Source organism: Edaphobacter sp., from assembly GCF_028283685.1.
Classification (GTDB): domain Bacteria; phylum Acidobacteriota; class Terriglobia; order Terriglobales; family Acidobacteriaceae; genus Edaphobacter.
Genome location: NZ_JAPWKF010000009.1, coordinates 113398 through 211383 on the forward strand (window position 1 = coordinate 113398; position 97986 = coordinate 211383).

A 97986-nucleotide genomic window follows, 5' to 3' on the forward strand; every position below is an offset into this window, starting at 1 on the left:
CGGGTCAGCAGGCCCAGAATCAGGAGAACTCCGCCGATAAGCTCTGTGAATGCAGAGATATATCCCATCCAGTAGGGCAGCCCCAGGCCTGCGACGGTGTGCGCGAAGTGATGCAGGGCCCCGTTGGGGATGACCTTCTCATAGCCGTGTACCGCCATCGAGATGCCAAGTGCGAGGCGCAGCAGGAGTGCGCCGAGCGGTTGCATGCTGTCGAGCCATCGGGTCATGGGGGCAATTCCTCGGGTGTTTGGTCCAGTCTAACTTACTTAGACTGCGGGAGATATTGATCAACGAAGCGCCTGACGGCATCAGCGAAGACGGGGCCGGAGGGCTGTGGCAGCTCGACGGTCATCTTCGGTGTGGCAGCCTGCGAAAAGACCTTCGGAGTCTGCCCGCTCTCTCCAATCAACAGCTTCGGCGTTGGTAGGGCGGACAGTGTCTCCGCCATGGGGAACCGTTCGTGAAAGAGCATTCCCGCGGGAAGGAGCCCGGAGCGGGGATCGGCTTTGGCGAAGTCGAGCAGATCGGTGTGCGGCCGGTCGAGGATGACGGCTGGAATCTCGTGGTGGTCATTTGCCAGTCGCGTGGCCAGCGAGGCGCCGACTCCGCTGCCGTAGGGGATGATGCTGCCGGGGGAGATACCGCGCGAGGTGGTGAGATAGCGCCAGACGGTTTCCGAGTCTTCGACCAGATGTTGCTGACTGGGATGGATGGGGGCACTCAGGCCGTAACCGCGGTAGTCGAAGCTGAAGACGTTGAAGCCGAGGTCGTGCAGGGTGTGAGCGGTCTCCTGCAGGTTCATCCGGGAGCCGTCGCCACCTGGAAGCAAAAGAATGGTCAGCGTGCCATAGTGGCTGCCTTCGCCGGCGGCGAACCATTCTCCGGTGAGCTGGGGTCGGCCGGACTCATCGGTGCCGAAGTGGATCAGGCCAGTGGGGGGCGTCTGTTTGCGGGCCGCCGGATCGGGATGCAGCACGATCTGCCACTGGCCCTGGGAGTAGAGAAACCCGAGGCTGATATAGCTGCAGATCAGCGCAGCGAAGATAAGGATACCGAGGGCTTTCAGAAGCCAGCGAGCGCTGACGACCTCTGGGGGAGCGTTGGCATCAGCTGGTTTTGGGGCAGGACGAGGCATCGCGCTTACTTCTACGAGAGTAGCACCTGGGCCACGGACGATGTTTGTTGTTTGGCGACGTTTAAGATGGAGAGGAGACGGAGGAGAATGTTTTGGCGAAGTGGGTAAAGGTGTGTGCGCTGACGGAGGCTCCCAGGCCGGGTGGCGTTGCGGAGGCAGAGGCCGAAGGGATTGCGCTGTGTCTCGCGAATATCAATGGAGAGCTCTCGGCGCTGGATAACTGGTGCCCGCATCGCCGCGGTCCGCTGGGACAGGGCTGGCTTGAGGGAGAGCTGGTGGTCTGTCCGTGGCATTCGTGGATGTTTCATGCGAAGACGGGTGTCGCCGAGTATCCGAAGAATGAGCGCGTGGAGGCATTTCCGGTTCGCGTGGACGGCGAAGACGTTCTCGTCGATATCGAATAAGAGCGTGCTTTGTGTGCGATCTTCGGCGCGAAATGGATTTCAAATTCAATGTTCTCAGTTGTGAGGCAAATCCATACGCGAATTCACGTCCCCGAAGCCAAATCCGGCTCTCATAACTGGTAGAATCTATTAAATCCACTCACTCGGTGAGGCAATGCAGGCAATTCTGGCGCTCGAAGACGGGCGCATCTTTCGCGGCAAGAGTTTTGGCGCACCAACGGAGTGCGCCGGCGAAGTCGTTTTCAATACATCTTTGACCGGTTACCAGGAGATCTTTACCGATCCTTCCTATGCGGGTCAGATTGTTGTTCTGACGAATCCTCACATCGGCAACTACGGCACGACACCTTCCGACGCCGAGTCGAGAAAGCCATTTATAGAGGGACTGGTGACGCGAGAGTTTTCTCCTGTCAGTTCCAACTGGCGTTCGACGCAGGTCGCGGATGAGTACCTTGAGCGCTATGGCGTTCCGGTGATCGCCGAGGTCGACACGCGCGCTATTGTGCGCCACCTGCGCGCCAATGGCGTGATGCGTGGCGTCATGGCGAGCGGCGACAACCTCGACGCCGATGCTCTCGTCGCCAAGGCTCGATCCATCCCGAAGATGGAAGGCACGGACCTGGCCAGCGTCGTCTCGACGAAGGAAGCCTACAAGTGGGACGCGACGGAGCCGAAGAACCAGACCGGCGATTTTCTTCTGAAGCCGACCGCTGAAGGCGATGCGCTGCATGTGGTCGCTTACGACTTCGGCATCAAGGAGAACATCCTGCGCATGCTGGCTCGCGAGAATATCGATGTCACGGTGGTTCCGGCGAAGACGTCCGCAGAGGACGTTCTTGCGATGAACCCCGACGGGGTCTTCTTCTCGAACGGCCCCGGCGACCCGGAGCCGCTCGACTACGCGATTGAGAATGTGCAGAAGCTCAAGGGCAAGACGCCGCTGTTTGGCATCTGTCTTGGCCACCAGGTCTTCGGCCTGGCGCTGGGCGGCAAGACCTACAAGCTGAAGTTCGGTCATCACGGCGGCAATCATCCGATCATGAACCACCAGACGGGCAAGGTGGAGATTACGGCGCAGAACCACAACTTCAACGTCGATCCGGACACACTGCCTGCGGATGTTGAGAAGACGCACACCAATCTGAACGACCAGACGCTGGCGGGTTTGAAGCACAAGACCGATCCGATGTTCAGCGTGCAGTACCACCCCGAGGCCAGCCCCGGGCCGCACGACTCGCACTATCTCTTCAAAGACTTCCGCAAGATGATGGAAGAGTGGAAGAAGTAGCTTTTGATTTCAGTGATTCAACAAAGGGCGCGGAGTAAGCGCCCTTTGAAACGCGCGCAGAGTTCGCAGGTGAGCGCACAGATTTCGTAACGAGAAAGATGTAAAGATGCCACGCAGAAATGACATCACGAAGATTCTTGTGATCGGCTCCGGCCCGATCGTGATTGGCCAGTCGGCGGAGTTCGACTACTCGGGCACGCAGGCTTGCAAGGCGCTGAAGGCTGAGGGCTACGAGGTCGTTCTTATCAACTCGAACCCGGCGTCGATTATGACGGACCCCGAGGTCGCCGACCGCACCTATATCGAGCCGCTGAGCGTCGCGTATCTCGAAGAGATCATCCGCGTCGAAGCCGCGATGTTGAAGGAAGGCGACGGAAAGTTTGCCGTGCTGCCAACCGTTGGTGGACAAACGGCACTGAACCTTGCGGTGGATCTGGCTGACTCGGGTTTTCTTGAGAAGCAGAACGTCGAGCTGATCGGCGCGAAGCTGGAGGCGATCAAGAAGGCTGAAGATCGTCTGCTGTTCAAGGATGCGATGAACAAGATCGGCCTCGACATGCCGAAGTCGCAGCTGGTCACGACGGTGAGCGCTGGACTTGAGTTCGCCGCGAAGATCGGTTTCCCCGCGGTCATTCGTCCGAGCTTCACGCTGGGCGGATCGGGCGGCGGCATCGCTTACAACCGTGAGGAGATGACGGAGATTCTCTCGCGCGGTCTCGATCTGAGCCCTGTGCACGAGTGCCTGATCGAAGAGAGCGTGCTGGGCTGGAAGGAGTACGAGCTCGAGGTCGTCCGCGATCTGAATGACAATGTCATCATCATCTGTTCGATTGAGAACTTCGACCCGATGGGCGTTCATACGGGCGACTCGATTACGGTTGCTCCTGCGCAGACGCTGACCGATCGCGAATATCAGGTGATGCGCGATGCGGCGATCCGCGTGATCCGCGAGATCGGTGTTGAGACCGGCGGATCGAACGTGCAGTTCGCAGTGAATCCGCTGACGGGACGTATGACGGTGATCGAGATGAATCCGCGCGTCTCGCGTTCTTCGGCGCTGGCCTCGAAGGCGACGGGCTTTCCTATTGCGAAGATCGCTGCGCGTCTCGCCGTGGGCTACACGCTGGACGAGATTCAGAACGACATCACCAAGGCGACGCCGGCCTGCTTTGAGCCGACGATCGACTATGTTGTCGTCAAGATTCCGAAGTGGCAGTTTGAGAAGTTTCCCGGCGCAGACGAGACGCTGGGCCCGCAGATGAAGTCGGTGGGCGAGGTAATGGCGATTGGACGCACCTTCAAGGAAGCGATGATGAAGGCGGTGCGTTCGCTGGAGACGGGTAAGAAGGCGACGGCCGATGACATCGAACCGCGCCGCCTGACGCAGCGTCTGGTGACGCCGCATCCGGAGCGTCTCGCTTATGTCCGCTATGCCTTTGAACGCGGCATGACCGTGCGCGAGGTGGCCCGCATCACGACGATGGACCCGTGGTTCCTCCACCAGATCAAGCAGATTACGGATGAGATCAAGGCCATCGGCGGCGTAGGCATCCACGAGGTTACTTCCGAGCAGCTGCGCACGGCGAAGCGTATGGGAATCTCCGACGAGCGGCTGGCCGCTGTGTGGGGGCTGACCGGAGCCGATGGCGTCGCGAAGGTTCGCGCGCTACGCAAGAAGCTGGGCGTGATGCCTGTCTTCAAGCTGGTCGATACCTGCGCGGCGGAGTTCGAGAGCTTCACGCCGTACCTCTACAGCTGCTACGACGAAGAGGACGAGGCCGCGCCGACGGACAAGAAGAAGATCATCATCCTGGGCAGCGGGCCGAACCGCATCGGGCAGGGCATCGAATTCGACTACTGCTGCTGCCACGCGGCATTTGCGCTGCGCGAGGATGGCTACGAGACGATCATGGTGAACTGTAATCCGGAGACGGTTTCGACCGACTACGACACATCGGATCGCCTGTACTTCGAACCGCTGACGCTGGAAGACGTGCTCGCTGTCTATGAGCATGAGGCTTCGGCGGGCGCGGAGATCGGCATGATTGTGCAGTTTGGCGGGCAGACGCCGCTGAACCTGTCGCTTCCGCTGAAGAGCTCCGGCGTGCCGATCATCGGTACTTCGCCGGAGTCGATTGACCTGGCAGAGGACCGCAAGCGCTTCGGCAAGCTGATCGAGGATCTTGGTATTCCTCAACCGCAGGGCGCGATGGCGACCAACGTCGATGACGCGGTCGCCGGTGCGAACCGCGTGGGTTACCCGGTGCTGGTGCGACCTTCGTATGTGCTGGGTGGACGCGCCATGGTCATCGCGTATGACGATGCTTCGGTGGTGAGCTACATGACGACGGCGATCGAGTACTCGCAGGAGCGGCCGGTGCTGATCGACCACTTCCTGGAGGACGCGACCGAGGTGGACGTGGACGCTCTGTGCGACGGCGACGACGTCGTTATCGCGGGCATCATGCAGCATATCGAAGAGGCCGGTATTCACTCGGGTGACTCGTCGTGCGTACTGCCAGCCGTCGATCTGACCCCTGAGGTGCTGGAGACGATCCGCGACTACACGCGCAAGCTGGCGATCTCGCTGAGCGTGCGCGGCCTGGTCAACATCCAGTTCGCGATTCAGCGCGGCACGGTGTATGTGATCGAAGTAAATCCTCGCGCCTCGCGTACGGTGCCGTATGTCTCGAAGGCGACGGGTATTCCGCTGGCGAAGATAGCCTCGCGCATCATGGTGGGACAGAAGCTGCGGACGCTGCTTCCTGCCCAGGTGGCCGCGGGCAAGGATCTGGATACGGGCGCGCACTTCTTCGTGAAGTCGCCGGTCTTCCCGTGGGGCAAGTTCCAGGGCGTCGATCCGGTTCTGGGACCGGAGATGCGTTCCACCGGTGAGGTGATGGGTGTGGCCGATAACTTCGGCGAGGCCTTTGCCAAGGCGCAGATTGCTGCCGGACAGGTGCTGCCGACCAAGGGAACGGTCTTCCTGAGCGTCAACGATCACGACAAGGCCGGTGTTGCGGTCCTGGCGCGGCAGTTTGTCGAGATGGGCTTCCACCTGGTGGCGACGCACGGCACGGCAGCGGTGCTTGAAGAGGCCGGGCTGCAGCCGGAGCGCGTGTACAAGGTGAAGGAAGGCCGTCCGAACGTGGTTGACTTTATCAAGGGCGAACGCATTCAGCTCATCATCAACACGCCGCGCGGACAGGACACGTTCTTCGATGAGAAGGCGATCCGGCGAGCGGCGGTGCAGGGACGCATCCCTACGATCACGACCATCGCTGCGGCTCGCGCTGCGGCTGAGGGCATCTCGGCGCTGCAGCGTGGCACGCTGAATGTGCAGGCGCTGCAGGCTCTGCATGCCAGCCGAGGAGAAGTGGTGGTCTAGCCTGAACAAGTAGCAAAAAGAAAGCCCCGCTTTGGCGGGGCTTTCTTTCTGCCCTGGGAGAGGCAGTGGGGAGAGCTTATTTTTTGCTGAGGCCGAAGCGGGCTCCGAAGGCGTAGCCGAACATGGAGAGAGGAATCCAGGCTCCTGCCATGAGGCCGTCGCCGGCCATCAGGCCGCTGCCGTGCTCGATGTCGAAGAAGGTGCGCCAGAGTTTTTCGAGGGCTCCGCAGTTTTCGCAGAGGCCGTTGCCGGTGGGAAGGTCGAGCACCCAGACGCAGACGATGGAAAAGATGATGAGACCGGAGATCCAGACGTAGCTGGAGAGATCGTTCTGCGTCCTGCGGGCGATGATCCAGCCGCCGATCATGGGGGCGAAGAAGGCGAGCGCGGTTGCCAGAAGCTTGGGATTGATCGAGTCGGGGTCGGGATGATTCATGGTCATCACGACGATGACGGCGACCAGGAAAAGGGCTGCCAGCGCGGAGTGGAAGAGGAACCAGAAGGCCTCGCGCCAGAGGTCGCCGACAGACTTGCCCTGCGTGATGTCGTGGTAGCCGTTCATCTCTCTGAAAGGGTACTCGAAAGCTGGTGGGAAGGTTTACGTCTTTTGTGGCATGCCCTGCGACAGGAGTGGAAACGACTCGCTGGCGCCGGAACGGTAGAATAGGGGCATGCTTCTTGAAGGACTTTTTCTTCCGATTGCAACACCGTTTTACCCGGATGGGCGGCTGAACCTCCGTAAGATTGAGCACAACGTTGACCGCTACTCGCGTACACCCGCCGCCGGTCTGGCGGTGCTGAGTGACGTGGGCGAGCCGGAGATGTTGACGGACGCGGAGACGCGGGAGGCGCTGACCTCTGCGATCTCGCTGGCCGTGGATACGAAGGTGATGCTGGCGGGGGTCTCGCGGGCGAGCGTTTTTGCCACGCTGGAGCTGGTGGAGCATGCTGCGGCGGTTGGTTACGATGCCGTGCTGATCAAGCGCCCCGGCGCTTCGGTCGAACGGCCGCAGGAGCTGTTGACTTACTTCCAGGCGATCGCAGACCGTTCACCGCTGCCGATCGTGTTGTACTCGACGCGGCTGGAGGCGATGCCGGTGGAGGCGATCGCTGCGTTGGCATCGCATCCGAGGATTATCGGGTTGGTGGATGAGGACAGCGCGGTCAACCGGATCACGCAGCTGCAGGCAGCGACGGTGTCGCTCCGTCATGACGTGACGGTGACGACGGTCTTTGCTGCCGTCACCGGACGCATGCTGGCGGTGAAGGAGGCTGCGGGCGCGGCGACCTTTGTCTCGGCCGAGATGCTGGGCGCGGGTGCGGCGGTGGCTACTGCACCGCCGAAGCCGGCGATCAAGACGCGCACGAAGCCGGTTGGTTTTCAGATCATCACTGCCAGTTCGACGGGCATGCTGGACGGGCTGCGGGCCGGAGCGGTGGGCGCGATGCCTGCGTTCGCGGCGAGCGCTCCTCAGGCGAGCTACGAGGTCTATGCAGCGTGGAAGGACGGAGACCAGGCGCTGGCAGATGTGAAGCAGGCGCGGCTGGCTTCGGCGATCGAGGTGGTGGAGCAGCGGTTTGGGCTGGCTGGCGTCCGCTATGCCTCGGAGCTGACGGGTTATTTCGGTGGACGTCCTCGGCTTCCGGTGCTTCCGTTGAGCGGTGACGCTCGCGAGGCGGTGGAGCGGGTGATGAAGGGCATCCGGAACTAGACCCTCCCCCCCCCCCCCATATTTTGTAAATTCTTTGGTATCAGTGATTTGGCGTGATGGTGCAGCGCAAAATCTTCGAAACAGGATACTTAGCGGCAAAATATTGATTCTAAAAGAGAAATCCCCGGCGATTGGCCGGGGATTTCTTTTGTGTGTTTCTACTGCTGGTTTAATTCTAGCGGTTGCGGCTGAATTGACCGGCAGGTTGTATTTCCTTTGTATGGTTCGGTTTATCCGGACCCGGCTCTTGACAGCGTTCGGCTGAGGACTCAGCCCTTCTGCCCCGGCTCAGCCCTTCGGCTCCCAGATCAGCCTTCGGCTCCGAGCTCGCGAAGGAGGAAGGCGTAGTCGAAGGCGATCTCCTTGAGGTAGTCGTAGCGTCCGGAGGCTCCGCCGTGGCCTGCGTCCATGTTGATGTGAAGGAGCAGGGGGAGCTGGTTGGTCTTGAGGGTGCGGAGCCGGGCGACGTACTTGGCGGGCTCCCAGTACATGACCTGCGAGTCGTTGAGGCTGGTTTTGACGAGCATGGCGGGGTAGGCGCCGGGCTTGAGATTGTCGTAGGGGGAGTAGGAGCTCATGTAGGCGAAGGCCTCGGGCTCGTTGGGATTGCCCCACTCTTCGTACTCGGCCACGGTGAGGGGGAGCGAGGCATCGAGCATGGTGTTCATGACGTCGACGAAGGGGACGTGGGAGAGAACGACGCGGAAGAGGTCGGGGCGGAGGTTGGTGACGGCCCCCATGAGGAGTCCGCCGGCGCTGCCGCCCTCGATGGCGACGCGATCTTTGGCTCCGTAGCCCTGGGCGACGAGATGCTCGGTGATGGCGATGAAGTCGGTGAAGGTGTTGCGCTTGACCATCATCTTTCCGGCGTCGTGCCAGTTGTCGCCGAGGTCGCCGCCGCCGCGGATGTGGGCGTAGGCGAGGACGACACCGCGGTCGAGCAGGGAAAGGCGGGAGGCGCTGAATCCGATGGGTAGAGGATACCCATATGACCCATATCCATAGACATAGAGTGGATTGCTCGAGTTTTGCTTGAAGGTTTCGCGGCGGTAGACGATCGAAACGGGGATGCTGACGCCATCGGGCGCGGTGGCCCAGATGCGTTCGGATGCATAGCGGCTGGAGTCGAATCCTCCGGGGACCTCCTGCTGCTTGAGGAGGGTCGAGGTTCCGCCGGCGACGTCGTAGTCGTAGATGGAGGCGGGGGCGACGAGGGACTGGTAGCTGTAGCGGAAGACGGTGGTCTCGAACTCGCGGTTGATGTTTCCTGCGGCGGTGTAGGCGGGCTCGGGGAAGCTGATGCTGTGAGGGGCGGCGAGGGTGCTGTCGGGGTTGAAGCGTGCGACGGCGAGGGTGGTGAGGCCGAGTTCGCGGCGGGAGAGGACGCAGAAGCCGGCGAAGACGTCGAAGTCCTCGAGCGGGATGTCCTTGTCTTCGGGGACGAGCTCCTTCCATGCCTCGCGTCCGCCTCCGTCGACGGGGACGGTGACGACGCGGAAGTTCTTGCCGGTGTCGTTGACGCGGATGTAGAAGAGGCCGTCGCGGTGGTCGACGGTGTACTCCTGCTCGTCGACGCGAGGGGCGATGACGAGGAAGACGCCGCCGGGGGTATCGGAGGGGAGGTAGCTGGACTCGCTGGTGGTGTGGCTGCCTGCTTCGAGGATGAGGTACCTGCCGTCGCGGGTTCTGCCGACGCCGATGTTGAAGCGCTCGTCCTTCTCTTCGAGGATGAGGGCGTCTTCGGCGGCAGGGGTTCCGAGCCGGTGGCGGAAGAGCTTGTCCTGGCGCTTGGTGACCTCATCTTCTGTTGTGTAGAAGAGGGTGCTGGAGTCGGCGGCCCAGACGAAGGAGCCGACGCGCTCGGCGGTGTCGGAGAGGTCGTTGCCGGTTTCGAGGTCGCGGATGTGGAGGGTGTACTGGCGGAAGCCGGTGTTGTCGGTGGAGTAGGCGAGGAGCCTGCCGCTGGGGCTGACGACCATGCCGCCGACGGCCATGAAGGCCTGTCCGACGGCGAGCTGGTTGACGTCGAGCATGACCTGCTCGGGCTGGGCGGCGTCGTAGGCTCCGTCGACGGCCTGGCGGCGGCAGTGGATGGCGTACTGGCTGCCTTCGACGGTGCGGGTGTAGTAGAACCAGGGGCCGTAGCGGAAGGGAACGGACTCGTCGGTCTCCTTGATGTGGGAGAGCATCTCGGCGTAGAGCGTGGCCTGCAGCTGCTCGGTGGGCTTCATCGAGGCGGCGGTGTAGGCGTTTTCGGCTTCGAGGTAGGAGGTGACTTCGGGCGAGCCTTTTTCGCGCATCCAGCGATAGTCGTCTTCGAGCGTGTGTCCGTGCAGCGTGGTGGGAGTCGGCTCGCGTCGCGCAACCGGAGGCAGCAGAGTGCTTTCAGTCATTGTCAAAGCTCCAGAGGACAGGATACAGTGCGTGGGCTCCGGTTTCGGGTGAAGCAACCCGCCCCCGGCGATGGACATTAAAGCAAAGGGACGAGGGGTTTACCTGAGGGCCTGAAAGGGAGAACGAACGTGAGAACGATAGAGCTCCGCACAACGTTGTTGCTGGCAAGCATGCCGCTTTTTTGTTCGACTGCGCTGATGGCGCAGAATGTCGATCCGATGAATCCGAACTCGCAGCAGATGCAGACAAACCAGCCGGGGCGCCCGCAGACGCCGACGGCTTCGATGCGGGATTCTGCGGGCGCTCCGAATGAGACGCCGGAGGAGATGAAGGACAAGATGTTTCTGCGCAAGGCGGCGGAGGGGGGACTGGCGCAGGTGGAGATGGGGCAGCTGGCTTCGAGCAACGGGGGATCGCAGGAGGTGAAGGATCTTGGCCAGAAGCTGGCGGAGGATCACGCCAAGCTGAACACGTCGATGGCTTCGGTGGCGGATTCGATTGGGGTGAGGCTGCCGAAGAAGATGAACAAGGCCGACCAGGCGACGTACGACCGGCTGAAGGGACTCTCCGGGCCGGCCTTCGACAAGGAGTATCTGACCTGCATGGTGCGGGACCATCACGAAGACCTGCGGGAGTTTCGGATCGAGTCACAGTCGACGACGGATACGGAGCTGAAAGAGACGGTGGACCAGGGCGCGAAGATTCTGCACGATCATCTGCGCGAGGTGAGCAGGCTGGCGGAGCAGAACGGGGTTCCTCTGCCGAAGCACGAGAGCAAGCAGCAACCTCCTCCGCAGTAGGCAGGCTCGGCGGCAGCTGGAGTAGCGGGCGTAGAATGGCTGGAAGATGAATCGTCTAACGCGTTGGCTGAGCATCGTTGTGCTTCTGCTCGCTCCGGCTGCCTGGTGTGGCGCCGAAACTGTTAAGTCCCTTCCTGCGCCTACGGGCTATATCAACGACTTTGCCGGGGTGCTCTCGGGGACGACCAAGGACAACCTGGAGTCGCTGTGCACGCAGGTGGATCGCCAGGCGCATGCGCAGATCGCGGTGGTGACGATCAACACGCTGGATGATGGGCAGTCGATCGAAGAGTTTGCCACGGAGCTTGAGGATAAGTGGGGCGTCGGGAATAAGGACGACCGCGGCGTGCTGATGGTCTTCGTGATGAAGCCGCGGAAGGGGCGCATCGAGGTGGGGTATGGCCTCGAAGGAATTCTGAATGACGCCAAGGTGGGCGACATCGGGCGGTCGATGGTGCCGGCGGCCAACCAGGGTGACTACAACGCGGCGATCCCGACGGGCGTGCGTCAGATTGCGACGGTGATCGCGGACGATGCCGGGGTGGCCATCGGCATGAACGGCGGCCACGTCTACCGGCGGCAGAGGGTGGCGGAGCAGCAGCCGGTTCAGCTGTCGTTGACGCAGGTGCTGATCGGCGGGGGAGTGATTCTTCTTCTGCTGGTCTTCCTGGCCCGGACGGGTAACCTGGGGATCCTGTTCTTCCTGCTGGGGAACCTGATGGGCGGCGGTGGAGGCAGGGGCGGCTACTACGGCGGCAGCGGTCGTGGCGGCGGAGATGATGGCGGCTTCGGAGGATTTGGCGGCGGCCGTTCCGGTGGCGGCGGCGCGGATTTTTAGCGAATGCAGGGTATTGGTTCAGGGCCAGGTAAAGCAGGTCGGATGGAGAAGGGGAAGGAATCGTGACGCTGGAGTGGTACAGTACAGCGGATAAGACCATCCCGTGCATAACGAGTAACTCTAGAAGAAGGGGCGTTTGAAAGACGATGAAACCTTTATGGATTGTGCTGGGCGCTGTCGGCCTGATTATTATTCTGCTGCTCTTTGTAGGCGGCAGTTATGTGAGCACGAAGAACACGCTGGTGGAGAAGAATGAGGCGATCAACCAGTCCTTCTCGCAGGTCAACGTGGTGCAGCAGCGCCGGTTGGATCTGATACCGAATCTTGTGGCTTCGGTGAAGGGATATGTGGCGGAAGAATCAACGGTGTTGACCAATATCGCCAATGCGCGCGCCGGAGTTCTGGCGGCGGGCGGCGATCATGGCGCGAACATCGAGGCCAACCGCAAGCTGGATGTTGCGCTGGGTCCGTTCTTCCGGCTGCAGGAGCAGTATCCCAACCTGAAGAGCAACGAGCAGTTCATGCGTTTGAACGATGAGCTGGCGGGGACGGAGAATCGTATCGCGGTCGAGCGCCAGCGGTATAACAAGGTGCTCGAGGACTACAATGTTTACGTTCGGCAGTTCCCCAACAGCATCTGGGCCGGTATGGCTGGATTTCACTATCGGGATGAGTACTTCAAGGGGAACCCCGAGAACAATGTCGCGCCCAAGGTCGACTTCTCGAAATAAGGCAGAAGCCGAATGCACCTTGGCACGAAGAAGGCCGTCGCGATCAGCGACGGCCCTTCTTTTTTCTGGTGCCGGTTGTAGGACCGGCCTGAGCTGCGGTGTTACTTGGAGAAGGAGGAGATGGCCGAGGCTTCGTCGTCCTTCACGTCGAAGACGGTGTAGAGCTTGGTGATCTGGAGGAGGTCCTGAACCTTCTTGGTGAGGTTCAGCAGCTTGAGTTCGCCACCGGCGTTCTTGACGGTGGTGAAGGCACTGACGAGCTCGCCGATGCCTGAGCTGTCGATGTAGGAGATCTCTGCCAGGTTGAGCAGGATCTTGCTCTGACCCTTGGCCAGCAGATCTCGTACGGCGTCGCGGATGGTGACGCTGCCTTCGCCGAGTGTGATTCGGCCGCTGAGGTCGAGGATGGTGACGCCGTCCACTTGGCGAGTAGAAACTTTCATGCTCATGATTGCCTATTCTCCTTAGGTCCCCGACTGCGCGGGTGTGCGGTGCTTGATAAGTGTCAGCTCGGTGCCTGGATGAAGCTGCCGAAAGTTTACCTCATCCATAAATGCGCGGATGAGGAAGATCCCCCGTCCCGATCCTCGCAGGATATTTTCTGGCGCGAGCGGGTCGGGAAGTGTGTCTGGGTTGAGCCCTGGCCCCTGGTCGGCGATACGGATGACCAGCGAGTCGGCTGTCATCTCGAACGCTGCATTGATGTGTTTGTTCACATCGTAGGCGTTGCCGTGCAGAACAGCGTTGACGGCTGCTTCGCGCACCGCCATGGCGATATGTGGAATGGTGTCCTCATCGAAGCCGGCGCGCTGGGCATATTGCTCAGCGGTCTGCTCAATTTTGTTGACACTGTCCAGGGTCGAGTCGAGCGTGAAGCTGACGCGGCTTGTCGTTGAGTCGGCCAAGGGGGTCCTTGCAATCGTTGAGTGCCCGTCGTCCACGTCAGACAACAGCAATGAAGGCAGTGTGCTTGTGCTCGGTCGGAATGTCAAGGTTCCCCTCCGTTACGACGGCCAAACCCTCTTGGATGCGGGCGATCTGCGAAGGGGTGGCAGCCGGGCTGTATCCGATTTTCGGCTTTCTGGTGATTTAGGATCTCATGACGAGGGAAATTCCTGATGAAGCTTACCCTGGCGTGCGTCAGCGCCTTTGTCTTTTTTGCCGCGGGAGCCTTTGCACAGCAGGCGGCACAGCCGCTGGCGGCGATGCCGTATTCGCCTTCGCTGGACCAGAGCTCTCTGGACCGGACGGTCGATCCCTGCAGCGATTTTTACAAGTTTGCGTGCGGCGGATGGATGAAGAACAATCCGATTCCGGCCGATCAGCCGCGCTGGGACGTGTATTCGAAGCTGGCGAACGACAACCTGCAGTTTTTGTGGGGCATTCTGGCGGAGGACGCGAAGGCGGCCCATCGCAACGCCACGCAGCAGAAGGTGGGCGACTACTTTGCGGCCTGCATGGATACGGCGGCGATCGACCGGCGAGGCTCCGAGCCGATTCTGCCGACGCTGAAAGCCATCGACGGCCTGAAGGACAGAATGTCGCTGATAGCCTACCTGGCGACGTTGCAGCGATCGACGCGCGGCAGCTTCTTCTTCGATTCGGGATCGACGCAGGACCCGGGCGATTCGAATGCGGTGATCGCCGAGATTGCGGCGGGCGGTCTTGGGCTGCCGGATCGTGACTACTACCTGAAGACCGACGCCAAGAGCGAGGAGACGCGCAAGGCGTACCTGGCATACGTGGAGAAGATGCTTGCGCTGACGGGTGAGCCGGCGGCGAAGGCGCAGAGTGAGGCCGCCGCCATCATGCGGATCGAGACGGAGCTGGCGAAGGCATCGCTGACGCGGGTGGAGCGGCGCGATCCGTACAAGCAGTACCACAAGATGACGGTGGCCCAGCTGACGGCGGACAGCGCGGTGATCAACTGGCCGGAGTACCTCCGGGTACAGGGTGTACCCAACGTGACGACGCTGAACGTGGCGCAGCCGGCGTTTCAGAAGGCGGTCGATCACGCCCTGACGACGGAGCCGCTGGAGGATCTGAAGGCTTACCTGCGCTTCCATGCGATCTCGGCGGCGGCGACCTCGCTGGCGAAGCCGTATGACGATGCGTTCTTCGAGTTCTACAGCCATAACCTGCGCGGGACGCAGCAGAAGCCGCCGCGGTGGAAGACGTGCGTGCGGCAGGTGGATCGCTCGCTGGGCGAGGCCCTGGGGCAGGAGTTTGTGGCGCGGACGTTCTCGCCGGAGACCAAGCAGAAGACGGTGAAGATGACGGACGAGATCGAAGACGAGATGCGGTCGGAGATCGAGCATCTGGACTGGATGAGCCCGGCGACGAAGCAGGAGGCGGTGCGCAAGCTGCATACGGTGAGGAACAAGATCGGCTATCCGGACAAGTGGCGGGACTACTCGAAGCTGGAGGTCAAGGCGGGAGATTACTTTGGCAACTCGGTGCGCGCGGCGGACTTTGAGGCGGCGCGGGACTGGGCCAAGGTGGGCAAGCCGGTGGATCGGGATGAGTGGGACATGACGCCGCCGACGGTGAATGCGTACTACAACCCGCAGATGAACGATGTGAACTTTCCGGCGGGCGTGCTGCAGCCGCCGCTCTACGACCCGAAGATGGACGCTGCGCCGAACTACGGCGATACGGGATCGACGATCGGACATGAGCTGACGCATGGCTTCGACGACGAGGGGCGCCAGTTCGACGCGCAGGGCAACCTGAAGGACTGGTGGACCAAGGAAGATGCCGCGGGCTTTGAGGAGCGGATCAACTGCCTGCGCGACCAGTTTGCGAGCTACGTGGTGGTGGATGACATTCACATCAACTCGAAGCTGACGAGCGGCGAGGATGTCGCCGACCTGGGCGGCACGCTGCTGGCTTACCTGGCGTGGAAGAAGACGACGGAGAACCAGAGGCTGATGCCGGTGGATGGATTGACGCCGGACCAGAGGTTCTTCATCGGCTTTGCGCAGTGGTCGTGCGAGAACACGCGGGAGGCGAGCAGCAGGCTGCAGGCGGCGACGGATCCGCATTCGCCGGCGTTCGCGCGCATCAATGGCATTGTGACGAACCTGCCGCAGTTTGCGGCGGCGTTCAGCTGCAAGGCAGGGCAGCCGATGGTGAAGGCGAAGGTCTGCAAAGTCTGGTAAGGTCGGGCGAGTGGGATGACAAAGCATGGTCACAAGACGACTGTCTCCGCGCTGGTTGGGGCGCCGGTACGCGATGCCTCGGGTACGCTGATCGGGCGCGTGCGCGAGTTTGCGGTGCAGACGGGACATGATTCGGCGTTGGTCTCGGGGCTGATTCTCAAGCTGGCCGGTGAAGCGCGTAAGGGAACGGAGAGCATGGTTCCGGTGGATGCGCTCGAGCTGGCGGAGAGCGGCCTGAGGATGGTTGCCGGAGCCTCGATGGTGGCTGCGCCGGATGACCAGTCGCATGTGCTGCTGGAGCGCGATCTGCTGGATCAGCAGATCATCGACGTCCACGGGCGCAAGGTGGTTCGGGTGAACGATGTGAACCTGACCTGGGAGCCAGACCCTGATGCGGAGAGCCGCCTCAGCCTGCGTATCGCCGAGGTGGAGGTGGGCATGCGCGGGGCCGTGCGGAGGCTGCTGAAGGGGCTTCCGGCGTCGACGGTGGACAGCATCGCGTCGCGGACGAAGGCGAGCGTGATTCCATGGGAGTTTGTCGACCTGATCGACCGTTCGCGGCGGGTGCGGTTGAAGGTGGGGCAGGACAGGCTGTCGCAGATGCATCCTTCGGATATCGCCGACATTCTGGAAGAGCTGGCACCGGCAGAGCGGCAGGCTTTGTTCGAGAGCCTGGACGAGGAGACGGCGGCGGAGACGCTGGAGGAGGTCGAGCCGAAGCTGCAGAAGTCGCTGGTGCAGGCGCTGGATTCCGAGCATGTCGCGGGCATCGTGGATGAGATGGACCCGGGAGCCGCGGCGGATCTTCTGGCGGAGCTGCCGGATGAAAAGTCCGAGGCGATTCTGGAGGAGATGGACCCGGAGGGGCGGCAGGAGGTCGAGGAGCTGCTGGAGTTTTCGCAGGACTCTGCGGCGGGCCGCATGACGACGGAGTACATTGCGTTGCCGGTGACGTCGACGGTGGCGGATGTTCATGCCGCGCTGCTGGAGTTCGAGGGGGATATCGAGCTGATTACGGATATCTACCTGACGAGCGAAGAGGATGTTGTGAGCGGACTGGTTCCGATTGTGCGGATCCTGCTGGCCGATGCGGGGACGCCGCTGGCGGAGCTGCCGCATGGCCACCTGGTGACGTGCAAGGCGGATGCGGCGGGACGCAAGGTGGCGGAGCTGTTCGACAAGTACAACCTGCGCTCTCTGCCGGTGCTGGACAAGGATGGAATGATGGCGGGCGTGGTGCATGCGGAGCAGGTGATCGCCCTGCTTCGGGCCAATCTTTAGCAGGACGCGCTTCGGGTGCAGGCGGCTTCAAGGGACAATTGAGAGGAATGACGGCTGTGTATGCTGCGGCCCTCGCAGCTCGCTCGATTGCCCTTGGCTCCGGTTGAGCAAAGAGATACGCGGTTGCGAAACGGATCGTTGATTCGCGGTATTCTGGAGTCACGGCAGGGTTGACGACTCCGGTCCCTCGCACAAGCCAGGGCTGGGCTTTTGATGAGCCAGTCATAATACTCACCTCTATTTCTACGGCGAGGGAATGCATGACAGTGTGGCGAAGATGGCGGACGCGGTTGCTGCTGTTCTTCGCCGTGCTTGGCCCCGGGTTTATCACGGCGAACGTGGATAACGACTCGGGCGGCATCCTGACGTATTCGCAGGCGGGCGCGCAGTACGGCTACAAGCTGCTGTGGACGATGATTCCGATCACGCTGGCGCTGATCGTGGTGCAGGAGATGTGCGCACGCATGGGGGCGGTGACCGGCAAGGGACTCTCGGACCTGATCCGCGAAGAGTTCGGGCTGCGCATGACGGTCGTGGTGATGGTCCTGCTGGTGATCGTGAACTTCGGCAATGTGATGGCCGAGTTTTCCGGTATCGCCGGGTCGATGCAGCTGTTTCACCTGAGTAAGTACATCAGCGTGCCGGTGTGCGCGTTTATCGTGTGGCTGCTGATCGTGAAAGGGGACTACAAGAGTGTCGAAAAGGTCTTCCTGTTTGCCAGCGTGGTGTACATCGCCTATATCTTTACCGGCGTTCTGAGCGGGCCGGACTGGCATGCGGCGCTGGTGGAGACGATCAAGGTGCCGGGGCGCGGGGTGTGGAGCGACCGCAACTACGTCTACATGACGATTGGCGTGATCGGCACGACGATTACGCCGTGGATGCAGTTCTACCTGCAGTCGTCGATTGTGGAGAAGGGGATTACGCCGAAGGAGTACAAGCACTCGCGGCTGGATGTGATCGTCGGCTCGGTGTTCACGGATATCGTTGCGTGGTTCATCATCGTGGCGTGCGCGGCGACGCTGTACACGCATGGCGTGCGCAACATTACCGAGGCCTCGGATGCGGCGGAGGCGATGAAGCCGCTGGCTGGGCAGTATGCGTTCATCCTGTTTGCCGGTGGCCTGTTCAACGCGTCGCTGTTTGCGGCGTGCATTCTGCCGCTTTCGACGGCTTACACGGTGTGCGAGGGGCTGGGGCTGGAGAGCGGGCTGGACAAGAGCTTCGGCGAGGCCAAGTTCTTCTACTGGTTCTACACGCTGCTGATCGCTGTGGGGGCGGCGGTGGTGCTGATTCCGAACTTCCCGCTGATCAAGGTCATCATCGGGTCGCAGGTGCTGAACGGCGTCCTGCTGCCGGTGGTACTGATCTTCATGCTGCGGCTGATCAATCGCCACGAGCTGATGGGGGAGTATACGAACTCACGCTGGTTCAACGTGGTGGCATGGCTGACGGCGGTTATTGTGATCGTGCTGTCGCTGGTGCTGATGTGGAACAGCCTGCACGGCAACTAAGACAGAGGATGTAAGAGACTAGAGGATCTTGCCTTCCGACAGGTCCTGGATCAGGCCATGATCGGCGGCGAGAAAGTCGTATGTCGGCAGCGCGGAGAGCGGCGCCCAGCGAACATCGTTGAAGATGCGGTTCTCGATCTCGCCGGAGAAGGCGACGACGGTGAAAAACTCGAGGTCGATGACGCCGCCGTTGCGATAGCGGTGGCGAACGCGAGCGACACTCTTACCGAGGGTGGCGGAGATGCCGAGTTCTTCGTTGAGTTCGCGCATGAGGGCGGCCTCGGAGGTCTCACCCTCTTCGATCTTTCCTCCGGGAAACTCCCACTTGAGGCTCATGGGCTGGTCGGGGCGGCGCTGGCAGATGAGGACCTCGGTCGTGTCCGCGGCCTGACGCAGGATCAGCGCGGCTACCACGAACCGTACCGGGCGCGGCAGAACGGCGCCAGGAGGAAGCTTCAGTTTGCGAATCGACTCAGTCACTCGAGTTCCAGTCTACTTGCCAGCGTACCGCTAGAGACAGCGTCTGCGACGATCAGGCGGGTGTGACGGAGGCAGGATAGTAAACAGCCCAGCCTTCCCTGACGGCATGATCGATCAGGCCCGCGGTGGGATTGACGGGATAGGCGCGTCTGGCGATGGCGAGCATCGCGGCATCGTGGACGGAGTTGCCGAAGACGGCATCGGGGTGGGAGATGCCGGAGCGAGCCAGCGAGGCGACCTTGCCCTCGTCGGTCGGCACGTCGAGCAGGTTGTCGGTGACGATGCCGCCGCGTGATTCGACGCGTGCAGAGAGGACGCGATCGGCGGGGATGCCGAAGCGCTTGACGCCCTCTTCGATGACCCAGTCGTTGGTGGAGCTGACGGCCCAGATGTCGACGCCTTTGGAGCGGAGCTCGTCGACCAGCTGCAGCATCTCGGGAAAGATGTTGCGCTCGATGCGATCGGCGAAGAAGGCGCGTGCGGCGCGGCGGAGCTCGTCTTCGCGGAGGCCCTGGTAGATCTGGACCATCTCGCCGCAGATGGCGATCTCGGAGACCTCGCCGCGGTTGTAGGCGCGGTAGCGGGCGTCGATCCAGTCGGCGGCCTCACGGGAGACCAGGCCGGTGTCGACGGTCCACTTCATAAACGAAGACCCCGCATCGCCGGACCAGAGTGTACCGTCGCAGTCGAAGACAGCGGTTGCGGGAGATAGCTCGCGGACCGAGGCGTGAAACTCGTCGGTCGTTAGCGGCTTGAGACTAAGAACATTGTTCACGGCTGACTCAACTTTTCTGCGGGCTCACCCGCCTCGCGGTCGATTTGTCCAGAGTTCAGCTTATATTTTACCAACAGACGTTCTGTGGATGATCGGAAGCGCGCACATCCTATGGAATCAACGGCGATACGGGGGCAGAGCGGCCGTTGACGCAGAGCGGCCGTTGACGCAGAGCGGAGTCGGGTTCCTTGAAGTGCGGGGTTAGATCGGTGGCAGACCGTCGACGACGGCAACCCCGGCGGGAGGGGTGAAGGTGAAGTCGCTCTCGCGGACGGGAACGTTTTCTTCCATTCCGGTGAAGACGAACTCCGTGATGGAGCCGTCGATCTCCTCGATCTTCATGTGCTCGATGGCGCCGGCGGACGTGACGTCGAGGGTGAGGAGCTTCATGCGCTGCTCCATGCCGACGGGGACGCCTGCGATGTGGATGCCGTGGGAGTCGTTGGTGACGGTGACGCCGCCGAGCTCCTTCTTGAGCTGGGTGTGACCGAGGAGGAAGCGCAGGGGGCTGCGGAGGTCGTCGAGCTGCCTGGCGGGAACGCGCTGGGCCTGGGCGTCGCCGGGGGTGTAGAACCAGGCGAACTTGCCGTCGAGGAGGAAGACCTTGCCCTCGGGCTGATCGTAGTTCCAGCGCATGCGGCCGGGCTTCTTCAGCAGAAGAGTGCCTGACTCGGTGCGGTCCATGCCCATGCCGGCGTAGTGCTCGGTGTAACGGGTGCGCAGGGAGGAGAGGTGATTGTAGTGGTCGTCGACCTTACGCAGCAGGGAGTCGGCGTCCTGCGCCACGAGGGACACAGGAGCCAGCAGCAGGACGAATGCGGCGAGTGTGAGGCGACGGATCACGACTTACTGGATGGGCTGGGTGCAGTTGGTTCCGCCAGCCGGGTCGTAGGTGATGCGATTGTTTTCGTCGGAGCAGAAGCCGCGGTCACCGGACTTGCCGACGGAGAGCGGGATCGCCGTTACCTCGTAGGAGGTGTACATGTCCTGGTTGTTGACCGTGACCTTGTTGCAGTTGGTGACGGCGAAGGCGTAGCCGCCCTTGGTGCCGCCGGCGAGATCAGGAGCGAGGAGCTGCGCGGCCTGGGCCGAGGGCGCTCCGGACTTGGGATCGCCGCCGAGCTGCGCGAGCGCGCAGGAGAAGCCGTTCTGCGGGTACATGGAGTTGTACTGCAGCTCTGCCTGCACGATGGTGCGGACCGACTGGATGGCCGAGGTCTCGTGGGCCTGCTTGGTGAGCTTGAGCATCTGCGGAACCGCAAGCGTCATAAGAATGAGCATGACCGACATTACGATCAGCAGCTCGATGAGGGTGAAGCCCTCTTCGCGCTGTGTCATCTCCTGCTTCAGACCCTGCATCATCGTTTGCTGATCCATCCTCATCCTCGCGTGACTTAAATCTCTGCTGCCCAACAACTGACTTTATCAGCAGGCGAGGTCTTTGCGCTCGACGTTCATCTCGCCGAGGTTGCCGAGGAGCGTGAGCGCCATGGCTTCGGGGCGGAAGAGTTCGTTGGCAAGGCGCTTGATGTCGTCCGGGGTGACGGCCTCGATCTCGCGGGTGATCTCGTCCACGCCGAAGAAGCGTCCGAAGTACATCTGCTGGCGAGCGAGGTTGGCCATGCGGCTCGAGGAACTTTCGAGTCCGAGGACGATGTTGCTCTTCAGCTGATCTTTGGCACGTTTCAGCTCGGCGTCGCCGACTGTCTCCTGCTTGAGACGGCTGAGCTCGGCCATGGTGAGCGCGAGGGTCTCGAGGGTCTTGCTGGCGGCGACGCCGGCGTAGACGCAGATGGAGCCGGTGTCGCGGAAGGGGCTCAGCTCGGAGAAGATCGAATAGGCCAGGCCGCGCTCTTCGCGGATGGTCTGGAAGAGGCGGGAGCTCATGCCTCCGCCGAGCATGGCGTTGAGCAGGTAGATGGCGTAGCGGTCGGGGTGGCTGACGGACGAGGAGGGAACGCCGAGGCAGAGCTGCACCTGCTCGAGCGACTTCTTGCGCTTGAGGGTGATGTGCGGGGTAGCCTGCGGGGCCTCGCGGTGAGGGAAGGGAGTGCTGGAGCCGGGGGCGAGGGAGCCGAACTTGCTCTCGACCTCGGCGACGAAGCTCTCGTGCTCGAGATTGCCGGCGGCGGAGAAGACGATGTTCTGCGGGGTGAACTGCTCGCGGTAGAAGCGGAAGACGGTCTCCTGGTCGAAGGAGGAGACGGTTTTCTGGGTGCCGAGGATGGGGCGGCCGAGGGCGTCGCCCTTCCAGAAGTTCTGGGTGAAGATCTCGTTGACGAGGTAGTCGGGGTTGTCCTCGTCCATCTTGATCTCCTCGAGGATGACGCCCTTCTCGCGGGCGAGCTCGGTGGGATCGAAGGTGGGGTGGAGGACGAGGTCGGAGAGGACGTCGAGAGCCTCGGTGGTGTGCTCATCGAGGGACTTGATGTTGAAGCAGACGGTCTCTTTGCTGGTGAAGGCGTCGAGATTGCCACCGATGGTGTCGACCTCGCGGGCGATCTGGCGAGCAGAGCGCGAGGTGGTGCCCTTGAAGACCATGTGCTCGACGAAGTGCGAGATGCCGTTGACGGCGGCCTCTTCGTCGCGGGAACCGGAGCCGATCCAGGCACCCATGGAGACGCTGCGCACATGGGGGATGCTCTCGGTGAGAACGATCAGGCCATTGTCCAGAACAGATTTGCAGATGTTGCGGGAGACACGGGGGGTAATGCGAATATCTTCGATCAGAGTGCTTGCTGCCATGTGTCTATTGTTTCACAGGGCCACCTACGGGGGTAAACTATAGAAAGCCAAGGACAAAGGTGAAGTTTAGCAACGTATGTCGCACAAAATAAAAGATGAATCGCTTGCTCCGGCGAGGGCGGAGGCACCCCGGGCGAAGGCCCTCTTCGGCATGCTGCCGGAGGAGCTGAAGGCCCTGATGGAGAGCCACGGCCAGAAGGGATATCGCGCCAAGCAGATCGAAGAGGCCCTGTATCGTCAGCGGGTTAGCTCGCTGGACGAGGTGACGGTGCTGCCTTCTACGCTGCGCGAGACGCTGGCGGGCGATGGGTATTCGCTTGGGCTGCCGGAGCTGGTGCAGACGGCGAAGTCGGTGGACGGCACGGAGCGGTACCTGGTGCGGCTGGCTGACGGCGAGACGGTTGAGACGGTCTGGATGCCGGATGGCGACGGTGGCGAGCGTGGGGACGGCAGCGAGGCTTCGGCGGAGGAAGAGGCCGAAGAGGGGCTGGAAGGGAATGCCTCGGAGTTTGGGCCCGCGGCGCCGTTTGAGGCCGCCGCCTCGCTTGAGGCCGCGCCAAAGCGCGATCTACGGAACGTGGGTGCACTGGAGCAGAACGGTTACAGACGGGCGACGATCTGCATCTCCAGCCAGGTGGGCTGCGCGGTGAACTGCCAGTTCTGCCTGACGGCCAAGCTAGGCATCAGGCGCAATCTGACGGGGGGAGAGATCGCAGGGCAGGTGGCGGCGGTGCTGAACCGTCATGGGGTCAAGATCGGCAAGGACCGCATCAACCTGGTGTTTATGGGGATGGGCGAGCCGTTTCTGAACTACGACGAGTTCATCCGGTCGGTGCAGATTCTGACGAAGCATATCGGGATTCCGGAGTCGCGGATGACGGTGTCGACGTCGGGTATTGAGCCGGCGATCCGGCGGTTCGCGCAGGAGCCGGTGCGGCCGAAGCTGGCGCTGAGCCTGAACGCCTCCAACGACGTGATTCGCGAGCAGGTGATGCCGATTACACGCAAGTGGAAGATCGCTCAACTGCTGGATGCGGTGAAGACGCTGCCGCTGGGCAAGCGCGAGTGGGTGACGTTCGAGTACGTGATGCTGGGCGGCATCAACGATCAGCCGGAGCATGCGCGCGAGGTGCTGGAGCTGCTGAAGGATATCCGGTCGAAGGTGAACCTGATTGTCTGGAATCCGGGGCCGGGGATCGACTATACGCAGCCGAAGCCGGAGGATGTGGCGGCATTTCAGAAGATGCTGATTGAGGCCGGGATGCCGGCGTACATTCGCAGGCCGCGCGGGCGGGATATCTACGCCGCGTGCGGACAGCTCAAGCGGACGGTGGATTCGCCGGGAGCGACGCCAGCCGCTGCTCTAGTCGAGATCGCACCTGCGGCCAGTCTTCCTTCGTAATCGAGAACCAGACGCTGTGGCGAAGTGAGCCGTCGGGCATGACGTAGTGGTTGCGGAAGGTGCCTTCGTAGACGGCTCCGAGCTTTTTGATGGCTGCCTGGGACTGCAGGTTCTCGTGGTGGGTCTTGAAGGCGACGCGGTTGAGGCCGAGGGTGTCGAAGGCGTACTGGAGCTGCAGCAGCTTGGCTTCGGGGTTGATGCCTGCCTGATGCAGCTCGGGTGTGATCCAGGTGTGGCCGATCTCGACGGTCTTGTTGTGGAGATCGAGATCGATGAAGCGGGTCGAGCCGATGACGCGGCCATCGCTGGTGCGCACCGTGACCCAGGGAAGCTGGGTTCCAGCCTCGGCCGATTTCAGAGCTGAAGCGAGCCAGCGCTCGAGGTCTTCGCTGTTCGTGACGCGGGTGAGCATGTAGCGCCAGATGCGGTCGTCGAAGGCGATCTTTTCGAGGGCGGGAAGATGTTCGGCTAAGAGCGGCTGCAGGCGGACGTGTGTCCCCTGGAGCGTCGGATGGGTCATCAGTGCACCGAGGCGGTCTGCGTGAGGCAGAGGGAGATAAGGGTCTGGGCGACGCGGTCGTAGTCGTGGCGCAGCACATCGCCCTCGTGGAGGAAGTTGCCGAGGATGGGCTCCACGCCGAGCTGACGCACGCGCTCGAGGTCGTTCTCCAGCGGCTCCTGCCCCTCGCGGGCGTACTGGTCGAGGATCTCGGGGGAGATGGGCGCGGCGTTGATGAGCGCGTAGTCGAAGATGCGATGACCGTTGGCGTGGCGCAGCGCCTTTTCGATGTGCTGTGAGGCTGTGAGGCCGAGGGACTCGTTGGCCTGGGTCATGAGGTTGCAGATGAAGACGCGCGTGGCCCTGGAGGCAGCGAGCGCCTCGGGGATTCCGCGCACCAGCAGATTGGTGATCAGCGAGGTGTAGAGCGAGCCGGGGCCGAGGGTGATGAGGTCGGCGTTGGCGATGGCCTGGAGCGTCTCGGGAAGCGGGTCGGCGCCGGAGGGCTCGAGGGTCAGCTCGACGATGGTGCGTTTGCTGTGGGTGATGCTGGTTTCGCCTTTGACCAGGGAGCCGTCGTCCATGCGGGCGGCGAGGGTGACGTCGGCCGTGGTGGCGGGATAGATGCGGCCGCGGGCGGCGAGGATCTGCGAGGACATCTGGACGGCCTGCGCGAAGTCGCCGGTGATGCCGGACATGGCGGCGAGAAAGAGGTTGCCGAAGCTGTGCCCCTGAAGCTCTCCCTGATCGAAGCGGTACTTGAAGAGGCGTGAGAGGAGATGCTCGTCTTCGGAGAGGGCGACCATGCAGTTGCGGATGTCGCCGGGGGGAAGGATGTTGAGATCTTCGCGCAGGCGGCCTGAGGAGCCACCATCGTCGGTGACGGTGACGACGGCAGCGAGATCGCTGATGATCGTGCGCGGTGCCTGGCGGGGCTGCGAGGTATTGTCGCGTTGGGAACGGCGGCGCTCATGCACAGGAACAAATTGCTTCAGTCCGCGGAGCAGCGTCGAGAGGCCGGTGCCGCCGCCGATGGCGACGACGCGCAGCGGTCTGTCCGCAGACGAATCTGAACTCCTGAAGGGCAAAGAGACCTCACCAAAACAATTGCGCTCGACCCATGGTAACTGGATCGAGCGCAGATTGCGTGAGGTGGAGTCCTAGGCTTCGGGGTAGAGCAGCTCGGTGAAGCGCGGATCGTCGGTCATGTCCTGGAAGTCGGAGTCGGAGCGGGCCTGGATGCGATTGCGCATGTTGAGGCGGATCGCTTCGGTCAGGTGCTGGAGGCAGCTATCGGAGTCGCCCGTGATCGACGAGAGGACAGCGAGACCATAGAAGGCATAGTCCGTACCGCCGTTCTGCTTGAGGATGCTCTCAAACTGCTCGCGAGCATCTTCGTAGTGGCCGTCGTTGAGCAGGGAGACGGCGTAGTCGTACTGCTCCTCTGCGCTGGCGAATGAGGTTTTGTCCTTGGACGTCTGTGCGGCGCAGGCGCTGATGTACATGCGGATGCGGTCGGCCAGATCGCCGGGGTCGGCGGCGAGCAGTTTCTCGAAGGCGGGAAGCGCCTTGTCGAACTTGCCCTCCTGCATGAGCCGGATTGCAGCCTCGTAAGAGGAGAGTACGTTGGCCCGTGACGGATCGTCTGCCGGAGAGACCGCACCGGCCAAGGTGCGGGGGGAGCGTCTAGGAGCAGTTGCAGTCTTTGCTGTCTGTGCCATGGTCAAATTCATCTCGCCTCGGGGAGGCGCACTCCTGAGCAAGTTGCTTGGGTGCCAACATGCCGATTTCTAAATTGCTTCAGTCTCGGATTTATACGCAGACCTGGGCAGAAGGTCAACTCCACCCTGCAGGGGAGGATCAAAAGCATCTCCTGCAGTACAGCGTATGTCGTAGGGTTATAGCGCATGAGAATGGTGTTTATAGATTAACGGATTCAACTCAGGATCGTTATACATCTTCATCTGACGATAGAGCTTGAAGCGTCTTTTGCCAGCGCTCATGTCCTGGTGAAGAGCGTTCAGAGCGGTGGCGAGATCTTCGCGCTGCTCCAGCAAAAGAGCCAGCCGTCGACGATTCTTTTCGCGATGCTCTTCGGTCGCGGTTTCGCGCTGGGCTTCTTCCCGGGTGTGGAAGATCTTCAGGGATAGGATGGAGAGTCGATCGATCATCATGCCGGGTGTCTCAGAGTGGAGGGAGGCCGACGGCGCGGCATCGAAGATGGGCTGGAGTTGCTTTAGCAACAAAACATCGATCTGTTCCACCAGGTCATTGCGCCGCTGGTTGAGGCGGTCGATGGCGTGTTTGACCGTTGCAATGGCGGCGTCGGTCGCCTCCGGCTCACGCGCCTTGTCTTCTTCATGCCACAGTTCAAAGTTGGCACGGTGCTGCTGCTCGATGAGGGGACGAAGTTCTACTTCGGTGCCAGGAGGAAGGTTCGCTTCAATCTGATGCCATGCCTGGTTGGTCTGATCGTGCAGCGCGGTGATCGATAGGGCGTCCAGCATAACTTTTCGTTTGGTTCTCTTCGAAGACTTTATCAGTTATGCGCTATGAGATGCCGGTTTACACGCGAACGAGCAGGCTGGGGCAGAGGGGCTCTTGCAGATCGTCTATCCGGCGGCGAGCTGAGGCTCCACCTGGACTTGTAGTATTTGGCTCAAATCCCGCCTGACTTCGAGGATCAGGATATCGTCCTCCTGCCCAAAGGTCTGCGCTTTGTCGGCGATTTCTTTAGGCGTTGCCTGCTGAAGCAGCAGCTCGTCGATTCGTTGGAAGCCGAAGAGGACTCCTTTAGCGTCCTGGGCTTCGACGACACCGTCCGACATGACGATCAAGGAGTCGTTCTGCTTGAGTTCAAACGAGGCAGTTGCCACGTCCGAACCCGGAACAATTCCGATTGGAAGAGATCCCTCAATGCGAATTTCTGCGCCATTGAGATAGGGCGGAAGATGTCCAGCGTTCGCAAGGGACGCTTTTCCATTGGAGTCGATCCGCATGATCAGACACGTGGCGCTCGCTTCCTGGTGGTCGCAGAGTTGCTTGTTCACCTCGTTGAGAATCTCTGCCGGCTCGGAGTTGCGCTGTGCTACGGACTGGATCGCTCCAACAATGAGCGAAACCAGCATCCCGGCCTGCAGGCCCTTTCCTGTGACATCGCCAACGACGATGAGTACGCTGTCGGGCATGCTCGCGGGTAACACCTGAAAGAAGTCGCCGCCCACCTCGCGCATCGGGCGGTACTCGCTCTGGATTTGCAGACCACGGATTTTGGGTAGCTTGCGGGGAATGAGCAGCTCCTGGATGTGGCGTGCCTGTTGAATCTCGATCTTCCATTGTTCCTTCAGCCGCTGTGCGAGAACAAACCTTCTCAGCAACAGCACGGTGATGATGAGAAGCGAGAGAATCGTCGAGATGGTGCCTAGCGAGAGGCTAAAGCCCATGACGGGGAAGATCGTTCTGATATGAATGAGTCGGAGTTCGTGCTGGTAGTTTGAGATGACGACAAGTAGCACGGCAAGAGCTGCCATCCATCCTTCTGTTCTCTGACGCATGATCCCGCGATAGGCCACTCCGCATAGCAACAGGCCAAGCCCCAGCTTTACTATCAGCAGCAACGGAAGAATCCAACTGGCGTAGTGAACGGGAACCAGCTGCCCATAAACAGGGGGCCGCAGCATCGCTGTTCCTAACATCAAGATTGCGACCAGCGACCACACGAACTGATGGAGGCGCGGCATTCTCCATATACGAAACCAATAGCCCCAGAACAATACCCAAAGACCAATTCGGATGGGAGCCAGGAGCACGTCCGCCAGGATGACTCCTGGCGTCTGAGGGATGAGCGGGACGAAATTGGCAGCGAGCACGATGGAATTGCCGAGTAAGGTCGCGAGGCAAACCAATGCCAGCCAGAAATAGGCCTTCTCCTGCCGATCGAGCCAATACAGAGCAAGCGCCATGACCAACGCCATGATGAGGATCAGCGTCTCGAGAAATCCACCGCCGAGGTCATGCGCTATGTCGTCGTAGTCGAGCCGAACCAGGGCTCCAATGACGGAGGCATAGCCCAGGACGGGGGGGCCGTGAAGGCCGCCTGCGTCGGGGCTGTTGAACGGGGTGGCACTATCCATCCACATGCGGATGGCGATCGTGACCATGCCGTCACGAATCTCTTTTTGCAGGCGAAACGATTGTGGCAGGCTGCTGAAGGCTGCTACCCGATGGCCGGTAAATTCTCCGAATTCTCCGATTTGTTGCCCATTGACGAAGACCTGATAGGCATCGTCGGCGCTTGCCGGCATCTTCAGCGCGAGCCTGCGGTCCGCTCCGTTGACTTCTACTTTCAGCCTGTACCAGGCGAACCCTGTGTGATTCGGGTAGCCGCGAACTGTCCAGCCGGGGATGTATCCGCTGATCCCCAGGCTCGTATCCGCGGAGCCGGGCGGTGGAGATAGATCCATCAAGCCCCATGAGGAATCGTCGTAATTGGTCTCCGACCAGGCGGGATTATCGCCGATCTGAAATTTCCATGGCCCTGCGAGCTCGGCTGACGATTCGCCGAGGTTTATCTGAACGGCCTGCGGCGTGGCGGCCTGCGGCATGTCCGGGGCGGTCGTTCTGGCTGCGTCTTGAGCAAAGAGGGAACAGGAGAGTGCGAGAAGCAGGAAAGGCTGCAGCAGGATTCGAATGGGACGTGCCATAGAACCGCTTTCGATGATGCCACGATGCGATTGCTGAACACTGTACGCCATATCTGTTCCGCCCGCATGTTTAAGCTCAGGAACCGCACCGACCCGGATTGTCAGTGCGGCCAGAAGCCTTATTTTTTTGAGACGAAGAGCAAGCGGTTGACCGCCGGGATCCGCCGCTTCTCCCCAAACGTGAAAGCCGTCGTATGCGGGACTAAGAGACGCGACGCTTCTTCAGGAGCGAGCCGGCATATAGAAGTCCCGTGGACAGGAGCCAAAGCGATTCCGGCTCCGGTGTGGCGGCGGAGGTCGTAAAGGACGCGGTCACTTCGGGAAAGTCTGATGGATCCACGCCCTGCTCAGCAATGACGAAGTTTTCGTTGTTCTTGAGAAGACCGCCGCTGAAGATCAAGACATATTGCTCGTCATCCTGAAGATCGCAGTTGCCAGGGCCAGGAGCTGCGAAGATGTCCTGACCTCCGCCGTCCAGGCTGCAAACCGCCGGGGCCGCATCGGAGAGAGCGCTGTTATTGGCGAAATTCAGCATCAGGCTTGTCCAGTCCTCGCCCGTTCGGTTGACGCCGGAGAAACACCCGTCATATGTCCCTGCTGTGCCGGTCGGCAGCTGTCCGACGGCGCAAGGCGCAAAGGTGAAGGTAAATGGTGAGTCGAAGATCGGATAGGTGGGGAAACTGGAAGGCGGCGGATCCAGGACGACCATGCGAAAGTCATCCGCCTTCGCAAACCGGAAGGCTCCGCAAAGTAGAGAGATGGCAAGCAGATAACGCGTGATACGCATTCGAATCTCCTTGGAGTGCAGGCTTAAATAGAACCAGTTTTGTGAACCGATACTGTGCACAAGCGAGGGGGCCGATTTGGAAGGGGTAGCAGATGGCATGCATGCACGTACCATGCCGAAATTAATCTACTACTTTCTCTTATTTTTGTAGATTTCGAAGAATGGTCATGCAAAAAATTGCATTCGTACTGGAGATCATTATTCGTAGTCAGACTGTGCAGACGCTCGCCATGCTAGTAAACGGATCACTTACCCGGTCTTATTTGTAGCTTCAAACTGATCGCGAGAGATGCACGTTCTTCAGAGAGTTAGACAGAGAAGTAAGTCATCGGCGCGATACATATTAGAACTGGCGTCGTATGTTAGCCGGTCGCGCGAGATATATCGTCACGGAGGTCAGAGTTTTTCGGACTATACTCGTGCACACCTTCCAGTTAAGGAAGAGGCATGATGGAGATCAGTGAAACTCTCTTAGCGCAACAACAAGTCATTCGCCTGCAGGCTTTGCTGGAAGCCAGTCGACAACTCCACTCGACTATTAAGCTGGAAGAAGTTCTTCACATCGCGCTTGAGATCGTCGTTCGCGAGCTTGAACTTACTGGCGCATTCTTTTCCACCTGGCCCCTAAGTTATGGCACGGTGCCGCCTGCTTTTCAGAATTTAGTCGCGTCCAATGCGACGATGTGGGAGGTCGACTTCTCTTGTGGCCCGTTGATGCGCCTTCCGCTCCGGGATAAAACGGGAACTCAGTTCACGGAACTGGTTCTACTGATTCCTCCCCGTCGTACTCTCGATTTCGACGAATTGGATTTTCTGGAATCGCTGATCGTTCAAGCTGCGGTGGCTATCGAAAATGCGCAGTTCCACAAACGCGCCCTGCAGTGGCAGCGCGTCGAGAGCGATCTTGAGGCGGCTCGCAGAGTCCAGTTGAGTCTCATTCCGCAACGTATGCCGTCCATCCCCGGCTACCATCTAGCTGCCCAATCCGTAACCTGCTACGAAGTGGGTGGGGATTATCTCGACATCGTATCGTTGTCTTCCGGGAAGATCGTCATCGTGGTGGCGGACGTTGCGGGAAAGGGGCTGGCCTCGGCGCTTGTTGGAACTTCATTTCGTTCTGCACTCAGGGCGATGGTGCACTCTGGGCTGAATCTCTGCGAGATCGCCACCCGCATGAACCTGCTTCATTTTGGTGAGGGCGTTGAGGCGCAGCGCCGGTATGTGACCGCCCTATTGATGGAACTCGATCCGGCAGCGCACACACTTGAAGTTGTGAATGCGGGACATAATCCCGCATTCCTCATTGCAGGCGACGGAACCGTGCGCAGGCTCTCAGCATCGGGCATACCTATCGGTATGCTGCCGTCTTCGAGCTATGTCACGGAAGAAATATCGTTGGACTTCGGGGCAAGACTTTTGGTCTACACTGACGGCATGACAGAGGTCTTCTGTGGAAGCGAAGAGTTCGGAGAAGACCGCTTGCTGGAAGCATTTCTCCATTGCGATGAGCTGACCGCCGACCTGGCTCTACAGTCTCTTTGGCGAACCCTGGAAACATTCTCAGATGGATTAGAGCAATCCGATGATATGACTGCGCTCACGTTGTTCAGAGGCTGATAGTGGAGACCACACTTGATGGATGAACATAGGAGCAGCATTGAACTCAGGCTTCCATCGCGCCTTGGTTTTGAAAAAGTCGCCATGAATACAGCTGCCAGCGTCGCTCATCTGATGGGCTTTGCGGACGACCGTATCGAGGATCTTAAGACCGCGATATCGGAGGCTTGCATCAATGCCATGGAGCATGGCAACAAGCTCGATGAGACGCGGTTGGTGGGGATCATACTCTCCATGAATGCAGATTCCCTGGAGGTCAAAGTTCTCGATACCGGTGAAGGTCCGAAAGGGCACACCGTTCGGCCCGACATTGATCGAAAGATGCACGAAGAGGAAGCGGCACGCGGCATGGGAATGTTTCTGATCGAGTCCCTTGTTGATGAAGTGGAGTGGGTTAGTTCGCCACCCACGGGAAGTTATGCTCGCATGGTCATTCGTCTGCATCCTGCAAACAGTTAGATAAGAGCTTAGGAGAAAGATATGCAGGAGAAGGTGACGCAGGTAAAGATGGAAGAAGTCCGATGCGGTGATGTCCTCATCACTGTACTGCGATTTGCGGGTGACATCACGAGCGCCTCGCAGGCTGCCGTTCTGGGAACCTATCAAGGACTTGCTGATAGTACGAAGCGTATCCTGCTGGACTTTTCAAGCGTGGACTATCTGAACTCAAGCGGTATTGCCCTGATCATCCAGATGCTGATTGCAGCCAGCAAAACAGGTCAGAACATTCAGTCGTTCGGCCTGAAGCCTCACTTTCAGAAGGTCTTCACCATGGTGGGTATAACGAAGTACACGACCATCCATCCCGACGAACAGACCGCGTGTGCCGCATTCTTGTCCTGATGGTTCATTGCCGGCGGCGAAGGCCGCGAGCTTTCGTGGCCTCTCCTGCTTCCCACGAAAGCTTTGGGGCGCTGAGTTTCGGCGCTTTGCCTTTGTTTTAGGTTTCGGGGCTGTTGGTCGCTAGACCATTGTTTCAGGATTTGAGTGGTGAGAGCGCTGGGGCTCGAACCCAGGACCAGCGCCTTAAAAGGGCGATGCTCTACCAACTGAGCTACGCTCTCTAACCTCTTTCAAGTTAGCACATCAGCCCGTGCAAATGGGTTTTGCAGGCGAAGAGAGGAGGGGAGCGTCTCCTCTCTTCGCGGCATATTGGGAGGAAGCACGGAAAATGTCTGCAAAATACAGAAACATCAAGGATCAGGGCCCATGATCGTGACACAAAAGTGCCACGGCGGGTTCATTGACTTGCATGTAGGCGGCCATTAACCTCGTCCTATTGCACGCTGCTGCCGTAGTTGCCTTGCAGCCAGCAGCAGATCCGCCACGGGCGCGTCACGTCAGACCTGAGTGCCCAGGACAGGACGAAAGCGACGATGGAAAAACCTGGCACGGATAAAGTGGAAGATCTCGGCGTTGCCGAGACCCCGGAAGATGTTGCCGTACTGTACTCGTGGGCCAATGTTCATGGAGCGAAATATCGTGATTTTTCGGCTTCTCGGCGAGAGTATCGGGCCCAGCTGCGGCATCGCGCCGCCGAACAGGTACGCCAGCAGGCACTGAACGCGAAGGCGGAATCGGAGGCAGCTGCAGAAGCTGCTGAAACGGTTGCTCTTAAAGCCGTTGCCATGGCTCGTGCGCAGGAGGGGTCGACCTCGGAAGCTGTCGTGAAGCAGAGCTTTCGTGAGGCGGAAGATGCAGCCCGTACCGCTGCCGCTGAACGGATTGAGGCAGCACGGCGTGCCGAAGCAGCCGCAGCCGCAGAGGCCACCGCTCGTATCGAAGAGCGGGAGATCGCGGATGCCCAGGCCCTGGCAGGGCAACAGGCCGCTCAATATGCTGGGGTTGAAAGACGTCGTCGAGCATCGGACGTTGGGGGACGTTCTTCGGAGGCGTTCGAGACGTCTGTTCCGGGTGAAATCTCGGATCCGTATACGCCGGTCGCGACGTCGGCTGCACTTCCCCATGCACCGTCGTCATCTGCGAGTGGAACTCCGGCTCCTGTGCAGGTGGTTGAGAAGATTGCCGCTCAGGATGTAAGCGGCCAGCATCGGCGCCGGCAGGGATATCACCCGGATGAGCCGTCGGGTATCCGCAAGAGCTACCGCGGGCAGGGATTCCAGGCTCCGGCGTTCGATCGCCGTTCTGCCGATATTGTTCGCCCGGCATCGCCGGTGTATCCCCGCATGGACAGCAGCATGCGTCGCCGGGATGGCGACCTTCTTCTTAAGGTGCAGGCTGCAGGGGGCGGCGACACAGGCAAAGGAGATGGATCTTCTGCTGGAGCTGGAGCAGGAGCTGGCTCGGGCACTACAGGTTCGGGCTCCTCGAGCGGAGGACGACGAGTGTTTCCTCCGCAAGCCGGTTCGCAGCGCAGAGAAGAGTCGCGTGAGGCCGCTGAGGCGGTCAGGCCGGTGTTCTCATCATCTCCGGTTGAATCTCCTTCCGAGACTCCCTTCTGGGAGAAGGTAGCCTCGCAGGATCGTGCCGATAGCCTTTTCGGGGACCATAGCAGATCGACAGAGCCTGTACCCGGTTCTGCAAACCCCGACTTCTTCTCCAATTCACAGGTACCGTCCGTCCTGGGTGACTCGGTGTTGGGGGCTCGTCCGGTCTCCCCGTTCTCGCAGCTCTCTTCCTCGCATGAGCCGGTGCGAGGGCGGCGGGCTCATGACGACAGCCAAAATCCGCGCGTGACGGGCTTTTCAGAGGCGCAGGCCGGATCGAATAGCTCGTTTTTTTCGCCGGTTCCTTCTGGAACGGGTTCACCGGAGCTGACCGAATCGGGCAGTAGCGCGGCGCATGGAAAGAGTCCTGCCGGACCGGCATGGTTTTATGCTCCGCCGACTCCGGAGATGGGAAAGACAGTAGCTCCACCTCCCCCATTAGCTTCGGTCGCAGAGACGTTGCAGCACTCGCGCGAGCGGGTGGCGGCGCGCTGGTTTGCGCTCAAAGGCGTCTTTGAACAGCCGGGCAGCGAGATGGTCGAGGCGGTTCCTGCACGTCAGAAGGAAGTTCGTACGCCAATTTTGGCGGTTCTCTCGCTTGCGGGAGGAGTGGGCAAGACGAGCCTGGTCGCCACGGTGGGCCGCTCTCTCTCCTCGCTGGGAGAGAAGGTGCTGTTGACCGACACGACCTCGCACGGTCTGCTTCCGTTTTATTTTGGAGCAAGCGAGCTGCGGCAGGGGGCGGTACGTACCTTCTCGCCTCCGAGCGGAAGTACGGATGCGCCGATCTATCTGGTCAGCTATGAAGTCGGCCAGGAGAAGAGTGATGCCGATCGCGAGAAGCTGGTTGAAGAGATTCTGGCGAGCAGTCGGGGAACGCATCGTATTCTGCTGGATCTCTCGGTTAACTCGGCATGGATTATCCGCAATATTGCACGGATGAGCCCGAAGATTCTGGTGCCGCTGGCGCCGGACATGAACTCTGTGATCAGCCTGCAGTCGATTGAAAAGTTCTTCCAGGGAATGGTGGATGCCGATGGGCGGCCGTTGCAGCCGTACTACGTCATCAACCAGTTCGATGTTTCGCTGCCGCTGCATCTTGATGTGCGGGAGGTCTTACGCCGCCAGCTTGGCGACCGTCTGATGCCATTTGTTATTCATCGGGCACCTGAGGTGAGTGAAGCGCTGGCGGAGGGCATGACGGTGGTCGATTATGCTCCGGAGTCGCCGGTTTCAGGGGATTACATGAACGTCGCCAACTGGTTGCGTGCTGTTGCGGCTCCTGCAGCTGCCGGATTTCGCAATGTTCGCTGGAGCGAGCGATGAGTGACTCGCCGCTATGGCGGGAGTTTGAATCCGGTGATCATGTTCTGGTTCGACTGCTGCGCTTTCTGATTATTGGCGTAGGGTTGGTTTTTCTGTTTTCGACAAGCGTTCTGGAGCTGACCTGGCCTCAGCAGCTGGTGCTGGGTTTGTTGACGGTGCTGGTTGCCATCTGGATGGATCGCAGCTCGAGCACGTACCTGGTTACGCTGACGTTGATGATTGCGTCGATGTACTCGACCTTTCGCTATGGGTTCTGGCGCATGTCGACGACCGTACGCTTCTTTCTGGAACCGGGGTCGAAGTACTCGTTTCTAGAGGCGTTCTTCATCTTCATGCTGCTTCTGGCCGAGGCGTATGCGTTCATCATTCTGTTTCTCGGCTATCTGCAGACGGCATGGCCATTGCGCAGAACACCGGTGCCGCTGCCTGAAGATCCCTCGACATGGCCTTCTGTCGATCTGCTGATCCCGACCTATAACGAGCCTTTGAGCGTGGTGAAGTACACGGCGCTGGCAGCGATGAATATCGACTGGCCGGTGGATAAGCTCAATGTCTACATCCTTGACGACGGCAAGCGCGAGGAGTTCCGCAAGTTTGCGGAAGAGGCCGGCATCGGATATATGACGCGCAACGATAACGCGCATGCCAAGGCAGGAAACATCAACCGCGCTCTCGCCTAGGCTCGATTCGCCGTTTGTGGCAATCTTCGACTGCGATCACGTTCCGACGCGAAGCTTTCTGCAGATGACGATCGGATGGTTTCAGCGCGATACCAAACTGGCAATGCTGCAGACGCCGCATCACTTCTACTCCCCTGATCCGTTTGAGCGGAATCTCAATACGTTTCGCGTCATTCCGAATGAGGGAGAGCTGTTCTATGGCATCGTTCAGGATGGCAACGACTTCTGGAATGCGACGTTCTTCTGCGGCTCCTGCGCGGTGCTGCGCCGTACGGCTCTCGATGAGATCGGCGGTATCGCGGTGGAAACCATCACGGAAGATGCGCATACCTCCCTGCGCATGCAGATGAATGGCTGGAACACCGCGTACATCAATATTCCGCAGGCAGCTGGCCTGGCGACGGAGCGGCTGAGCGGCCACGTCAAGCAGCGTATCCGCTGGGCGCGCGGCATGATTCAGATCCTGCGCACGGATAATCCGCTCTTTGCGAAGGGACTGCGGCCGGCACAGCGTCTCTGCTACTTCAATGCGATGACGCACTTTCTCTATGCACTGCCGCGTCTGATCTTTCTGACGGCTCCCCTGATCTATCTCATCCTGGGGCAGGTCAATGTTCCCGGGTACTGGGCAGCGATTCTGGCGTATGCGTTGCCGCATCTGTTCCTTTCGAATATCACCAACTCGCGTATTCAAGGGCAGCACCGCCACTCCTTCTGGAACGAGATCTATGAGACGGTGCTGGCGCCGTTCATCTTTTTGCCGACGATGCTGGCCCTGGTCAATCCGAAGTTCGGAAGCTTCGATGTGACGGCGAAGGGCGGCGTCGTGAATCGGCGCTTCTTCGACTCCCGCATCGCCCGGCCATTCCTGTTCATGATGGGGTTGAATATCGTTGGCATGCTGATGGGAATTCCGCGCTTCTTCCATATTCCTCTTCCGCTGATTCGCGATCTGTATGACGCAGGCCACGGTGGCACGGTGGTGATGAACCTCATCTGGGTGTGCTTCAACATGGTGATTCTGGGGGTGTGCTCGGCGGTGGCCTGGGAGAATGCGCAGCGGCGCCAGACGGTTCGTATCGAGATGGCGATTCCGGTCGAGGTCAAGATGCCGGATGGAGGCTCCATCAAGGGAACGACGATCGACATGTCGACCGGCGGCCTGATGGCGACGATGGATCAGGGCTTCGACCTCAAGCTGGGAGATCCTGTCAGGCTGGCGCTGCCGGTGCTTGAGGGCACAGCCTCTTTTCCGGGGACGATTATGGAGCTCCGGGGCAACGTTCTGCGAGCACAGTTCGATCCACTCACTCTTCTGGAGGAAGAGGCGCTGACGATTGTGCTCTACTCCCGCGCAGACACATGGCTGGGCTGGGGTGAGAACCGTGAGTCCGATCGTCCGATGAAGAGCCTGGCGCTGATCTTCAAGCTCTCTCTGATTGGTCTGGCCGAGACGGGAAGAAACGTGATGAAGATGCTTCAGAAGTCCGATTCCAAGGGCAAGTCCAAGACGAAGCTGGCGGTCAACAGTGCTCCGCTGATTCTCTTTCTGTTCCTGCTGATGTCGTCGGGACTGCAGGCGCAACGCCCTTCGAGGACATCAGCGGCTGTTCCTGGGGCGGACGTGATGGCTCCTGCGCCGGAGAGGACTGCTGCCACGACCTCACCCGCGAACTTCGATACCACCTTCACCTTCAGCGATCTTGGCGTGCCGGACACGATTGTGTTGCGGGGTGTGGATGCTTATCACACGATCAGCTTTTCGTTGCCCCAGACGCAGGTCGTCAAAGCGGCTACGCTGCACCTGCAGTATCACTTTTCTCCGGGTCTGATCCCGGCATTGAGCCATCTCAAGGTCTCGCTGAACGGCACGGTATTTGCGACGCTACCGGTGACGGTGACTCCGACGCCTCCTGCTCCGGGAGAGGAGCAGGGCCCCCGGCACGAGAACAACGCTCTATTGGAGGCGACTCTAACGCTGCCGGCTGAGATGATGGTGCGCGAGAACCAGCTCACCTTCGAGTTCATCGGCCATTACACAATGGAGTGCGAAGATCCGGCCCATACAACGCTGTGGAGTCATGTGGATGCAACTTCGACGCTGGAGCTTTCGGGAGCGTTGATTCCGCTGAAAGATGATCTCAGGCTGCTTCCCCAGCCCTTCTACGATGCGGCGGTCAACCTGCATCCTTCGATTCCGGTTGCTTTCCTGGGGCAGCCCTCGCCGCGGGCGATGCAGGCTGCGGGGATCGTGACCTCGTGGTTCGGTGTGATCACCAATTCGCGGCCGGTCCGTTTTCCTGTGTCGATCGGATCGATTCCATCGGGCAACGCCATTGTGATTGCGGAGAATGCGGCGGATCTGCCGGTGAGCCTGCGCCCCGGAGTGCCGGGGCCGAGCGTTGCCATGCGAGCCAATCCTTCCGATCCATATTCGAAGGTACTGGTGCTGACCGGAGACAACGCGGATGACCTGTTGACGGCTGCGCTTGGTCTTGCCTTGCAGCGCGATCTCCTCTCCGGGGATACCACGCGCATCGCGTCACTGAAGATGCCGGCGCAGCGTCAGCCCGACGATGCGCCGCGGTGGCTGTCGACAGACCGGGATACACCGATTGGCGAGATCGCACAGACCATCGATCTGCAGGGGGACGGCTCGGTTCCGATGCGCATTTACATGCGCGTGCCGCCGGATCTTTACTACGGCCAGAAGCAATATCTCACGTTCCACCTGGGATACCGGTACAACGGTATTCCTATTTCGAATCAGAGCTCGATGCAGGTGTACATGAACGATGCCTACATCAGCTCGACGCCGTTGCCACACTCCCAGAGCGCTTCGGCGCGCCTGGAGCAGACGATCGGCATTCCGATCGGCGATATGCGTCCCTTTTCGAATACCTTCATGACGCAGTTCATCTTCCTTCTGGCCAAGAACGGGAAGTGCCAGGACACGGCGCCTTACAACATGAAGGCAGCCATCATGAAGGACTCGTACCTCGAGATCCAGGACATTCCGCATTGGACGGCTCTGCCGAACCTGGAGATCTTTGCCAATGCAGGCTATCCCTTTACGCGCCGCGCCGACCTTTCGGATACGGCCGTGGTGCTCCCCGGAACGCCGACAGGAGATGAGATTGAGACGTACCTCACCTTCATGGGGCACTTCGGCAGCCAGACCGGCTATCCGGTCACGAATGTCACGGTGACGGATTCCGATGGGATGAAGGCTGATTCGCGCAAGGATTACCTTGTGATTGGCACGGTTGACGACTCACCGGCGCTGGCGCGCCTGAATCCTTCACTGCCGGTGGTTGTCGACGGCAGCGGACTTCACATTCAGGATACGCAGGGGTTCTTTTCGTCGCTGCAACATGCGTGGTGGAAGGTTCGCAGCTCTGACCGCGTGCAATCGGGAGAGCTGGAGACTGCTGGAGGCCTTCCTGACGCGTTGATCGAGGGTGTGGAGTGGCCAGCGAATTCCGGCCGTTCCGTGGTGCTGGTGGCGCTGCGGGATCATGCGGTCGTGCCGAACTTTCTTTCGGTGTTTCTCAATACGTCGCAGTCTTCGGATATCTCTCAGTCTGTCAGCGTGCTGCATGGACGTCGTTTTGCCTCTTACCGGATCGGCAACGATGTCTACTACGTCGGTTCGCTTTCGTGGTGGACTCACATCAATCTGCTGTTCTCGAAGTATCAGTGGGCGATGGTGGTTGGCCTGTTCTTGATCGCATTCCTGATGGCGACTGTGGTTCGTGCGAGCCTGCGGCGTCGTGCGAAGAAGCGGTTGCAGGGTAATGCTTAAGCGATGAGGTCAACGGCGCCAGCGTCGGCCGGGTTATGGCGGTGGAAGAACCGAGTCTCTTCCGGCTTACTTGCCGGGTTGATGCTGACCGGATGCTCTCCATCTCGTTTATTGGCACAGATCAGCTCCTGGCCGTTATGGGAGAGTTATAGCCGCGCCATGATCGATGATCAGGGGCGTGTGATCGACCATAGCGCGCAGGACCATTCGACCAGTGAGGGCCAGTCGTATGGGCTGTTCTTTTCTCTCGTCGCCAATGACAGAAATCGCTTCGATCGCATTCTGCATTGGACGGAGATCAATCTGGCGCAGGGCGATCTTTCGCAGCATCTACCGGTGTGGCTTTGGGGAAGGGGGCCGGATGGACAGTGGAAGGCGCTGGACCGGAACTCAGCCGCCGACTCCGACTTGTGGATTGCGTATTCTCTGATCGAGGCGGGGCGTCTCTGGCATGAGCCGAGGTACAGTCGACTCGGCCTGTCTTTGGCGGCACAGGTTGCACGCCAGGAGACGGCGCAGGTTCCTGGACTGGGAACGACGCTGCTGCCCGGCATCTACGGTTTTCACCCGGATGAGCAGACATGGGTATTGAATCCGAGCTATCTACCTCCCTTTGTGCTGGCACGCCTTTCAACTGCAGCGCCCTCGGGGCCTTGGGGAGCCGTTCTCGATTCTCTGGGACCAATGCTTGCCCAGGGATCGGGTGCAGGCTATGCGATGGATTGGGTGGTTGCAGGGCAGGGAATTCACCCTTCGGCGACGCCGGCGCAGCGGGCTGCAGGAGATGCAGGTGCGATGCCCATCGGTGGCTTTGAGGCCATACGAGTCTATCTATGGCTCGGCATCGCAGATCCGGAGACGCGTGGAGTGAAGGCGGCGCTGGGGCATATTCCCGCCATGGCGGACTATATTGCGATCCACGGCGCTCCTCCGCAGCTGGTGGATGCCCAGGGCAAGGTTGTGAATCAGTATGCTCCGGCGGGCTTTTTCGCGGCAGCGGCGCCTTATCTTCGCGCGGTGGGACGCGAGGCAGAGGCCAAGGCGCAGCTGGGATCGGCTGGACACGATGCGCGATGCGGTAACGGGTCTCTATGGAAAGAGTGGGGATTACTACGATCAGAATCTTGTCCTCTTCGCTACGGGATGGGAGGAGGGGCGTTTTCGTCTGGATCGGAACGGGATGCTGCGGGTGAGATGGAGGTAAACATTGCGGTATTCCTCGTTATTGGCGAACCAGTAAATACAAGAAAAAACAGACAAAAAACGGTAAAAAGGCGGTAAGCTTCAGTAAAATCCGAGAGCTGTCGGCAGCCGTCGCACGTTCGGCTTTGCGCCCGGAAGAACGACGAGAATTTATGAGTCCGATCAGTCCAACACGAGCCTTTCTGGCGGCCATGCTTCTGGGTGTAGGAACCCTGCCGGTCTTGCTGCATGCGCAGGCGGGTGGCTCAGCGACCCAGGTCCTGTTGGATAAGGCGCATGCCCTCGAGACGAGGGGACGCCTGGATATGGCCTCGCAGGCGTGGCAGCAGGTGCTGCTGTCTGAGCCCAATAACGTTGAGGCGCTGGCTGGCCTGGCGCGCTCTGCGAAGGTCAGTGGAAACTCCGCTCTTGCGGGAACGTATCTTGATCGGCTTCGTGCGATCAATCCGAAAGATTCCAATATCGCGCGCATCCAGGCGACGGACTCGCAGGCCAGCCAGACGGCGCAGCTGCAGCAGGCAGGGAAGTACGCGCAGTCGGGTCAATACAGCCAGGCGATGACGATCTACCGCAAAGAGTTTGGGGAGAATCCTCCTGCGGGGGATTGGGCGCTTGCCTATTACGAGACCGAAGCTGCTATCCCGGAGGATCGCGCCCATGCGATCACGGGACTGCGCGGCATGGTGAAGCGGTACCCGGATGATTCGCGCTACCAGGTAGCGCTTGGGCGGATTCTGACGTACAACCCGCAGACGCGGTCGGAGGGGCGCCGGTTTCTGGAGAAGTACCCCAACGACGTGCAGGCGGTCGAGGCGCTGCATCAGTCTCTGGTGTGGGATCAGTCGAATCCTGCTTCTGCGGCAGATCTTCGAGCGTATTTGTCGAAGCATGATGACCCGCAACTGGCGGAGGCTCTCAAGCGTCAGCCGAAGGGCGGACCTGCTGCGCTGCCGCAGACGCCGCAGCAGATTGCCCAGACGAAGATGGCTCGTGCCCGCAACCAGGAGGAAGCTGCGGCTTACTCGGCTCTCAACGCCAGACATCTTGAAGAGGCGGGTACACGGTTCAAGGAGATCCTCGCAAAGGAGCCTCAGAATCCACGTGCGCTTGCGGGGCTGGGTTATGTCCGGATGCAGCAGGGGAACTTCGGTGGGGCCATCAGCTTTCTGGAGCAGGCGAAACAGTATGGTGCGCGCGATTCCGGGTTGGATGAGGCCCTGGAGAGCTCCCATTTCTACAGTGTGATGGGCGAAGGCCAGATGGCGCTGGCTGACAACGATCTGACGACCGCGGAGCAAAAGTATCAGCAGGCCCTCTCGCTTCGCCCCAACAGCCCCGAGGCTCTGGAAGGACTTGGCGGGACGCTGTTGAAGGCTCAGCAGAATGACGCGGCAGCGCAGGTGTATGAGCGATTCACCAAAGCGCAGCCGGCATCGATTGCGGCGTGGCGGGGTCTGTTTCTTGCGCAGTCGAATGGAGGGAACGCTCCGGGAGCCTTGATTACCGAGAGCAAGATTCCGTCTGCGGTCCGGTTGCAGCTGATGAAAGATATGGACTACCTGCGTTCTCTGGCATCGGATTACTCGGCTGTTGGCCGGGATGCGGATGCGCAGCGTGTGTTGCAGAGCGCGCTGCAACTGCCGTATCCGTCGGGAGGCAACGGTCTCAAGATTGAGACCCAGTTGCAGTACGGCGCCCTGTTGCAGCAGGCGAATCGTCCAGAGCAGGCGGCAGCACTTTACAACCAGGCACTGCGGAGCGACCTGAGCAATGCTCAGGCCTGGCAGGGATTGATCAGAGCGCAGCATGGTATGAAACAGGATGCGGCAGCTCTTCAGTCGCTGCAGAACATGCCTCCCGCGGTCTACCAGGAGGCGATGCGTGACCCCGGCTTCCAGACCACGGTGGCGTCGATCTATCAGGCACAGAACCGGATCGATATCGCGCAGGAGATTCTTGAGAAATCCATCGCCGCACAGATGAAGGCCGGTCAGAAACCTTCGACGGCGGTCCTGCTCCAGCTTGCGGGAATGTACATGGCCCGCAACGACGCGCAGCATGCTTTTCCCATCTATCGCAAGATTCTTACGGCGGACCCACAGCGGACCGATGCGTGGAAGGGGCTGATCACGGTGCTTCACGGCACGGGGCGTGATCAGGATGCACTGGCACAGATTCAACAGATTCCGCAGACGACGCGCACCCAGCTGGAGAGCGATCCGGAGTATCTGCAGGCGGTGGCCGGGGTTTATAACGGGCTGGGGCAGCCGCAGCAGGCGATGATTTACATGCAGCGGGTGCAGCAGCACTACGCTGCGCAGCATGCCGCTCCTCCAGCCGATATCGATATCCAGGATGCGTGGCTGCTCTACAACGGTGGCAACGATGCGGGACTTTATCGCCAGCTGATGCTGCTGGGTGGACGCCCGGACCTCACCGACGAGCAGCGGCGGACGGTGCAGACGATCTGGTCGAACTGGGCGGTGCGCCGTGCCAGTCAGACCGCGGCGACTGGCAATACCAAGCGCTCTCTGGCAATTCTCAACGCCGCGGCGAAGGCCTTTCCGGACAACCCTGGGGTGGTGCGTGCGCTTGCGACGGGTTACGCCCGTGCCGGGCAGCCCAAGCAGGCGATCGCAATCTTTCATGCGCAGGATATGACGGCTGCGTCTTCGACTGACTATAAGTCGGCCGTCGGAGCGGCATTGGCTGCGGGAGACAAGAAAGACGCCGAAATCTGGCTGCGCTATGGGCTCGATCAGTACCCGCGCGACGCAGAGATGCTGAATCTTGCGGCGCGATTTGAGCAGGCGAGGGGGAACAATGGCCGTGCTGCGGATTACTTCAAGGCCTCTCTGGCAGCCATGCCTCCGGGAGATCCGGGAGCAGAGCTTGCGAATGAGTTGAGCCAGCCCGCCCCGGTGCGCGGCCTGCCCAGCGCAGGGCATGCAGCAGATCTGTCCGATCTTCTTGGTGTTCCAGAAGACGGAGATACCGACGGATCGCCACGGGAACCGGCCAAACCTTACCTTCCGAGTTATTCGAACTACTATGGGCAGGCACCGGTCCAGGTCAACACGCCCTACTCGGGACATTCGAGTGTCGTACCGCAATATATGTCGAACCCGGCGGCGAGGCATCCGAGGAGCGCGGAGGGTATGCCGGGCGAGTATGTACCGTCGACCTCGGCATCGGCGCTGCCTCCGGTGTCCCCGAGCGGTGTCAGCCAGCCCCCGGCAGAAGATATCGTCGCCTACGGAGCACCAACGGCGGCCAACGATCGCGAGCGCGATCAGGCGTTGAGTTACGCTACGCCGTCGGCTTCTGGAGCTGGCCGTTCGCAGGATGTCTACGGGCCGTATGTTCCGTATGTACCGTCAGCGAATGCTGCGCAGTCGGCGCTTGCGGCACCAGCTGAGGCGCTGAACAATCCTGCCTGGGGATACACGCCGTCTCCGACTGCCGTTCGGCTGGGAGATGCGACTCCTCATGGAATGCCCCAGCAGAAAGATGTGACTGATGTTCTGCCGACGACGCGGTACGTCCCCAATGCTCATGTGGGTGCATCGCGTTCGGGGCGGCCAATGGTGGGGCAGAGCAGCCCTCCGCAGGATGACCTGGTGACGCACAACGCGCAGTATGCGCCTGGCGCACAGGCAGGGAACCAGAACGGCGATAGCTATGGACAGCAGTATCCCCAGCCGGGACTGGCGCCCCGCCGCTCGACGCCTCGCCGCAAGCTCCCCGCTCAGCCGGCGGCGCCTGCGATCCCTGCGGCTGCTCCCGCACCAACGCAGGAGTCGCTCGGATATCCCTCGGTAGCTCGTCCGCTGACGGACTCCGGCTATCCGACGCTGACCCCGATGCCGTCGCAGGATCAACCACCGACGGACTCCCAGCTGATGGCCAGACAGGTGCCCCCGCTGCGTGGATCTTATGGCGATTCCGGTGTCGTTCCGGGGGGGCAGATGTCGCCGCGCGAAAAGACCGAAATGGAGCTTGCTGCCATTGAAAGCTCCTACTCCGGCTGGGTGGGGGGAGCTGCAATTGGACGTTATCGCAGCGGCAATGCGGGTTTTGATCGGCTGAACGACACGGAGGCTCCCCTGGAGGCTTCAGTCGTGATGGGAAAATCCGTGCGTGTTTCGGTCATCCCGCGTGCGATCTTTCTTAGCTCGGGAGTCATCGATGTCGCCCAATTCCAGAGCCAGAGCGGCGGAACGATTCCCGTGCTGGGCACGCTACCCGGCAATGCTCTTATAGCTCCGGCCGAGCAGTTTTCTTCGGGTGTTGGTGGCGAGTTGCAGCTTGTGTCACAGAACATCGGGCTCTCGATCGGCTACACACCGTATGACTTTCTCGTTTCGAACGTGATCGGCCATTTCCGTCTGCGCCCCCTTGGAGGGCCGATCTCGTTCTACGGCGATCGCGACTCCGTGAAGGATACGCAGCTGTCCTATGCCGGACTTCGCGATCCCGGAACGATCTCGGCTCTCTACTCCGGCAACATCTGGGGCGGTGTGGTCTCGACTGGCGGAGGTATCCGCTTCGAGAAAGGGGATGAGCGCGCAGGCCTGTACGCGCAAGGTGGAGGAGCGGTCATCGATGGACACCACGTTCTGGAAAATCGTCGCTATGACGGTACGCTGGGAGCGTACTTCCTTGCGCATCGTTGGCCGGAGTACGGCAAGCTGAATATCGGCGTGAACCTGTTCGGCATGCACTACGACTATAACGAGCAGGGAATGAGCTACGGCAATGGCGGCTACTTCAGCCCCAATGCCTACTTCCTGGCGTCGGTTCCGTTTACCTTTGAAGGCAAGTACGGCAAGAACTTCAACTACACCGTCAACGGGAGCGCTGGCATCCAGACCTTCCAGGAGTCTTCAGCACCGTACTACCCGCTCGACCTTCCGTTGCAGACAGCATCGAATAACGCGTACTATTCGCAGTCGAGCGATACCGGCCTGAACTACGGCGTCGATGCTCAGGGAGCGTATCGTTTCGGAGATCGCTGGTATGTCGGCGGATTTCTCACCGCCAACAACACCCGCAACTACAACCTGGTGACGGGTGGATTCTATGTGCGCTTTATGTTCAAGCCACAGGTCGGTACCGAAGGCGGTCCGCGGGGCCTCTTCCCGATCAACACTGGATTCCGTCCTCTGCGCGTACCGTAAAGCGGCCCGTCCTGAGCGTGTGACGCCTAAATGTGGCTGCGACGAGTTTTACATGGTCGCACTCTCCATGATTTTTTTCATTTTGTATTTTTCATCCAAGAAACTTAACTTGCCTTGTCGGGGTGGATCAGGTAATTCCTTGTAGCTACAAGCAACTGCCGAGGCAAGGTGTGCCGTCGTATGCGTGAGGCCAAAAGCGGTGCAATAGCCTCTAAGGCACCTAGTTGCAATTATGAAGAGAGTAAGAGGAGACAAAAAGATGAAGCGATTGACGATTCTGTCAGCCTGCATGATGCTAGCGCTGCCGATGATGGCGCAGCAGAAGGAACAAGACCGGATCAAAGAATCGGGCCTGGTTCTCAAAGACATTATCGAAATGCCGGATAAGGGCATTCCCCACGACCTTCTGGATAAGTCGGCGTGCGTGATCGTATTCCCTTCGGTGAAGAAGGCAGCCTTTGTTGTTGGCGGCAGCTATGGCCGCGGCGTGATCACCTGCCGTACCGGTAAGAATTATGCCGGGCCGTGGAGCGCACCTGCGATGTTTGCCCTCGAAGGCGCAAGCTTCGGTTTCCAGATCGGTGGTCAGGCTACCGACTTCGTTCTGCTGGTGATGAACGATAAGGGAGCCCGCTCCGTCATGTCCAGCAAGGTAAAGATCGGTGCTGATGCTTCGGCTGCTGCGGGACCGGTTGGCCGTAACGCCAGTGCAGAGACCGATATCGTCCTGAAGGCTGAGCTCCTCTCCTGGTCCCGTGCCCAGGGTCTGTTCGCCGGCATCTCGCTGGCAGGTTCGACGCTGCGTTCCGATGATGGCGCGAACAAGTCGCTCTATGGTTCCGAGCTTAGCGCCCAGGACATCGTCTTTGGCGGCAAGGTTAAGGCACCGGCTGCTGCGCGTGGTCTGCTTGGTGAGTTGACCAAGATCACACCGCATCATCAGCAGTAGTTAGCTGCAGATTAAATAACGGCAAGGGCTTCGGTTTTGCGTCATTTCGACAAAAAAGCCGAAGCCCCTTCCTTTTGGAAGGGGCTTCAAAAGTCTTGCCTGCAACTTGATGGCTTAGGTTTTGCTGGCCAAACACTTGGTCATGATGGCTGAATGCAGGCGTTCGCGCAGGTCATCCGAGATATCGTAGATCTCGTTGCCGCGGTAGACCTCGATGGTCTGCCGTGTGGTGTTGAGGACGACGCGACAGTGACTGCACTCGCCAAGATGGGCGCGAACCTCTTCTAGAAGCTCAGGAGGAATCTGGCCGTCGAAGTAGTCGGTGAGCTGGCTGAGAAAGTCGGTGCAGTTCATGCGGGTTGTCCTTCCTTATGCCCAAAATACCTGCTGAGGCGCTCGCGAAGTTGAAGGCGGGCCCGCAGGAGGCGCGATTTTACAGCGGGTACGCTCAAGCCGAGTGCCTCCGCAGTCTCTTCGGTAGAGAGATTTTCGATGTCGCGGAGGGTGAAGACGGTCCGAAATCCGGGAGGAAGTCCCTGGATGGTCTTGCGCAGGATGTCTCCCAGCTCATTCTGATCGAAGATCTGTTCAGGATTCGGGCGCCACTCGGCAAAGTCACGAGGGATGGAGCCTTCTTCAGTCTGAACGTCTTCGTCCATTGAGACTGTCTTGCTGGTCTTACGCTTGCGCAGGCGCATGAGACTCTCGTTGACGGCGATTCGGACAAGCCAGGTCGAGAACTTAGAGTTTCCCTGGAACTGGTCCAGCTTCTCGTAAGCCTTGAGAAAAGCGTCCTGCGTGATGTCTTCAGCGTCTTCACGATTCTGAGTTATGTGCTGCGCAACACGAAAGATCTGGCGTTCGTACTGCCGGACCAGCTGCTCGAAAGCAGCTGTATCTCCACTTTTGGCGCGCTCGACCAGAGCGACGTCGGGATGGATCTCTTCCGTTCCTGGGGATTGGATGGCGGGCATGAGCAAAAGGTGCGTTATTCCTTACTTGACCGAGAGGTTTGCTCCCCATTTGGGGGGCCGATCAAGACAGCTTTCATACTAAATGCCTGCAGGAGAACCGGCAAAGCCTATAAGGGGGGCCGTCTGCCGGGATAAGCCCGATGTATCTGTGCAGATTCCGGTTCGTAGAGTCCTTTCGGCATCCCCTCTGCCGCGTCATACATTGAAGGAGTAGCAATGTTGCTCTGAGAGGTCATGTTGACGGTTCGCAGTAAGTTTCTGATATTTGCTCTGCCTGGTTGCCTGCTGGCCGGTTTGGTGTGCCCTTCGGCGCAGGGATACCAGTCTTCGGCTAAGCCGAAGTCGCAGACCAAATCATCGAGCAGCAAGAAGGCTCCTGCGAAGTCGTCGTCCAAGACCTCAAAGTCCAAAGCTGCAACCGGGTCAAAGTCCAAAGCCGGGACGCACTCTTCCTCCAAGACCTCGTCCAGAGCCTCCTCGAAAAAGAGAAGATCGAAGCCGACAGCACAGACAATTCGTCTGACGACGGCATTCCATGCGTCGGAGCAGCTTCGTCCCATGGCGCAACAGCTGGCAGCTGCTCGTTCTGCTGCTGCTTACTCTGGCGTTGAATCGTATGCCCACGGCCACCCCGGAGAAGCGGCCGCAACGGCGTGGCTGGCGATCGGACATGCGTATATGCTGGACCGCCGGTATCCGGAGGCGATGTCCGCATTTCGCCAGGCCAGCACGAGCGGTAAAGCGTTGGATGATTATGCGGACTATCTTGGAGCACAGGCTGCGCTGGCGGCTAACCAGGGTGCAGCTGCATACAGCCTGCTCGATCGCTTTGCGGAGAGGCATCCGGACAGCATCTTCGTGGCGACGGCTCCTACCTTACTTGCGAATGCTTATCTGCAGCAGAATAATCCGCAGAAGGCGATTGCTACACTTCAACCGCTGGCGGAGACTGCCCAGGGAGCACATAGCGATTTCCGCTACGCGCTTGGTCGCGCCTACCAGCTCGCCGGTGATGTCGGCCACGCTGCGCCGATGTTTCGTAGTGTCTATGTCAAATACCCGCTAAGCGGGGAAGCACCTCAGGCGAAGGCCCAGCTTGACGCCATGGGTGTTCCGTTGACCGCAGTCGAACGCAAGATTCACGCCGACACACTGTTCAACGCAAAGCGCTACACCGACGCGAGCCAGGAATATCACGATATCGCGCGTAACGATACAAGCCTCTCGCAGTCGGATAAAGATTCGCTGGCTATCTATGCCGCAGTGTGCGAGATGAAGCTGAAGCGCATTGGACGGCGCGATGTAGAGCGTCTGCCGCAGACGGCGGATGATACCGCAGCCGCGAAGCTCTACATGCTTGCGGAGATCTCCCGCAGCGAGAAGAAGGAAGAAGAGCACACGGAAGTGCTCAACACGCTGATTAAGCAGTTTCCCAAGAGCCGATGGCTGGAAGAAGCGCTTTATTCCGGCGGGAATATGTATCTGCTGAAGCACGATTATCAGCAAGCGATCTATCACTACAAGATGCTTGTGGATCTCTTCCCGAAGAGCTCGTACGCTCCTTCGGCACATTGGCGGGTTGCGTGGATGAACTATCGTCTGCGCAACTACCCGGAAGCTGCCCGGCTGATGGATGAACAGATTGTGCGCTATGGTGCAGGCATTGAGGCGCCAACGGCGCTCTATTGGCGTGGGCGCATCTACGAGGATGAAGAGCACAATTCCGGCCAGGCGCTGAACTACTACCGTTCTCTCTCAGAGAGCTATACAAATTACTACTACGCAGGTCTCGCACGGAAGCGCATCGCCATGCTGGCATCGAGCGCGCCAGCGGTACCTGCTGCCGAGGCGCTGGCGTCGGTCCGTCCATTGATTATCCCGACTCTTACGGGAGAGTTGCCGGAAAACGAGCCACATCTGATTAAGGCTCGTCTCCTGGCAAACGCGGCGCTTAACGAATATATCGGCCCTGAGATTCAGGCGGGAGCTGGTTCAGAAGAGTGGGGTGTCTTTGCGCAGGCCGATATCTACAACTCGTTTGGAGAGACGACCCGCGCTTTGCAGTCCATGAAGCGCAGTGGAATTTCGTTCTTCTCCCTCCCGGTCAGCAAGGTTCCGATGGCCTATTGGAAGATTCTGTTCCCCCGTCCGTACTGGGCGGAACTGAGTGCCAATGCGCAGAAGAATAATCTTGATCCTTATCTTGTTGCTTCTCTCATCCGCCAGGAGTCAGAGTTCAATGCAGGCGCCGTCAGTCATGCAAATGCTTACGGTCTGATGCAGTTGCTGCCTTCGGTAGGGAAGTCGCTTGCGAAAAAGCAGGGGCTAAAAGGGATTGGTACAACACAGCTTCTCAACCCCTCGATCAACCTGCAACTTGGTACCTACAATATGCGCCTGGTGATCGACCGTTACAGCGGCCAGCTGGAATATGCGCTTGCTTCCTACAACGCCGGCGATGTTCCGGTTCGACAGTGGATGGGGTCGAGCGATTACAAGGATATCGCCGAGTACGTAGAGTCGATTCCATATACCGAGACGCGGGAGTACGTGCAGGCCATTCTGCGCAACCAGCAGATCTATCACGAGGTGTATGCGGGACATTGATTCGCATCTGCCGTTGGATCGACCTGCGGATCGTAGATTTGATGCGCGGAATATTTAGTTCAGCATGGACTCGCTCCGGTACTCCCCAAAAGTGGCGGTTGACAGCAGCCGAAAATCGGATATGCTTTGCACCATAACTTGTGCATCTCGCGATGCTGGACACAACAAGGCCGGTAAGGTGTGCAGATCCCGCGAAACTGGTGTCCAGTACAAACGCGGCATGCGCTCGAAATAGCCTCAACGATGTTGCGGATGGGAGCCTATGATCGCAGAATTGAACCTTCTCGAAGAATGGATTCCGGAACAGATGCAGCCGGGCACATTGTTTCTCCTGGAGCAGGCGGGGGATCTTGGGCACAGCGAGAACCCCTATTGGGCTGTGCTGGCCTGCCCGTCCTGTGGCTCTCTCGGGCTGATTACCCGACAACAATGTGCGGGGCTTGAGACGATGATCTGCGGTTCGGACTCGTGCTCTGCCGAGTATTTCCTGAATGAAAAGGCTATCTGCTATCGCCGTCCTCACTGAGTTGCCGTCATCCTCGATACGAACAAGGCTGGCGATGTCATGACGTCGCCAGTTGAGTGTGTCACCGTTGATTCAGAGAGCCTCTTTTCTTCCGTGCTGACATGTCTGTATGTGGCTTCTCGGCGTTTCCTTCCGATGCGTTAACATTGAGTTGTAAAGCGCTCTTGATGGAGCTTAGCCCGGATGGTGAAATCGGCAGACACAGCGGACTTAAAATCCGCAGACCTTAACCGGTCGTGGGGGTTCAAGTCCCCCTCCGGGCACCAATCAAGTAATGACTTTTGTCTGATTTTCAGTATTGAGCGTAGTCCTGGTTGCTGGCTACGCATAGCAAGCTTAGCGATCCTTGCTCGAGGTCTTCGCGAGAGAGTTATCGTATCGCCTGTTTCGCGCTTTTTGAGACGCGAGCGGCCGTCCCGGTGAATAATTCTCTGTGATGAAAATAACAACCGCTCCTCTCAACCGCCGCGATCTCATCCTGGGAGCCACGTCCGCTGCATCGCTTGCGGCGATGCCTATTCGAGCTCAATCCGTAAAAGGGACGCTGCCATTCCTTGACCTTCGCGAGGCTCCAATATCTGTAGTCGCGTATGCAGGGGAGGGCAACGCGCGCGAATTGGCCCGTTCCGGCAGTGGATGGAGCTCCGGTGATGTAGTCGTCACCCTGGACATTGCACAGAAGGGAACTGTCGTATCGCTTGCCTCTCCGTCGATGGAGCTTACCCACCTACGGCTTCGCTGGAGCATTCAGCACCCCGAAGATATCGCGGTGCTGGGTGATGCCTGGGAACGCTCTTATGGGGATCTTGGCTGGCGCAATGTGGTTCCCGAACGTCCGTTGCCCTGGTACGCAGCGATTCATCGAGACGAGATAACTCACTGCTATGGAGTTCAGACGGGCGGTGCCAGCCTGGCTTTCTGGCAGGTTGATGCTGGGGGAGTTACGCTTTGGCTCGACGTGCGGAATGGAGGGAGCGGCCTTCTACTCGGAGCACGGATTCTTAAGGCGGCCACACTGATCGCTCGTCGCGGCGAGCGCGGGGAGTCGATTCACGCGGCACTGTCTTCCTTCTGTGGCAGCATGTGCCCTAAGCCTCGTCTGCCAAAGACGACCGTCTATGGATCCAACGACTGGTACTACGCCTACGGTAAAAACACCGCGGAAGGAATTCTCCGCGATGCTGAGCTGGTCGTCTCTCTTGCTCCTGCAGGCGGTCCGAAGCCTTTCGCCATCGTCGACGACGGCTGGCAAAACAAGCAGGCGTTCCCCGATATGGCAAAGCTTACAACGCAGATTCGTTCGAAAGGGGCGCAGCCAGGACTCTGGATTCGCCCACTCCGGGCGCATGAGGGAACCAATCGCAAACTACTTCTTCCCGATGCTCGCTATGGACGGCGCGAGGACCGTTTCAACGACCTCGCCTTCGACCCCACGATTCCGGAGGCGAACGAAGCCGCGGTCAATACTATGCGGGATGCCGTACGCTGGGGCAATGATCTGGTGAAGCATGACTTCTCGACCTATGAACTCTTCGGAGCGTGGGGAAGCGAGATGGGGCCATCGATCACAACGAGCGGCTGGCACTTTAACGATCGCTCACTTACCAACGCCGAGATCGTGCTCAACCTGTATCGCGATTTGCGTGAGGCTGCGGGCGAGCAGACGGTCATTGTCGGCTGCAACACGATCGGGCACCTCGCTGCTGGTCTGTTTGAGGCCAATCGAACCGGCGATGACGTTAGCGGCAAAGCGTGGGAGCGCACCCGCCGCATGGGTGTCAATACGCTCGCTTTTCGGCTACCGCAGAACCGCGCCTTTTTTATTGCGGATGCCGATTGCGTGCCAATCACCAAGGCCATTGCATGGCGGAAGACGCGTATGTGGCTTGACGCGGTGGCACGCAGCGGGACCGCGCTGATTGTCTCGGCCGAACCCGGCGCGGTCGATGCCGAGCAGCGTGAGAGCCTGCGGGAAGCCTTCGCTACGGCATCGGCAATCCCTGCCGGCGCTGCCGACGACATGCTTTTATGCAATGCTCCACAGCACTGGACATGTCAGCAGGGTCGTCAGATAACGAAGGCCGCCTATCAGTGGGATGAGAACGGTGCATCGCCCTTCGCTATCTAAAACGTGAAGGCGATGAATGCGTTTGATCTGCGCTTGAGCTGGCAAGCGAGACATCTGGGCGAACGTAAGGCGAATATGGGACAATCTTTAATGAGGATTTGAACATGCGGACACGAGCTCCTAGGACAGCATGGAAATCTGTCTTTCCGAAAGCAAACGGTCGTCCGCTCGTTATCGGAAGAGAGCTCTTGCGGGACGTATTCGCAGATCACTACGGAACGTACAAGGTTTGTCATGAGTGACGGCCGAGTCGGCGTGCTTGGTGCCCGCAAGATCGTTCATGTGGACATGGACGCCTTCTATGCGTCGGTGGAACAGCGAGACGATCCAGGTCTTCGTGGCCGCCCCGTGGTTGTTGCCTGGAAGGGCAAACGCTCTGTCGTGTGTGCGGCTTCTTATGAGGCGCGGCGGTTCGGTGTGCGCTCGGCGATGCCGGCTGTGAGTGCGGAGCGACTCTGCCCCGACGCGGTGTTTGTGCCTCCTGATTTTGTCCGCTACAAAGCTGTCTCGCAGGCGGTACGTGAAATTTTTCAGCGGCACACGGATGTCATCGAGCCTTTGTCTTTGGATGAGGCGTACCTCGATGTCACAACGAATAAGACGGGACTGCCTACGGCTACTCGCGTTGCAAAGACCATCCGTCAACAGATTCGCGATGAACTGAATCTGACTGCTTCGGCGGGCGTCGCGCCGAACAAATTCCTGGCAAAGATCGCCTCCGACTGGCACAAGCCGAATGGGTTGTTCGTGATTCAGCCCCATGAGGTGCAGGAGTTTCTGCTCACCCTTCCGGTTGGACGCATCCCAGGCGTTGGAAAGGTCACAGAAGCGCGCATGGAGAAAGCAGGCATCAAGCTTGTAGGCGATATCTTCGTGATGGATCTCGCGGCACTCGAGTGTGAGTTCGGTAGCTATGCGTGGCGGCTGTATGAGCTGGCTCGCGGAATCGATCACAACCCCGTCGTCTCCAATCGCGTGCGTAAACAAATCTCAGCCGAAGATACGTTTCCGGACGATATTCCGCTGGCGGAATGCGAGGCACACATCCGTCGCCTGGCAGAAAGGGTTTGGGGCGCGTCGAAAGACAATGCGCGTGAGGCTAAGACGGTGGTGCTCAAGCTAAAGACCAAGGAATTTCAATCGCTCACGCGCAGCCTGACGTTACGCAGACCGATTCCCACTTGTGATGTTTTAGCGGCGACAGCATGGGCGTTGTGCGAGAGGGTCACGCTTCCTCGTGAACAACTCTATCGCCTGGTAGGTGTCGGGCTCAGCAATTTTCTGCTGGAGCAAGAAGGTATGCGGAGTGAGACGGCGGTCGATGCGCCTTCATTGCTGTCGGAGATGCTTCAGTAAGAGGCGTCGGAGATGAAAACTGCTTTTCCTGATGCAAACGGGATGCTTTGTGACGGCGACCTCGTTTGTGAGGCGATGGGTCGTTTCTACGTTTACTCCGCACGAAGCGTCTCCAGCGGATTGGCATAAGCTGCGCGCATGGCGGGTAGAAGGCATGCGGCGGCAGCGCCCAGGAGCAGAAGTCCGGCAGCAGGCGCGAAGACCCACGGGGAGTGATTGCCTGCGGGCATCCAGTGGGCAAGCAGGTGTTGCGCTGCGAGGTGGATCGCAAATCCGGCGACGATGCCGCAGGCGATGGTGGCGAACATTGTGCTGGCGACGGTCCAAATGATGTGGCTGCGCTGAGCGCCGAGCGCCATGCGAATGCCAAGCTCATTGCGGCGTCGTCCCACGGCAAAGAGCACGGTGCTGGCGATGCCAAAGAGCGATAGCGAGAGCGCGAGGACGCCGAAGAAGGTGAACAGGACGGAGAACATATGCTGCTGCACCCAGACGGTCTGCCCGGTCAGGGCCTCGTCGAGGGTTCCGATCTCGTTGCCGAAGATGCGCTGTGACGCATTGACGTTGTGAAGCGCGGCGCGCAGTGGCCGTTCGAGGGTGCGTGGATCGGTCTCGGCGCGGAAGAAGATGCGTGTGGTGTACCACATGAAGGTGGAGTAGGGGACGTAGACGGCAGGAAAGACGGGGCGCTCCAGGCCATCGTTGCGCGCGTCGGCGACGACGCCTACGATCTGCCGCCATTCGCCACTGTTGGGTGAGGTGATGGTCTTGGAGCGCCCGTCGTTCCTGAGGCCGTCGGTGCGTATCTGCTGGCCGATGGGTTCACGTCCGCCGAGATAGCGCTGAACGAAGCTCTCGTTGACGATTGCCACGAAGTCGCCGCGACGATTTTCGTCGGCGGTCCAAAGGCGGCCGCGCGTGAGCGGGGTCTTCACGGTTGCAAAGAATTCGGGGCTGATGAGGTGTACGAGCGAAGGGTACTGCTCGGGCCTGGTCTGCTGGCCGAGCAGTTCGATGATGTACGGCTTGCCCATTCCACCGAAGGGCTGCGAGGGAGGGATGAAGCTTGAGAGGATGCTGGCGGACTGAACGCCGGGAACGGCGGCGACTGCGTTGCGCAACTGCTCGATGTAGCTTGTGTAGGCAGGCTGGTTCTTGTTGGGATCCCATTTGAGCGGCACGGAGACGAACCCGACGTTGTGCGGATCGTAACCGAGCTTCATCGAAGTCAGCCGCATGAATCCGGTGACGGCGGCTCCTGCGACGCCGAGCAGCAGCAGCGTAAGCGCAACCTGGGCGCCGATGAGCATGTTGAGTGAATGGCCGCCGCTGGAGCTGAGTGTTCGCGAGCGGGACTGGATCATCTGCGAGACGTCGGGACGCGAAAACCGCAGAGCAGGGGCAAGACCGAAGAGGATGCCGGTGATGAGCGCGAGCGCGATGGAGAAAGCGAGGATGCGCCAGTTCATGCCGATGGCGGCTTCCTGCGGAAAGATGCCGGGCATGAGCTTGAGTGGAAGGTTTGCGAGCCAGAAAGAGAGCGCCGTGCCGAGCGCGGCACCGATGAAGGCGATGGCGAGGGACTCGATGAGCAGCTGGCGCATGAGTCTCAGGCGACTGGCGCCGATCGCGGCTCGGATGGAAAGCTCGTGCTGGCGTGCTTCGCCGCGAGCGAGCAGAAGGACGGAGCAGTTGGCGCAGCCTATGAGCAGGAGAAAGACAACGGAGGCGAAGAGGAGCTTCACGGCCTGACCGGTGCGATGCATGTAGGGTGCTGCGATGGGCTCGACGTTGACATGGAAGTCGTCAGGGAAGTGCAGTGGCGTCTGCTGCTTGAAATGTTTGACGTAGGCCTGGAACTCTTCGCCGGCTGTTGCTGGCGTGACGCCGCGACGCAGCTTGATGAGTGGGAACAACGCGGGGGCGCGTGATGCGCTCCACGGAACGTAGGCGTCGACGTTGCCGACGGTCTCGGTAAAGGCGAAGCGGGCAGGCATGACGCCGATGATGGTGAGGTCGGTATGACTGAGCTGTAACGTGTGTCCAATGACAGACGGGTCGCCTCCAAATCGGCGCTGCCAGTATTTGTAGCCGAGGACGATGACGTTGCCGGAGCCGTCGGACGGCCGCAGTCCACGGCCGAGTAGAGCGTTGACGCCCAGGAAGTCATTCATGTTGGGCGTGACGTAGGCGGTGCCCACGTCTTCGGGAAAAGCACCGCCGGTTTCAGGCTGAGCGCCGAGCATGAAGCCCAGTACGCTGTCGACGGACTTTGCTTTGAGGAAGCTCTCATACTGTGCAGGCTCAAGCGCGAACCATGTCGGCACCAGCGGCTGCTTCAGATCGATGAGTGACGGGTTGACGATACGCTCGGCGTCGACATAGGGGAAGGGATGAAGCAGTGCGGAGTCGATGAGATTGAAGATCGCGGTGGTGGCACCGATCCCAAGCGCGAGCGAGATGACGGCGGCAAACGAGATCATCGGATGACGATAGAGAGAGCGAAAACCGTAGCGAATGTCGCTGCCGATCTCGTACAGCGGCCGCAGGCCGATCGCCGCGCGGTATTTTTCCTTCTGCACATCGGCGCGGCCGAAGGCGATCTTTGCCTGGCGCATAGCTTCAGAAGGCTCGACTCCGTTTTCGATGAGGTGGTCGGCATGGGCGTTGAGGTGAAACTCAAGCTCTTGCTGAACTTCGCGGTCGATCTGCGAACGGTGTGCGAGGGCCTGCCACCAGGAGCGGATACGGGAGCGCAGGCTCATAGCGTCTCCGGTGTGGCGCTCAGCACAGTGCCGACAACATCGGTCATCTGGGCCCACTTCTCGGTTTCGAGCCTGAGCTGCTTCCGGCCGGCGGCGGTCAGTTGATAAAACTTGGCCCGGCGATTGTTCTCCGATGAGCCCCATTCGGATGCAATCAGGCCTTTATGCTCCATGCGATAGAGCGCGATATAGAAGGAGCCCTGCGGGATTTCGAGCTTGCCGCCTGCAATCTGCTGGATGCGCAGCAGGATGCCGTAACCGTGCAGTTTGCCAAGCGAGACGGATTTGAGGATCAGCACCTCAAGCGTGCCTTGCAATAGATCCACTTTACGGCCCATGTCGACGCTCTCCTATTGAGAATAGGAGAGTAAGCCTTAGTAGGTTTTCCAGTCAAGGCCCGGTTAGACTTTTGCGAGGACGCGGGAAGCAATGTCCAGTCTGATCTCAATGGCGATGCGGTCTATAAAGGGAAGAGGGGACAGCTAGATCTTTCTATGTGCGGATCCATAGAGGATGCGGATCATAGATGATGAGATGTGGAGCAGATAGCCGATTAGTAAAAAGTACTTTGTTCGCGGGGCTTGTCTTTGATGCCAAGTGGCTCGAGCAGCGCTTTGGCGCCCATCTTCATGAGGCCGAGCTCGGTGACAGACTGAAAGAACTGGAAGCCCTGCGAGTGGAAGCGCTTGACCTCTTCTGCGCTACCGGCAGGGCGACCCAGCCACTTGCCATGACGTTTGGCAGAGGCGACGATCTTCGCGATGGCTTCATCGAGCAACGGCTCTTGCTGACGGCCGCGTAGACCGAGTGAGAAAGAGAGGTCGCTGACACCGATGAAGAGCACATCGATACCCGGAGTGGCTGCGATCTCTTCGATCTGCTCTACGCCGCAGGCCTCTTCGATTACACAGACAACGAGGACATTCGCGTCGGCGGAATCGTAGTAATTGCCGGGCGCGGGCCAGGTTGTCGCCGCAAGCCCTGCGCCGGAACCACGGCGGCCGAAAGGAGGATAGTGGCAGCCCTGTGCCGCAATGCGGGCGCGCTCAACGCTGGAGATGAAAGGGAAGATAACGCCCTGTACTCCTTGATCGAGCACACGTTTAGAGAGCCACAACTCTGCCCACGGAACGCGCGCGAAGGCAGGAACAGTAAGGCCACGAGTCGCAAGCACAAGGGTGCGCAGTGATTCCAGGGAGAAGGAGGAGTGCTCCATCTCGACCCAGAGAAAGTGAAAGCCGAGTGTGGCAGCGTAGGCAGCGGTTTCGACGTTGTTGGAGCTCACCGTCATGCCGATAACGTAGTCGCCCGCCTTGAGACGCTCGCGAACGACACTCCATGTATCGGTCGAGACGGGATGCAGGTCTGCACGGTAATCGTTGCCCATGAGTTATGCTCCTTTCTTTACGACGGGCTTCAGCATAACCTCGGCGAGCTGGCAGCCGCGCCCGTTTCCTCCGAGACCGGACTCGCGAGTCCATGTGAGCAGTAGATCGCCATTGGCCGTGGCGGCGCGAGGCACGGCGAAGGTCTGCGGTTCGGGTGGCCATGGGCGCAGCTGCAGCGGGTGAATCTCTATGTCATCGTTTGCGACGAGACGCGTCTTGACGCCGCGGGAGTCACCGGAGATGACGACAACAAGGCTGTATTCAACGTCAGGATCGAGGCCTGTATAACGCATCTTTAATGGCGCCTCGTAGAGACTCTCGGCCCAGTGCTTCCAGGCCATGGGCGCGTTTGCGCCGTAGTGATCGGGGTAGCTGGTGCCGACGTGCGGCGAACGGCGGAAGTCGAAGTCACTGTCGGCGTCTTCGATGACGAGATGAGGACGGTTCGTGATATTGCCCAGCTCGTCGTAGAATCCACCGGGACCGGGGTCAGTCCTGTTGAGAAGCGTGCGGAGAGCGTCGATCTTGGTCTCCTGGACTTCGATCCTGCTGATGTTGCTGAGCTGCTTCTGAAAGTATGGGCCGTCGGTGACGGGATGATCAATGGTGTCGAGAGGCGCACCGCGATCGACGGCCTCGCCCTGAAATCGTTCGACGGCCAGCTGCTGATGGATGCTCTGCAGCAAGGCGTAGCCAAGCTCGGCGATACGGGTACGGAGCGCAGGCGCGACCTGGGTGACGGCGCATTTTCGTAGGATCTCCTGCGCCTCGTCTATGAGGTTTTGCGGATCGATTCCGTTGGCCGGCTCTTGAGCGGGCTTGTTGCCGATGCCCCAGGGGACGGTGGCGAAGCCAAAGTCTTCGATCCGACCGAGGATACCTTGCGCACGAGCAAGCTCTCCGCTCTCATGCAGAAGGCGTTGCCGAACATAGGCATCACAGCATGCACGGAACATGGCCTGCTGCCAGCGCCAGTTCTCGAGCACAAAGGGAGAGGCGGTCCTCTCGATGGAGAAGAACTTGGACATCGTGACATCCACCAGTTCATTGGCGGCCAGCGGACCGATCCAGTTCTGTTCGAGATCGAGCAGGCCCTGCGCGTAAGCAGAGCCATCGCTTGCGCCGATGATGAAGCGGCCGAAGTCGCGCAAGGCCGTGGAGATGGATGTGACCGGGTCCCAGGCCAGCAGACTCCAGAGAAATTTGTTGACGTCGTCGTTGCAGCCTTCCGAGTAGCTGACGAAGCCGACGGTGTGGCGCAGCTCGGAGCGAAGGATGGCGGCTTCCGCAAGTGGCCGCGGGTTGATGATCTCGCGGCCTTCGGTGATGGCGAATGCGATGTCCCAGTTATTGATGGAGTACTGCGACTGAATACTGTGTGTGATGTCGGGATAAAAACGAATGGGTAGTCTGGCTGGCAGCGATTTTCGCAGATCGTCGATGGAGCTGCGGTTTTGCGGTCCATAGACGATGCCATCGAGCCAGGTGAGGGTGTGCGGGTCCTTGACGATCTGGTAGAACTCTTCCATCCATGCTGCGTTGAATGATTGCGGGGACATCCACATCTGCAGCTGCGGATGTGTCTTGCGAAGGTTGGCCTTCTCTTTTTCGAGCAGAGCCATCATGTACTTTGGCTCGGTGTGGCCGGGATCGCCGCCGGGAACGAAGACAGCGTCGACGCGCGGAAGATCGTGAAGGACTGCGGCCCAGTCGGAGATCTCGGACTCCACGGTCTTGGGATCGCCATAGTCTTTGGCCATCGCGGGATACCAGACAGAGACGTCAAGGCCGTATTTATCGCAGATGCGTGACATCTCGATCATCATCTTCTGCGGAGGAATGGGAAAGTGCGGGCTGTCGGGCAGATCGTCGGAGATGGGGGGAAGCAATTCGACCGTGTTGGTGCCGAAGATAGCGAGTTCGCGGATGTACTGATCCCACATCTCGACGGTCCAGGCATCGTAGGCATTGGTCTTGGGGCGATAGCCGAGCTGATGGCCGCGGACGGCGTAATGCGGTGAGCTGGTGAGGTTGAGCGTTTTGAGATTGGCGGAGACGGAGCGCCGATCGAGCCTGCACAGGCGGAGCAGTTTGCCGGTGCCAAATATAAGTCCGCGTTCATCGCTGCCGCAGACCGCGATCCAGCCACTGCCACTGGCGATGGCATAAGACTCGGGGGGTAGCTTGCCGGCCTGCGCAGCGACAGAGGAGACCTTGTCGCCGAGTGAATGCCAGGTCGCTCGTGTGCCGAGGTAGATCTTTACCGCGCCTTCAGTGCCGATGTTCCACTCGACGCCGCATCGCTTCATGATCTCTTCGGTTAACATCTCGGCGGCTACGCGTTCGCGTCTGGAGGGCGAAGGTTGCAGGACGACAGAGACACTGTTCAGCTCTGTAAGCCCTGCGTCGAGTGCATGCAGCAGGCGGCTGCTCCCAATGCCGGAGACGGCCGCAGCGGCTACGGTTCCCTGTAGGAAGGATCTTCTCTTCATCGTTCTTTCTCCTTGAAGGATTACCAGTGGAAGCGGGCGGCGAACTGCATCTGCCGTGCGGTGGCGCCGACGGCGAGCGCAGAGATTTTACCTGCAGCTGCTGAGCCGATGCTGTTGCCGGGGAAGGAGAAGTTAGCTGTGTTCATGATGTTGAAGGCCTCAGCGCGGAACTGCATGCCGAGACTTTCGTAGATGTGAAAGTCCTTGTGCAGACCAACGTCGATGGTCTGGTACATCGGTCCGATGAGGATGTTTCTGCCGGTATTGCCGAAGGTGTATTGCGCAGGATTCACGAAGCAACTGGTGTTGTAGTACGCCGCCAGGGTCCGTTGGCCGCTGGGAAGGTTCCCATTGCAGATGCGGTTAGGACGCAGGAAGGTACCCGTGTTGAGAGAGGAGTTGGATGACATCGAAACGGAGAATGGTGCGCCGCTCTGCCAGGTGAGAATGCTGGTGAGATCCCAGCCGCCGATGACCTGATTAAGCAGCGGATTGATGCTCGATGCATACTGGCGCCCACGACCGAAAGGAAGCTCGTAGACGGGGCTGAAGGTGAAGACGTGGCGGTGATCGAAGTCGGAGAGTCCGTAATCGGCCGAGAGATTACGGGGGTTCTGAATATTGACGCGCGACTCAGAGGAGGAGGAGTTGCCGCCTGAGCCTTCGTCGATGCTGTGGCTCCAGGTATAAGAGGCGAGATATTGCAGACCATGCCATGCGCGCTGTTCCGCAGAGAGCTGCAGAGCGTTGTAGCTGGAGACTCCGCGGTTTTCCCATGCCTGGATGGTGGAGTATGCAGGGTAGGGCGAGCGTGCCGTCACACTTCCCGGGCCGGGTATCGCCACGTTTTCATTGAGAGCGATGCCGAGGTGTGTTCCCTTGGAGCCAACATAGGAGCTGCGCACAACAAGCGAACTGTTGACTTGATGCTCGAGCGTCAGGTTCCACTGATTGACATATGGTGTCGGGTTGCGCAGAGGGAAGTAGACGACGACGGGTACGTTACTGGCTGAAGGTGCAAGTGGAATGCCGCCCGCAGTGCTCAGGCAGGGAGCGGTCGAGGAGCAGGTCTGGGTAAAGGTCTGCGCAAAAGGATAGTTGAGGAAGAGTCGGGCGGAAGAGCCGGTGCCCTGCTCGTTGAAGAAGTAAGCACCGTACGCCGAGCGGAGAACCGTCTTATCGCCGAGTTTGTAGGCGAGGCTGATACGCGGTGTGAAGTTGAACTTTTGCGTCTGGACAATACCGCGGCTGTAGCCGCCTTGCCCGGCGACGACAACGGTGCCGGTGCTGCCGGCGACCGGCGAGATGCTGCCACCGGAGGGCACGAAATCGGCCTGGCGGTTTTTACGATCGACGAGCGCGGTGAAGAGATCGTAACGGATACCGAAGACGGCGGTGAGTCGTGGTGTGATGCGCCATGTGTCCTGCGCATAGCTTCCAATGTCGGAGTAGCTAATGTAAGGCATGCCGCTGGGGAGGAGGGACTTGCTGGCGCTCACAGGAAGACCGAGCAGAAAGTCGGCAAAGCCGGAGCCTCCAGCAGAGGTGCCGCTGTTGGTGTACGTGCCGGAGTAGCTGAGGGCGCCAGAGGGAGCGCTGAGCTGATTAAATCCAAAATTATTGTGGACGCCGCTGAAGCCGAAGCGCATAACGTGTGCGCCGTGGTTGAGGATAAGGTTGTCGGAGATCTGGATGGTGTTCTGCGGCACGATCTCGGGCTGGAAGCTGGCACTGTAGCCACTGAAGCCGGTGATGGTGAGCGAGGCAAGACCGGAGCCGTCGGTGTTGGACGCGGTATTGGCGCCGAGAAGACCAAGAGCCGTAGAGGTGTTGTAGCCGCTGTCCAGGGGGGTGACCCGGAGTATGAATCGGGTGTAGCCGAGAGCAAGCTCGTTGACGAGCGACGAGCTGAAGATATGTGTCTCCTGCAGTGTGGCCTGCAGGCTGGGCGCATGGTTGTTGCGGTTTGCCCCGGCGAAGGCGAGTGGGTTGAAGGTGTTGCCGATCTTGACCGGGGTGTCGGGAAAGCTGATGTCGGCGCGGCCGTTGGTGTACTGGAAGAACATGCTGTCCTTCGAACTCATGACGTAGTCCACGCGGGCGTCGTACTGGTGCTGCACGTTGACCTGAAGATTGTTATAGCGGAAGTTGTTCGCGTTGCCAGGAAGGTTGGGCTGTGGGATGACCTGTAGCAGATTGACGGCGACAGGATCAAAGCGCGAGGGATTGATCTGGTTGTTCGCGAACGGTGTCCGTGTACCCGTTGCGGGGTTGTAGCTATTGGGATCGTAAATATTGGCAAAGCCTTGAAAGTTGCCTGCGCGCATGGCAGCGGTCGGTACGCTGGTGATGGCGGTGGGTGCGGTGTGGGTGATGAGTCCCTGATAGTCGGCGAAGAAAAAGAGCCTGTCTTTGATGATGGGGCCGCCGATTGAGCCTCCAAACTGGTTTTGCTGGAAGATCGGCTTGGAGGAATCGAAGTAGCCGCGCGCATCGAGTGCGGAGTTGCGGAAGAACTCGAATGCCGATCCGTGGAACTGGTTGGAGCCACTGCGCGTGACGACATTAACAACAGCGCCGCCAGCGGCGAACTGCGCATCGGAGTTGCCGATCTGGACCTTGAACTCCTGGATGTCTTCGAGGTTGGGAAAGACCTTGGCAGTGCCGACGGACTGGTCGACGTCCTGGATGCCGTTGATCATGTAGAGATTGAAGCTGCCGCGTGCACCGTTGGCGGTGATAGAGGTTCCGGCGCGCTGTGTCTCGTTGCCTCCACCGGAGGCGCGGACGCCTCCTACAGAACCGGAGTTGACGCCGGGTACCAGAAGGGCAAGCTGCGAAAAGTTGCGTCCGTTGAGCGGCAACTGCACGACGGGTTCGTGCGAGATGACATTGCCGAGTTCGCCGGACTCTGTGTTGAGCAGGGGAGAGCCGGTGGAGACGTTGACGGTTTCGGTGACCTGACCCACCTTGAGCGCGAAGTCCTGGTTGAGCACCTGACCGACCTGCAGCGTGAGGCCGCTGGTGAGTGAGCTCTCAAAGCCAGTGGCACTAATTCTGACGGAGTAGGTACCAGGCTTGAGGAAGCCGGCGGAGTAGAAACCGGAGCTGTTTGTCGTCAACTTCGACTCGACATTCGTCTGTAACTCCACGATGGAGACGACCGCGCCGCTGACCAGATTGCCCTGCGAGTCTGTGATTCGGCCCGAGATGGTGCCGGTGGAATTGACCTGCGCAGAGGCAAAGAGGGTGCTCAAGACGATGAGCACCAGGGCGCATACCGCTTTACGGTAGTGCCGCCAGCTAAAACCATGTACGTGAAAGACCTGATCAAGAGTTGTTGCACCGAGTCGTAGGCTGTTCATCGACGTTCCTTTGGCATCGCTGCGGCTTCATGTGCGTTGAACAAATTCACCGACCGCGCGGGCACGGATTTTATTTCGCACGAAACTATACGCAGCGGCATATTTGATGTCTACATGTCGGATACAAAATATTTAAATACGTAGCGTATATCCATGAAGCAGGCAGTTGGGTCAGAGGTGGCTTGGGATGGAATATGGCGAAATATTTTTGATAAAATGTTCATTTATATATATTTAATCAGGAAGTTTCCAGCATGACTCTGGAGTGATTCTTCAAGAATTTCTGTCGATTATTGTGTCGACATAATCGCGATTTTCCATCACGTTTTGAATGCAAAAGAGGCGGCGGAGTTTTCTATGTATGCTCCTCGTGTACAGAAGTCGGTATTCTGAAACCACATGAAGACGAAGGCAAAGGCGAAAGTCAGCAAGTCGAATTTCACGATTCGCGAGAAGGCGTATCAATACATCCAGAGCCGCATTGCCTCGGGAGACCTGCCTTCGGGCGGAGCTATCTCGGAACTTTTGTTGGCGAAGGAGCTTGGGAGCAGTCGCACGCCGGTGCGCGAGGCGATCAGCCAGCTTGTCTCTGAAGGCTTGCTGGAGCAGACGCCGAACCGAGGCACGGTGGTGGTGCGCCTGACGCGTGAAGACATCGTTGATCTGTATGAGCTGCGTGAGGCGCTGGAGGTTTACGTCATCGCGAAGGTTACGCGCGAGCAGCTTCCGGCAGAGGACATTAAGCGGCTGGAACAGCTCTCGGACGGAATCCTATCGCTGGTGGATGAGCTTGCGACCACGGGTGAGCCTTATCTCAATGCGGAGCAGATGCAGCGTTTCGTGGCAGCAGATCGCGGATTTCATGCGTTGCTGATGGCGTTTTCGTTCAATCCGCGCATTCGAAAGATTGTGGACGAGACGAGGTTGCTGATTCGCATCTTTGCGATGCGGCGCCTTGGATATGGAGCGGAGAAGCTGCGCAAGATCCACGCGCAGCATGCGGCCATTCTTGCAGCGATTGTGAGCCAGGATCCTGAGCTTGCGGTTCACCGCCTTGCGGAGCATATTCAGATCTCGCGGCAGGAGAGGCTGGATGAGTTCGATCGCAATCGTCGAGCGAGCACGATCGAACGAAGCTATTCAGACCTAAATCTCTGAGGTATTGGCTGCAGGCAGTAGGGGCGTTGCAGCTTCTGCAGCCTGGCTCTCTCTACGGACCCATTGGGAGGCGAGCAGCATGAGCAGGCCGATGACGAGGTAAATTGCACCGGTCGCGCTGATGCATGCGCTCATGCCAAACCTTGCCGATCCGATGGCGATGATGACAGGTGCGAGTCCGCCCCCTAGCCAGCCGAGTGAATTGGCGATACCGGCAGCGGTGCCGCGATTCTGGACGGAGACAACATCGTAGAGGCCAGCGATGATGTTGGCGTCGTAGAGGCCTTTGAAGTACCCGAATCCGATCATGGCGAGCACCAGCAGCGGGATTGAGAGTGTCCATCCGGTAAGGAAGAGAAATGGAGCTCCGAAGAGCAGTCCAACGGCCTGGGTGAGTTGCCTCCCCCCACCGCGCTGGCGGGAGAAGCGGTCGGCGAGATAACCGCCACACAAGACACCGAGAAAGGATGCGGCCTGCAGATAGAGGCTGGCGTTGAGGCCCGCCATCGAGAGGCTCATGTGGAACTTCTTGTAGAGGAAGGTGGGCAGCCAGGTGAGGAAGACGACCGCCACGAAGTTCGCTCCCATGAAGATGCCGATGAGCAGCAGAACGATGCGGTTGCCGAGGATCTCGCGCAGGGCCAGCGACGTGGATGTTTTTAGCGGTTGAAGACCGGTTGCGGCTTCGGACTGGCCGCGAGTGGGCTCACGCAAAAAGAAGATGAGAAGGATGCCGAGTGCGATTCCGCAGCCGCCAAAGAAGAGGAAGCTTGAGCGCCATCCGCTATGCTGGCCGACCAATGCGGAGATGGACCCGCCAGCGATGCTGCCGGCGTAGACAGCGGTCTGATGCAACGACATTGCGCGTGAACGCGTGGACCCATCGTGGTAATCGCTGATCATGGACATTGCAGCAGGGAAGTAGAATGCCTCGCCGAGGCCGCCGAGGGCACGACACCAGACCATTGCCTGGTAGGTGTGGGCGATGGCGGTTGCTCCTGTAACGGCCGACCAAAAAAGCAGGCTGCCAAGTATCAGCCATTTGCGTGAGAGGCGGTCGGTGAGCCATCCGGTGAAGGGGCCGCACAGAGCATACATCCACATGAAGCAGGAACCGAGGATGCCGAGTTCGACATCGGAGAGGTGCATCTCGGTCTTAATGAGTGGGAAGAGGGAGAAAATAGCCTGCCGGTCGGCGTAGTTGAACAGGAAGACAAACCACAGCAGGCCGATGGTGATCCACTTCGTGCGCGTATTGGCCAACGTTGATCTTGGCACCTATTCTCCTGTGACTGAGCCGCTGCTTCCGGCATATCGGCCTGGCAGTTCGAAGCAAGCTCCATCGTTATAGAGGATCAAAGGGTTATCTGTCGACATTTTGCGATGCTTTCATCGCGATAAGGATAGAAAAAGCATTTATTGGTTTTGAGCGCCGGATTTTTGTTTTGGCGCAAATCATTTGTAGTCTTCATGTTATTGGGATGTTTAATGGGTGATGGTTCGAGGTAGAACTTTCAAGAAATATGTATTCGTATTGTCGACATAATGATTTATTTTTATGTATAGTTGCTTTCAAATTGCAGGGCCGAAAGGCGCTGTAACGAAATTTTCAGCTGGATGACTATCAGATTCGGCCGTCTTTGCTGCTTTGTATGGTGAAACCTTTGACCTCTTTTCGTGGTGTGTACGCAGCTCTGCTCTCTCCGCGAGCCAGTGACGGTGAACTGGACGCGACCTCGTTCCAGCAACAGGTCATTGAGCTGAACAGGTTCAGCCTTCGCGGATATGCGATCAACGGTGCGACGGGCGAGTTTACGATCTCCTCCGACGAGGATATCGACGTACTTGTACGTACGGCTCGGCAGGAGGCTCCGCAGGCGGAGATACTATGCGGTATAGGTGCTGGTGATCTGCGCCTGACGGTGAGACGTGCGGGCATTGCCCAGCTTGCCGGGGCGCATGGCGTGCTGCTCCCGATGCCGAGCTTCTTTCCCTACCGTGAGGATGATCTGACTGCATATATCTCCGCGGTGGCATCGTCAGTCGAGTTGCCGATCCTGCTCTACAACCTGCCGCAGTTCACGTCGGGCTTGTCTGTGGATACGATACTCTCTCTGTTTGCGAAGCACTCCAACATCATAGGCATCAAAGATTCATCGGGTTCGTTGGACATTGTGCGCGCGATGACGAAGGCAGGGCTGCCGCATGTACGAATGATCGGCAACGACTCTGCTCTGCCAGAGGCTTTGGTGGAAGGTGTTTGCGATGGCGTGGTGTCAGGAGTGGCATGTGCGCTGCCGGAGTTGATGGCTTCTCTGTTTGCGACGGGCGGACATGGCGATGCCTTTGCGAGAAAGACCGGTCAGCTGCAGGAGTTCATCGATCATCTGGGGCCGCTGCCGACGCCGTGGGGGCTGAAGGTGGCGTCGGCAGTGCGTCACTTTACGCGCGAGAGCTATCCGCTTCCGCTGAGTCCGGAGCGCGAGGCTGAAGTGGCTGAGCTTCGTGGATGGTTCATGGGGTGGTACAAGCGAACGCTCTCGTAGATATTCGGCATGTTTGTCCTAGGTGGTCGTGACTCCGCAGAGCGAGACGTCCATGCCCATTGCGCGGAAGCATTCTGCCTTTGCCATCATGGCCTCATCGGCTGTGGGTGCGTCGTTGGCGTAGGCCACATGGATGTGATTGGCCTTGTGCTGCGCCATCATCTGGTCGCGCGAGACGCCGTGGAGCACTGCACTCATCATCGGCCATTGGCGAGTCGTAATAGACCAGCGACGCTCGGTCTCCTCTTGCGGCAACGCAACCACGGTGGCTCGACCGAGATCGGCTTTCAACTTGTTATCTTCGACGTAGACGCGGCTCCAGACGATCTCGCCGGGACGGCTATTTCCTTTGATTGTGCCTCCTCCCAGCCGGAAGTACATTGGAGGCTGGCGTTCACTGGAGGCATCGGCGTATCCGTTGGCGAAATGGGCAGGAGGGACGGCTCCTGAGATCTCAAGCACCCAGACGAAGCTGCCGTCGTAGTCTTCTCCAAATCGAAGGTCGTGCAGCGTGTTTTCTGGAGGAAGGCTGAGAGCGTTCCATATTCTGTGAGTGATGAGAGCGTCGATGGCCGCGCATTCGTCAACTTCGTTGAAATGAGGCAATGCGCTACCGGCGAAGAGTTCACGTTGCCCATCGGCGGAAAAGACGGGAGGTCTCTCTGTATTGTTGAGCAGGCCTTCGGCGAGATCAGAGGCAGGAAGCATATCCCTGAGTCCCTGCTGATACTGAATGCCTATGGCCGCGCAGCCAAAGTTGTCGGCGATACGTACCGCTGCGATGTACATCTTCAGCTGGAGTAGTACCTGCGCGCTCGTTAGCTCGGTTGCTTCGTCCGTGCCCAAAGCGAATTGCATGCCACGCTGCTGGAGCCATTGCAAAGCAGCCTCACCTTCGGCGTCGGTTACCTGGGTGGTGGCGTAGGCGAGTGAGCTCTGGCTGAGGCGTTCCTTAAAAATGCCAGTTTGGTGAAGGAGATGGTCCGGCACAATGGCGTTGAACATTCCCATACAGCCTTCGTCAAAGACGCCAATGATGGCCTTCTCTTTCTTTAGGCGCGAGGCCTCGGCGACACCTATCTGCGTTGCACGTCCACTGGCTCCAGAGAAAGTATGGACGTGGGAACGATCGTGCGTAACAGTTCCGGTACTCATCCATTCCCGGAGCCCTTTGAGAAAGAACTCGTCGGTGAAGTCGGCGCTCCACAAGGAGGAATATGGAACACCGGCTTTGGTGAGCGAACCGTTGAGGTTGAGCAGGCCGACGAGGCCCGGCCACTGGCCGTTCCAGTTGGCGACGGTAAGGACGGGACCTTTGTGAGTGGTCAGGCCGGGAAGGACATGATGGCTGTACTGCCAGACGGCCTCTGCCACGATGAGTGGAGCGTCTTCGGGGATGGACTTGAAGACGTCCATTCCATAACGCTGCGAGTCAAGAAATCCATGCCTCTTCTCTGGCACATAGGAGTGAGCCCGCACAATTTTTCCGCCGAGACGTTCTACAGATTCAGCCAAAGCCGCTTCCATGGCTGCTTGTGCCGGCCAGCAGACTTGGTTGGCGTCGAGGCGAAGGTCTCCGCTAGCTACCAGATAGATCGTTGCAATCTCTTTCATGGAGAGTTCGATTACCTTTCCGTCACATTTGACGGAGCCATGATACGTTTCGAGTTCTTGATGTGTCTACATCGTGTCGACATGCACGTCGAGGATAACGAATTCACGAAGGTCCACAGCTACGCGTTTATTTCCTGCTTCTTCACTGTTGGCGGTTTGAGCCAGTAAACAGGCCACCCTTTTCGGGTGGCCCATCATCGCGGAGAGTGTCGATCTGCGGACGATTTTCCATCAGGCCGCGATTTAGAGCCTGTCAGGAAGCGGTGCCTCATCGCCTACCGAGCTAATAAATTCCGCATATTTGAAGCCGGCTCGTTGAAGCAGTCCTACGTAATCTGTGACTTGTTTTGCCACCGTGGCGGGACTTGCAAGAGATTTCGGTGACGAAGCCAATTGCAAAAGCTGTGGCAACTGAATCCAAAACAGCAGCTCTTCGAGTCGCTCCTGATTGATGAATTCCGTTCCCCCCGCATTATTCACGCCAATCAGCCAACGAACGTCCGGTTCTGTCCAAAATTCTTCCGTGCGGAAAGCTTTTTCGGCATTGGTTGAGAACTTCAATAAAACGCGAATCTGGGCTGCGGCTTTCCAGGCAGCTTCCCCTTCGAGGCCTATAGACGAGAAGGTTTCTGCCAGCGCCCAACGAAGATTGAACTTGTCGAAGACCTCGAACGGCGTAACTTCCGGCGAAAGAGTCTGAAACACGAGCCAAGTTAAGACTGGGCCCCACGTTTTCATGGATGAGGATGTTGCATCCAGGGAGGGGAAGACCGCGATGGCCACGGGCCGTAGCTCAGCAGGAAGAGCTGAGATCGTGGTCGGAAGTTTGAGAGAAGCCTTTATCCAATCCTCAAACTCTTTTCGTCGCGAGGCGTCGCTGTCCGTATCAGAGAGGCTGCCGGTGACAGCAGTACCGGAATCGATGACCAAGAGTTCATGCACTTGATCTTTGAAATGGTGTGCGTATTTGACGAACTCTGCAGTGCTGGGCAGATTTATATCTTGTGTCTCTAATTTGGCAGTAGCTGCGATGGGAGAGCTGTCAGGCGCAATCTGCAATGGACTGCCTTTATCAGTACCAGGCTGACTGGACAGTGCGGCGAAGGTTTCAATGCTCTCCGTGGATACCGCCTTTCGCAGAGTTTCGAGGAGCGGACGGATCTGGAGTTTCGACAGGGCCTCTTCCAGGCTGTACACTCCAGAGCCGTGAAGAGCATTACATAAACGATCCCACGGTTGTGCTGCGGTAGGCCGAAGCTCACGCCAATTCAGTAACGCGACGTGCTGATAACCGCGAAGCGCTAGAGGCAGGCCGTTATCGCGTAGATCGCCCGCGTAGCGTAAAAACTCCAAGCCTGCGACGTTGTCTCTGTATGCGATCAGCATGGAATCGTCATTTGGCAAGTTGAGCCCGTGCGATAAACTTTTCTGCTGAATGGCACCGCTGGCTTTATCGAGAAATCCTACCGAGAGGTGGATCGTTCCATGGGTCGATTGGTAGCTATTGTTATAAAGAATGACTGCGCGCTCATTGCCATGACGATTGGAATAGGCAAATACGTTTTCATCGACGATTCCATGATCGTTCCAGAAGTCGTAAAGCAGGAAGTGTTCGCTCTCTGCAAACAGGTACCGAGACTTCAACAATGGCGCGATCAGGTGTTGATGTCTGGCGATGAGATCGTCGTTCGGGAATTCATCAAGGCGTGCCTGCTTGAAGTCCATTCCGTAGCGTTCTGTCAGGCCTTCGATCTGTCCATGGCCGAACATCGGTAGTCCAGGCAAAGTTGCGAGGAGCATGGAGACTCCGAAGTACTTGTCCCCTGTCCCGAATTGATCGATGGCAGTCCGCTCGTCCGGATTGCTCATAAAGTTGACATAGCGTTTGAGGATATCCGGATCGAACTCCACGGTCTTTTTGAGATAGGAACGGTATTTAGCGTTCTCTTCATCGCGCAGCATGTTCATGAAGGCGCTGTTGTACACACGGTGCATGCCCAGCGTACGGACGAAATACCCTTCGAGGAGCCAGAACGCTTCGGCAAGCAGCAGCGTTCCCGGCACCTCGGTTGCGACCCGGTCCACGACCTCGCGCCAGAACTCATGTGGCATGAGCGCATTAAAGGCTTCGTCTGACATCGCGTTCTCTGCTCGAGACGGAATCGATCCACCTGTTCCCGGCAGAGGAAACCAAAGCCGCTGCACATGGCGCTTCGCCAGAACCATTGCGGCATCGAAGCGAATGATGGGGAACCGCTTTGCCACGTCGAGAATCACCTGGATTACGTGTTCTCTTACCTCTGATTTTAGATAATCAAGTTGCGCCGTATCATTCCACGCAAATGCCGTACCATCATTGCCATGGTAGACATACCGCGTGGTTCCGTTTGCATAGTGACGCAGGCGGAAGACAACTGCAGCATCTGAATGGTCGTAGTAGTGATCCTCGATCTTGATCTCAACGCGAGGATCTGTCGATATGTCGGGCCCATCAAACCGATACGCGGGGAATGGGCTCTCCCATCGCGACAAAAACCAATCAGGATGCTCGATGACCCAATCGGAGTCGATTCCCATATGATTCGGAACCATGTCGCTAGCCAACCTCAGACCGACGGCGGCGGCGTGGTGTTTGAGATGCTGGTATGCGTTCTCTCCACCAAGATCCTGAGCGATGGTGTAGTTCTTGAGGGAATACGCTGAAGCGACAGCATCACTGTTGCCACGCAGCCGTTTTATTGTCATGGAGGCGTGGCTGCGCTCCCAAAGGCCAATGAGCCAAAGGCCGGTAATCCCCCTGTCGGCCAGCAATTGCAGCTCGCTATCGGGTATCTGATCTAACCGATGGATATGACGTCCGTATTTCTTGGATAGCTGCTCCAGCCACACATAGGTGTTCTTCGCAATCAGTACGACCGTTGGCATCCAGGCCTGATCTGCGCTGAAAGCTTCGTATTCGTGGAGTGGGGCCTGGTAATCCCTCGCATATCTCCGCGGAGAGTCGTTTGCGCCCTGGGTCAGAGCGCCCTGTTGATCAAAGCCTACAAACTCGTTTCCAACAAAGCCTTCGGAGGTTCCCCCGGAATCCTTGTGCCCATGCCATACCGGACCGGGAGGGTGAAACCGCATCCATATCGCAATCTCTTCTTCCCGCAGAACATCGATGGCCAGCAAGACACGCTTCAGATCGTTGCCAAGAACCGGTGACCAGTGCTCTCGAATGTAATCCAACTGACCGGTAAGCGAATCAGGAGAGGCCAGCATCGGTGCGGCCAGGGCCTCTAAAAGAGTTCCCATGCCCGCTTCAACGGTGGGGCGGGTTTTGAAATAGTCGCGCAGAATTGTCGTTGCGGCGGAGTATGAGGTCGTGTCCTTGAGCTCTTTGTCGTCAAACAAGACGCTAAACGGAGCAAAGGCTGGATTTGAATTGGCAAACCATAGGAGGAGGAGCTCTTCCAGGGCAACCTCCTGATTGGGTGCGCCCTCAGTTTGCCCTGTAAGCCACTCCTGCGCTGTCAGATGCTTGCGGTACACATCAACATTGGGGAACTGCTCGGTGAAGGCTAATAAGATCCTGTCCCGCTGCTCCGATCCCACTTCCTTAGACAAAAACTGCAGTGCATCTGTGAGAGCAAGGGGATCGGTTTTCTTGCGGTAGCTCGCAATGAGGGCATGACTGAGCTCATCGATCAATCCCATGGCAAAGAGAGCTGGACCGGTAATTGCCGTTCCAGGAGAGCCGCTTTTCTTGTCGATACCATTCAATTGTTCCGCTAACTTCCGGCTGGCGGTCACGTTCGCAAAGATTACGTTGCCAGAGAAGCTGAACAGCAGATCGTCGAGATCAATCTGTTCACGGATACGTCTTGAAATGTGAAACTCCATTGTGCTCCTCGTCTCTATGCCTGGAATAAGTCATATCAGCAATTTCGCAGTTCATCCTATCGCTCTAGAAGAGAGCCCGGATAGCTGGAGGCTTGGGACGGCTGCAGGGTGAGGTGCGCCAACCTGCTGGTAGGAAAACTTCATCTGGTTCAGGGCCGATCTATCAAATGCCAATCGCAGAATCAGCGAGGAGGTGACGCTGATAAAGTGCAAGTTTATTGATTTCCATTCGGGCCCAAATGGAGTTGAGCACCGGTACGTGTGGTGACTCGCCCTTTGTTCCGGCCACAGTCGAAGCGAGACAGTGCCTTTTGCGTTGATTCCTAATGTCGGTTGCCTGGCTGCCAGTCCGTTTGTCTCGATGATCAAACTGCGAATGCCCCCTATTTTGCATCTGATGCTGGATTTATAGGTTGCGATTTGTGCAGTTGCAGCGGGAGCTGTTGTGAGCGATACCGGCGATACCCTTGATACAGGTCTCCATCAACATCCCATCCGTCACGGCGTCATCATCGTACAGTGCCCCTTTGGACACCCGAAGCTGGTGCAAGCCACAGCTTCGATGCCATTGTCGCCATGGCGGAGTCCTAAGTCGATGATCGAGGAGGAGCACTCTGTGCTCTATCTATACCCCTATCCCGCCATACCGGACGAAAAGCTCGATTCCTCCGGATATAGAGGGAGAGTATTATTCCGTGTAAATTATTTAGATTCAGTTATTTATGTGGGATTTTATTTTTACCAGACCCGAGACCTGATCTCCGAACTAGAGAAACGAACCCCCATTTATTGAGAGTCTGAAGGAGTCTCGTTGCTGTTGATCGGCGCAGGCGAGCACGTGATCCTCACGTGGGATACGATCAGCAAATTGCGGTGCCCACGTTGAGGACCGATTACCGGTCAGAATCCAAAGTGAGCTCCATCAAGCTCGTATAATTCGAAGAGTGTCTAACTTTAGACAAGTGGTTATTATCCGGGACGAAAATCCTAGGACGAAAAGCTCCGTTAGCCGTTGAACGTGGGGAATGCTGGTCGCGGGCAGCATTTTGCTATATCTATCGCAGTCTTGCGATGCAAGTCCCATGATTTGATGAAACTCGCAGTGTGCTCGCACCGTAGACTCGTCATTGAGGATTTTCGATGTGGATTGTTCGTCTTGCGCTTAGGAGACCTTACACCTTTGTAGTACTCTCCCTGCTGCTGTTCATTCTTGGGCCCGTGATGATGCTTCGGACGCCGGTCGATATCTTTCCAGATATCAATATCCCGGTCGTCTCGGTCATCTGGAACTATGCCGGATTTTCGCCGGAGCAGCTGGCCGATCGTATCGTGGTCACGTTTGAGCGAAACCTGACGACGACCACCAACGATATTGATCACACCGAATCGCAGACCTTAAATGGCATCTCGGTTGTGAAGATTTTTTTCCACTCGAATGTGAACATTGCACAGGCCGTAGCACAGGTGACGGCAGTCGCACAGACGGCGTTGCGCCAGTTTCCGCAGGGAACTACGCCTCCGCTGGTCATCCAGTACAGCGCATCGAGTGTGCCGGTCCTGCAGCTGGGCCTTTCGGGGCAGGGGCTTACCGAGCAGCAGCTGAACGACTTTGGCATGAACTTCATTCGTACGCAGCTGGCCACGGTGCAGGGAGCGCAGATCCCGTATCCCTATGGCGGCAAGCAACGGCAGATCCAGGTCGATCTGGATACGCACAAGATGCAGGCGTTTGGTGTGTCGGCTTCCGATGTCGTCAATACGGTGGGTCTGCAGAGCATTATTCTGCCCGCGGGTACTGTGAAGATGGGACACCTGGACTATCAGGTGGAGACCAATAGCGCACCGACGACGATTGAGGGGCTGAATAATATGCCCATCAAGACGTCGAACGGCGCCACGATTTACATCCGTGACATCGGCAATGTGAGGGACGGTTTTCCTCCGCAGACGAACGTTGTTCGGGTGGACGGGCAGCGCGCAACGCTCATGTCGATCCAGAAGATTGGCAAAAGCTCGACACTCGACATTATCTCCAACGTAAGAAATGCGTTGCCGGCGATTGCGGCGCAGCTGCCGCAACAACTGAAGATCAAGCCGATCGCGGATCAGTCGGTCTTTGTGCGCGGCGCTATCGGTGGTGTTGTGCGTGAGGCGCTGATTGCCGCCGCGCTGACCGCCATCATGATTCTCGTCTTCCTGGGCAGCTGGCGTTCGACGATCATCATCGCGGTTTCCATTCCGCTTTCGGTGATCTGTTCGCTGATTATGCTTTCTGCTTTGGGCGAGACGATTAATATCATGACGCTGGGCGGTCTTGCGCTTGCCGTGGGCATCCTGGTGGACGACGCCACGGTAGAGATTGAGAACATCAATCGCAATATCGAGGAGGGCAAGGAGGTCGAGCAGGCGATTTTGGATGGCGCGGCTCAGATCGCTGTACCTGCGTTCGTCTCCACGCTGTGCATTTGCATTGTGTTTGTCCCGATGTTCTTCCTCGGCGGTGTTGCACGCTACCTGTTCGTTCCGTTAGCCGAAGCCGTTGTTTTCGCGATGCTTGCATCGTATTTTCTGTCGCGAACCATTGTTCCGACCATGGCGAAGTATCTGCTCAAGGGGCATGAGCACGAGTCGAATAAGAAGAGGGGCTTCTTCACTCACTTCTCCGAGATGTTTGAGAAAGGATTTGAGAAGATTCGCAGCGGATATATGAACCTGCTGCATGTCTGCCTCGACCATCGTCGCCTCGTGATGCTGGGCATGGTGGCGTTCTGGGTCATTTCAATTGCCCTGCTCTACCCATTTCTTGGCCAGGACTTTTTCCCAAGCGTCGACGGTGGCCAGTTCAAGCTTCATGTTCGTGCTCACACCGGGATGCGTATTGAAGATACGGCAGCGCTCTGCGACCACGTGGAGGAGGTCATTCGGGAAGAGATTCCAAAGGCCGAGCTGACAACTTTGATCGACAATATCGGCCTTCCGTATTCGGGTCTGAACCTAAGCTATTCCAATTCGGCTCCTGTCGGTACCGCAGATGCAGACATCCAGGTATCGCTCTCGGAAGACCATCACCCTACGGCCGATTACACGAAGAGGCTGCGCGAAAAGCTGTTGGAGCGATTCCCCGGGGTGGAGTTTTACTATCTGCCGACCGATATGGTCAGTCAGATTCTGAACTTCGGTTTGCCGGCACAGCTTGATATTCAGGTGGTTGGTTTGCAGGTTGCGCAGAACCGTTCGTTCGCCGAAATGCTGATGCGGGAGATTCGCGAGATTCCCGGCACGACTGATCTGCGGATTCAGCAGCCATTCAACCTGCCAACCTGGAAGGTGAATGTTGACCGCACGCGAGCGCAACAGGTTGGTTACAGCGAAAAGGACGTAGTCCAGAACGTTCTGGTCGGTTTGAGCGGAAGCTTCCAAACGGCACCGACGTTCTATCTGAATCCTCAGAACCACGTGAGCTACAACATCGCGGTGCAGACTCCGGAGTCTGATGTCCAGAATCTTTCGGACCTGCAGAACTTTCCTATTGCTCTGAACGGCAGCGGCAGTTCGCCTCAGATTCTGGGCAATCTTGCTTCGATTGAGCGTGGCGCGGAGCAGGCAACTGTAAGCCATTACAACGCACGTCCGGTGATTGATATCGACGGTGCGGTAGAAGGTACTGATCTTGAGAGCGTGTCGAAGCGGATCGATCAGATTGTTGCTTCGCACCAAAAAGAATTGCCTCGAGGATCTCAGATCTTCATTCGCGGTCAGGTGCAGACGATGAAGGAGTCGTTCCGAGGCCTGGTTCTCGGCCTGCTCTTCTCCATCGTGCTTGTGTATGCGCTGATCGTTGTTAACTTTCAGAGCTGGCTGGATCCGTTCATCATCATTTCGGCTCTTCCCGGAGCTATTTGTGGAATCGTCTGGTTCCTGTTTCTCACGCATACGCATATCAGTGTTCCTGCATTGACGGGTTCGATTATGTGCATGGGAGTTGCGACAGCCAACTCGATTCTGATGGTGAGCTTCGCCAAAGAGCAGATGGATGCTGGAGAAAATGCGCATGATGCCGCGCTCCAGGCAGGGCATACGCGCTTCCGTCCGGTGCTGATGACGGCGCTTGCGATGATGATTGGTATGGTGCCGATGGCGCTTGGGCTCGGTGATGGTGGCGAGCAGAATGCACCGCTTGGGCGCGCTGTGATTGGCGGTTTGTTGTTGGCGACGCTTGGGACGTTGACGTTTGTTCCAATGTTCTTCTCCTACATGCACCGCAACGACAAGACGAATGAACTGATAGTGACGCCGGACGAGAGTGAATGATGAGTGGATCAAAGCCAAATGAGGTCGGTGGTGAGCACAACCATACGGAAACCGTTCCGCAGAAGGGCAATGCCCGGGGTGTTGTGATCGCTGTGTTCGTTGTGTTGTTACTCCTGATCGTCGGCGCTGTTACAGGCGTGATGGCACGCGGAAAAGACCGCAGCGACCTGGAGAAATATACGGCAGCCAATGCGGCGCCTACCGTGGATCTTGTCGCTCCGAAACAACAGGGCGCAGGCAAGGAGGTCATTCTGCCGGGCAATATGCAGGCATTCACCCTGGCTCCGATATATGCCAGAACGACGGGGTATGTTCGCTCTTGGACGCATGATATCGGCTCCCATGTGCATAAGGGCGAACTGCTGGCTGTGATCGAGACGCCTGAGCTTGATCAACAGTTGGCTCAGGCGAAGGCAGACCTGGAGACAGCAAAGACGAATGCCGGAATCGCCAAGGTTACGTCGGATCGCTATCAGGATCTCGTTCAGCGCAACGCTGTGTCACAGCAGGACACGGATAACGCCGTGAGCGTGACGCAGGCACGCAATGCTGCGGTACAGGCGGCCGAGGCGAATGTTCGAAGACTTCAAGAGTTGGTGGGCTTTGAGCACATTACCGCTCCATTTGATGGAGTGATCACGGCACGCAACCTGGACGTAGGCCAGCTGATTACTGCGACTGGAGCCACGGTGACTGCTGGTGCCGGAACGAATGTTTCCAGCAGGCAGGTGTTTGATCTCTCCAATGTCAACAAGCTGCGTGTGTTCGTGAATGTTCCGCAGATGTACACGCCAGAGGCGAAGGTTGGAATGACGGCAGACCTCACGCTGCCGCAGTTTCCAGGGAAGAGCTTTACTGGAAAGCTGGTAAGAACCGCAAATGCGGTTGATCCGGGAACGCGAACCCTGCTCGTGGAGGTGGATGTAGAGAATCGAACGGGAGAGCTGCTGCCTGGGAGTTACACGGAAGTTCATCTGAAGTCCAACGGCGAGATACCGGTTTTGATTATTCCGGTTACAGCTCTGATCCTCAATGCCGATGGCCTGCGCGTGGCGACCGTGGATGCACAGAACAAGGCCCATATGATTCCCGTAACGACCGGCCGCGACTTTGGAACGACGGTCGAGGTTCTGAGCGGATTGAATGAGAATCAGAAGGTTATCGCAAATCCGGCAGACTCATTGAGCGAAGGCGATACGGTTCGCGTTGTGGAGCCAAACCAGAACCAGAAGGGCAATCAGTGATGCGCAGACGTGATGCGGTCGCGGTTGGCTTACTTGCTGCCATCGTGGGGGTGGAAGGCTGCAAGGTTGGTCCGGCGTATAAGACGCCGGCGATGCCTGCTCCGCCAGCTTACTCGGAGAACGGAGCGAATGGGAATCCGCAAAAGGCGAACGGAAACTGGAGCGTTGCTGCTCCTGCCGACGACAAAAGTCGAAGCGCCTGGTGGACGGTTTATAACGATGCGGAGCTGAATCGTCTGGAGGAGCAGTGCGCCAGCGCAAACCTGTCGATTGCTGCCGCGTCGCAGGCCTACGAACAGTCTCATGCGCTTGTGATGAGTGTGCGCTCTGCGCTCTTTCCGACAGTCTCCCTGGGGGCGACTGCAACGCGGAACCGAATTTCTTCTTACCGACCACTGCGGCCGGTGACCGCTCCAAATTATTACTGGGACTTCCTTATCCCGCTAAGCGTCAGTTGGGAGCCGGATATCTGGGGGCGTGTGCGGAGCCAGATTGATTCGGCATCTGCGAGCGCACAGGCCTCGGCTGCAGACCTTGCCAACACAAGGCTGAGCCTGCAGGGAACACTTGCGGCCAGCTACTTTCAAGTGCGTGGCATCGACCTGCAGGTAAAGCTGCTTCGTTCGACGGTGGACGCTTACAAGCAGACGCTGACGTTGACCGAAGATCGTCGCAAGGGCGGACTGGCATCGGAGAGCGACGTGGAGCAGGCAAAGACGCAGCTTGAGTCGACGCGCGCGCAGACGATCGATGCTGGAGTGCAGCGGGCCAAGCTCGAACACGCCATTGCTGTGTTGATTGGCGTTCCAGCGCAGACCTATAAGCTCTCTGAATTGCCACTGGCGGGTGATCCGCCGGCAATTCCTGCTGGTGTTCCCTCGCAGTTGTTGCAGCGCCGGCCCGATATTGCAATGGCGGAACGGCGTGTTGCCTCAGCCAACGCACAGATTGGTATTCAGAAGGCAGCTTATTATCCGAATATCAGTTTGGGTGCAGCTGGAGGCATTGAGAGTAGCGATATTACGACGCTGATCGATAGCAACTCCACGCTATGGAACGCTGGGCCGAGCGCCAGCGAAATTCTCTTCGATGCAGGACAGAGAAAGGCAAACGTGAAGGCCGCGGTTGCGCAGCGGGAGCAGGCGGCAGACTTATACCGCCAACAGGTTCTTTCCGCGTTCCGCGATGTCGAGGATCAGCTTTCGGCATTGCGAATACTGGCTGAGGAGGCAGACGTCCAGCAACGCGCGGTACTAAGCGCGGAGCGTTCCACCGAGCTTTCGGTGCTGCGCTACAAGCGTGGACTCGCTCCATACCTTGAGGTGCTGACAAACCAGACAATTCAGCTCTCGAACGAGAGAGTCTCAGCTGGGCTCGTTGCCGACAGAATCGTTGCAAGTGTGGCTTTGCAGGTCGCTTTGGGCGGCGGATGGGATGCGGCGGAACTCCCGAAGAACTAGAGTCGCGTTCTTCGAAGGCGTCTTCTGCACTGATCGGGTCTGCCTGATGTGTATCTCGAGGAAGTGCCATTGGTTGGCATCAAGCTCCGATAACAAAATCGGTGTGGACTGATCGTGTGCGGATACGTTTCCCGGTTGCGGCGAAGACCGCGTTGGTTGCCGCGGGTAGGCGCGGGAGCAAAGGTCGGTTCGCCTAGGCCGGTTGGCGGGAAGCTAGTCTTCTTAAAGAGGCTTGGAGCATCCTGGCATCGTAATCAGTGATCTTCTTGATATGCGGAATTGCTGACACACTGATTAGCCGGTTCAGAGACGACTATCAATTTAAACTTAGACGAGAACCTATGACAGCAGATGCAAATGTAACCGCGATGCACCTCTGGAACGCAGAATGAACCCCCGCCCAAAGCTTCCTATCGACGACTTTATCGGTGAGATCGCGGAGTCGTTGGCGAAACAACGCAGCTTGATTGTCGAGGCAGAACCTGGTGCAGGCAAGACGACCCGGGTGCCGTTACATCTTCTCAGTGTTGTTCCTGGTGAGGTTGTGGTCCTGGAGCCGCGGCGCATTGCCGCAAGGATGGCTGCGCGAAGGGTTTCTTCTGAGCTGGGAGAGCAGGTTGGTACGACCGTCGGGTATCAGGTGCGGTTTGAAGACGTGGTTGGTCCCAGAACGCGACTGCGGTTTGTAACCGAAGGAGTATTTCTGCGGCAACTCCTCTCCGATCCTGCATTGAAGGGAGTCGATGCCGTCGTTCTCGATGAGTTTCATGAGCGTCACCTGGAGAGTGACCTCGCGCTGGCTCTGCTCAAGGTGCTTCAGCAGGTGCGAAAGGATCTTCTTCTTGTCGTGATGTCGGCGACACTGAATGCTTCGCCCATATCGAAATATCTCTCGGATTGCCCCGTCGTTCGTTGTCCTGGGCGTATGTATCCACTCTCAATCCATTACACGCGCTATTCCGCCGAGCCGCTAGAGCGGCAGGTTTATGCTGCGGTCGAGACTCTTCTCCAGCAGGATCATGGCGGTGACATCCTTGTGTTTCTGCCCGGGATTGCGGAGATCAGGCGATCCATGCGCGAGTGCGAACCTCTGAGTCGCCGTAATGATCTGATGATCGTTCTTCTCCATGGAGATCTTTCGCCAGTAGAGCAGGATGCTGTTGTCACACCGTCATCCAGGAAAAAACTGATTCTTGCAACGAATATTGCCGAAAGCTCAGTCACGCTGGAAGGAGTGACTGCTGTTGTCGATAGCGGCTTGGCGCGCTTTGCAAGCTACTCGCCGTGGACGGGGTTGCCGACGTTACACGTGGGGCGCGTCAGCCAGGCATCAGCCACGCAACGTGCTGGCCGCGCCGGACGCACGGCACCGGGCACTGTCGTGCGTCTCTATTCGGAAGAAGACTATCTGCGACGTCCGGAGCATGACACACCTGAAATTCTGCGCAGCGATCTTTCCCAGCTCTGCCTGACCCTCCGTGCGATGAATTCCAAGGATGCGAAAGAGATGGATTGGTTAGATACGCCGCCAGAGATCGCAATTCAGGGTGCAAACGCATTGCTTGATCGCCTGGGAGCAGTCGACGGGATGGCGCGGCGGATGGCGCGCTATCCGCTTACGCCGCGGTTGTCCCGCATTCTTACCGCAGCTACAGATCGCGGCGTGGGGGAAGACTCATGCATCGCGGCAGCTGTCCTGTCCTCTGGCGCTCGCGTGGAAAAGAATGACCTGCTTGAAGCGATCGAAGTTCCTGCAGACCGAAATCTCTTGCGACACATCGAACAGCTGAAGAGGATCGCGCGGCCTTCGAAGCAGGTTCGAACGAATGATGATGCACTGCTTCTATCGGTGCTTACAGGGTTTCCTGACCGTGTTGCGAAGAAGCGAGCGGGTAATCAGATTCTGCTGGCGAATGGGATTTCGGCAGAATTGTCGGGGATGCCCCCTGTCTACGAATTCATGGTTGTGGTCGATGCCGAAGATCGTAAAGAAAAGGCATTGCCATTGGTCCGAATGACTGCCCGCATCGAGCCGGAATGGCTCCTTGATCTATTTCCTGACCGCGTCTATGAGCGTTCTGCCGTTGAATGGAATGAAGGGGGACAGCGTGTAGAAGCCGTGAGCGAACTGTTGTACGATCAGTTGGTTCTTCAGGCCTTTCGCAACACCCAGCCTGATATAGAAAGCGCGTCGAAGATTCTTGCGAGCAAAGCCATTGAATTTGGCATTGAACGCTTTGTGGATTCGGATTCTCTTGCATCTCTGTTATCGCGTATCGCGTTCGCAGGAATGGAGCCGCCGGATATCGAAGAATCCCTGAGAGATCTATGCGATGGTCTCTTCAGCTTTGCCGAACTAAGGCAGGCTGCTGCAAACTTTATTCCGCAACTTGAGCAGCAGATGGATGTTCACCGTCTGCGTGATGCGGCACCGACGACTTTGAAGCTGAAGAGCGGTAGGCAAGTCAAAATTCATTACGAAAAAGACAGGCCGCCTTGGGTAGCTTCTCGGCTGCAGGATTTCTTTGGTATGCGTGAGACGCCACGAATCGGGATCAACAAGACTCCCGTGGTGATGCATCTACTTGCGCCAAATCAACGAGCTGTACAGACCACCACGGATCTCGCCGGGTTCTGGGACAGGTTGTATCCGCAGGTGCGTAGAGAGCTGATGCGTCGCTATCCGAAACATGCGTGGCCAGAACGGCCTTAATCATGATCGGGACTAGAATGGAGAACGTTATGGAAAATCACGAAAACATCGACCTCTCCAACGCCGCCGACACCACCTCCTCCGCTGAAGAAAATTCGTTCGAGTCTTTCGGCGATATGCTCTCTCAGTTTGAAAAAGAGCACTCGGGTTCATCGGGATCGATGTCGCCAGAGAAGGAAGGCGCCGTCGTTTCCATAACGGACGATTCGGTGTTTCTTGATATTGGTCTCAAGGTTGAGGGCGTGCTTCCACGGGCAGCGTTTAGCGATAACGCCGAAAAGATTGTTGTTGGCGATAAGATGCGCGTGTCACTCAAAGGGCGGAACGAAGAGGGCTACTACGCGCTCTCGCTCGCGAAGGTTATTCGGCCTGTCGATTGGCAGGCTCTCGAAAAAGCTTTCGCAGAGCATGCGACCGTGGTCGGGACTGTTACGGGAGTTGTTAAGGGAGGTCTCACGGTTGATATCGGTGTGCGCGCCTTCATGCCGGCGTCACGAAGTGGAAGCCGCGATGCTGCCGATCTGGAGAAGCTGGTTGGGGAAGAGATCTCCTGCAGGATCATCAAGCTGGATGCAACCGAAGAAGATGTCGTTGTTGATCGTCGCGTCGTTCTGGAAGAGCAGGCGCGTGCAGTGGAGCATCAGCGGTATTCAGAGGTGAAAGAGGGAGATATCCTAAGCGGTCATGTGCGAAGCCTGACCAGCTATGGTGCCTTCATTGATCTTGGTGGAATGGATGGACTCCTCCACGTTAGTGACATGGCATGGAGGCGCATCGGCTCTCCAGAAGAGCTGTTGTCGGCAGGCCAGCAGGTGCGGGTGAAGGTGCTTAAGCTTGATGCCGAAAATAAACGTATTTCGCTTGGAGTGAAGCAGTTGGAGCCTGAACCCTGGCAGACCGCTGCAGAGAGGTATCAAGTAGGGCAGCGTATCAACGGCATCGTCAGGCGGCTGACGGATTTCGGTGCGTTCGTTGAAGTCGAGCCGGGTATAGAAGGCTTGATCCATGTGTCGGAGATGTCATGGATCAATAAGATCAGAAAGCCTGCGGATGTGTTGACGCTGGAGGATTCGGTTGAGGCTGTCATTCTTTCCATTCAGCCGGAAGAACGAAGGCTGGCATTGGGGTTGAAGCAGGCTCTGGGTGATCCGTGGTCCGACGTGGCCGCAAAGTTTCCTGCAGGAACCACCATGGAGGGTCCGGTTGTCCGGCTCACAAAGTTCGGAGCCTTTGTGAAGTTGGTCGATGGCGTCGAGGGCCTCGTCCATATCAGCGAGATTACGACAGAGAAGCGCCTCAATCATCCGCAAGAGATGCTGCATGTAGGACAGATTGTTAAGGCCCAGGTGCTGGCGCTGGATGCGGAGAAGCGTCAGGTTAAGCTGAGCATGAAGCAGTTGATTCCAACAGATCTCGACTCGTTTGTCGCGGAACATTCCATCGGAGATGTCGTCTCAGGACGCGTCGTGAAAATGGAGGACGGGAAGGCAACGGTTCAACTGGGCGAAGGAGTCCTGGCCGTCAGTTCGAACGTGACAGATACGGAATCCGCTGTTGCTGCGGTTACAGCCCCGGTCCTGGACTTGTCGGCTCTAACTTCCATGCTGAATGCTCGCTGGAAGGGCGGCGAGTCGAACTCTTCACCGAAGAGCGAGGCTCTTCAGGTGGGTCAGCTTCGTAGCTTCAAGATCGCGGCGATCGATCAGGAGACCAAAGAGATTGCTCTCGATCTTCAGGGGTGAGCGGTTCTCACCCCTGAAACCACAGGAAATAACAAGAAGAGCTGACGACGCTCATTGTGATTCGTGCTCTTCGATTGGAAGAATGATGACACAAGACGTTCCGCCTTCATCGCGGCTTCCTATATAAATTTGGCCGCCTGCTCTTTCGATGACGAGCTTCGCGATGGACAAACCAAGCCCTGTTCCTGCTTTTGTAAAGGGCATATGCTGGCTTCGCGTGACAAAGCGTTCAAAGACCACGCTTCGATCTTCAGGAGATATGCCCGGGCCCTGATCTTCGATCGTGACTTGAATGGTCGCTGGGGTTTGTTCCGTTCTTGCGTAACGCACGGTTATCGTCGAGTCCGTGGGAGAAAACTTCCACGCATTGTGAAGTACGTTGACGAATGCCGTACGAAGAAGATGACGGTCTGCTCTTACGAAAACACTCGATTGATCAAGGCCGGCTTCAACGATCTTTACACGGGAATCTTCCATGATCGGACTGAGGAGCCCGAGCACTTCTGAAATGAGCTCTTGGAGAGAAATGGCATGATGGAATTGTGCACCGCTTGCCGTCTCTGCTTGTGAGAGGAGGAGGAGGCTGTCGATGGTTTGTCCCAGGCGCGAAGCTTCCTCCAGCATATCGGCTAAGGCCTGCTGGGTCTTATCCTGATTTGATTCTTCAGTGAGAGCTACCTCGCCAATTGTCCTCATAGAGGCTAATGGGGTGCGCAGCTCATGTGCCGCGTCCGACGTGAAGCGATGCAGCTGCTGAAAGGCTTGTTCGAGGCGCTCCAGAAGGAGATTGAAGACCGTCCCCATTCGACCTAGTTCGTCATATGGGTTCATGATGGCAAGGCGATCATGAAGATTGTTGGCCGTGATGCCAGCAGCACGATCCGACATCTCCTGGATGGGGCGCAAAGCCTTTCTGGCGATCATCTGTCCTGCAAGTGCCGCAAGCGCCAGGGCTGCAGGAATTGCGATAAGCAGTAAGAGGAAAAACTGGAGCATTCGCTTGCGAAACTCTGCCAGGCTATAGCCGAGGCGAAGGATCAGCGTGCGCCCATTCATTCCATGAATATGGCTGACGAGAAAGATATGCGAGCCATTTGAGAGGCGGATCACACGTTCGTCGAAGCCACGGTCTCCCTCATTCTTGCGAAGCGTTCCGCCAAGGTGCATGCCCTCGAGATTTGGGCTGCTGTAGAGAATGTTGTTTTGGAGGTCCCTGACCTCCAGGTAGCGATCGACCAGGAGCCGTGATTGCGGTCGCGAGAAGTAGTCCTGATGCAGGCGAAGGGTATCGGAGCTGTCGAAGTAGAGCAGGCCTTCTACCGTAATGACATCCTGAACTTCGTCATGAAGAATCTGTCGTGTGAGCGAGGCGTATTGAAAGAGGAAGACGATGACTGCATAGATAAGAAGCAGCGCGCCAAGAATGCTGGTGTACCAAAGTGTCAGTCGAGAGCGTAGCGTCCTTGGTTTGCTCCAATGCACGTCAGGGCTCCCTCAGGCAGAAACCTAAACCACGAATCGTTTGAAGCAGTTTAACCGGAAATGGATCGTCGAGTTTTTTGCGAAGACGAGCAATTTGAACATCGATGACATTGTCGATTGGGGTAAAGCGCGAGGTTTCCCTCCACACATCCTTGGCAAGCATCTCACGTGAGACGGTGCGATCACGGTTCTGTACCAGATAGAGAAGAAGATCGAACTCCCGGGGGGTGAGCTCGATCTGGTGACTGCCGCGTTGGGCGGTTCGCGATTTGGTGTCGAGAGTGAGGTCTCCAACGCGCAGTGGGCCAGGCGCAGGAGCCACGAGCATGCGCCGCAACAGCGCATCGATACGTGCAAGCAACTCGGGAAAGGAGAAGGGCTTCCCGAGGTAATCGTCCGCTCCAGTCTGCAGGCCTTCGATACGATCATCAACCGTATTGTGTGAGGTCAGCACGAGAACGCGAACATCGACGCCATCCTGACGGAGCTGGCGAAGGATCTCCAGCCCGTTACGTTGCGGGAGCGTGAGGTCGAGGAGAACGAGGTCCGGACGGTTCCTGTGGGCCAGGAAGAACCCCTCTTCTCCGGAGGAGGCCGCCATGGTGTCATAGCCGGCGCTCTCGAGACCGGAGACAAGCGCCTCTGAGAGCTTGCGGTCATCCTCAACGATAAGAATTCTGGAGCGCACCGACATACCTCACCTATCTTCATGATTCTCAATCTGAAGATATTCAGCAAGCTGCGCCGGTGGATTGTCAGGAAGTTGTCAGCGAATGTCAGATGCGATGGCGCAGGAGAAGGCAGCAGCCCCCTGCAATGCGAGGCTGCTGCCAGCTTCAGCAGGCATTATTTGGCTGCGCGCTGCTTGGGGGCCTGCTCAGCAAGTAGTCTCTCCAGGGTCTCCGTAACCTCGCGCTCGAGCGCCTGATGGGCGGGAGGATTCGCCGGGCCCGCAAAGCCTGCATGTACCTCCTTGACGCGGCCATCGCGTCCGAGGATGAAGGAGGTTGGCCAGCAGTTAAGGTGCTCGCCCTGAGGAATCTTCTCGTTCAACTCATCTGGTGTACCAGCGATCAGGACGGGATAGGTCAGCCCATACCGCTTGACGAAGGCGCGCAGACGAGTCGGGTTTTGAAGCTGATCCTCCTCTTCAAAGCTCAGATTCACGATCTCAAGCCCCCTGGAGTGATACTTCCGGTAGAGGCTTTCAAGGAATGGAGCTTCGTCGTGGCAGTTCGGGCACCAGGAGCCACCGATGGCAACGATCACGACTTTGTTGGCAAACTCAGGATCTGAGTTGGAAACGACCTTTCCGGCGAGATCAGGAAAGCTGAAATGAAAGGGAACTGAGGTGTCCTTCACGCTCGTCTGTTGGGTGGAATCGGTAGGCGCCGCCAGATTCTCCCGTCTCGCCTCGGTCGGTCGGCGAGCGACGAGATCATGGGCCTGCGCCCTCTGCGATTCTGCAGCAATCAGGTTCGAGACGAGCAGCGTTCCATTGCCCTGCGGCTCGATGGAATAAAGAGCCGGACCCGCAGCGGTAAAGTGGCTCACCAGATACCGATGGCCGTCCCAGGAACCATACAGCGAGCCGGTGTCTCCATCGATGCGTTGAATGACGGCATGAAGAAGTGCCGATTTGCCGCTTGGCTCCAGGCGAAGCTGCCAGGCAGATTCGCCTTTATTGCTCTTTACCGCAATCTCCCAGTCTCCATGTATGTCGGGACCTGCCTGCACGGCATCAGCCGACTTTGCGGGATGGAGCGATACCGGAATACGCGGGGCGGACGGGTGCGCAGGTGTTCCCGGCGAGACCAGCCCAAAGGTTCCGGTGAGTTGATCTCCGTCCAGCTTCACCTGCAGGGAACGCGCAAAGTAATTGAAGCTGACGAGCAGTGTGCCGTCAGCGAAGGAGGCCGAAGAGGCGACGGCCTGCTCGGGACCATTAATAAGTACTGCTTTCAGGTTCGATTCCGGTCCAGAGATCTGGAGGCGCACGGGAACCTGTTGCCCGCGAACGGTCGCTGCTCCATCCCATGTTCCCGCGATGGGAGACGGCGTTGCACCAAAAGCCACGATGGAAGACGCAAGCAGCACAAAGCCAGCGAAAAGCTTCCCAGAAAAGGGATTCATAACGTGCTCGATTCTCAGTTGTAATTTTGGGGATTTACAGAAGAGCGCTTAGATGCAAGCGAAATACGCCTCTGCGCAGGCCAACCGGGGGCGGCGGCAGCAACAACAGAGGATGTGAGACGTAATCATACAAAAATTAGAGTATGCGAAAGGCGGATAGGATTCAAGCCCTCAAAAAAGCTGTATTTGCCACAGCCTCCGTGCAAACGGTCCGGCCTAGTGCATGGCGACTGCTTATCAGGTTTGAGCTATCTGCCAAAATCAGAGTTTTTGTCGGGGTGACGTACCGGAAGATAGGGATCGACGGCGAGAAGGCTGGAGATAGCTCCTCGTTCCTGGTCGGAGAACTGGCTGCGGAAGCGGTCGGAGGAGAGAATTGCCTGCCTTTGCGGCTCCGGCATCTCACGCAGATCACGGAATGCGCGGGAGACCAGGCGTCTTCTTTCCGGGGGAAGGCTGCTGTATTGCTGCATGGCGCCACGAATCTGCTGACGCTGCCCCACCGAGAGATTGGCCATCGCTTCGTTGCGCTCGAGAAGGCGTTTGCGCTGCTCCGGAGGCATATTATTGAGCTGCGTCAGGTGATCGCGCATCCTCTGCTGTGTCTCGGGAGGCAAGCTCAGAAAGCCTGGCTCCTTCTCCAGCGCCTTTTGCTGCTGCTCCGGCGACATGTCCTGATGGCGATCCATCCACTGGAGCAGATGTTCCTGATTCTTTCCTGGGTGACCTGCGCCGGGAAAACGGCCTGAAGGAGCGGAAGAATGTCCGGCTGATCCCTGCATGCCAGGCTGTGCCACAGATCTCGTCGACGCAAGCGTCATGGCAAACATCACGAGAGATGTCGCGGCGAAGTGGCGAACTGGGCGGACAGGCAACATAAAATCAGATTTTCCATGTGCAGGCAGGAGAAAGCTCCTGCCTGGATGAAGAGTGTGCCATGCTCCTTTCAATGAATCTTATCTATGCAGGCACAGACAGGATAATTACTAGCTGATTGGTTCAACCACGGGGTCGTCGGATGAGCCTTCATCCTGAACCAGCTGGTCCATCGTTTGCAGTGCCTGATCATTCTTGTCGAAGACCTGAAGATCAGTGATCGCCGCGGAGGTCGCCGGGGCTGAGGTATGCATATGCAGATCGGCAATGGTGCCGCCGCCGATCAACAGGACAACTGCCAGAGCTGCAGCAAACGCAGGTCGAAACTGACGTCCTGTATTGAAGAGCAGGCGGGAGCGAAGGCGCTCAAACCAGCCGGCGGGCGATGCTGTCTGCTCCTCGCGAAGACGAACCGCCAGCTTCTGGTCGAAGTATGCACTCGGTTCCGGGGCTGTCCACTCATCGAGGAGGGCAAAGGTGGCCTGCAACTCGTTAAGTTCAGCACGGCATTCGGAGCACGAGTCGACGTGCGCCTGTGCGGCGGTATTGGATGGCGAGGCCGGATCGAGCAGAAGGTCCGGAAGAACGGATTTGCAGTCGCGGCAGATCATATTGAAATCCTTTCCATCTTGATAAAGCTTGATAGCGGCAGTAAACATCTGCTCGCCAAACGTCTCTTGCGAGACAAGTTCTACACAAACTCCTTCAATCGCTCGCGCAACGTCTGATAGGCGCGAAACAAAAGTGACTTGGTGGCGGATTCGCTCAGCTTCAGCACATCGCCAATCTGTTTATAATCCAACCCTTCGTACTTATGCATCAGCACGGCCATACGCTGGCGCTCAGGCAGCGCAAGAACATGCTGCTTAATCGCATGCAGGCGCTCATCGCGAAGCATGCTGGTCTCTGCACCGATGGTCGTATCAGCCACGTCCGGGGTGGTGCCGGTCTCGGGATCCACTTCATCGAGATGAATCGTGGACGCCGAGCGCTCCCTGCGTGTATCGCGAGCATGGTTCACGCCGAGATTGGTCGCAATGCGGTAGAGCCAGGTGCTGAAACGTGCTTCAGCGCGGTATGTCTCACGAGAGCGATAAACACGGAGAAAAACTTCTTGAGCAAGCTCTTCCGAGACCGCCTGGTTATGCACCATCCGATACATGAAATGGATGATTGGTTTGCGGTATTTTTCAACGAGGTAATCAAACCCCGCCATATTACCGGCCTTCAACTCCAACATGATGGCGGCATCATCCATCTGCCTAAAGTCACCAGCGCTGGAATGCCGGATCTCCGGTAACCGGGTCGTGATCTGCGGGCTGATCGCCAGAGTTGCCATATCCTCTACAACCCTGTCCTGGTCCGGGGGTTGCGCCAAATCAGAAAAATCCGGCGGATCGGATGTATCCGGAGGAGCATTCTGGTTGGGGCGTTTGGAGTGAGAGGATTCAGCCATGCTTCCGCTTGATTGTATCGCCCCGGCATCTGAGAGGGGGACTGGAAACACCCAATGAGATAAAGCTGGTAATAGAACGGTTCGCCGCTAAGCGACTTATGATACCCAAGTCGCCTTTTATCAATGGTCTGGCGGATCTCTTTCCGAAATGCTATTCTTGTGAGGTTGACCCCGCTCTATCGGCATGGCGCAGATGATGCGCGGTGCATGGGCCATGGGCGCATAACTCAGCGGTAGAGTGCCACCTTCACACGGTGGAAGTCGTAGGGTGTTGAATGTTCTTCGCTATAATGACAAACGATTTACATCATAATCCAGATTTATGGAGAAGATCGTGTCGGATCAGAACAACCGAGTGCCTGCGTACGATAGCCAAACAGTTACCCACCTGAAGAAAAGGTTGGAGGAGCAAAGATCCCTTACTGTTGCCCACGTCAAGCGAGAATTGTCGAGCACCGAAGGAGCAACTCAAGGCGGAGACAATCAATCCTCTGCGAACGAGGCGCAATCGCAGAATACAGGAAAGTCACAATCCGACGGTGAGTAACGACATGCAAACTGCCGATAAGATTGCAGTCGCATCGTTTTTAGTGTCGTTTATAGCGCTTGCGGTAGCATGGCATGCAATTCGACAAAGCAATAAGAATTCATCTGTTGCAACGGTGCTGGCTCTCAACGAAGCATTTCGCGAAACTTGGGATAGGTTTTTTTCGTCGAACGAGGAGAACCGATACAAGAATTTCTGCGAATTGATGAATTTGTTTGAAATCGCGTGTGGGATCGTTAATGAAAAGTCTCTTTCAGGTATGTCCAAGAAGATGACTACGATTTATCTCAAGGATCTTCTGAAAGATTTGGTTGAGGACCCATATACCCTTGAAAAAATTCCATCGATGCTTCATTCACCTACGACATTTGAGCAGATTAAAGCGTTCCTAAAATCGGAAGCCGCCATATCTGAGCGTTACGATTCCTCCTAGTTGGGTATCGTGCGCAGATTGAGGATCTCGATTTCTTGAAGCTATTAGCGGTCATTACATAAGCCAAATATGCTTTGGCATCCGCCATTGTCCATGCATGTATTTGTTTCTAAAAGGCTTGTGTTCGTATTTGAACATGCGTTACTGTTCACAAATCGCAGTCGCGATGCGGTGTGATCCAGTCGGATTACCCCGGATGAAGAAAAACCAATCTCATTCGAGGGTAGTCCAATGGCTGTTTTCGCGTATCGCTGACGTGATCGTTCCCGAAGTATTCACCAACTATCAAGTCCAAAACACACTCGTCTCCACAGCTCTGTTTGAGTCAGGCGTTACCGTTGAGAATGGAGAGATGAAGTCCCAGCTTCAGGCCGGAGCGGAGTCGTTCGCGGTTGCGTACTGGCTAGATCCTGCTGCGGGTGCTGAGGCAGATGTGACGAACGATGACCCAACCATCCTCAGCACTCCGCAGAAGATTGGCGCTGGCAAGCAGGTCGTTCGCAAGTCGTTTCTTCATGCCAGCTGGGGAGAGATGAGCCTTGCTTCCGAGTTGAGCGGTTCCGATGCCTTGGTGCGGATTCAGGATCGCGTTCAGGCATATTGGGATCAGCAGTTGCAGAAGCGTCTTATCGCAACGCTTCGCGGTGTTCTCTACTCGAACGTTGCGAACAACGCTTCGGATATGGTCGTTGATATCAGCGCGGCAAGTGGCGATGCTGCTTCCTTCAATGGAAGCGCAGTCGTAGACACAGCTCTTACGCTAGGTGATCGCCTTGGGGATGTGAAGGCTATTGCTATGCATTCTGCAATTTATGGGCAGGCGTTGAAGGCGAACGAGATTACCTTCTTCAAACTGTCTGAGAACTCGATTGAACTACCGACCTACAAAGGAATGGCTGTAATCATCGACGACTCTCTTTCGCCGGTTGCTGGGGTCTATACAACGATTCTGATGGGGCAGGGAGCACGTTGGTTTTGCCACTTCAGCGCCTCGCGTTGGCTATGGAACCGAGATTGAACGGATTCCCGCTGCTGGCAACGGCGGTGGTCAGACGGTGCTTCACAGCCGTATGAACGTTGCTCTTCATCCGCTCGGATTGTCCCTTGCAGGTACGTCGGTCGCTGGTGAATCGCCCACGATTGCCGAACTTGCTACAGCGGCAACCTGGACACGCTCTGTGGACGCAAGGCCGTTCCTCTCGGCTTCCTCATCAGCAAGTAAATAAGTTTCCCGCCGAGCTGACGGGGGCCATGGGAGGGATTGGGGTAAGCAGATCCAATCTCTCCCGTTTTTCATTGGAGTTGAAGCCATGCCGCCACCTAGGAAGAATCCGCCGAATAACGCAGCCGAGAACCATTCGCACCCTGGCAACTCGGGGGTTTCTCGCAGGTCGGAATCGCGTCACAAAATGGGTGTGAGTAAATCCCTTCGGGCAGTTGGTTCGAGCGTTTCGCCGCTGCTGGAAGACGCCTTGGAGCTTGGCAAGGATACGCAACGCCAGCGTCTTCACGAAATGCTGTACGACAAGGCTCTTGCGAAAGGTGACACCCTAGCCGCCCTGAGCATCCTCAACTCTCTGCATGGGTGGCGCGATCCGAAGAAGGGCAGCGTAGACGTAAATGTTGACGTGAAGGTTCAAAACGTCATGGTTGTGCATGATCACGGCTTCCGATGACGAGTGTGGGCGGCCAAGGTATCGGCTCAGCAACAAGCGCTAGTTCTGGACGCTGCTGCCGACGCTTCACGAGAGCTTAGGCTGACTGCTCCGAAAGCCGAACCAGAGGCTACACCCGAGAAGCTGCAGCGTTGGCGCTGCCCACCTGGTACCCAACCAAGGCACCCACAGCTAAACGAAGCGTTCCTGCAGAGCCTACTACAGCACCCACATGGAAACCGAACGGTTAGGAGGCAGGTTGCACGCCAAATAGACCAAAGGACGCGAGCTTAGAGCCTGCGTCCTTTATCTTTTGAGAACTAAAATCAGCGTATTCCTATCCCAAAGCTAGGCTTGGGTTTCTTCGTTGAGTGTGCGCTCGCCTCCTGGTGCAGCCCGATGAACCGCTGGCACTAGCGCGGCTTGGTGATCAGGATATTTTTGTACACCTTAGCTTGCGTTGATTCGCCCCGTCAACAACCAGGTCAACGCCTTCTGTTCAAACGGACAGGTACTCCGTCCTTAGTAGTCACGGACTTTCCGTCTGTTGTTTGCAGAGCCAACTTGCCCTCGATCAACTCAACTTTGTAGCTCTTCGAGAACTGACGATGAAAAAATCGGGGTCAGCGGAGATGGTGGAGGCCATTGCTTGCAGTGGAGCGGCAACCGTCAGTTCATGAATCGTCGTCAATGACTCCGACAACTTGCCCTGAAGCTCTGCAATCTGCGATTCGAGTTCGGTAATTTTCGTTTTGCGCGTTTGGCTCTTATTGATGAGTTCGCCATTCACGCGACGAAGCGTTTCAAGTTCGGTTGCTTCTGGTGTCGGTTTGGTTTCGATGGGAGTAGGTTCGCTCATCTGTTTTGATCTTTCATAGCTTTGAAATAGGCTTCACCTTCGCGTTTCAAATTTTGCAGGGTCGTTTCCTAGTACAGAGCAATCTTTTTCTTTGTCGCCTTTCATGCCGAAAGCGAGCGGGCCTCTAGGCTGGTGTGCTATTGGAAGGATGTCAACATCTGCTTGGCCATCACGAATAGCCGCCAAGGTCTCCCAATTCTCCTGTATCCGACCACTGTGCAAGAATCCCTTCGGTGCATAGTAATCCGAATGCCTCAGAATTCGCAGGAGCTTGCTCTCACCATCGCTGACGAGCCATGGCGCCATGCGAACCAAAGTCAGAAATCTATTTGCCTCTGTTCCGCTGTAAAGAGTTTCTGCTAGTTCAGCAAGCGTCTTTGCCGGTATCTTCTTCATCAGGTTCCGCTTCGGTGATCGTGATGGTAGCGAAACTTTTTTTCGAGCAGGCTTTCAACGTAATGAGATAGAATAGCGTTTTGCCATCGGCCTGAGCTGTGATTCCTGCTATATAGCGCAGCTTCGGGCCAATTTACATTGACCACAACTGCCGTTTTTCATCGCTCCGAATTGCGTAATTCTGTTCTGCGCTCATTTCGATAAGACCTCATACCTGAACAATATCTAAGATTGACCAATAGTGTTAATTGGCATATACGAATTAAAGAGGGCAACATGGAAATGAAATTCTGCAGCATCCCGCAAGCGCTCGGACGGGTTCAATATTGGCCGCTCTTTTCTTTACGACCGCCTAGCGGATGGTTCAATTCGTTCGGTCAAAGCTGGCAGACGGCGGCTCGTTGACGTGGCTTCGCTCGACGCCTGGGCAACAGCGCTCCCCGAATCGCAGCTCAAGCAAGCAGATAAGGGAAATTGACTATGGGGCTTCCTGGCGATCCTCGCAAATTTCATCAGTCGATTGAAGCGGTGTCTCAAATGCTTTGCCCTGGCGCACTGTGCCTTCACCTGTCACGCATCGACGGCAAGGCTAATCATCCGCACAAGTCAATCTACGAAGCAGATCGAACGTATTTCCGGGTTACAACGTGACACGTGTTCATTCGTGAAGCGTATTGCGGTGAGTTCGATTACACGCCGTCAAGCAGCATCAACGCTGTTACGCATCCCGCCCTCAACCTTCTTAAGGTTCCACTGCCTAACGAAATCTTGAAAAGTGTATGGGAGCACGTTCCTAAGCTTTGGGTGCTGGTAACAGATCATGGTGAGGGCGTCCATCACGTCTCGACTATCTATCGTGGCGATGCTCTGTGGCCAGTTGTCGAACGCGAAGGGATTCAGACTGCGCAGTTCGACTCGTCCGAAGGATTATCCCAAGCTCTCGAAGAGGTTCAGAAACGAGAAGGGTTTGACGACGTAGCCTTGAAACGGTTCGTAGCAGAGTATTGGGACGCGGCTGTTTTGGATGCTGCCATCGGTTCGATGAAAGGCATGGCGATCCATTGATTTCGAGTTCGATCAACACCAGCAACAAAGATGTAGCGTTGGCGCTGGCGAGTCTCGGTCTCCACACCTTCCCATGTGGATCAGATAAGAAACCGAGAGTCGCACTCGGGAGCAAGCCGCTAGCGCGAGTCTCTCTGATATTGCGGTGAAGTGGGACGCTTCGCCAGAATTGCTCCTCGGTTTGCCGGTGGGCGCGCATGGCTTGGTCGTGATCGATGCAGACAGAAAGGCCGGTGGTCCTGATGGCGTAGATGCTTTCACCGCTCTATGCGCAGAACATGGGATCGATCCATCGTCTACGCTGGTCGTTGAAACGCCTTCAGGTGGATTCCACTTCTACTTTCGAACTGGATGTTGCCCTACGGCAACTCTTCCGCCTGGCTGCCTGATGGCATCGACGTGCGAGGCAAAGGGGGATACACCATCGCGCCCGGCGCGACAACCCTGACGGCCGGGGCTACCGGATAGTGCAAGGTTCCTGGGACGCAATACAGCTTCTTCCCGATGCGCTAGCGGCCTTCCTGCGGGAGAAGCAGGCCGTAACCCTTCCTGCGCTCACTGATGGCTCTGCCGCGCTCTCGGTGGGCGACAGAGAGCGCGAATACGTACAAGCAGCTCTTGCGGATGAAGTGGCGAAGCTCGCGGCTGTGAGCGAAGGAACAGGACGCAACGCAGCCTGAATAATGCGGCTTTTGCGATTGAAATGATGGCCAGATGGATCGACCGAAAATAGCTAGGCTGACAGTTCGCTGAGCGCATCCACGGCCAACGGGGTATGTTGCGAAGGATGGGCAGGCAGCAGTTGTGAACACCATCACGTCAGGTATCAGTCCGTATCGCCTGAAGCCACGAGCACTATTGAGTACAGCAGAGCTGAAGATTTTAGCGACATCATGCCGATGATCGAAACAGGCATTGCAGAGTACTAACGAAAAAGAACTCTAGCCACTCACCGTCAACGTTATCTAGAGGGCAGAAGACTGGTCACCATCTTGCAAGGATCAAACATCGTGGAAGAATCTATTGATTGGTTGTGGGAAGGATATCTTCCCAAAGGTAAATTGACTCTGTTTTATGGTGCTGGTGGCACTGGCAAATCGGACTATAGCTTTCTCCATCTAGCCGCCACCATCACCAATGGCGGCTTATGGCCAGATGGTTACACGGTTCAAAGAAGCTGGCAACGTACTTATATGGAGTTCGGAAGACGATCCAGCGGAAATTATTAAGCCTAGACTAATGGCCGTAGGTGCGAATGATCGGCGTTACGGAATGATTGCAGGAACGGTTGATGAAAATAACTTGGAGCTTCCATTTGATCCAGCAACCGACATTGAATCGTTACATGTGAAGCTGTAGCTAATATTGGTGGCGTCTCTTTTGCTCATCATCGATCCAATCGTTACAGCGATTACAGGTGACATGCATAAGGCGAATGATGTTCGACGTAGTTTGCAAACAATCGTGAACTTGCCGCTGAATGCAATTATGTCATTCCTTTAGAATCACAATAATTTGCTAAAGGAACAGCAGGAAAGAACTCTGCTGAGCGTGTCATAGGTTCGC

The 97986-nt window shown here is 58.0% G+C and carries 71 protein-coding genes, 2 tRNA genes and 1 pseudogene (1 of these 74 only partly in view); 38 read left to right on the plus strand and 36 right to left on the minus strand.

What is annotated here, in order from left to right:
- Positions 1-227: the 5' portion of a DoxX family membrane protein gene (locus tag PW789_RS17660; RefSeq protein ID WP_299379091.1), read on the minus strand. It extends 172 nt beyond the left edge of the window; only the first 227 of its 399 coding nucleotides appear in the window; its start codon is at positions 225-227; its stop codon lies off the left edge, out of view.
- A gap of 35 nt (positions 228-262) precedes the next feature.
- A complete protein-coding gene (locus PW789_RS17665; RefSeq protein WP_299379093.1) occupies positions 263-1135 on the minus strand; it encodes an alpha/beta hydrolase in 873 nt (290 codons plus the stop codon).
- 92 nt (positions 1136-1227) lie between these two features.
- On the opposite strand from PW789_RS17665, the gene PW789_RS17670 reads away from it, so the two are divergent.
- The 3 genes from PW789_RS17670 to carB all read left to right on the plus strand — a co-directional run bounded on the left by PW789_RS17670 (position 1228) and on the right by carB (position 6215).
- Positions 1228-1539 carry a Rieske 2Fe-2S domain-containing protein gene (locus tag PW789_RS17670; protein ID WP_299379095.1) on the plus strand — a complete coding sequence of 104 codons (312 nt, stop codon included), beginning with the start codon at positions 1228-1230 and terminating at the stop codon, positions 1537-1539.
- A gap of 154 nt (positions 1540-1693) precedes the next feature.
- Positions 1694-2827, plus strand: a complete 1134-nt coding sequence (carA, locus tag PW789_RS17675; protein ID WP_299379097.1) for a glutamine-hydrolyzing carbamoyl-phosphate synthase small subunit — start codon at positions 1694-1696, stop codon at positions 2825-2827.
- Positions 2828-2933: 106 nt separating this feature from the next.
- Positions 2934-6215 carry a carbamoyl-phosphate synthase large subunit gene (carB, locus tag PW789_RS17680; RefSeq protein ID WP_299379098.1) on the plus strand — a complete coding sequence of 1094 codons (3282 nt, stop codon included), beginning with the start codon at positions 2934-2936 and terminating at the stop codon, positions 6213-6215.
- Positions 6216-6291: 76 nt separating this feature from the next.
- Here carB and PW789_RS17685 read toward each other — a convergent pair whose 3' ends face one another.
- Positions 6292-6777: a hypothetical protein gene (locus tag PW789_RS17685; RefSeq protein WP_299379100.1), complete on the minus strand. Its 486-nt coding sequence runs from the start codon at positions 6775-6777 to the stop codon at positions 6292-6294.
- A gap of 109 nt (positions 6778-6886) precedes the next feature.
- Between PW789_RS17685 and PW789_RS17690 the strand changes: the two genes are divergently transcribed.
- Entirely contained in the window at positions 6887-7927 is a 1041-nt protein-coding gene (locus PW789_RS17690) for a dihydrodipicolinate synthase family protein (RefSeq protein ID WP_299379102.1), read from the plus strand.
- Positions 7928-8235: 308 nt separating this feature from the next.
- Here PW789_RS17690 and PW789_RS17695 read toward each other — a convergent pair whose 3' ends face one another.
- The gene (locus tag PW789_RS17695; RefSeq protein ID WP_299379104.1) at positions 8236-10320 is read right to left on the minus strand and encodes a S9 family peptidase; all 2085 of its coding nucleotides are present in this window, start codon (positions 10318-10320) and stop codon (positions 8236-8238) included.
- A 129-nt stretch (positions 10321-10449) separates the two neighbouring features.
- Here PW789_RS17695 and PW789_RS17700 point away from each other — a divergent pair, with 129 nt between their 5' ends.
- From PW789_RS17700 to PW789_RS17710, 3 genes are all read left to right on the plus strand, one after another.
- Positions 10450-11121, plus strand: coding sequence for a DUF4142 domain-containing protein (locus PW789_RS17700; RefSeq protein WP_299379105.1), 672 nt, complete (start codon positions 10450-10452; stop codon positions 11119-11121).
- 46 nt (positions 11122-11167) lie between these two features.
- Positions 11168-11959 carry a YgcG family protein gene (locus tag PW789_RS17705; RefSeq protein ID WP_299379107.1) on the plus strand — a complete coding sequence of 264 codons (792 nt, stop codon included), beginning with the start codon at positions 11168-11170 and terminating at the stop codon, positions 11957-11959.
- Between the two features lie 146 nt (positions 11960-12105).
- The gene (locus PW789_RS17710) at positions 12106-12690 is read left to right on the plus strand and encodes a LemA family protein (protein ID WP_299379111.1); all 585 of its coding nucleotides are present in this window, start codon (positions 12106-12108) and stop codon (positions 12688-12690) included.
- 101 nt (positions 12691-12791) lie between these two features.
- Here PW789_RS17710 and PW789_RS17715 read toward each other — a convergent pair whose 3' ends face one another.
- Both PW789_RS17715 and PW789_RS17720 read right to left on the minus strand, forming a co-directional pair.
- The gene (locus PW789_RS17715; RefSeq protein WP_299379112.1) at positions 12792-13139 is read right to left on the minus strand and encodes an STAS domain-containing protein; all 348 of its coding nucleotides are present in this window, start codon (positions 13137-13139) and stop codon (positions 12792-12794) included.
- Between the two features lie 15 nt (positions 13140-13154).
- Positions 13155-13595 (minus strand): ATP-binding protein, encoded by a 441-nt coding sequence (locus PW789_RS17720; RefSeq protein ID WP_299379114.1) that lies wholly within the window; start codon positions 13593-13595, stop codon positions 13155-13157.
- A 213-nt stretch (positions 13596-13808) separates the two neighbouring features.
- Between PW789_RS17720 and PW789_RS17725 the strand changes: the two genes are divergently transcribed.
- The 3 genes from PW789_RS17725 (at position 13809) to PW789_RS17735 (ending at position 18646) form a co-directional block, all read left to right on the plus strand.
- Positions 13809-15851 (plus strand): M13 family metallopeptidase, encoded by a 2043-nt coding sequence (locus PW789_RS17725; RefSeq protein ID WP_299379117.1) that lies wholly within the window; start codon positions 13809-13811, stop codon positions 15849-15851.
- Positions 15852-15866: 15 nt separating this feature from the next.
- Positions 15867-17132, plus strand: a complete 1266-nt coding sequence (locus PW789_RS17730; protein ID WP_299379119.1) for a CBS domain-containing protein — start codon at positions 15867-15869, stop codon at positions 17130-17132.
- 260 nt (positions 17133-17392) lie between these two features.
- Entirely contained in the window at positions 17393-18646 is a 1254-nt protein-coding gene (locus PW789_RS17735) for an Nramp family divalent metal transporter (RefSeq protein WP_299379122.1), read from the plus strand.
- A gap of 18 nt (positions 18647-18664) precedes the next feature.
- Here PW789_RS17735 and PW789_RS17740 read toward each other — a convergent pair whose 3' ends face one another.
- The 5 genes from PW789_RS17740 to PW789_RS17760 form a co-directional block, all read right to left on the minus strand.
- Positions 18665-19126 (minus strand): (deoxy)nucleoside triphosphate pyrophosphohydrolase, encoded by a 462-nt coding sequence (locus tag PW789_RS17740; RefSeq protein ID WP_299379124.1) that lies wholly within the window; start codon positions 19124-19126, stop codon positions 18665-18667.
- Between the two features lie 52 nt (positions 19127-19178).
- A complete protein-coding gene (locus PW789_RS17745; RefSeq protein WP_299379126.1) occupies positions 19179-19901 on the minus strand; it encodes a haloacid dehalogenase-like hydrolase in 723 nt (240 codons plus the stop codon).
- 201 nt (positions 19902-20102) lie between these two features.
- On the minus strand, positions 20103-20744 hold the full coding sequence (lolA, locus tag PW789_RS17750; RefSeq protein WP_299379128.1) for an outer membrane lipoprotein chaperone LolA: 642 nt from the start codon (positions 20742-20744) through the stop codon (positions 20103-20105).
- A gap of 3 nt (positions 20745-20747) precedes the next feature.
- Entirely contained in the window at positions 20748-21278 is a 531-nt protein-coding gene (locus PW789_RS17755; RefSeq protein ID WP_299379130.1) for a type IV pilin protein, read from the minus strand.
- A gap of 48 nt (positions 21279-21326) precedes the next feature.
- A complete protein-coding gene (locus PW789_RS17760) occupies positions 21327-22646 on the minus strand; it encodes a pitrilysin family protein (protein ID WP_299379133.1) in 1320 nt (439 codons plus the stop codon).
- A 151-nt stretch (positions 22647-22797) separates the two neighbouring features.
- On the opposite strand from PW789_RS17760, the gene rlmN reads away from it, so the two are divergent.
- The gene (rlmN, locus tag PW789_RS17765) at positions 22798-24048 is read left to right on the plus strand and encodes a 23S rRNA (adenine(2503)-C(2))-methyltransferase RlmN (protein WP_299379252.1); all 1251 of its coding nucleotides are present in this window, start codon (positions 22798-22800) and stop codon (positions 24046-24048) included.
- Here rlmN and PW789_RS17770 read toward each other — a convergent pair.
- The 6 genes from PW789_RS17770 to PW789_RS17795 all read right to left on the minus strand — a co-directional run bounded on the left by PW789_RS17770 (position 23966) and on the right by PW789_RS17795 (position 30037).
- The gene (locus tag PW789_RS17770; RefSeq protein WP_299379135.1) at positions 23966-24568 is read right to left on the minus strand and encodes a GNAT family protein; all 603 of its coding nucleotides are present in this window, start codon (positions 24566-24568) and stop codon (positions 23966-23968) included. The genes rlmN and PW789_RS17770 overlap by 83 nt on opposite strands.
- The gene (yvcK, locus tag PW789_RS17775) at positions 24568-25635 is read right to left on the minus strand and encodes a gluconeogenesis factor YvcK family protein (RefSeq protein WP_299379137.1); all 1068 of its coding nucleotides are present in this window, start codon (positions 25633-25635) and stop codon (positions 24568-24570) included. Before yvcK ends, PW789_RS17770 begins: the two co-directional genes overlap by 1 nt.
- Positions 25636-25707: 72 nt before the next feature.
- Positions 25708-26268: a tetratricopeptide repeat protein gene (locus PW789_RS17780; protein WP_299379139.1), complete on the minus strand. Its 561-nt coding sequence runs from the start codon at positions 26266-26268 to the stop codon at positions 25708-25710.
- A 177-nt stretch (positions 26269-26445) separates the two neighbouring features.
- A complete protein-coding gene (locus PW789_RS17785) occupies positions 26446-27054 on the minus strand; it encodes a DUF4254 domain-containing protein (protein WP_299379141.1) in 609 nt (202 codons plus the stop codon).
- Between the two features lie 105 nt (positions 27055-27159).
- Positions 27160-29301, minus strand: a complete 2142-nt coding sequence (locus PW789_RS17790; RefSeq protein ID WP_299379143.1) for a SpoIIE family protein phosphatase — start codon at positions 29299-29301, stop codon at positions 27160-27162.
- A 151-nt stretch (positions 29302-29452) separates the two neighbouring features.
- Positions 29453-30037: a PEP-CTERM sorting domain-containing protein gene (locus tag PW789_RS17795; RefSeq protein ID WP_299379145.1), complete on the minus strand. Its 585-nt coding sequence runs from the start codon at positions 30035-30037 to the stop codon at positions 29453-29455.
- 447 nt (positions 30038-30484) lie between these two features.
- On the opposite strand from PW789_RS17795, the gene PW789_RS17800 reads away from it, so the two are divergent.
- The 3 genes from PW789_RS17800 to PW789_RS17810 are packed head-to-tail and all read left to right on the plus strand — an operon-like array spanning position 30485 to position 32497.
- On the plus strand, positions 30485-31654 hold the full coding sequence (locus PW789_RS17800) for a PP2C family protein-serine/threonine phosphatase (RefSeq protein ID WP_299379148.1): 1170 nt from the start codon (positions 30485-30487) through the stop codon (positions 31652-31654).
- Positions 31655-31672: 18 nt separating this feature from the next.
- On the plus strand, positions 31673-32113 hold the full coding sequence (locus PW789_RS17805; protein ID WP_299379255.1) for an ATP-binding protein: 441 nt from the start codon (positions 31673-31675) through the stop codon (positions 32111-32113).
- A 21-nt stretch (positions 32114-32134) separates the two neighbouring features.
- The gene (locus PW789_RS17810) at positions 32135-32497 is read left to right on the plus strand and encodes an STAS domain-containing protein (protein WP_299379150.1); all 363 of its coding nucleotides are present in this window, start codon (positions 32135-32137) and stop codon (positions 32495-32497) included.
- Positions 32498-32642: 145 nt separating this feature from the next.
- Here the strand turns inward: PW789_RS17810 and PW789_RS17815 are convergent.
- Positions 32643-32718, minus strand: a tRNA-Lys gene (locus tag PW789_RS17815).
- A gap of 312 nt (positions 32719-33030) precedes the next feature.
- Between PW789_RS17815 and PW789_RS17820 the strand changes: the two genes are divergently transcribed.
- The 6 genes from PW789_RS17820 (at position 33031) to PW789_RS17845 (ending at position 47244) form a co-directional block, all read left to right on the plus strand.
- The gene (locus PW789_RS17820; RefSeq protein ID WP_299379152.1) at positions 33031-35427 is read left to right on the plus strand and encodes a cellulose synthase operon protein YhjQ/BcsQ; all 2397 of its coding nucleotides are present in this window, start codon (positions 33031-33033) and stop codon (positions 35425-35427) included.
- Positions 35424-36107 carry a glycosyltransferase gene (locus PW789_RS17825; protein WP_299379154.1) on the plus strand — a complete coding sequence of 228 codons (684 nt, stop codon included), beginning with the start codon at positions 35424-35426 and terminating at the stop codon, positions 36105-36107. The genes PW789_RS17820 and PW789_RS17825 overlap by 4 nt, the downstream gene beginning before the upstream one ends.
- Positions 36070-39912 carry a cellulose biosynthesis cyclic di-GMP-binding regulatory protein BcsB gene (locus tag PW789_RS17830; RefSeq protein ID WP_299379157.1) on the plus strand — a complete coding sequence of 1281 codons (3843 nt, stop codon included), beginning with the start codon at positions 36070-36072 and terminating at the stop codon, positions 39910-39912. Before PW789_RS17825 ends, PW789_RS17830 begins: the two co-directional genes overlap by 38 nt.
- Before the next feature lie 159 nt (positions 39913-40071).
- A complete protein-coding gene (bcsZ, locus tag PW789_RS17835) occupies positions 40072-41193 on the plus strand; it encodes a cellulose synthase complex periplasmic endoglucanase BcsZ (protein ID WP_299379159.1) in 1122 nt (373 codons plus the stop codon).
- A gap of 74 nt (positions 41194-41267) precedes the next feature.
- Positions 41268-46295 (plus strand): cellulose synthase subunit BcsC-related outer membrane protein, encoded by a 5028-nt coding sequence (locus PW789_RS17840; protein ID WP_299379162.1) that lies wholly within the window; start codon positions 41268-41270, stop codon positions 46293-46295.
- A 259-nt stretch (positions 46296-46554) separates the two neighbouring features.
- The gene (locus PW789_RS17845; RefSeq protein ID WP_299379164.1) at positions 46555-47244 is read left to right on the plus strand and encodes a lipid-binding SYLF domain-containing protein; all 690 of its coding nucleotides are present in this window, start codon (positions 46555-46557) and stop codon (positions 47242-47244) included.
- Between the two features lie 114 nt (positions 47245-47358).
- Here the strand turns inward: PW789_RS17845 and PW789_RS17850 are convergent, their stop codons facing one another.
- Both PW789_RS17850 and PW789_RS17855 read right to left on the minus strand, forming a co-directional pair.
- Entirely contained in the window at positions 47359-47598 is a 240-nt protein-coding gene (locus tag PW789_RS17850; RefSeq protein WP_299379166.1) for an anti-sigma factor, read from the minus strand.
- Positions 47595-48218: a sigma-70 family RNA polymerase sigma factor gene (locus tag PW789_RS17855; RefSeq protein ID WP_299379257.1), complete on the minus strand. Its 624-nt coding sequence runs from the start codon at positions 48216-48218 to the stop codon at positions 47595-47597. Before PW789_RS17855 ends, PW789_RS17850 begins: the two co-directional genes overlap by 4 nt.
- 234 nt (positions 48219-48452) lie before the next feature.
- Here PW789_RS17855 and PW789_RS17860 point away from each other — a divergent pair, with 234 nt between their 5' ends.
- The 5 genes from PW789_RS17860 to dinB all read left to right on the plus strand — a co-directional run bounded on the left by PW789_RS17860 (position 48453) and on the right by dinB (position 54835).
- On the plus strand, positions 48453-50825 hold the full coding sequence (locus PW789_RS17860) for a transglycosylase SLT domain-containing protein (RefSeq protein WP_299379169.1): 2373 nt from the start codon (positions 48453-48455) through the stop codon (positions 50823-50825).
- A 262-nt stretch (positions 50826-51087) separates the two neighbouring features.
- Positions 51088-51351, plus strand: coding sequence for a hypothetical protein (locus PW789_RS17865; RefSeq protein ID WP_299379171.1), 264 nt, complete (start codon positions 51088-51090; stop codon positions 51349-51351).
- 177 nt (positions 51352-51528) lie between these two features.
- Positions 51529-51617 (plus strand) — tRNA-Leu (locus PW789_RS17870).
- A gap of 170 nt (positions 51618-51787) precedes the next feature.
- The gene (locus PW789_RS17875; RefSeq protein ID WP_299379173.1) at positions 51788-53479 is read left to right on the plus strand and encodes a hypothetical protein; all 1692 of its coding nucleotides are present in this window, start codon (positions 51788-51790) and stop codon (positions 53477-53479) included.
- Between the two features lie 234 nt (positions 53480-53713).
- A complete protein-coding gene (gene dinB / locus PW789_RS17880; protein ID WP_299379175.1) occupies positions 53714-54835 on the plus strand; it encodes a DNA polymerase IV in 1122 nt (373 codons plus the stop codon).
- A gap of 92 nt (positions 54836-54927) precedes the next feature.
- Here dinB and PW789_RS17885 read toward each other — a convergent pair whose 3' ends face one another.
- The 5 genes from PW789_RS17885 to PW789_RS17905 form a co-directional block, all read right to left on the minus strand.
- Positions 54928-57600, minus strand: coding sequence for an ABC transporter permease (locus tag PW789_RS17885; protein ID WP_299379178.1), 2673 nt, complete (start codon positions 57598-57600; stop codon positions 54928-54930).
- Positions 57597-57938 (minus strand): PadR family transcriptional regulator, encoded by a 342-nt coding sequence (locus PW789_RS17890; RefSeq protein WP_299379180.1) that lies wholly within the window; start codon positions 57936-57938, stop codon positions 57597-57599. Before PW789_RS17890 ends, PW789_RS17885 begins: the two co-directional genes overlap by 4 nt.
- Positions 57939-58153: 215 nt before the next feature.
- A complete protein-coding gene (locus PW789_RS17895; RefSeq protein WP_299379183.1) occupies positions 58154-58987 on the minus strand; it encodes an aldolase/citrate lyase family protein in 834 nt (277 codons plus the stop codon).
- 3 nt (positions 58988-58990) lie between these two features.
- Positions 58991-61480 (minus strand): hypothetical protein, encoded by a 2490-nt coding sequence (locus PW789_RS17900; RefSeq protein WP_299379186.1) that lies wholly within the window; start codon positions 61478-61480, stop codon positions 58991-58993.
- 20 nt (positions 61481-61500) lie between these two features.
- Positions 61501-64845: a TonB-dependent receptor gene (locus PW789_RS17905; protein WP_299379189.1), complete on the minus strand. Its 3345-nt coding sequence runs from the start codon at positions 64843-64845 to the stop codon at positions 61501-61503.
- A 399-nt stretch (positions 64846-65244) separates the two neighbouring features.
- On the opposite strand from PW789_RS17905, the gene PW789_RS17910 reads away from it, so the two are divergent.
- A complete protein-coding gene (locus tag PW789_RS17910; protein WP_299379192.1) occupies positions 65245-66003 on the plus strand; it encodes a GntR family transcriptional regulator in 759 nt (252 codons plus the stop codon).
- Here PW789_RS17910 and PW789_RS17915 read toward each other — a convergent pair.
- Positions 65992-67281: an MFS transporter gene (locus PW789_RS17915; RefSeq protein WP_299379194.1), complete on the minus strand. Its 1290-nt coding sequence runs from the start codon at positions 67279-67281 to the stop codon at positions 65992-65994. The two genes, PW789_RS17910 and PW789_RS17915, sit on opposite strands and share 12 nt — an antisense overlap.
- Positions 67282-67667: 386 nt before the next feature.
- On the opposite strand from PW789_RS17915, the gene PW789_RS17920 reads away from it, so the two are divergent.
- On the plus strand, positions 67668-68549 hold the full coding sequence (locus PW789_RS17920; RefSeq protein WP_299379196.1) for a dihydrodipicolinate synthase family protein: 882 nt from the start codon (positions 67668-67670) through the stop codon (positions 68547-68549).
- Positions 68550-68567: 18 nt separating this feature from the next.
- On the opposite strand, the gene PW789_RS17925 is transcribed toward PW789_RS17920, so the two are convergent.
- Entirely contained in the window at positions 68568-70163 is a 1596-nt protein-coding gene (locus PW789_RS17925; protein ID WP_299379198.1) for a fucose isomerase, read from the minus strand.
- A 243-nt stretch (positions 70164-70406) separates the two neighbouring features.
- Positions 70407-74048, minus strand: coding sequence for an alpha-amylase family glycosyl hydrolase (locus PW789_RS17930; RefSeq protein WP_299379201.1), 3642 nt, complete (start codon positions 74046-74048; stop codon positions 70407-70409).
- A gap of 1140 nt (positions 74049-75188) precedes the next feature.
- Here PW789_RS17930 and PW789_RS17935 point away from each other — a divergent pair.
- From PW789_RS17935 to PW789_RS17955, 5 genes are all read left to right on the plus strand, one after another.
- Complete coding sequence (locus PW789_RS17935) at positions 75189-78359, plus strand: efflux RND transporter permease subunit (RefSeq protein ID WP_299379204.1); 3171 nt, start codon at positions 75189-75191, stop codon at positions 78357-78359.
- Positions 78356-79603, plus strand: coding sequence for an efflux RND transporter periplasmic adaptor subunit (locus tag PW789_RS17940; protein WP_299379206.1), 1248 nt, complete (start codon positions 78356-78358; stop codon positions 79601-79603). The genes PW789_RS17935 and PW789_RS17940 overlap by 4 nt, the downstream gene beginning before the upstream one ends.
- Positions 79603-81063, plus strand: a complete 1461-nt coding sequence (locus PW789_RS17945) for an efflux transporter outer membrane subunit (RefSeq protein ID WP_299379208.1) — start codon at positions 79603-79605, stop codon at positions 81061-81063. The genes PW789_RS17940 and PW789_RS17945 overlap by 1 nt, the downstream gene beginning before the upstream one ends.
- A 388-nt stretch (positions 81064-81451) precedes the next feature.
- Positions 81452-83776, plus strand: a complete 2325-nt coding sequence (gene hrpB / locus PW789_RS17950; RefSeq protein WP_299379210.1) for an ATP-dependent helicase HrpB — start codon at positions 81452-81454, stop codon at positions 83774-83776.
- Positions 83777-83805: 29 nt separating this feature from the next.
- Positions 83806-85518: a 30S ribosomal protein S1 gene (locus PW789_RS17955; RefSeq protein WP_299379213.1), complete on the plus strand. Its 1713-nt coding sequence runs from the start codon at positions 83806-83808 to the stop codon at positions 85516-85518.
- A gap of 51 nt (positions 85519-85569) precedes the next feature.
- Here the strand turns inward: PW789_RS17955 and PW789_RS17960 are convergent, their stop codons facing one another.
- From PW789_RS17960 to PW789_RS17985, 6 genes are all read right to left on the minus strand, one after another.
- Complete coding sequence (locus PW789_RS17960; RefSeq protein ID WP_299379216.1) at positions 85570-87000, minus strand: ATP-binding protein; 1431 nt, start codon at positions 86998-87000, stop codon at positions 85570-85572.
- A 1-nt stretch (position 87001) separates the two neighbouring features.
- Entirely contained in the window at positions 87002-87694 is a 693-nt protein-coding gene (locus tag PW789_RS17965) for a response regulator transcription factor (RefSeq protein ID WP_299379218.1), read from the minus strand.
- A gap of 152 nt (positions 87695-87846) precedes the next feature.
- Positions 87847-89133, minus strand: coding sequence for a peroxiredoxin (locus tag PW789_RS17970; RefSeq protein ID WP_299379220.1), 1287 nt, complete (start codon positions 89131-89133; stop codon positions 87847-87849).
- A 248-nt stretch (positions 89134-89381) separates the two neighbouring features.
- On the minus strand, positions 89382-90011 hold the full coding sequence (locus PW789_RS17975) for a DUF3106 domain-containing protein (protein ID WP_367182586.1): 630 nt from the start codon (positions 90009-90011) through the stop codon (positions 89382-89384).
- Positions 90012-90119: 108 nt separating this feature from the next.
- Complete coding sequence (locus tag PW789_RS17980; RefSeq protein ID WP_299379222.1) at positions 90120-90620, minus strand: hypothetical protein; 501 nt, start codon at positions 90618-90620, stop codon at positions 90120-90122.
- Positions 90621-90700: 80 nt separating this feature from the next.
- Entirely contained in the window at positions 90701-91465 is a 765-nt protein-coding gene (locus PW789_RS17985; protein ID WP_299379224.1) for an RNA polymerase sigma factor, read from the minus strand.
- A 539-nt stretch (positions 91466-92004) separates the two neighbouring features.
- Between PW789_RS17985 and PW789_RS17990 the strand changes: the two genes are divergently transcribed.
- The 3 genes from PW789_RS17990 (at position 92005) to PW789_RS18000 (ending at position 94121) form a co-directional block, all read left to right on the plus strand.
- Positions 92005-92445: a hypothetical protein gene (locus PW789_RS17990; protein WP_299379226.1), complete on the plus strand. Its 441-nt coding sequence runs from the start codon at positions 92005-92007 to the stop codon at positions 92443-92445.
- 196 nt (positions 92446-92641) lie between these two features.
- A complete protein-coding gene (locus PW789_RS17995; RefSeq protein ID WP_299379229.1) occupies positions 92642-93463 on the plus strand; it encodes a hypothetical protein in 822 nt (273 codons plus the stop codon).
- Between the two features lie 397 nt (positions 93464-93860).
- Positions 93861-94121 carry a hypothetical protein gene (locus PW789_RS18000; protein WP_299379231.1) on the plus strand — a complete coding sequence of 87 codons (261 nt, stop codon included), beginning with the start codon at positions 93861-93863 and terminating at the stop codon, positions 94119-94121.
- A gap of 553 nt (positions 94122-94674) precedes the next feature.
- Here the strand turns inward: PW789_RS18000 and PW789_RS18005 are convergent.
- Positions 94675-94959, minus strand: coding sequence for a hypothetical protein (locus PW789_RS18005; RefSeq protein ID WP_299379233.1), 285 nt, complete (start codon positions 94957-94959; stop codon positions 94675-94677).
- 33 nt (positions 94960-94992) lie between these two features.
- Positions 94993-95355 (minus strand): hypothetical protein, encoded by a 363-nt coding sequence (locus PW789_RS18010; protein WP_299379235.1) that lies wholly within the window; start codon positions 95353-95355, stop codon positions 94993-94995.
- A gap of 654 nt (positions 95356-96009) precedes the next feature.
- On the opposite strand from PW789_RS18010, the gene PW789_RS18015 reads away from it, so the two are divergent.
- The 3 genes and pseudogenes from PW789_RS18015 to PW789_RS18020 all read left to right on the plus strand — a co-directional run bounded on the left by PW789_RS18015 (position 96010) and on the right by PW789_RS18020 (position 97649).
- A complete protein-coding gene (locus tag PW789_RS18015) occupies positions 96010-96420 on the plus strand; it encodes a hypothetical protein (RefSeq protein WP_299379238.1) in 411 nt (136 codons plus the stop codon).
- Between the two features lie 118 nt (positions 96421-96538).
- Positions 96539-96868, plus strand: a pseudogene (locus PW789_RS20245) (bifunctional DNA primase/polymerase); the annotation flags it as partial.
- Between the two features lie 562 nt (positions 96869-97430).
- A complete protein-coding gene (locus PW789_RS18020) occupies positions 97431-97649 on the plus strand; it encodes an AAA family ATPase (RefSeq protein WP_299379240.1) in 219 nt (72 codons plus the stop codon).
- Positions 97650-97986: the final 337 nt, after the last annotated feature.

Bases quoted from the DNA above. Each gene is read 5' to 3' on its own strand.
- PW789_RS17665 (WP_299379093.1), bottom strand. From the start codon at position 1,135: ATGCCTCGTCCTGCCCCAAAACCAGCTGATGCCAACGCTCCCCCAGAG.
- carA (WP_299379097.1), top strand. From the start codon at position 1,694: ATGCAGGCAATTCTGGCGCTCGAAGACGGGCGCATCTTTCGCGGCAAG.
- carB (WP_299379098.1), top strand. From the start codon at position 2,934: ATGCCACGCAGAAATGACATCACGAAGATTCTTGTGATCGGCTCCGGC.
- PW789_RS17685 (WP_299379100.1), bottom strand. From the start codon at position 6,777: ATGAACGGCTACCACGACATCACGCAGGGCAAGTCTGTCGGCGACCTC.
- PW789_RS17690 (WP_299379102.1), top strand. From the start codon at position 6,887: ATGCTTCTTGAAGGACTTTTTCTTCCGATTGCAACACCGTTTTACCCG.
- PW789_RS17695 (WP_299379104.1), bottom strand. From the start codon at position 10,320: ATGACTGAAAGCACTCTGCTGCCTCCGGTTGCGCGACGCGAGCCGACT.
- PW789_RS17705 (WP_299379107.1), top strand. From the start codon at position 11,168: ATGAATCGTCTAACGCGTTGGCTGAGCATCGTTGTGCTTCTGCTCGCT.
- PW789_RS17710 (WP_299379111.1), top strand. From the start codon at position 12,106: ATGAAACCTTTATGGATTGTGCTGGGCGCTGTCGGCCTGATTATTATT.
- PW789_RS17715 (WP_299379112.1), bottom strand. From the start codon at position 13,139: ATGAGCATGAAAGTTTCTACTCGCCAAGTGGACGGCGTCACCATCCTC.
- PW789_RS17725 (WP_299379117.1), top strand. From the start codon at position 13,809: ATGAAGCTTACCCTGGCGTGCGTCAGCGCCTTTGTCTTTTTTGCCGCG.
- PW789_RS17730 (WP_299379119.1), top strand. From the start codon at position 15,867: ATGACAAAGCATGGTCACAAGACGACTGTCTCCGCGCTGGTTGGGGCG.
- PW789_RS17735 (WP_299379122.1), top strand. From the start codon at position 17,393: ATGACAGTGTGGCGAAGATGGCGGACGCGGTTGCTGCTGTTCTTCGCC.
- PW789_RS17755 (WP_299379130.1), bottom strand. From the start codon at position 21,278: ATGGATCAGCAAACGATGATGCAGGGTCTGAAGCAGGAGATGACACAG.
- PW789_RS17760 (WP_299379133.1), bottom strand. From the start codon at position 22,646: ATGGCAGCAAGCACTCTGATCGAAGATATTCGCATTACCCCCCGTGTC.
- rlmN (WP_299379252.1), top strand. From the start codon at position 22,798: ATGCTGCCGGAGGAGCTGAAGGCCCTGATGGAGAGCCACGGCCAGAAG.
- PW789_RS17770 (WP_299379135.1), bottom strand. From the start codon at position 24,568: ATGACCCATCCGACGCTCCAGGGGACACACGTCCGCCTGCAGCCGCTC.
- PW789_RS17780 (WP_299379139.1), bottom strand. From the start codon at position 26,268: ATGGCACAGACAGCAAAGACTGCAACTGCTCCTAGACGCTCCCCCCGC.
- PW789_RS17785 (WP_299379141.1), bottom strand. From the start codon at position 27,054: ATGCTGGACGCCCTATCGATCACCGCGCTGCACGATCAGACCAACCAG.
- PW789_RS17790 (WP_299379143.1), bottom strand. From the start codon at position 29,301: ATGGCGTACAGTGTTCAGCAATCGCATCGTGGCATCATCGAAAGCGGT.
- PW789_RS17795 (WP_299379145.1), bottom strand. From the start codon at position 30,037: ATGCGTATCACGCGTTATCTGCTTGCCATCTCTCTACTTTGCGGAGCC.
- PW789_RS17800 (WP_299379148.1), top strand. From the start codon at position 30,485: ATGATGGAGATCAGTGAAACTCTCTTAGCGCAACAACAAGTCATTCGC.
- PW789_RS17805 (WP_299379255.1), top strand. From the start codon at position 31,673: ATGGATGAACATAGGAGCAGCATTGAACTCAGGCTTCCATCGCGCCTT.
- PW789_RS17810 (WP_299379150.1), top strand. From the start codon at position 32,135: ATGCAGGAGAAGGTGACGCAGGTAAAGATGGAAGAAGTCCGATGCGGT.
- PW789_RS17820 (WP_299379152.1), top strand. From the start codon at position 33,031: ATGGAAAAACCTGGCACGGATAAAGTGGAAGATCTCGGCGTTGCCGAG.
- PW789_RS17825 (WP_299379154.1), top strand. From the start codon at position 35,424: ATGAGTGACTCGCCGCTATGGCGGGAGTTTGAATCCGGTGATCATGTT.
- PW789_RS17830 (WP_299379157.1), top strand. From the start codon at position 36,070: ATGCCAAGGCAGGAAACATCAACCGCGCTCTCGCCTAGGCTCGATTCG.
- bcsZ (WP_299379159.1), top strand. From the start codon at position 40,072: ATGATCGATGATCAGGGGCGTGTGATCGACCATAGCGCGCAGGACCAT.
- PW789_RS17840 (WP_299379162.1), top strand. From the start codon at position 41,268: ATGAGTCCGATCAGTCCAACACGAGCCTTTCTGGCGGCCATGCTTCTG.
- PW789_RS17845 (WP_299379164.1), top strand. From the start codon at position 46,555: ATGAAGCGATTGACGATTCTGTCAGCCTGCATGATGCTAGCGCTGCCG.
- PW789_RS17850 (WP_299379166.1), bottom strand. From the start codon at position 47,598: ATGAACTGCACCGACTTTCTCAGCCAGCTCACCGACTACTTCGACGGC.
- PW789_RS17855 (WP_299379257.1), bottom strand. From the start codon at position 48,218: ATGCCCGCCATCCAATCCCCAGGAACGGAAGAGATCCATCCCGACGTC.
- PW789_RS17860 (WP_299379169.1), top strand. From the start codon at position 48,453: ATGTTGACGGTTCGCAGTAAGTTTCTGATATTTGCTCTGCCTGGTTGC.
- PW789_RS17865 (WP_299379171.1), top strand. From the start codon at position 51,088: ATGATCGCAGAATTGAACCTTCTCGAAGAATGGATTCCGGAACAGATG.
- PW789_RS17875 (WP_299379173.1), top strand. From the start codon at position 51,788: ATGAAAATAACAACCGCTCCTCTCAACCGCCGCGATCTCATCCTGGGA.
- dinB (WP_299379175.1), top strand. From the start codon at position 53,714: ATGAGTGACGGCCGAGTCGGCGTGCTTGGTGCCCGCAAGATCGTTCAT.
- PW789_RS17885 (WP_299379178.1), bottom strand. From the start codon at position 57,600: ATGAGCCTGCGCTCCCGTATCCGCTCCTGGTGGCAGGCCCTCGCACAC.
- PW789_RS17890 (WP_299379180.1), bottom strand. From the start codon at position 57,938: ATGGGCCGTAAAGTGGATCTATTGCAAGGCACGCTTGAGGTGCTGATC.
- PW789_RS17895 (WP_299379183.1), bottom strand. From the start codon at position 58,987: ATGGGCAACGATTACCGTGCAGACCTGCATCCCGTCTCGACCGATACA.
- PW789_RS17900 (WP_299379186.1), bottom strand. From the start codon at position 61,480: ATGAAGAGAAGATCCTTCCTACAGGGAACCGTAGCCGCTGCGGCCGTC.
- PW789_RS17905 (WP_299379189.1), bottom strand. From the start codon at position 64,845: ATGAACAGCCTACGACTCGGTGCAACAACTCTTGATCAGGTCTTTCAC.
- PW789_RS17910 (WP_299379192.1), top strand. From the start codon at position 65,245: ATGAAGACGAAGGCAAAGGCGAAAGTCAGCAAGTCGAATTTCACGATT.
- PW789_RS17925 (WP_299379198.1), bottom strand. From the start codon at position 70,163: ATGAAAGAGATTGCAACGATCTATCTGGTAGCTAGCGGAGACCTTCGC.
- PW789_RS17930 (WP_299379201.1), bottom strand. From the start codon at position 74,048: ATGGAGTTTCACATTTCAAGACGTATCCGTGAACAGATTGATCTCGAC.
- PW789_RS17935 (WP_299379204.1), top strand. From the start codon at position 75,189: ATGTGGATTGTTCGTCTTGCGCTTAGGAGACCTTACACCTTTGTAGTA.
- PW789_RS17940 (WP_299379206.1), top strand. From the start codon at position 78,356: ATGATGAGTGGATCAAAGCCAAATGAGGTCGGTGGTGAGCACAACCAT.
- PW789_RS17945 (WP_299379208.1), top strand. From the start codon at position 79,603: ATGCGCAGACGTGATGCGGTCGCGGTTGGCTTACTTGCTGCCATCGTG.
- hrpB (WP_299379210.1), top strand. From the start codon at position 81,452: ATGAACCCCCGCCCAAAGCTTCCTATCGACGACTTTATCGGTGAGATC.
- PW789_RS17955 (WP_299379213.1), top strand. From the start codon at position 83,806: ATGGAAAATCACGAAAACATCGACCTCTCCAACGCCGCCGACACCACC.
- PW789_RS17965 (WP_299379218.1), bottom strand. From the start codon at position 87,694: ATGTCGGTGCGCTCCAGAATTCTTATCGTTGAGGATGACCGCAAGCTC.
- PW789_RS17970 (WP_299379220.1), bottom strand. From the start codon at position 89,133: ATGAATCCCTTTTCTGGGAAGCTTTTCGCTGGCTTTGTGCTGCTTGCG.
- PW789_RS17975 (WP_367182586.1), bottom strand. From the start codon at position 90,011: ATGTTGCCTGTCCGCCCAGTTCGCCACTTCGCCGCGACATCTCTCGTG.
- PW789_RS17980 (WP_299379222.1), bottom strand. From the start codon at position 90,620: ATGATCTGCCGCGACTGCAAATCCGTTCTTCCGGACCTTCTGCTCGAT.
- PW789_RS17985 (WP_299379224.1), bottom strand. From the start codon at position 91,465: ATGGCTGAATCCTCTCACTCCAAACGCCCCAACCAGAATGCTCCTCCG.
- PW789_RS17995 (WP_299379229.1), top strand. From the start codon at position 92,642: ATGAAGAAAAACCAATCTCATTCGAGGGTAGTCCAATGGCTGTTTTCG.
- PW789_RS18005 (WP_299379233.1), bottom strand. From the start codon at position 94,959: ATGAGCGAACCTACTCCCATCGAAACCAAACCGACACCAGAAGCAACC.
- PW789_RS18010 (WP_299379235.1), bottom strand. From the start codon at position 95,355: ATGAAGAAGATACCGGCAAAGACGCTTGCTGAACTAGCAGAAACTCTT.